A 112,866-nucleotide genomic window follows, 5' to 3' on the forward strand; every position below is an offset into this window, starting at 1 on the left:
ACACGTTACCGCCGGTCCACACCACCAAGCCATTGGCCGTCAGCTCACCGTGCAGCCGAGCGATATCCGCCCGCACACGCGCGATCGCGACCTCGATCTCGGGTTCATAGGAACTCATTTAGCATTCCACCTTCGTTGTGTTGCGCTTTGAGACAACTATCACGCGGTTGTATGTTAGCGCACTATCAGCGCTGAATGTTAGCGCACTATCACGACGGTTTCTGGTTTCCAGCGCGCAGTCGATGGGGCACGCTACCTGATGAAAAGGTGAATTTCGACCGACATCCGTCACTGGGCGAAGCACCAGAGATGCCTCGTGATAGTGCGCTCCCGCACCCCATGAGGGTATTCTTGACCGATGTCGACTTCTCCCGTGGGCCCGGTGGGCGAGAGCCAGCGCCCGGCGAACCGCAGTGTGCGCATGATCGACGTGGCCAGGCTCGCCGGAGTGTCCCAACAAACCGTGTCGCGGGTCGTGAACGGCCACAGCAATGTGGGGCCCGAGGTGCGGGAACGGGTCGAACGGGCGATCACCCAGCTGCGGTACAACCGGAATTCGGCTGCGCGCGCGTTGGCGACCAATCGTTCGATGAACCTCGGGGTGCTCAGCTATTCCCTGCCGGTGCACGGCTCGACAATGGTGCTCTTCGGCGTCGCAGAGGAGGCGCGCCGCAACGGCTACGCCACCAGCCTCGTGAGCATCTCCGATGTCGATTCGAATGACATCCGGGCGGCCGTGGACACCCTGCTCGGTGACTCCGTGGACGGGATTGTCGTGCTGGCACCGATGTCCGCCGCGGCCCCGGTACTCAACGGGTTGGACCTGGACGTGCCCATCGTCCGCTTCGAACAGGGCGCGCCGGCCAGCTCTCACGCCGTGACCATGGACGACGGGCTCGGGGCGCGACTGGCCACCCGGCATCTGCTCGACCTCGGGCATGACACCGTGTGGCATGTGGCCGGACCGCGGGGCTGGATGGCGTCGGACGCTCGTCGCGCCGGCTGGCTGGCCGAGCTGGCCGTCGCCCACCGCCCGGTGAACCCCGAGTTCTCCACGGCAGACTGGACCGTTGAATCCGGCTACCGTGCCGGACTGTTGATCGCCGAGAACCCGGCCATCACGGCGGTGCTCGCCGCGAATGACTCCATGGCCCTGGGCATCATGAAGGCCCTGACCGAACGTGGCCTGTCGGTGCCTGGCGACGTGAGCGTCGTGGGCTTCGACGACATGAGCGAGGCCAGGTATTTCCAGCCCGGACTCACCACGATCCGGCTCGACTTCGACGAGGTCGGCCGCCTCGCGGTCGACCGTCTGCTGCAGCTGATGGGTGGCGAGGCCGCGGAGACGATTCCCGCGATCGCCCCGGAGCTGATCGTGCGCGACAGCACCACGGCACCCCGCACCCGCGGCTGACGCCGAGTCCTGCAGGGGCCCGCAGTGTCGATCCCCACGAGCGACGCCATCAGACCGTATCGAGCTCACCCAACGCGGACTGAAGGGTGAGATCGACCCCGTGAGCCAGCATCCTTCGATAGGTCTCGTCGCCGCTGCTGGCCACTGAGCGGATGATGTCCCGTTGCGTCTGCACGCGTTGACGGATGAGCTCGAGCACATCGTCTGTCGTTCCGCCCCACCCGTAGACCCGGAGAATCGACTCCAAACGAGCCCGGCGCTCCCCGAATGCGGTGAATCCTTCGTCAACAACGAGCTGACGCGCGTGGAGCGGCACCCAGGAGAAGACGACCCAGGCGAGGTCTTCGGCGCTCGTGGTCGGGCCGGCCATGTCCCAGTCCACGAAACCCACGAGCCCGTGTGCATTCCAGACCGCGTTGTAGGGCGCCGCATCGTTGTGGCCGATGATCAAGCCGGGTTTCCACGTCCGGCCCTCGCGCCACCGCGACCCTGCGGGCGGGACGAAGTCGGCGACGGCGGAGTGATACCGCCTGAGCCAGTCGCCCACATCCAGGAGCGCTCCGTCGCTGTGGGTCCAGCGCGGCCACGGGCGGAGGTTGCCGACGGTCGAACCGTCGAGATAGCTGAGCACGTCGCGGCCCTGCGCGTCAGAGCCGAGCGGGCGCGGCGCTCCGACGAAACCGGTGGATGCCAGATGCTGCAGAAGGGCGTTCACGGCCGGTGTCCACGGGCCGGGAATTCGACGAATCGTGCCGTCGACCAGATGGGCACCGCCGTCAAATCCGCCAGCCAGTTTTCCGTTCACGCGGTAAGCCTCCCACGACGATGCCCCTGCCCGGAATTGCTTTTGTCCCGAGGCGCTGCGATGTTTGCCACAGGGGGATACACATGAGACTTCGTGAACTGGTGGGTCGAGGGGCCGCGCTGCCGCTCGTCGGCGCACTCGCCGTCGGCGTTCTGCTGGCCGGCTGCTCGGGGAATGCCGACGACGACCAGTTACCCGCGATGCCGTTCGACACCGTCGCCATGCCGGTCGACAGGGCGCCAACGGCCACGCCCGGACAGCACCTCGGGGTCGGCGAGATCGCCCTGCTTCCGCAGTCCAACTACAAGGGCGTGCCGGGGGACGCGATCGAGACAACCGTGTTGGGTGTCGTCGAGGGAGAACCCTCCTATTGGGACGTTTTCGACAACGGTGCGGGGTTCGCGGGGGAAACCCCGTTCTTCGCCGTGATTCAGTACCGCTGGGTCACCGGCAGCGTGACCGCCTACACGACCCCGCTCCTGCGTCCGGTGCTCGACGACGGCACCGAAGGCGGCATCGTGGAGCGCGAATACATGGGCTCCCTGACGGCGAACACGATCTGCCCGTTCGAGCTCGAGCGGTTCGACCTCGACGAGGACCGGGGACCCGACGAGTACCTCGCCTGTGTGCTGTACACGGCACCCAAAGGTTCCACAGTGGTCGGGTTGGGCTGGCACAACCTGGGTGGCATGGCATTCTCGGCGCCTGATCCCGCCGTAAATCCGTTCTACCCCGCACCCGTGGTCTGGGACGTCATGCCGGTCGCGGTATCCGCGGGCGATTAGACCGACCTCGGTACGCTGACGCCCCTGGCGTTACCCCGTGAGCCAAGTCCAGCGCCGCTGAGAGTTCGCTGACTGTGCCCTCGAGGGATATCGCCGCGCCGGGCGCGCGGGGTTTACTGGACCGATGGCTCAGACCGTCGCAGACCAGATCATCGCCCAACTCGTGGACGCCGGGGTGCGCCGTATCTACGGCATCGTCGGGGACAGCCTCAACCCCGTCGTCGACGCCGTGCGTCGAACCGGCGGAGCCGCCAAGGGCGGCATCGACTGGGTGCACGTGCGCAATGAGGAGGCCGCGGCCTTCGCGGCCGGCGCCGAGGCCCAGCTCACCGGGCGCCTCGCCGTGTGCGCCGGCAGCTGCGGTCCGGGAAACCTGCACCTGATCAACGGACTCTACGACGCACACCGCAGCGGAGCGCCGGTGCTGGCCATCGCCAGCCACATCCCGACCGGTCAGATCGGAAGCGGCTTCTTCCAGGAAACCCACCCGGACCGGCTCTTCACCGAGTGCTCGCACTACCGGGAACTGGTCTCCTCCGCCGAGCAGTCGCCCAAGGTGGTCAACGCGGCCATGCGGCACGCGGTCGCCCTGGGTGGGGTATCGGTGGTCACCCTGCCCGGTGACGTCGCCGAACTCGATGCCGAGGGCGCCGTGCCCCGCTTCGTGTTGCCGGGGCGACCGACCGTGGTGCCCGCAGCGGATGACGTGCGTGCCCTGGCCGACGCGATCAACCGGGCCAAGACCGTCGCGATCTTCGCCGGGGCCGGTGTCGCGGGTGCCCACGACGCGGTGATCGCCTTCGCCGACCTCGTCGCCGCGCCCGTCGGGCACAGCCTGCGGGGCAAGGAATGGATCCAGTACGACAACCCGTTCGACGTGGGCATGACCGGGCTGCTCGGCTACGGGGCCGCGCACGCCGGCATCCACGACGCCGACCTGGTGCTGCTTCTGGGCACCGACTTCCCCTATGAGCAGTTCCTGCCCGACGGCGACACGGTGGTCATCGCCCAGGTCGACACCGACCCGTCCCACCTGGGCCGTCGGGTCAGCGTCACCCATCCGGTACACGGCGACGTGGCGGCCACGCTCGCGGCCCTCACCGAGCTGGTGACGAAGAAGACCGACCGGGCTTTCCTCGAACGCACCCTCAAGAAGCACGGGAAACTGCTCAGCTCGGTCGTCGGCACCTACACGGATGTCGACCACGGCCGCCCGATCCACCCGGAGTTCGCGGCGGCCATGCTCGATGAGCTCGTCGCCGACGACGCCATCGTCACCGCCGACACCGGCATGGGCAACGTCTGGCAGGCCCGGTACCTCACCCCCAACGGGCGTCGCCGGCTGATCGGCTCGTACCTGCACGGGTCGATGGCCAACGCGGTGCCGCAGGCGATCGGCGCCCAGAGCGCCTACCCCGACCGCCAAGTGGTCACCATCAGCGGCGACGGTGGACTGGCGATGTTGCTCGGCGAGCTCATCACCATCGCCGCGCAGCAGCTGCCGGTGAAGGTCGTGGTGTTCAACAACTCCACTCTGGGCCTGGTGAAACTGGAGATGTTCGTCGACGGGTACCCCGACTTCGGTGTCGACGTGCCCGCCGTCGACTACGCTGCCGTGGCCACCGCGCTCGGCTTCCATGCCGTGCGGGTGGAGGACCCCGCGGCGCTGCGGTCCGCGCTCACGGCCGCCTTCGCCCACGAGGGGCCCGCCCTGGTCGACATCGTCACCGACCCGCTGGCGCTGTCCCTGCCGCCGAACGTGACCGCCAAGCAGGTGAAGGGCTTCGCGCTGGCGCTGTCGAAGACCGTGCTCAACGGTGGGGTGGGTGAGGCGGTGCAGATGGCGCGGTCCAACATCCGGCACCTACCCGGGCTCTGACGCCCGCCTAACTCCGCGGGCTCACCCGAAACGGGTGACGCCGCGGCGGGCTGCGGGGGAGGACACTGTGCCTGACGCGAACCGATGCGGAAGGGACCCCATGTGGCGACGCCGATCCAGGAACCGACCCCAGAGGGACGAGGCGCACCCCCCAGGCGTGGCCAGCGACGAGCCGGTGATCGTCGGTCCGCCGGTCTCGTCGCACCGCAGCACGTCGATCCTCGTCGGTCTGGGCGGTGCCACGGTGGCGGTCTTCGGCCTGGCCGCCCTAGCCGGGATCGCGGCGCCGATCCTCCTGGCGCTGGTGCTCACCATCTGCGCCCACCCGGTGCGCCGGAGCCTGGAACGGCGCGGCGTGCCGCGGGGTCTGGCCACGGGATCCGTTGTCGCGACGGTGTTCATCGTGCTGGCGGCCTTCGTGGCGGCGCTGGGCCTGGCCCTGGGCCAATTCGCCACCCTGCTGCCCCAGTTCTCCAGCCAGATCAGCGACATCGCCACCACCATCACCGACTGGCTCGCGAGCCTCGGATTCGGCTCGGCGCAGGTGCAGGCCGTCGAGGACAGCCTTGACCCGAGCAATCTGGCTTCGGTCGTCTCCGGACTCTTCGGCAGCATCACCAACATCACGGTCGCCCTCGTGATCGTGTTGACCATGCTGATCCTGATGGCGGCGGACGCCGGCTACCTGCCCACCCTGCTCACCCAACTGCGGCCGACCCGACCCACACTGGTGGAGGCCCTGACGAACTTCGCCTCCAGCGTGCGCCGCTACATGGTGGCCACCACCCTCCTCGGCATCGTCCAAGGTGTCTTGAACGCCGTGGCGCTCGTGCTGCTCGGGGTGCCGGGCGCGTTCCTCTGGGGGCTGCTGTCATTCCTGTGCAGCTTCATCCCCAATGTGGGCTACTTCATCGCCATCATCCCGCCCACGGTGTTCGCGTTCCTCACCGGCGGCTGGGAGCTCGCGCTGCCCGTGATCGTGATCTACGCGATCGTCAACGGGGTGGTGCAGTCGATCGTGCAGCCCCGGGTGGTCGGCAACGCCGTCGCCCTCAGCCAATCCCTCACCTTCGCCTCGGTGCTGTTCTGGGCGATCGTGCTCGGTGCCATCGGCGCGATCCTGGCGATTCCGCTCACCTTGCTGATCCGAACGATCCTGGTGGATGCCGACCCCGCGGCCGCCTGGTGGCGCCCCCTGATCGGCGACCTCGATGAAACCCGCACCCTGATGAAGGTCGAGGATGCCCGCCAGCGCGCCCTGCGCAAGGCCGGCCGGGCGGCCAAGTCCAGCCAGGGCAAGCCGACCAAGGGTGTGCCAGGCCCCGCCTAGCTGCCGGTCAGGGGCTTTTCTCAGGACCCGCTGGCAGAGTCGGTGCTCCGTTCTGTTGCCAGGAGGTTCCCATGCCCGCTGATCCCACTGTCTCCTCCCCGGCCGGCTCCGCCGCGGCCACCGCACCCCGCTCGCACTACGACGTGCTGGTGATCGGCGCCGGCCCCGCCGGCACGGCCGCTGCCCTCCGCGCGGCCGAGCTGGGGGCCGGGGTCGTGGTCGTCGAGGCCGATCGCACCGGGGGCACCTGTGTGAACACCGGCTGCGTGCCCACCCGGGCGCTCGCGAAGGCGGCCAGGCTGATGCGCGAGGTGCGCACCGCCGAGACCTACGGCATCGAGGCCGTCATCCAGCGATTCGACTGGCGCACCACGGCCGCCAGAGTCACCGAATCCGTCGACAGAGTACGGTCGATCAAACGCGAGGCCGAGCGGTTCAGCGCCGCCGGCATCGACCTCGTCCTCGAGGGACGGGCCCGGTTCGTCGACCCGCACACCGTGGAGCTCGACAGCGGCCGCCGCATCAGCGCCGATAACATCCTGATCTGCGTGGGCGGTCACTCACGCCGGCTGCCGATCCCCGGCGCCGACCTGGCGACGGTGCCCGAACACGTACTCACCCTGCCCGCCCTGCCCGAACGCCTCGCGGTGATCGGCGGCGGCAACACCGGCGCCCAGCTGGTGACCATTTTCAGTTCGTTCGGCTCGAGGGTGACGCTGCTCGATGTGGCACCGCGGATCCTGATGGCCTCGGACGCCGCCGTCTCCGCCGGGGTGACCACGGCGTTCCGCGAGCAGGGCACTCGGGTGGAGACCGGCATCGAGACCGTCGAGTCGCTGGTGAAGCAGCCGGATGGCTCGATCCTCCTGACCTGGCGTGCGGCCGGTGAACCGGTGTCAGGGCAGTTCGATGCCGTGATCATGGCGACCGGCTGGCCGGCGGATGTCGACGACCTGGGCCTCGCTAACGCGGGCGTGGCCACGGAGCGGTCCGCGATTCCCGTCGACCAGTACTTCCGCAGCGAGGTGTCGCACATCTTCGCCGTCGGCGACGCGAACGGCCGCGACATGCTCGTGCAGGCCGCCCAGTTCGAGGGTGAGGCCGCGGCCGAGAACGCGGTGCTGGGCACCAACCGTCGCACCCCGCACCACCTGCTGCCCGCGGGCGGGTTCACCGATCCCGACTATGCCGGGGTGGGGCTCACCGAGGAGCAGGCACGTGCCCGTGACCCGCTCTGCGTGGTGGCCACGGTGCCGTATGCGAGCCTGGACCGAGCGGTGATCGACGACAGGGAACGCGGGTTCCTGATGCTGATCTCCGACCGGCGCCGGGAGCTGATCCTCGGTGCACACGCCGTGGGCGAGAACGCCATCGAGGTGGTGCAGTCGGTGACCACGGCCATCGCCGCCGGCGTGGATGTGGCGACCCTCGCCCACGTGCGGTTCGCCTACCCCACCTACAGCGCCATCATCGGCCTCGCCGCCCGCACCCTCCTGGCTGAGGCTCCGCCCGCCCAGCGCCCCTGAGGCATGCCCCTAGGCCCAACCGTTGCCCATGCGGACAGGTGCGCCCGGTACGCCGGGCACAGTCGTCCGCACGGGCAACAGTTGCGGTGGTCGAGGGGTGCCGCCTACTTGGCCAGGAAGGCCAGCAGAACCTCGTTGACCTCGGCCGCGTGGGTCCACAGCATCCCGTGCGGGGCGCCGTCGATCTCGACGTACTCGGCCGCAGGCAGGGCCTTCGCGAAGAGCCGGCCGGTGGAGTCGATCGGCAGGATGTTGTCACTCGTGCCGTGCACGATCAGAGAGGGCACCGTGATCTTCGCCACGTCGGCACGGAAGTCGGTGATCCAGGTCAGCGGGGCCGCGGCCGCCGCGAACGATCCGGAGCCGGCGGCCACATTCCAGCTGTTCTGCAGGGCCTCGACGCTCAGTCGGCTGCCGAGGTTCTCGGCCGTGTTGTAGAAGTTCGTGTAGAACTCGGTGAAGTACGCGTAGCGGTCGGCCTTGACGGCATCGACGATGCCCTCGAAGAACTCCAGCGGCGCGGCGCCGCCCGGGTTCTCGTCGGTCTTGAGCAGGAACGGCTCGAGGGAGGCGAGGAAGACGGCCTTCGCCACCCGGTCGGACCCGTAGCTGCCCAGGTACCGACCGACCTCGCCGGTGCCCATCGAGAAGCCGACCAGGACGACGTCCCGCAGGTCGAGGGTCTCGAGCACGACGTTGAGGTCGGCGGCGAAGGTGTCGTAGTCGAACCCGACCGTGGGCTGGCTGGACTGGCCGAAGCCGCGGCGGTCGTAGGTGATCACGCGGTAGCCCGCGTCGAGGAGGGCCGCAGACTGCTTCTCCCAGGAGTGCCCGTCGAGCGGGAAGCCGTGGATCAGCACCACCGGCTGGCCGGTTCCGTGATCTTCGTAGTAGAGGTCGATGTTGGTGCTGTTCTCTGTGCCAACCGTGATGAACGACATGTCATGGTCTCCTTCGTCTGTCAGAGAACGTGCGTTCTCCGATCTGTTTGCTAGCCTAGAGAACGAACGTTCTCAATGCAAGTGAGGTTTGTGTGAACACTGTAAGTAGCCCGCGTGAAGTCGCGACCGCCGCCGCCGACCGGTTGTATTACAGCCGGGGCATCCAGGCCGTGTCGATGGACGAACTGCGCGCCGAGACCGGGCTGTCGCTGAAGAAGCTCTATGCCCTCTTCCCGTCGAAGGAGGCGATCGTGCTCGCCGTGCTGCACAGCAGGCACGAGCAGTGGTCCGCCGGCCTGGAACGCGCTGCCGCGACCGCGACGACCCCGCGCGAGCGGGTGCTGTCGATTTACGACTATCTGCTCGAGTGCTTCGTCAGCGACGACTACCGGGGCTGCGGATTCGTGAACGCCTTCGGTGAACTCGGTGCGACGGTGCCGGCCGTGGCCGAGGCCGCCCGGGCCCAGAAGGTCGGTTTCCAGGGCTACGTCGGGAAGCTGGTCGCGGCGGCCGGCGCCCCGGCCGAGCTGGCACCCATGCTGGTGTTGCTGGCCGAGGGCGCTCAGACCACCGCGGCCATCTGTGGCACCCCGGATGCCGCCAGATCGGCCCGCGCTGCCGCCGAGGCCCTGCTCGACGGGGCCCGCGCGGCCTGACCATCGTCGCGACCCGGGCGCGCACGTCCGTGCAGGGTGGGGCGTTCAGTATCTCCGAAGTTGACCCGGGTGCGGGCGTCGGCGCAAACTGATCCCGTGGACACTCAAGAACGTCAGCAGCACGAAGACCAGGCCGTCTCCCAAGTCATCGACAGGCTCGCCGAGAAGTTTCCCGATCGGCCGCGGTCGGTCATCGAAGGCGTCGTCACCGAGGAACGCCACCTGCTCGACGGCAAGCCGATCCGCGACTACGTCCCGGTGCTGATCGAGCACGGGGCCAAGGCGCGCTTGCGCGAACCCGCCCGACCCCGCACCATCGGCTGACCCCGGGTCAGCTCTTCTTCTTTTTCTTGGCCTTGGCCTCCGCGGCCAGCTCGGTGATGCGCGCCGCGTGATCGGGCACCGGGCGCGTGAGCTCGCGCGGTGGCCGCTCGTAGTCCGACGACGGCGGCCGGTGCGGGATGTGCACGGGCGGCGGCTCCATCTGCTCGTAGGGCACCATCGACAGGAAATGGCTGATCATGTTCAGGCGGGCGGCGCGCTTGTCTTCGCTTTCGACCACCCACCAGGGTGCCTCGGCGATGTCGGTGTGCACGAACATCTCGTCCTTGGCCTTCGAATAGTCCACCCACTTGGTGATCGAGAGCACATCGGTGTCCGAGAGCTTCCAGCGCCGCATCGGATCGTTCAGCCGTGACCGGAAGCGCAGTTCCTGCTCCCGATCGGACACCGAGAACCAGTACTTGAGCAGGATGATGCCGTCTTCGACGAGCATCCGTTCGAACAGGGGAGCCTGGTGCAGGAACCGGCGGTATTCATCTGGCGTGCAGTAGCCCATCACCTTCTCGACGCCCGCACGGTTGTACCAGGACCGGTCCATCAGTACGATCTCGCCCGCGGTGGGCAGATGCTCGATGTAGCGCTGGAAATACCACTGGCCGCGCTGGCGGTCGGTGGGCACCGGCAGCGCCACGATGCGCGCAATGCGCGGATTGAGGTACTCGGTGACCCGCTTGATGGCCGACCCCTTGCCGGCGGCATCACGACCCTCGAAGATCACCACGATCCGGGCGCCGGACTCGCGGACCCACTCCTGCATGGTCACGAGGTCGGACTGCAGCCGACGCAGCTCGCCCTCGTAGAGCTTCTTGTCCATGCGGGGTGTGGCGGATGCATCCTTCTTCGCCATGCGCGGGTCCTCCCTGATTCACGTGCGCTCAGCGTACTCGGTGGCGTGACGGCGCCGTGGCGTTTGGCGGCGCCCGGCCTAGGCTGGGGCCGAAGGGAGCCGGTGGGTTCCCCGCATTCGCTGACGAATGGAGACCCTGATGACCGACGGAACGCCTGCCGAGCCCTGGCAGCTCACGACCGCCCCCGGTACCTCGACGTACTCGATGTACCGCGAGGGCGACGAACTCGTCTGCCAGGTGGGCGCCACGACCCTGAAGTATCAGGCCAGGGCCATCGACGACCTGCACGCCTGGCTGGTCGAGCAGGGCGACTGGGTGCCGCTCGGCGCCAGCGACGAACAGAAGACCGCCCCGGAGGGCAGCGTCGAAGCGTGGGGCCGGTCCCCGGACAATCCGGTCGGCGGATGGTACGGCCTGCGCAAGGGCTACCGCGGTCGCTTCGGCATGTACCTGCCCCCGCTGCTCGAGCACCTGGGCCTGGCCGAGCTCACCCACGAGAAGCGCAACAATTCGATGCGGGCGCTCTGAGTCCGGCCGCGCTGAGCGCAGGCGCGCTGCATCCGGCTAGGCTGGCCGGGTCGACCGCAAGAAAGGGGCCCCGGATGCGCGTACGCACGTTGATGCCGCCGGCGTCGCCGACCGCCCGCTTGTCGGTGCTACTCGGCCTGAGCCTGGGCTCCGGGTTCGGCCTCGGTGCGCTCTCCCTCGGCGGCCGCGGCTTCGGCGAGCTGCTCGCCCTCGCGGCGCTGTTCACCCTGGCCGCCTCGGCCGTGGCCGTCACCGGCGCGGCCCAGCAGGTGCTCGCGATGCTGGTCATGGTGCTCACCGGCGCCCCCACCCCCGTCGCCCGGCCCTACCCCGAGCTGGCCTCCCAGGTCGGCCAAAGCGTTCCGGATGCGCCAGGCAAGCCTCAGCCGCGCGCCCCGGGCCGCGCCCTCCCGGTCGCCTAGGGAGCTCTCTCGCGCCGCACCCGCCGGGTGCCCCGCCGCCCTGTCGCGACCATACGGTTCCTCGTTTTCCGTATTCCGACCGGGAGTTTTCCATGGACATCTATGCCTTCGGCCCCATCGCGGCCGTGCTCGACGCGGCCTACGCCGTTCTGCACAACCTCACCCTGTTCCTCACACCGTTCGCCACCGCGAACGCGGCGGCCCTCGCCGTCATCGTGCTCACCCTCGCCCTGCGCCTGCTGCTCATCCCGGTGGGGGTGTCCCAAGCGCGCGCGCAGCAGGTGCGCCAACGCCTCGCCCCGCGGCTGACCGAGCTGCGGCGGCTGCACGGCACCAACCCGGAGCGGCTGCAACGCGAGACGGCCGCCCTCTACGCCGCCGAGAACGCCTCGCCGCTGGCCGGGTGCCTGCCCCTGCTGGTGCAGGCGCCGATCCTCTCGATCGTCTACGGCCTGTTTGTGTTGGGCACCATCAACGGGCACGACAACGCCCTTCTCGCCGGTGGCCTGTTCGGCAGTCCGCTGGGCACCAGCATCCTCACCGGTTGGGGTGCCGGACCCACCCCCACGGTGCTTCTGGTCGGCGGCGTGCTGCTCGGCGTGCTGCTGGTGGCCCAGCTGCTCAGCCGACGGCTGATGCTGGCCCAGGGAGCCGTATCCGCCGCCGCGCCCGCCCCTGGCGCGGCGTCGCCGGCCGCCCCGGGTGCGCTCTCGCCCGCCGCCCAGGCGACCATGACCGGTGTGCTCAGCTGGCTGCCGCTGATCAGCGTGGTCTTCGCGGCCTTCGTGCCGCTGGCCGCGGCGATCTACCTCACGGTGAGCGCGCTCTGGGGCGTAACCGAGCGAGCGCTGCTGTGGCGGATGCTGCGTCCGGCGCGCTAGTCCGCCGGACTAGCCCGCCGCGGTAGGGACAGTGGCGCGCCGCCGACTTGCCGCAAAACGCCCCATGCGCGCGCCCGAGGGGGCACTTTCCGGCAAGTCGAGCGCGGGTTATTCATCCACATGCCGCAAGATCCCGCTAGGGACGGTCGGATGGGGTATCTCGCGGCAACTCGACGTGTCCGGGCGCGAAAAAGCGGCAGGCGCTCCCAGTGCCGGGGGCGCCTGCCGCAGTCGAGGGCAGTGCGGGTCAGGCGACGCTGTTGGCGTGCGCCCTGGTGCCGGAGACGCTGACGCCGGGCTGGCTCTTCGAGCACAGCACGACGAGGATCACGGCGACGCCGACGACGATGTGCGGCAGCCAGGCGTTCGGCGCCTCGTCAGCGAAGCCGAACAGGAACGGCGACGCGATCAGGACGATCGATGCCAGCACGTCGAAGACGAGGTGGATCGGCATGCCGATGACCTTGATCAGGCCCAGCTCGTAGCGGGTGAACAGGCTGTAGAGGATCAGGCCGACGCCGAGGACGCGGGGGACGATGACCGCGGCGCCGCCGACCTCTTCGAACATGAAGATGGTGGGGGCGAGGATCAGGGCGATCGCAACGACGTAGTCGAGGACCGCGTGGACCTTGGTGGGAATGAATCGCATGGGGGAGCTCCTGAAGTGTGAACCGCAAGGCCCGTTGCCTCACGACACTGATTCGCCGCCGTCGGCCGGATGGTTTGGTCGCCCCACCGAACCCGGTCGGCGGAGCAGCCTCAGCAGCGTTGGTATACGTACCCCGGTGCACCGGTCACGACGAGATCGCGGTCGCGCAGGATCATCGACCGCGGCCGGTCAGGGACCGCGCAGACCGCGGCGAAGTCAACGCGCAGGTCGTCGGTGTATTCGATGGCCAGCACCCGATCGCCGTAGGCCGCCCGGTAGAGCCCGCACTCCTGCCAACGGTCGCATTCCTCGGCGACGGCGAAGTCGAACAGCTCGGCGAGGGGCTCCGCCAGGTCGGCGGCGTTCTTCTGGCCGATCGCCAGGCCCTCGTCGTGCGCGGCGGCGACCAGGATGCGTGCGAACGCGACATTGTCCTCGGCGGTGAGCAGACCGGCCGACCGGGTGTACGAGTCGAGGTTGTCGATCTCCACGGCGTCGAAGCCGGACGTCGCACAGTTCGTCAGTAGGGGGAGCAGCAGCGCGGCGAGTGCGGTGCGCTTCCCGGCGTTGCCGGTGTCGAATAGAAGCTCGTCCGGCCAATTCTCGTCGCGCACCGGCCCGCCGCCGGCTGTAAGGATCAGCTCGGGCGAATCCTCGAGTATCCGCTGGGAGTCTGCCGGCTGGGTCTGGAAACCGTTCAGGTAACACACCGAGTAGAGGCCGGCCGCGGGCTCATCGGTGCTGTCACGCACGACGATGTCCACTCCGGCTGGTGGGTCGTAGGCGCCGCCGAGCTGATAGTCGAGGCCACCGCCCACCGGCGGCGGCACCGGGCCGGATGCGGGCGACGGGCCGGACGCGCAGCCGGACAGCGCCAGGCCCACCAGCACCCCGACAACACAAACGCGCCGCCGGGCGGCAGCAGACAGGCTGCGCATCCGGCGACGCGTCAAGGTGATGAACTACAGAGGTGGTGAACTAGGCGACTTCGGCGACGCTGGCGTTCAGCACGTCGTCAAGGGTGACGAAGGCCTCTTCTTCGGTGGACTTCTGCGCGAGCGCGAGCTCGGAGACGAGAACCTGGCGGGCCTTGATGAGCATCCGCTTCTCGCCGGCGGAGACGCCGGAGATGCGGTCGCGGCGCCACAGGTCGCGAACGACCTCGCTGACGCGATAGACGCTGCCGCTGCCCATCTTCTCGGTGTTGGCCTTGTAGCGACGCGACCAGTTGCTGGGCTCTTCTTCGACATCGCTGCGGAGCACGTCGAAGACGGCCTCGACACCGGCGGCGTCGATGACGTCGCGCACGCCTACGAGCTCGGCGTTGTCGATGGGCAGGTTGATGGCCAGGTCACTCTGGTGGACGGTGAGCGTGATGTAACGCTTCTCGACACCCTTGATCGTGCGGGTCTCGACCGCGGTGATGGTTGCCGCGCCGTGGTGGGGATAGACGACGGTCTCGCCGACTTCGAAAATCATCTGATGCAGCCTCATAATTCGTTGAGCGTGGTTGACGTATCACCCGGACGGCGGCGCGGGGCGCCGGCCGTGCTCCGCCGCGGTGCTGCCACAGCCGATTCGACGCACCCAGGGCAACTCACTGGATACAACACGCGACTGAAAATGGCACAGCGGTTCGTTCAGGGTATTCGGAGAGTGTATCATTCCCGCCTCGCTGGCCCTATTCGAGTCCGCGGCCGGTTTTCGGCTACTTGTGGCGGTCCTCGAGCTCGGACACCCGCTGCACGATCCAGGACGAGAGGGTGGCCGTGAGGACACCCAGCACGGCCACGCCGCCGAGCATCAGCGCGGTGGCGATGGTGCGCCCGCGCAGGGTGACCGGAGTGAAATCGCCGTAGCCGACGGTGGTGATGGTCACGGCGGCCCACCAGAAGGAGTCACCGAACGAGGTGATGTTGGCGTCCGGGGTCGCTCGTTCGGCCTCGAGTACGGCGAGGGCGGCGATGTAGGTGACCAGGGTCGCGGCGCCGGCGAGGTAGACCAGCACCCTGGCGCGGAAGGCCGTGCCCGCAGACTGCTGGAAGACGTTGCTGTGCGCGACGACCCGCAGCAGCCGCAGTGGCCGCAGCAGCGGCAGCAACACGAAGAGCAGGTTCACCGGATGGTGCAGCACCCACTGCCAGGGGTGGTCGGCGAGGGCGATCTCCACGAGGTAGCTCACCGGGAACAGCGCCCAGCTGACCAGGATCAGCAGCCGCAGGAGGTCGGCGGTGGCGACATCCACATCGCCGATCACCGTGATCGAATAGGCGACCAGAAAGAGGATGGCTGCGATCGTGAGCGGCCAGTCCACCGCCTGTTGCCAGCGTGTCTGGCGCTGCCCGCCCCACGGGTTGGTACGGATGCCGGTCGCCATCATGCGGGCATCCTGCCACCGGCCGGTGACCCGGCCAATGGCGGCGGGGCCGCGCCGACGGTTCTACGTCGCCCGCGCGGCGATGAGGGCGCGGGTGAGCCGCTCGACCAGCGCGTAGGGCACCGGGCGTTTCAGCGGAAACCGCACGGTGTCCTTCTCGCGCCGACCGGGCAAGGCCGGCGGATGCCCGGGGCCGGATCGGTCGGATGGTGGCAGGATGTGCGCATCAATGACGGGAGTCTCGTGGCACAGGCGCGGCGTGACGATGACCCGTACGAGCGCGCCCTGACCGATCCGGACTTTCTGCGCGCCGTGACCGCGGCCCACCGGGGCCACTGGCCGGTGCTCGACGCGCTCTGGTGGTGCACGCATCCCGCCGAGGCGGCCCCGAGTGGCAGTCCCTCACCCGTCGCCCGGTTGAGCAGCCTGCAACGCCGGTTGTTCGCGGCGGATGGCGACGCGGCCGGCGACGGCGCCGTGGCCGATGCCGTGCGTGAGCTGGAAGAGGAGATCGGGGAAGAACGGGCGAACATCGGCGCGGCGCTCGCTGCAGCGCACGCGGGTCGCGAGCCGCCGGACACCGAGTCGACGGCCATCGAGCAGCCGGGCACCGAGTCGTCCGGCACCGAGCAGCCGGCCACCTGGACGCCGTTCGCCCCTCACGTCGTCGTCGGCAGCAGCAGCAGCATCGTCGGCAGCACGCCCCGGTGGGTACCTCCGCGCCGCCGCCTGCTGCTGCTGGCCGGCCTGGTCGGAGCGTTGCTGCTCGGAGCCCTCGTGGGCAGCCAGGTGACCAGCGCCAGTCGGTCCGGCGCCCCGGAACCCACCCCCACCGCAACCAGCACCCGCACCCCGACCGTGCCGGTGCTGGCGGCCCAGGTCTTCGCCCGGGTCCAGACCGGCCAAGACATCCCGCGGGTGCCGCTGCCGGGGGCCTACGACCCCGCCTCGTTCAGATATCTCGGCTCGGCGGGGTGGCGGGACGTCGATGCCAACGGCGTGACGGATTCGCCCTACTACGCCGCGCGCGGTGCGTCGAACACGATCTGCCTCGTGGCGATGCCCGAGGGCGCCGGCTATCTCACCACCTGTACCCTCGAGGCGGACTTTCCCCGGGGCGGCCTCCGCCTGTCCTGGCAGAGCAACGACGTTCTTCCGGTGGAAGAGAACGGCCGGACGGCGATGGTGATGGACATCACGGTGACTTGGATGCGGGACTCGACGATCGAGACGCGGGGCACGGGCCGGGCGCTGGTCCCCTGAAGCCGGCCGCGGGGTGTGACAGGCTGGGTGCAACAATGATGGGGGTTTCATTGGTTGAGAACGTCTACGACGACCCGTATGACCAGGCGCTGGCTGATCAGCGCTTCCTGGCGGCGGCGACCGCGGCCCATACCGGTCGGTGGAGCCTGCTCGATGCGCTCTGGTGGGAGTGGCACCCTGAAGACCCCGCCCCGAGCGGGAGCCCGTCGCCCATCCACCGGCTGCGGGAGCTGCAACGCCGGGTCTTCGCGGCGGATGGCGACGCTGCCGGCGACCACGCTGTGGCCCAGGTCGTGCGGGAGCTCGAGGCCGAGATCGTGGCCGAACGCTCGGCCGCGACGGACGCGATCACCGCCGCCCACGCTGACCTCAGGCGCCGCACGGCCGACCCGGGGCAGCCCGCCCCGACAGCCGACGGCCCGCCGCACCTTGACCCATCCGCCGACCCGACCGAGGGCACCGGCGACTCACCCGCACCGGCGACGCCCGCCGAGGTCCCGACCGGGCGCACCGCGCGCCGACGGTTGCTGCCTTCCGCGATCGTGGCCGCGGCCCTGGTCGCGGCAGCCGTGATCGGCGCGGTGTTGGGCAGCCGGCTCACCGAGGCGGCCTCGTCGCCGGCGCCGTCCGCGAGCGCCACCGCCGAGACACCCGGCAACCCGGCGGCGCTGTTCGCGCAGGAGCAGCGTCCGGAGGACATCCCCGCGCAGGCGATGTCCGCCAGCTTCGAGCCGGACTCCTTCAGATATCTGGGCTCGGCGGGGTGGGCGGAGGACCCGAACCTGGTGGGGCGGTCACCGTTCTACGCGGTGCGGGCGAGCGGCAGCCTGATCTGCCTCGTTGCGATTCCGGAGGGCAGCGGCTACCTGTCGACCTGCGCCCTCGAGTCCGAATATCCGTCGATCGGGTTGCGCCTGTCCTGGGAGAGCGCTGACTACCTCGCGCAGTTGCCGCCGGACTTCTACGTGGAGGACGAGATGGGCGACATGATCGGTGATGTCACCGTGATCTGGGGCCGCACGGGTGAGGTCACCTCGGAAATGACGCTCCGCTCGCCCACCGGCCCGTAGCCCCGCAGCGGGGTGAGCGCACCGCCGGCCCGTGTGTCAGGCTGTGCCCAGCGATGAGGGGGACCCAGTGGCACAGCACCACGACGACCTGTACGACCTGGCGCTGAACGACCCCGAATTCCTCGAGGCGGTGCGCTCTCACCACGCCGGGAGCTGGGACGTTCTCGACGCGTTGTGGTGGGCGTCGCATCCGCTCGACACGTCGCCGGGCGGCTTGCTCGCGCCGCTGGCCCGAGTGCGTGCTCTGCAACACCGGGTGTTCGCGGCGGACGCCGACGCCGCGGGCGATCATCGGGTGCACGAGGACCTGCGCAGGCTCGAGGCCGAGATCATTCGGGAGACCGGCGCCATCGATGCGGCCGTGATCGCTGCGCAGACAGGTGTCGGCGCGGCGCTCGCCGGAGCCGACAACCGGGCTGGCCCCGGAGACACCGCCGAACCCGACGCGGTCGGCGAAGCGGATGACTGGCCGGCGGCGGATGCGCCTCGTCCCGCCGCGGCGCGACGGCGGTTGTTGCTCATCGGCGGCCTCATCGCCGCGGTGCTGGTGGGCGTGATCGTCGGCGGACAGTTCTCCGCCGGCACCATGCCGGGCGGCGCGCCCGCGCCGACGCCCTCGCCCACCGCTGCCAGCACCTCACCACCCCTCGCGCTGTCGGCCTTCCAGCGGGAGCAGACGCCGGAGGACCTGCCCGCGATCCCGCTCCCCGAGGTGTTTGACCCGCCGACCCTGCGGCAACTGGGTTCGATGGGCTCGGTCGAGGCGGGATCCGTGCCGCAGCTGGTCTACTACGTCGCCCGCACGACCTCGAACATGGTCTGCCTGATTGTGGTTCCCCAGACCCTGGACTATCTGTCGACGTGCACCCTGGAGCAGGAGTTCCCGGCGACGGGGTTGCGGCTGTACTGGCGGGCGGAGGGGATCTTCTCGTCGCCGGTCGACGGCTCGCTGACGGGCCCGCTGAATACCTACCTCACCTGGCGCCCCGACGGGAGCGTGGAGGTGGGCTCAGAGGCAGCGGCCGGCTGAGGCGGCTACAGCCCCTGCTCCACCATGTCGATCACCCGGGTGATCAGGGTCTGCTTCACAGGGTCCGGCAGGGCCCGCAGCGGCCCGTCGATGAACAGTTCCGCCAGCCCGTGCACGGCAGACCAGGCCAGGAACTCCGCCGCCGGCCGGCGCTCGGCCGGCAGCAGACCCTCGGTCACCAGATCATCGAGCGCGACGGTGAGCAGCTGGAACGGGGTGAGGCCGCGCTCGCCGGCGCGCGCGGAGCTGGTGGCGCTCTCCAGGTCCGACGACGCCGAGAACGCGGTCTGGAACCGGCCGGGCTCCTCGAGGGCGAAACGCAGATACCCGGTGCCCACGGCGCGAAAGCGCAGCCGGGCCGACTCTGTCGCGTCCGTCGCGGGGATGCGCGCCTGATCGGCCTCGATGGCCCCCGCCACCAGCGCCTGGCAGCTCGAGCACACGGCATCCAACAGCGCTTGCCGGTCCGCGAAATGCCGGTACGCCGCGCTGGGGGTGACCCCGACCCGCCGGGTGGCCTCACGCAGCACCACAGCGGACGGCCCGCCCTCGCCGGCCAGGTCGACGCCGGCCTCGATGAGGGCGCGGCGCAGGTCGCCATGCCGGTACGAAGTTCGCGCCGGAGAATTGCCGAGACCCGTTGTCAACGCGCATCCGTTTCGTTACGATAAAAGCTCACATGTGCACAACGTACACATATCAGTGTAGCCATCCGACGGCAGGGGTATGGCATGACAATCATCGAAGCCTTCGGGCTTACCAAGACCTACAAATCCAAGTCCGGACCGGTGCACGCGCTCGCCGGACTCGACCTGACCGTGCCGCGCGGCACCGTCAAGGCAATCCTCGGGCCCAACGGCGCCGGCAAGACCACGGTGGTCAAAATCCTGACCACCCTCATCCGGCCCGACACCGGCACCGCTGTCGTGGACGGCATCAACGTGCTCGAGGACCCGAAGGCGGTGCGCAGCATCATCGGGGTCTCCGGCCAGTACGCGGCCGTCGACGAGAACCTCACCGGCTTCGAGAACCTCGAAATGGTGGGCCGGCTCTACCACCTCGGCGGCGCGGCCTCCCGGCGACGGGCGCAGGAGCTGATCGACCTGTTCGAGCTCACCGCGGCCGGTAACCGGCCGGTGAAGGGCTTCTCCGGCGGCATGCGGCGACGCATCGACCTGGCCGGCGCCCTGGTGTTCAACCCCAAGATCCTCTTCCTCGACGAACCGACCACCGGGCTCGACCCGCGCAGCCGGATCGCGCTGTGGGGCGTGATCAACAAGCTCGTCGACAACGGCACCACGGTGCTGCTCACCACCCAGTACCTCGAGGAGGCCGACCAGCTGGCCGACAGTATCGCGGTCATCGACTATGGCAAGGTCATCGCCGAGGGTACCTCCGACGAGCTCAAGGCGCAGATCGGCGGCCACCGGGTGGTGATAGCCCTGGTCGACGCGGCCGACGCCCCCGCCGCCCGCGAGGTGCTCGCCCGGTACGGAGCGGGTGAACCGCAGGTTTCCAGCGACGGACGCGGCCTCGACGTGGCCGTGACCGACGGCCCGCCGGCGCTGCAACATGTGCTCGCCGACCTGCGTACCGCCGGCATCGAACTGCACGACGCCGGCATGCGCCGGCCCACCCTCGATGACGTGTTCCTCAAACTCACCGGGCACAAGGCCGACATGGCGGCGGGCGAAAACGAAGACGACAAGATGGAGAAGGTGAAATGACCGCCACCGCCACCCGGCCCGCCCCGGCGCCGCCCACCTGGAACCCGCTGTCGCTGTGGTACTCGGACGGCTGGACGACCACCAAGCGCAACCTCATCAAGATCAAGCGCACCCCGGACATGCTGGTGTTCGCCGTCATCCAGCCGATCATGTTCGTGCTGCTGTTCAGCCAGGTGTACGCCGGCGCCATCGCGGTGCAGGGCACCGACTACGTGCAGTTCCTGATGGCCGGCATTTTCGCCCAGACGGTGGTGTTCGGCTCCACCTTCTCCGGGTCGGCCATGGCCCAGGACCTCAAGGACGGCATCATCGACAGGTTCCGCAGCCTGCCGATGAGCTCGTCGGCGGTGCTGGTCGGCCGCACCAACGGTGACCTGGTGCTCAACACCATCTCGATGATCATCATGATGGCCACCGGCTTCCTGGTCGGCTGGCGGGTGAACTCGTCGATGGGGGAGTTCTTCGCCGGGCTCGGGCTATTGCTGCTATTCAGCTATGCGTTCAGCTGGGTGATGGCGCTGCTGGGCATGAGCGTGCGCTCACCCGAGGTGATCAACAACGCCTCGTTCATCATCCTGTTCCCGATCACCTTCATCTCCAACGCGTTCGTGCCGATCGAGACCCTGCCCGACCCGTTGCGGGTCTTCGCGGAACTCAACCCGGTGTCAGCGCTCGTGCAGGCCGCCCGCGAGCTGTTCGGCAACGAGGGCAGCGCTCCGGTGCCGGATGTCTGGACGCTGCAGAATCCGGTGCTGACCGTGCTCATCGGGGTTGTTGTGCTGCTCGTGGTGTTCGTGCCATTGTGCATCCGTAAGTTCGCCTCGATCAGCTCCCGCTGACCGGGTTCGGAAAATCAACCAGAGGGAGCCGATCATGACAGCATCAGAACTGACCTACCTGCGTGGCTTCAGCGGGTTCGCCGTGCCGGACCTGGAGGCAGCCCGCGGCTTCTACCGGGATGTGCTCGGACTCGACGTCGTGGACAACCCGATGGGCCTGCTAGAAATCACCCTGCCGGGCGGCGCGATGGTGATCGTCTACCCCAAAGAGGACCACGAACCCGCGGTGTTCACCATCCTCAACCTCGCAGTGGCCGACATCGAGCTGTCGGTGGATGCTCTGGTGGAACGTGGTGTGGAAATGCTGCGCTACGACGGTTTCGAGCAGGACGAGCGGGGAATCGTACATGGCGGCGGGATGCCAACCGGCGGCTGGTTCGCCGACCCGGCCGGCAACGTCATCGCAGTGATGGAAGCCTGATTTTGGTGACCGAGGTCGCGACCGCGCCGTACGACGTGAAGCGAGAACTGCGCGCGGTGTACGCCCCGAAGAACCGGGACTGGGAGACGCTGGTGGTGCCGCCGCAACGCTTCCTCGCCGTGGACGGGTCGGGGAATCCGAACACGGCGCCGGCCTACGTTGAGGCCGTCGAGGCGCTCTACGCGGTGTCGTACACGGTGAAGTTCACCAGCAAGCGCGGTGGCGGCCGCGACCTGGTGGTGGGCCCGCTGGAGGGGCTCTGGTACGCCGACGACGCATCCGTGTTCAGTGCCCGCGACAAGGCCGCGTGGAGCTGGACCATGCTGATCAGCCAACCGGACTGGGTGAGCGACGGGGCGATCGAGGAGGCCATCACGGCGGCCCGCGGCAAGAAGAAGACGCTGCCCGCCCTCGACCGCGTGCGCATAGAGCGGCTCGACGAGGGACTCTGCGCGCAACTGCTGCACGTGGGCTCCTACGACGACGAGGCGCCGGCGCTGGCCCGGCTGCACGGCGAGGTGCTCCCGCAGGCGGGCCTCCGCGAGCGCGGCCGGCACCACGAGGTCTACCTGGGCGACCCGCGCCGCGTCGCGCCGGAGAAGCTCAAGACCGTGGTGCGGCAGCCGGTGTCGCCCGCATAGTTCCGCGAGTTACCCACCGGGGCAGCTCGGCTGCGGGTCAGCGACCGCCGCGGCGCTTGCCGGCCTGCGGGCTGGGGGAGTTGCGGGTGCGGCCGGCGCTCTGCGTCTTGCGCGCGGTGGCCGGTTTGGCCGCGGCCGCGGCGGCGCGCACCGCTTTGGCGGCAGCCTTGGCCTTGGCGGTCTTCTTTTCCTTCTTCACCGGCTCGCCGCCGGCCGCGACCGCGTTGGTGCGTGAGCTGTCCGGAGTGCGGCCGCGCACGATGCCGATGAACTCCTCCACGTCGGCCGTGGTGTCCACCGTGCGCCAGGCCAGTGCGATGCGGCTCTCGGCGGTGTCCTCCACCGGCTTGGAGACGACATCCTTGCGGCTGTGCAGGCGGGCCACCGAGTGCGGCAGGATGACGATGCCCACGCCGGCGGCGACCAGTTCCATGGTCTCGTCCATGTCGCGCATCGGCGGCAGCGGGCGGCGGCTGCCGTCGCGCACCTCTACGGCCGCGTCGCGCCACTCGGGGACGTCGTCGGGATCCTGCAGCAGGTGCTCGTCGACCAGGTCGGCCACGACCACGCTGTCGGCGTCGGCCAGGAAGTGATCCTTCGCCATCACCAGCACGGGGATCTCGTTGTACAGGTTGATCAGGCTCAGGCCGTCTTCATCGATGGGCAGGCGCACCAGGCTCACGTCGGCGCGGCCGTCGCGCAGGACGAGCTCCTGATCGGCGATGCTGGTGCGGAAGACCGAGAGCTCGACCTCCGGGCGCCGCTCGGCCCAGATGCGGGTCCATTTGGTGGGGGTGACCCCGGCGACGAAGGCAATGGAAAAGGTCACCGGCATCCTCTCGTGTGCAAAATCAGTGTGGGTGGTGGCTCCGCGGGCGCGTGCGACGTGCCGGCGGCGGGCCGTTTTGGTGGTGTCCGGGCGCAGGACACCGAAACCATAGTGCTCTCAGGCTATACGCTGGAACCATGAGCGAGAAGAAGCCCCAGACCATGAAGCCGGCCACGGCTGCCCAGAAGCTCGGGATTCTGCTCGAAGCAGCACCCGAGGAGTTCCAGTCCACGCCGGTGTCCCGCACCGAGCTGGCCGCCCTCGAGGCGAACCCGCCGGAGTGGCTCACCCAGCTGCGCGCCAACGGCCCGCACCCTAAGCAGGTCGTCGCCGCCAAGCTCGGCGTGTCGATCTCAGGCCTGGTGCGCGGTGAGGTCACCGAGCCGCTGACCAGCGCCGAGATCCAGGCACTGCTGCAGCAGCCGCCGGCCTGGCTCGTCACCGAGCGCGCCACCCAGTTCGAGGTGCGCGAGGAACAGATCCGCGTGAAGGACCGCGATGCTGAGAAGGCCCGCAAGAAGGCGCACGCCGAGCGTTTCGCCGCACAGAACGAGAAGGCCGCCCGCAAGAACTCCTAGGTCTCTGGTTTCACCGAGTTGCCCCGCCCCGGACGAGTTGCTCCGTTGGGACGGGGCAATTCGTCCGTTCGGGGGCACGTCGGGGCATCCGTGCCGGGGTGCGCCGGTCAGGCGGTCGGCACCGCCGGCGTCGCCGGAGCCGCGTACTGCTCGCGCAGGAACGCGACGATCTCGCCGAGTTCGGCCTGCGAGATGGAATGGCCCATTCCCTCGTAGATGCCCTCGGTGAGTGTGGAGTGCGCCGGCAGCCAGGCTTGGGTGCGGGCGACAGCGCCCTCGGGGATCACCGGGTCCAGAGTGCCGCGGCCCCAGAACACCGGCGGCGCGAGCTCTTTGAGCCGTGCGTCGCCCGGATGCGTGCCGCTGCCGATGAACCCGGACAGCTGCACCGCGAATGCGAACCGTTCCGGCGCGTGCCGCATCAGCTGCAGCGTCATGGCGCCGCCCTGCGAAAAGCCGAGCAGGCCGATGGACGTGGGCTGCTCGGGGAGGGCGTCGAGCCACTCGATGATGCCGAGCGCTGCCGCGTCGAGAGCGTCACCGACGGGATCGCCGGGCACCCCGATGGGAAACCACGACCAACCCTGACCGGCCGGCAGCGGAGCCCGCAGCGCCGCGATCGTCGGCTGCAGCGGCAAGTGCGGCGCCAGTGCGAACAGATCGCCCTCGGTCGACCCATAACCGTGCAGCACCAGCAGCAGCGGGCGCCCCACCCGGTCGGGTGCGGCGGCCGACCACAGCACGGCGGCCGGATCGATCGGCTCGGGGCGGATGCTGGTGGCCATGTGTCGGTTCCTCACGTCGGTGTCGACGCAGGTACAGCGCCGACTCCCTCAATCCTTCCACGCTCGCCCGAGACCCGCGGGGGTCTCGCGAACTGAGACCTAAGGCCCACGAAAGTGCCCTTTTCTCACAGCTCGCGGGGTCGGGGCGAGCGGACTCGCGGACCCCGGTGGTGCATCCGCGGCTCTCGTGAGTGAGAATGAACTATGAGCGTGCGCACCCCTGACCCCGATCCGGACTGGACGCCTGGCGGGGATGACGCACCGCCGCCCAACTCGAACCCGGGTTGGCTGAGCGATGTCGAGCTCGCCGAGATCCGCCAGCGGCTGCCGCTGCTGTACGTCGAGGCCGTGCCCGTGCGCGTCGACGGTCTGGGCCAGGTCGTCGAGGTCGGTGTGCTGCTGCGCGCCACCCCCGAGGGCAAAATGACCCGCACCCTGGTCTCCGGCCGGGTGCTCTACGGCGAGACCCTGCGCGACGCCCTGTTCCGGCACCTCGAGAAGGACCTCGGCCCGATGGCGTTTCCGCAGCTGCCGCCGAGCCCGGTGCCGTACTCGGTGGCCGAGTACTTCCCGATGCCCGGTATCACCGCGTTCACGGATGACCGTCAGCACGCCGTGTCGCTGGCCTACGTCGTGCCCGTCACCGGCACCTGCGACCCCCGCCAGGATGCACTCGAGCTCACCTGGATGACCCCGGAGGAGGCGGCCACCGACGCCGTCTCGGCCGAGATGGAAGGCGGCCGCGGTGGCCTCCTGCGCATGGCCCTGGCCTCGGTCGGCGCCCTGCGCTGACCCCCCGCATCCACCCGCATCCGCGAACTGTGACTTAAGCACCTTCGCGGGCGAGTTTTTGGGGCTTTTCTCTCAGTTCGCGAGGGGGGAGAGGCCCAGGGTGTCGAGGAACAGGCGGGCGAAGCGTGGGGCGTCCACGTCCAGGGCGACCTCCACGACCTCCCAGGCGCCCGCGGTGCCGTGCAGGATGTCTTCGCCCACCCGGCGACGCTGGTCCACGATGGTCTGGCCGCGACCGTACCCGGTGAGCTCCACCCGCACGGGCAGCAGCCGGGTGGTCAGCGCATCCGGGTCGACGAGCGCGCAAAGCGCCCCGGCGTCACCGATCAGCCCGGTGTACTCGGCCGCGCTGTTCTCGCTGCGGGCGACCCGGTTCGCCAGCAGCGCTCCGACCACCCGCCCGTAGCCGGAGTCGCCGGTCTCCAGCGCAGTTGCCAGGTCGCGGTCTACGCTCACCTGGTTGAAGACGTCCAGCCCGTACATGAAGGTGGGGATGCCCGCGTCGAGCACGATCGCCGCCGCCTCGGGGTCGTGCCACACGTTGAACTCGGCCACGGCAGTGGCGTTGCCCACGCTGGCCGAGCCGCCCATGAACACGATCCGTTCGATGTTCTCGGCCAGGTCGGGGTACTGGCGCAGCAGCAGCGCGAGGTTGGTCTGCGGGGCCAGGGCCACAACGGTCACCGGGCGGGGGCTTTCGGTGATGAGCCGGCGCATCAGCTCGACGGCGTTGACCGGCGCCGGCGTCCGCTCGCCCGGCGGCAGGTGCACGGTGCCCAGACCGCCCTCGCCGTGCACGTGCGACGCGCTGCGGGCCGGCGAGATCAACGGACGGCGGGCGCCGGCCGCGACCGGGATGTCGGGAGCTCCGGCGACATCGAGGATCCGCAGGGTGTTCTCCACGACCCGCTCGAGCGAGGCGTTGCCGGCGACACAGCTGATGCCGAGCACCTCGATGTCGGGGTGGGCGACGGCGAACAGGATGGCGAGGGCATCATCGACACCGGTGTCGACGTCGAGGATCACAGGAATCGTAGGCATCCCCTGATTTTACGGTGCCGGGCGTGGCTGGTGGGCGCGCGAAAGCCCGACCCCGCTGGGCGGGATCGGGCTCGGCTCAGGGCCTGGGTGGCCGGCTGCTAACGCTCGAGGCGCACCTCGCGGAATGGTTCGCCCAGCACCTCTTCGGTGCGCTCCTGGCCGTCGGGCAGGTAGCCGTTACGGGCGTAGAAGCGGTGCGCGCGAGGGTTGTCCGCGGCGACCCAGAGGTAGGTGGGGCCGGGATCGACGACGGCGTCGAAGAGGGCCTGGCCGATGCCGGTGCCCTGGTGGGCCTGCAGCAGGTAGACGAAGTAGAGCTCGTGCTCGGTGGGCTTGCCGGCGTCGCGGCCGGGGCCGCTGCCGGCGAAACCGACGATCTCGCCGTCGAGTTCGGCCACGACGTGGCGGTAGCCGGGGCCCTGCACCGAGAAGCGGCGCCACATTTGGGCAAGGCGTTCCGGGTGCAGCTGCGACAGTGCAGCCTGGCTGAGGATGTGGTCATAGGATTCGTGCCAGCAAGCCGCGTGGACGCGGCCCAGGCTGTCGGCATCCGTCTCAGTGACGGGCCGAACAACAACGGTGGTGTTCATACTTCGACCCTAACCCCGGCCACCGACCCCGCCGAACCATCCAACCGCCGGCCCCGCCCTGCCCCTCGCCGGCCCGGCCCGAGCGCAACTCCTGCACTTTCAACGGATGCGCCGGTGGCACCCCGGAATCACGCGGCGGAACCCCGGCCGGGCAGAGCTCTGCAGGAGTTATGCAGCCGGGGCCGGGGAACGACGAACGGGCCGGCCCCGTGAGGAGCCGGCCCGTTCGGGTCGTACAAGCAGTACGGGCTGACTAGCCCTGCGCGCGGCGTGGAGCCGAACGACGGGCGCCGCCGCCGGTGGAACCGGAGCCGCGCACCAGTCCGCCGACCTGAAGGCCACCGGAGCGGCCGGAGCCGCCGGTGCCCGAACCTGAACCACCCGTGCGGGGAGCGTGGCTGCGGCCGGAGGAGGCCGGACGCTCGGTGCGGTCTCGACGGGCGCCACCGGCGGCGACGGCATCGCCGCTGCGGCCGCCACGGCCACCGGCGTCGCGTGAACCGCGGCCGCCGTTGTCGCGCTCGTCACGGTTGACGCGCTTGCGCTGGGCGTTGGCGCCCTGCGAGCGGCCGCCCTGCGACTGGCCGTGCGGCTGCTCGACACGCGGCACCGGCTTGACGTACGCGGCCACGTCACCGGTGAGGGCGACAACGGCGGGCGACGACGCGTTCACGCGCTGCGGGGTCACCGTGATGGCGGCCTTGCGCAGCAGCTGGTCGGTGTCGCGCTTCTGCGCGGGCAGCACGATGGTGACGACGTCACCGGCGCTGCCGGCGCGGGCGGTACGGCCCGAGCGGTGCAGGTACGCCTTGTGCTCTGCGGGCGGGTCGACGTGGATGACGAGTTCGATGTCGTCAACGTGCACGCCTCGGGCGGCCACGTCGGTGGCGACGAGAACCTTCACGTCGCCGGCGCTGAACGCGGCGAGGTTGCGGTCACGGGCCACCTGCGACAGGTTGCCGTGCAGGTCGACGGAGGGGATGCCCGCATCCGTCAGCGCCTTGGCCAGCTTCTTGGCGTGGTGCTTGGTGCGCATGAAGAGGATGCGGCGACCGCTGCCCGAAGCGAGCTTCTCGATGAGCTCCTTCTTGCTGTCGGCGCCATCGACCTCGAACACGTGGTGGGTCATCGCGGAGACGTGGCTGGTGGCCTCGTCGACGGAGTGCAGAACCTCGTTGTGCAGGAACCGGCGCACGATCTTGTCCACGCCGTTGTCGAGCGTGGCCGAGAACAGCAGGCGCTGGCCGCTGGACGGGGTCTTGTCCAGGATGCGCGTGACGACGGGCAGGAAGCCCAGGTCGGCCATGTGGTCGGCCTCGTCGAGCACGGTGATCTCAACGGAGTCGAGGTTCACGAAGCCCTGCTTCATGAGGTCCTCGAGGCGGCCGGGGCAGGCCACGACGATGTCGACGCCGGCCTTGAGCGCGGCGACCTGACGGTTCTGCGAGACGCCGCCGAAGATGGTGGTGGTGTTCAGGCCGTAGGCCTCGGCGAGGGGGGTGAGCGCCGCGGTGATCTGGGTGGCCAGCTCGCGGGTCGGCGCGAGGATCAGGCCGAGCGGGCGGCCCGGGCGGCGCTTGCCGCCGGCGAGCTTGCCGCCGAGGCGGGACACCATCGGGATGGAGAAGGCCAGGGTCTTGCCAGAGCCGGTCTTACCGCGGCCGAGGACGTCGCGGCCCTTGAGGGTGTCGGGCAGGGTGTCGACCTGGATCGGGAACGGGCTGTCGATGCCCTGCGAGGTGAGCACGGCAACGAGGGGAGCGGGCACGCCAAGCGCGCCAAAGGAAGTTTCAGACAAAGTGGTGCCTTTCGGGGCATCAGTCTCCTCGCTCGAACCGGTGACGCACAGAGCGACGGCCGGAGCCAGGAGGATTCACATGGCGAAGGTGCCGATGGGCACATCCGTTCGCCGTAAGAAGGTTTCATTCGGAAATCGAGAGGGCCGCCAGCAACGAGTCATACTCGGGCGAGGCGGCCGTCGATAAGAAGAGGGCGTTCTACGACGCAGTGAGCGCAACTACGCACTCACAAGTACCCCTACTCTAGCGGATGCTGTCAAGCGCGAAGCCAGAATCCAGCCGTATCAGTGGCTGGCCGGGACTTTCGACTCTAGTCTCTGGGCAGGTACAGTTCGCCGACCGGCACCTCGGCGGTGACGATGTTGCCGGCCTGCGGCAACGGGCAGGCCCACATCGGGTCGTACGCGCAGGACGGGTTGTACGCGAAGTTGAAGTCCAGGATCAGGCTGTCGTCGCCGGTGCCCGGACCGAGGTCGGCGCCCTTGATGGTGTCCAGCAGGTAGCGGCCGCCGCCGTAGGTGCCGCCGGACTTGCCCGCGAGGGCGTCCTTGAGCGGCAGGAACAGGCCGCCGCCGTAGCTGGCGAGCCGCCAGAGGTCGAGGGAGCCGATGTAGGGCAGCCGCACGGAGCCGACCAGGTCGAACGGCACGACACCGTCGGTGCCGGTCTCCACCGTGATGCGCAGCGGCTCCGCTGCCCGGTGCACCTCCACCTCGAAGCGCCAGTCCGGGTCGTAAGCTGCGACGGTGAGCCCGGTGAACGCGGCCCTGTCGTCCGGCAGCAGCGGCGACGCCGGATGCCCGGCGAAGAGTTCATCGCGCCCGGAGCGCCAGAGTTCGTGGCCGGCGGCCGGCTTGCGCGCGCTCAGCTGCCGCACCCCGCCGTAAAGCCCGAACACGCGGCGGCGCCAGTCGGCGATCTGCAGGGCTCCGATGCTTGTGCTCATACCGTCAGGCTAACCCGTCGTTCCCGTCAGGGCCCTCGGCCGCGCCCGCGGCCACGAATGCGGGATCGTCGGCGCCCAGGTCGTACTGCCAGGTGGGCGCCAGGGCCTTGAGTCGACGCATCCGCAGCTGCCAGAACGCCCAGAGGCCGGGCCACACCGCCAGAGTGGCCGGACCGGCGGAGAAGATCAGCTGGTCGCGGTAGAGGGTCTTGCCGGTGCCGGCCGGGTCGGGGGAGATGGCCATGCGGTGGTCCCAGTGCGTGAGCGTCTTCATCGCGCCGGAGACGCCGTTGCCGGTGTCGTGCACGATGCGCACCCCGTCCTGGGTGGTGCGCATCTCCAGCCGGATCATCTGCTCGCCCAGTGGCACCAGGCCCAGACCGCTCATGGTCACCGGGTGCTCTCCCGGCGTCCAGCGGGTGGGGAAGCCTTCCGTTTCGAGGGAGGCGATGCTCATCAGCGGGCCGCTGACCTCGCGGAACACCGTGGGGCTCGCCAGGGCCCGCCAGGCGGCATCCGGGGTGCAGTCGAGGATCTCTTTCAGCAGTACGCGCATGCTCTCAGTCTGTGCTGTCAGAGCGATGCAGTACAACTGGTACGTGGCGATTCGGTACTGGCTCGGGGTGGTGCAGCAGGAGTATGTGCTGCGGAGCGTCGCCATGGGCCTGGCCCAGATGAACTTCGCCGCCCGCGAGATCCTCGAAAGCATGAACGAATCCGACGGGCTGGTCTACTACTCGCCCAAGACCGAATTCGAGGGCGAGCGACTGCGGCAGTTCACGGCGATCGGCTATGTCAGCGACAACGTGGTGGTGCAGGTGGGCGACTCCGGCAGCGAGTACCGGCCCTGGCGGCGACGGGTGCAATACGATCCGGCCGCCGAGCCCGCGTCCATCCGGCCGCTGCTGAAGGTGCTCGACCTCACCCGCGACGACCCCGACTGGGGCCGGCAGTTGCGCCGAGGGCTGCTGGAGATCAGCCGGCACGACTTCGAGCTGATCCGGGCGCAGATGCGTCGGCCCAGCGCCGACGACCGCCGCCGCTAGCAGCGCGGCCCCGCCGCCCGCCCGGCCTCGCGCCCGTGAGGCTTCGCTGCACCTCGTATGGCTGGCCGCGCCCGCTATAGCGGGCGCGCTGGGCCGCAGGAGGTGCAGTGAGCAGCTCGGGGTGGTCTCGGGGTGGTCCCGCTCCCTCCGGGCGCCGTCCGAAACGCGGCCGGGACCGGCCTGCCACCAGCCATTCCACCAGCTTCGCTCAATAGGATGGCCGCATGACTGATGCTTTGTGGTGGCTCCCGTCCGTCATCGTCCTCGGTGTGGTCGTGGGCGTCATCTGGCTGTTCGTGTCGGCGTCCCGGCGCAAGGCCCGCGGCATCCGTGCGGCCGAGAACGCCGAGATCGCCGAACGAGAGCGCGCCGCGGCGATCAGCCTGGTGCGGGCGGATGACCTCATCGAGGCCGCCACCGATGAGCTCGGTTTCGCGATCGCCCAGTTCGGTGAACGAGCCACAGCCGACTTCGCCGACGCCCTCACCGTGTCCAGGCGCCAGCTGCGCGAGGCCTTCGCGCTGAAACACCAGCTCGATGACAGCGACCCGGACACCGACGCGCAGGTCCGCCAGTGGACCGAGAAGATCACCCGCCTCGCCGACGAGGCCACCGCCCGCCTCGACGCGCAGACCCGCGATTTTGATACCAAACGGGTCGTCGAGCAGAACGCTCCGCTGCAACTCGAGCGGCTGCGACGCCGCCTCGACCGCGCGAACGACCGGCTGGCCGGCGGCGCCGCCACCCTCAACCGGCTCGCCACCAGCTACTCCGCGTCGGCGCTCGCCTCGATCAGCGGCAACGTCGAACGCGCCCGTACCGCCATTGATGTGGGCCTCAGGGCCGCGGATGCCGCCGACGCGCGCCTGGCCGCCGGGGCCACGGAACCGGTCGGTGAGCAGGTCAGCGCCGCTGAGCAGGCCCTGTTCACCGCCACGGCACTGCTGGACGCCATCGAAACCGGGGAGGACGAGCTGCACGTGGGTTTCGCCAGCCTGGGCACGGCCCTCGCCGCGGCCGAGACCGAACTCGCCGAGGCGCGGGCACTGCGCGACAGGCACGAGGAGTCCGACGCCAGCGCCGACCTCAACCGGGTGATCGCCGCCTCGGATGCGGTGGTCGCGGAGCTCCGTCGTCCCGGCCGGGTGAGTGACCCGTCCGCCGACCTTGCCCGGCTGCGCGAGGCCCTCGACGGCCTCGACGTCACCCGCTCCGAGGCCCGCAACCGGCAGCTGCGCCGCGACAACGCCCGCGAGGCCTACGTGGGCGCCCGGCTGGCCGCTCGCAGTCAAATCGGCATCACCCGCGACTTCATCACCGCCAACCGCGGCCGGGTCGGCGCCGGCGCCCGCACCCGCCTGGCCGAGGCCGAACGCCAGCTCGCCCTCGCCGAGGCCGAAGCCGACCCGGTGACCGCGCTCGACGCCGCCCGCCGGGCCATGACCCACGCCACCGACGCCGACGCCCTCGCGCACTACGACGCCCGCTAGCTCGCCGACTTGCCCACCTTGGGAGTGGTTCTGCCCGCCGACAGTGTCGCCCGGTGACGAGAATCCCGGCCGGGAGAGCACCGCGCCCGGTATTCTGAACCGGTGAGCGACGCCGAGCCCCAGATCAAGTACCAGGTCCGATTCGACTGGGGCGTCGCCGGCTTCCAGGCCCTCGCCGCCGAGGCCGACGTGGTCGTGCTCGCCGACGCCCTGCCCGCCGTGGATGTCGCGCGCGGCTTCCCCACGCCGCTCGGCGCACACACCGTGATCGCGGCCGACCTCGCCACGAGCACCCTCGTGGCCGACTGGGCGCTGGCCCGCCAGACCGAGAAGGGTGACCGTTTCTCAGTGGGGGTCGTCGCGGTGGGGGAGCGCCGTGCCGACGGCACCATCCGCTTCGCCATGGAAGACCTGCTCGTGGCCGGCGCCGTGATCGACGCCCTCGCCGAACGGGGCATCGACCACTGCTCGCCCGAAGCCGCCGCCGCGGCCGCGAGCTTCGTGGGCCTCAAGCGTGCCGTGAAGCACCTCGTGAATGCCTCCGAAACCGGTCAGGCCCTCGCTGAAACCGGCCGGACCGCAGCGGTCGCCGCCGCACTGGCCCCGGCCACGGATGCCGCGGTCGCTGTCGTCACCGACTTCACCTTCCCCGCCTGAGAGCAGCTACTGGCGCTCCGGAGCCGCGACGGCCAGCGGAGTCAGGGTCAGTGACCTGACCACCGTGCTGCCGTCAACGGATTCCACGCGAAGGCCGTTGGCGCCCGGCTCCCCGAAAGCCAGCGAGCTGAGGGTCTGCCGGCCGCCGTCGGCGAACACTTCCACGGAGGAATAGTCGACGAAGATGTCGAGGTCCACGGCGCCATCTCGCAGCGGGCTGGACACCCCGCGGACCGCCCGGTACAGCTCCGGCATGGTGGCTGCGGCCGCATCGGCATCCCGGGCGATGAACACGTTCTGCAGCGCGAAGTCATAGCCGACGGTGACAAAATGGCCGCCGCCGTCCTTGATCTTCAACCGCACTTCCCGCGCCGGGCCGGCCTCGTCGGGCGACAGGGTCACCTGCAGCCGATAGGAACCGGTCCCGGGCTGCGGCAGAGTATCCGAGTCGCCGGGCGGCAGGACAGTCGTTTCGGCGGTTATCGCCTCCCCGCCGAGTTCGGAAAGAGCATCCACCGGTTGCGAAACGAGGGTCGCGGCACCGTCGAGGTCCACCAGCCGGATGCTGCGCACAATCGAGAACATCCCGCCCTGCCAGTCCGTCGTGGGCAGGTCGCCGGCGTACCCCCAGTTGTTCAGCCAGCCGATCACGTAACGGCTTGCCAGTCTCTCCTCGGCGCTCTCGCGGGGGTCGTCCCAGGTCACCGCGGCATAGAAGTCCGCCCCGTCATCCAGCCAGCCCGGAGCCTCGCTGTCGGGCGTGAACGATGTGCCGTTCCAGTCTCCCGTCCAGTAAGCCAAACCGGTGGTTTTGTCGTACTTCGAGCCGTGGGCGCTGGCGGCCAGCACCCAGCGGGTGTTCGCCGGGTCCCCGTCCACGGACATCTGGAACAGGTCGGGGCACTCCAGTGTGCCCAAGTCGTCCCGCTCGAAACTCGACACGTAGGTCCACTCGGTGAGATCCGGCGAGGTGTAGAAGCCGACCTTGGCTCCCTCGGCGAGCACCATGACCCAGACCTGACCGGCCGCATCCCAGATCACCTTCGGGTCGCGAAAATCCGTCGTCCCAGGGTTCTCCATCACGGGGTTCGCCTCGTACGAGGTGAAGGTGTACCCGTCGTCCGTCGAATAGAACAGGGACTGACGCTGGATGCCGTCGGCCTGTTGGGTCATGATCGCGATGACCGCTCCGGCGCCGAAACCGGCGGTGTTGTCGACGTCGATGACCGTGCTTCCGGTCTCGATGTCACCGAGGCCGTTGCCGTATTTCTCGATCGCCACCCCCTCGTCCTTCCAGTGCACGAGGTCAGGGGAGGTGACGTGGTACCACTCGGTGCCGTTCCCGTTGGGGTAGTCGGCGTTGTAGAGATAGTAGTAATGCCACACATCGTCAAGGAGGAACGGGCGTTGCGGGTCGTTCATCCAGTTGTGCGCAGGCGTGAGGTGCAACGCCGGGCGGTAGTCGGACCAGTCAGTCGGTCGCTCGAATTGCCGGGCGTCGGTGGGCTGAGGCGCGGGCGTCTGCGACGACGTGACGGGTGGCTGGGCGGTAGGCCGCGCCAGCAGCGCCCACGTTAGGGCGCCGGCCACCGCGAGGACCACGACGGAGGCGATCACGATGAGGCGGGCACGCCGCTTCTTCCCATCGTTCTTTCCCGTCGGGGTCCCGGCAGTGGCCGGCGAGCTCTCCATGTCGTCAGCGACGCGAAGGGCTGGAGTAGAGCGACTTTGCCGCGAGCAGCAGAGTCGTGTCGAGTTGGCCGTCAAGGGTGTCGGCCACGGCGATCTTCACAGTGACCGGTGTGCCGGGCGTGACTCTCGCGTGGCACTGGAGCGGCTTGGTGAATCCGTTCATTTCCGTGGGCAGGGTGCCCGGCGTGCGGTCGGTGAAGTTGGGCACGTAGTGCTCTGGGTTGGCGGTCGGGTTGATGGTGCTGACTCCGGCGGGTTCCGAGGTGCGGGGAACGGTGGAACACAGCTGGCCGTTCACCCAGATGCCGAGCGCATCGTTGTATCCCTGGGCGGTCCAGTTCGCATATTCTTCGCTGCCGAATCCATATTCGAGGTAAAGATGCTTGTGCTTGGGCTTCACGGTGAGTGTCAGCACGGCGGCGTCGTAGCTGGAGACTCCCGCTTGCGCGGTGAGGTCAGCATCGCCGGCTCCACCGAAGTCGCCCGTTGTCGTCAGGCTCGTATTGGGTCCGATCAGCGAGGATCTGGTGAAGTCGACGTCGGCATCCGACTGTGGATCCGCGTTGATGAGGCTCCCTGTCGAGAGCGCGACGCCGGACGAATTCCGTTTTTCGAGCATCGGAGCCTTGTACAGTCCGGCCTGCACGTCGACGCCCGCGAACGTGGCGTCCTGCACTCTAAGCCCGCGGCCGGCGAGCGAATCGGCCAATTGCGCTGCGGAGACCTCGCGCAGTGTCGACACTGACACGGACGGGGCGGCGAGGGCGGGAGAGGCCGTCAGCAGTATGGCGGCAACGGCGGCCACGCCGGCGGTAAGGCCCCGTCCTAGGGTGCCCGCGCGCCGTGATGTTTTGGTATCCATGATTCTCCAGGTGTTGGGTCGTCGGGGGACGACCGCGATGGATGGTGCTTCTGGGGAGAGACGCCACCTGAGAGATCTCCGTGGAGGTTACGCCTGTGCCAGAACCACCGTCAAGAGCGCCATTTCGGTGCGAGAGTGCCCGGGGGGACCCCTGCCGCAGTATCACGCGCATCTCAAGCTTTGAAATTCTCTCAACATTGCCGAGAACCCGGACTGGAGTGTTGACTTTTTCTCAAGAACGCTTGACCTTTCGTGATGGGAGGCAGATGGTTGGCCCTGGGGTAAGCGTCATTGAGCGGTCGATCATCCAACTTTGATCGAAAGCGGACATCGTGAAAATTCAATACCGGCCAGCGCGGCGAGCGGCCATTGGCCTGCTCTCCGCCACCATGCTCATCGCGGGCACATTGGCCCTAGGCACACTTCCTGCCCAGGCGGCGGACTTCGTTCCCGTCAACCCGGGCTTTCCCAATCCCACACCGCACAGCCAACAGGCCTATGAGCCTGAGGCGGATTTCACCTCACGCTGGACGCGCGCTGACGCGCGGCAGCTGAAGGCAATGAGTGACCCCAGCGCACCACCGCGGGAGAACTCGATGCCCGAGGAATACACCATGCCGACCATCCCGCAGAGCTTCCCCGACATGAGCGGCGGGCAGGTGTGGGTCTGGGACACCTGGACCCTGACCAACGGTCAAGCCGATCAGCTCAGCTTCAAGGGGTGGGAGGTGATTTTCTCGCTGGTCGCTGATCGCAATCTGGGTTTTGATGAGCGACACACCTACGCCAAGCTCGGCTTCTTCTTCCGCAAGGCGGATGTTCCGATCGAGCAGAGGCCGGAAAACGGCGGTTGGACCTACGGCGGTCTGGTTTTCCCTGAGGGCGCCTCCGGGGCGATCTACGAGGACCAGTCGTTCAGCCATCAGACGGAATGGTCCGGTTCCACCCGGATCTTCGCCGGCAACAAGCTGCGTACGTTTTACACGGCGGTCGCCTTCTACCGCGACGCGGCCGGTCAGGACGTGAAGCCGGCCGATCCGCGTATCGTGCAGACCGAGGGTCGGATCTTCGCCGATGACACCGGCGTGTGGCTCACCGGTTTCCGCGACCAGCACCAGCTGCTGGTTCCAGACGGCACCCTGTACCAAACCAAGGACCAGAACTCGTCCGTGAACTTCCGTGACCCGTTCACCTTCGAGGATCCCGCTCACCCCGGCAAGACCTTCATGGTCTTCGAGGGCAACACGGCAGGAGACCGCGAGGCGGTCGAGTGCACGGCAGAGGACCTCGGTTACGATCCCGCCGATCCGCAACGTGAGGTGCCGGTCGGGGAGGGGGTTCCGGGCGGTCCGCCGGAGATCGCGTCTGACGCGAACCTGCGGATGGGTAACGTCGGCCTGGCGGTCGCGGACAACAAGGCGCTGACCCAGTGGCACTTCCTGCCACCGATCCTGTCAGCGAATTGTGTGACCGACCAGACGGAACGTCCTCAGATCTACATGAAGGACGGCAAGTACTACATCTTCACGATCAGTCACCGTTCGACGTTCGCGCCGGGCATCGACGGTCCCGAAGGTGTGTACGGCTTCGTCGGTAACGGCGTGCGCAGTGACTTCGAGCCGGTCAACCGGGGTTCGGGTCTTGCCCTGGGCAGCCCGTCCAACCTCAACTATGCGGCCGGGTTCCCCTTCGCGCCCGACTTCAACCAGCACCCGGGGCAGTTCCAGGCGTACTCGCACTACGTCATGCCCGACGGCCTGGTTCAGTCCTTCATCGACACCATCGGAACGTCGGATGACTTCCGTCGAGGCGGCACGCTGGCGCCGACGGTGAGGGTGGACATCAATGGAGCTGAGGTGCTCGTCGACCGCAGCTACGGCACCGACGGGCTGGGCGCATACGCCGACATCCCCGCGAACGAGATCGCGGATGTCCCGGACACGCCCGATCCCCGTCCCATCGGGTAGCACCAGAAGGCGCCCATCCCGGGCGTCGGCTGATTCCTCGATCCCCACCGCGGCTGCCGCGGCGGGGATCGAGGTGTGTCCCGCCCGTGGACGTCAGCGGGCGGCGGCGGCGGCCCGGCGTCGGGCGGCCGGGGTGATCTCGCGCCGGGTCCAGGTGATCACGTGCGCGGCCGTGAAGCCGCGGCCGCACAGCCCGCAGGCCAGCGGACGAGTGGGTTGGCGGTACCGGTAGTGAGTGTGGCCGGCGGAGCAGGTGCCCACCCACGGCGCCAGGTCGTCGGCGATCTCGCCGTCGTGGGTGCGCTTGCCGTCGTAGCCGAGCCCGAGGGCCACGCTCCGCCAGACGGGGCCGTGCCCGGCCCGGGCGCCGGCCAGGGCGTGCGCCACCTCGTGCAGCAGGATCTGGTGGATCTCGTCGTCGCCGTACCGGGCGGCCAGGTACCGGGACACGGTGATCTTCTTGGCGGTGAAGTTGCACAGCCCCGCGCGCTTCTTGGCGTTGTCGAAGTCGAAGGACCAGCTGGGGTCAAGGTGCAGGGTTATCAGCGCGTCCGCCCAGTGGCGCACCCGAACCAGGTCGGCCATCAGGGCCCTACCTGCACCTGGTAAAGACGGTCGTCGCCGGGGGAGGGGGCGCCGCGGCCATCCGTATTGTTGCTCACGAACCACAGTGTGCCATCCGGCCCGGACACCACATCGCGCAGGCGCCCGAAGCTGTTGACAAACCACCCGTCGACGGTGCCTGTGGAGGGATCGACGCGCCACAGCCGCTCGCCGCGGAGCGCGGCCAGAAACAGGGTGTCGTTCACCACGGCCAGGCCGCTCGGGCTCGCCTCATCGGTGGACCACTGCTGCACGGGGTCGATGAAGGCGCCGCCGCCGCCTGCACCCTCCGCCTCGGGCCAACCGTAGTTGCCGCCGGCGGTGATCAGGTTGAGCTCGTCCCAGGTGTTCTGACCGAATTCGCTGGCCCAGAGCTGCCAGGACGAGTCCCAGGCGAGGCCCTGCGGGTTACGGTGGCCGTACGAGTAGACCAGGCTGCCGAACGGGTTGTCGGCCGGGGCCTGCCCGGTTGGGGTCATGCGCAGGATCTTGCCGCCCAGCGACCCGAGGTCCTGCGCGTTGCCGGACTCGCCCGCGTCGCCGACGGTGGCGTAGAGCAGGCCGTCCGGGCCGAACCCGATGCGCCCGCCGTTGTGGTTGCTTGCCGAGGGGATGCCGCTGAGCACCGACTCCGGCTCGCCGAGACCGAGGCCGCCCGCGGTGCCGGTCAGGGGCATCCGCACGATGCGGTTGTCGGATGCGGCGGTGAAGTACGCGTAGACCCAGCCGGCATCGGGGGCGGCCGGGTCGGCCGCGCCGTCGCCCGCGGCCAGGAACGCCAGCCCGAGCAGCCCGCCCTCGCCCACCGGTTCGACCCCGGCGACGGTCCCGGCGTCCCGCAGGCCACCGTCCGGCAGCAGCTCGCGCAGGAGGGCCGTGTCACGTTCGCTGATCAGGGTGGCGCCGCTGGGCAACCGCAGGATCGACCACGGAGCGTCCAACCCCTCCGCGATCACGACGGGCTCACCCAGCGGACGCACCGGCACGGGCGTCGCGTCCGCCGCCGGGGCGGTCGCCGCCGGAGTGGGACGCGCCGGCGTGCTGGTGCTGGCGCTGGGCCGGGGAGCGCTCGCCGTGCAGGCGCACAGCACTGTCGCCATGCCCGCGGCGACCACGCCGGCCCAAACCCGTCTGTGATGCATATCTCCTGCAGAATGCCACGAAACTCTTGGAATTGGTCAGATCCATGCCCCGGCACCGGGAGCGGTGCGCGGTGGGGCGTCAGCGCAGGGCGCGGCGCTCGCCGATGAAGGACTCCACGACGGCCACGGCGATCAGGGCGCTCTCCAGCTCATCGGGCGAGGCCCCGGACTTGTCGCGCAGGAACACCGCGGCGGTGAAGTCGGCCAGGGCGCCGTCGAGGTCGTCCTGTTCGAAGTGCACCTTGCCGCGAGTCTCCCGGGCGAACGCGGCGGTGAGGTTCCACTCGTGCGTCTCCGACTCGAGCACGCACTGGGTCAGTTCGGACGCGGCCTCCTCGAGCTTGGCCTGAAACTGCATCACCTGGGCACGGCGGATACGGCACAGTACGAAGTCCTGCCGGTCACCGGTGAACCGGGCCTGGCGCAATGCCTGGTTGGCGATCTCGAACGCCTCGTCGAGGCGGTCGAGCAAGCGCAGCAGGGTGACCTTCTCGTTCAGCGCCGAGAGGCTGCGGAGTTGGCCGAGGTCGTCGAGACGTTCTGCGGCGGCAGGAAGGTCGACTTTTTCCCGGAGGGTGACGGCGTCGTAGCCAGTGATGATGGTCAGGATGATGTCCTTGACAGGGCGGCCGTGGGGTGCCGCGGGGAGGTCGGGTTCCCCTCCAGAGTAACCCCGGTGGCGAGGCGCTGACGCCCGATCGGGGGTATGTCCCGAGCTTTCATCTGCGCAAGAGGCATGAGGGATTCTCAGGTTGGGCGTATGGTGTGCCACCAGACGGGCATCGTCGTCAACGCCGACGCCGACTCGCTATCCGGCTTATGTCCCTGTGTTGAGGGGACCACACGAAAGGCCTCTCCAATGCAGATACAGTCTCGCGAGGGCCTAGCCCTGCGAGCGTTGGTCGTCATCATGACCGCCGCCCTCACCATCACCCTCGTCAATGTCGGTGACCCGACACACGCCACCGCCGCACCACAGACACCGAACCTACCGACCCTGAACATCACCCTCAGCGACCCAGACGCCTCGCGCAACACGCTGAGCTACGTGCACGCATCCAAAGACAATAAGGTCGCGACAACGATGACTGTCGAGGACCCTGCCGGGGTGAACAGCATCTCGGTGCCGGCTCTCGGCGAGATCAAGGGCCGTGGCAACTACACCTGGAACCTGGCCAAAAAGCCGTACCAGATCAAGTTCGAACAGAACACCGCTGTTCTGGGCATGGCCCCGTCGAAGACGTGGATTCTTCTCGCGAACGCAGCCGATGCGTCGCTGATGCGCAACAAGGCCGCCTTCGAGCTGGCCACGTCGATCGGGCTGGCCTACTCGCCGGAGTCCAGATGGGTCGACCTCAGGGTCAACGGCGCCTACCTCGGCAACTATCTGATCAGCGAGAAGACCGAGGTCAAGACGAACCGCGTGGACCTCACTGACCCGACGGGCGTGATGGTCGAGTTGGACAACAACTATGGCCTGGCCGAGCCCTACAACTTCCGAACCGCGACCAGTAGGTCACTGTTCGTCCTGAAGGACTCGAAGGCCGGCGTTCCGGACGGGGGTCCGCTTCCAGCCGAGACCCAGGCCGGCTGGAACGACATCCAGAACACCCTGAATAGGGTGGACGCGATCCTGGCGGCGCCGCAGGTCGACTGGGTGGCGCTGAGCGCCCTGATCGACGTTGACTCGTTCGTCAAGTTCTATTACGTGTTCGAACAGACAGCCAATCCTGAGATCACGCAGTCAAGCGTCTACTTCTACAAAAACGGACCTGCCAGCAAGCTGTTCGCCGGACCGGTGTGGGACTTCGATAGCGCATTGGGCAACTACGACCGCGCGCTGCATCTCGGCTCGGATCCGCAGGCCGACTACGCGAAGAATGCGCAGATTCTGCGGCAGCAGGGCAACGGCTTCTACTTCGACCTGTTCCGTTCCAAGGAGTTCGTCCAGCGCGCCAACGAGCTGTGGCAAGCGGGTATCTCCCACGAGGTCGGTCTGATGCCGGCCAAGATCACCCGCTGGGAGAGCGAAATCGCGGCCTCCGCCGCTGCGAACTTCGCCGTGTGGCCGATTTTGGGCACGCCGACGCTATTGATCGCCGGTTTCGGCAAGAACTACCACAGCACCTACGCCGGCGAGGTCGGCTACCTCCGCGACTGGCTGGCCACGCGCGCCACGATGCTGATCAAGGAACAGGGCGCCACACCGATGCTCCGGTACAAGGCCCACCTGCAGGATGTCGGCTGGCAGCGCAAAGTGAACACCGGCCAGGTAGGGGGCACCCTTGGCCAGTTCAGGCAGATGGAATCGCTCGTCGTCGAGACGCCGGGATCCCCTGCGGTCGCGAACATCGAGGCCAACGCCCACGTTCAGAACATCGGCTGGATGGGTTGGCGTCCTACCTCCAACATCGGGACGACCGGGCGAGCCCTGCAGATGGAGGGAATCCAGTTCCGCCTGACCGGGGAGCTGGCCTCCCAGTACGACATCTCGTACCGCACCCACGTGCAGGACGTCGGCTGGCAGCCGTGGGTGAGCAATGGTGCCTCTGCGGGCACGACCGGTCAGTCCAAGCAAATCGAGGCGATCCAGGTGCGCCTGCTGGCCAAGGCGACGCCCACCCTTCCGGCGCTGCCCTAGGGAGCGACGAAGTGTTGAGCCGAATTGGGGTCTGTCACACGTGAGGACTCGGAAGACGAGAGCAGTGGATGGCCGAAGCGCCCGCCGCACAGTGGCGGGCGTGGTCGCCTCCGCGGCTGCTGTTCTCGTCCTGGCCGGATGCGTATTCGTTCCCCCGGCCAATTCCGACCCGAGACCCTCCGAAAGCACCGAGCCGTCTCCGCCACCGCCGACCCGGTTGGCGCTGATCTCCGACTTCGGGACGTGCGACGCCGGAGAACAGTGGACGGCGGATCAGGTCGCCTCCTGGGGCGTGGACGCCATCGTGACCGCCGGAGACAACACCCAGAACGAAGTGGACTGCACTCCGTATGCCGAATCGGTCTGGGGCTACTTCGAGCAAGGCGAGGATGGGCGGGGCGCGCCACCTCTGTGGCCCACGCTCGGCAACCACGACTACTCCGATGTGGGTGCCGGCCTCGACGCCTATCGTGCGGCCTTCCCGTACCTCAGCACGGCCGCCGACGAGCAGCAGCGCTGGTACACACAGGATGTCGGCGACGTCACCCTGATCGTGCTGGACAGCGAGACCACCCCAGAGGAGTTGGAGATCCAGCGGGGCTGGTTGAAGGAAACGCTCGCTGACCAGCGTGCCGAGCGACCGGATGCCTGGAACGTGGTGCTGTTCCACCGCCCCGCCTACACCTCCGGCGTCCACGAAGACAACCGGGAGATGCGGCCCACCGCTGGCTGGGACTACGCCGGGTGGGGGGCCGATATTGTCATCGCGGGCCATCAGCACATCTATGAGGACGTCGTGGTCGATGGTCTGCACTACCTCACAGCCGGCATCGGGGGTACGGCCAACGCCCGCGTGTGTCCCGTCGAACTGCGAGAGGGAAGTCGGCTCTGCCTGGAGGGGACCGGGGCGAGCGTGATCGAGGCGACGGCCGATGAGTTCGTGCTCCAGTACTACCGGCCCGATGCGGAGGGCACGGCAACGCTGGGGGACACCATCCGGCTCAGCCGCTAGCGCGCTGGCCTGGTCCTGAGAACCGTGAGCGAGGGCGCTCAGTTGCCGATCTGGAACACGGTGCGGCCGGGCAGCGGCGACGGAGTGGCGGTAGCATCCGTGGACACCGACGCGGCCGACATGAACTGGGCCAGCTCGGCGCCCTCGACAACCTTGGCCGGATGCGGGCCGCCGGCCAGAAGCCGCGGCACCCAGTGCAGGTCGAGCGGGGTGTGCGCGGCCACGAAGACGATGTTGCCGAACCGGCGCCCCTTGAGTACCTGCGTCTCGGCGAGGCCGATGACGTGCCCGAACACGGCCGACAGCGTGGCGGCCTGGCTGCGGGCGAACGCGAGGCCCGGCCCATCCGCCACGTTCACCGCGAGCACGCCGCGCGGCGACAGCAGGGGAGCGGCGAGCTCGTAGAACTCTCGGCTGGTCACGTGCGCCGGGGTGCGGGCGCCCGAGAAGATGTCGATGACCACGAGGTCCACCGAGCCGTGCAGCCCGGCGGGCAACTTGCCCAGCACCTCGCGGGCGTCACCGTGCCGCACCCGCAGGTTGGCGCGCTTGTCCCAGGGCAGTTCGGCGCGTACGAAGTCGATGAGGTCGCTCTCGATCTCCACCACCTGCTGGCGGGAGCCGGGCCGGGTCGCCTCGACATAGCGGGGCAGGGTGAGCGCGCCGGCGCCCAGGTGCACGGCCGTGATGGCTTCGCCGGGGTCGCCGATCAAGTCGATGACGTGCCCGATCCGCTGGATGTACTCGAAGAACAACTCGTCGGGGTTGTCGATGTTCACGTGCGACTGCGGGGTGCCGTCCACCACCAGCTGGTAGCTGCCCGGCGTGAACCGGTCCGGCTCGATGACGGCCTGGTGCCCGCTCAGTTTCAGTGTGATCGTCGGATGTTCGTGCTCGCCCCTGCTCATCCCCCCAGTCTGACAGCCCCGCGCATCCGTGCGCCGACTTGCGCCAAATGCACCCTTAGCGGGCCCGGAAGGGGCACTTTGCGGCAAGTCGCGCAGAACCCGCCCGCCGACTTGCGCCGAAAGCACCCTTAGCGGGCGCTGAAGGGGTACTTTGCGGCAAATCGGGGGCCACGATGCGGCCGTCGTTGCGGTGAGGTGCCACTTGACGCCCCTTCAGGGCCCGCCACAGGGCGCCAACTGGCAAGTCGGCGGCCACACCCGGAGCGGATGGCTGCGCCATACAGACGACACGCGCTCGATGGCCGCAGCAGGACGCTGCCGGATGAGGCACAATGGAGCAACTCAACACCCCGCCCGCCGCTCCAGCCGGCCGGTGAAACCGGGTTATACCTGAGAATTTGGCGAAGGTCAACATTCCAGTAGACACGGGCGCAACAACGGCATATAGTTGACCTTTGCGCTCCCAGATTTAACTCTGCCTTCATATTGCGGTCGGCTTTGCGTGCTCAAGCCACCTTGCAGCACATTTCTGAGCCGGATGTCCTCATATCTAAGGATGGACATCCCTGCTCAGGATCTGCGGAGTCCATACCAAATTACTAACAGTGATTAGACCTGACGGGGTCCACGGAGGTTACTTCCTTGGCTGCTGCGCGCAACGCAACCACCAATTCACCCAAGAACGGACGAGCTGCTGGCCGTCTTTCGTTCGCAAAGATTTCTGACAACCTCACGGTTCCCGATCTGCTCGCCTTGCAGACCGAGAGCTTTGACTGGCTCGTCGGAAACGACATCTGGAAAGCTCGCCTCGCCGAGGCCCAGGCTGCCGGTCGTCACGACCTGAACGCTCGCACCGGTCTCGACGAGATCTTCGAGGAGATCTCTCCGATCGAGGACCTCAGCGAGACGATGCAGCTGTCCTTCACCAACCCGGAGCTCGAGCCGGAGAAGTACACCATCGACGAGTGCAAGGAAAAGGGCAAGACCTATTCCGCACCGCTGTATGTGAACGCTGAGTTCATGAACCACCTCACCGGTGAGATCAAGACCCAGACCGTGTTCATGGGCGACTTCCCGCTGATGACCCCCAAGGGCACCTTCGTGATCAACGGCACCGAGCGTGTCGTCGTGTCGCAGCTGGTGCGTTCGCCCGGTGTGTACTTCAACCGCGAACAGGAGAAGACCTCCGACAAGGACATCTACTCCGCCCGCGTCATCCCGAGCCGTGGTGCCTGGCTCGAATTCGAGATCGACAAGCGCGACCAGGTCGGCGTTCGCATCGACCGCAAGCGCAAGCAGTCCGTCACGGTGTTCCTCAAGGCCCTCGGACTCACCTCCGAAGAGATCCTCGAGGAGTTCAAGGGCTTCGCGTCCATCGAGCTCACCCTTGAGAAGGACAACATCCTCACCAAGGAAGAAGCCCTCAAGGACATCTACCGCAAGCTGCGCCCGGGAGAACAGGTCGCCGCCGAGGCCGCGCGTGCGCTGCTGGACAACTTCTTCTTCAACTCCAAGCGCTACGACCTGGCCAAGGTTGGTCGTTACAAGATCAACCGCAAGCTGGGCCTCGAGGCGCCGCTCACCGACTCCGTTCTCACGCTGCAGGACATCCTGGCCACGATCAAGTACCTGGTTGCGCTGCACGACAACCAGACCACGATCCGCGGCACCCGCGACGGCGTCGAGACCGACATCCGCATCGACATCGACGACATCGACCACTTCGGTAACCGTCGTATCCGCGCCGTCGGCGAGCTCATCCAGAACCAGGTCCGCACCGGTCTGTCCCGCATGGAGCGCGTCGTTCGCGAGCGCATGACCACGCAGGACATCGAAGCGATCACCCCGCAGACCCTGATCAACGTGCGCCCCGTCGTCGCCGCGATCAAGGAGTTCTTCGGTACGTCGCAGCTGTCGCAGTTCATGGACCAGAACAACCCGCTCGCCGGACTGACGCACAAGCGTCGCCTGTCCGCGCTGGGCCCGGGTGGTCTGTCCCGTGACCGCGCAGGTGTCGAGGTGCGAGACGTTCACCCGTCGCACTACGGCCGCATGTGCCCGATTGAGACCCCGGAAGGCCCGAACATCGGCCTGATCGGTTCGCTCGCCTCGTTCGCGCGGATCAACGCCTTCGGTTTCATCGAGACCCCGTACCGTCGAGTCATCGATGGTGTCGTCTCCACGACGATCGACTACCTCACCGCAAGTGAGGAAGACGAGTACATCGTCGCGCAGGCCAACGCCCCGCTGACCAAGGCCGCCCGCTTCGCCGAGACCCGTGTTCTCGCGCGTAAGAAGGGTGGAGAGGTTGACCTCTTCCCGGCAGAAGACATCGGCTACATGGATGTCTCGCCGCGCCAGATGGTTTCCGTCGCGACCTCGCTCATCCCCTTCCTCGAGCACGACGATGCTAACCGCGCGCTCATGGGTGCCAACATGCAGCGTCAGGCTGTGCCGCTGCTGCTCAGTGACAGCCCGCTGGTCGGAACCGGTATGGAGGGCTTCGCGGCCATCGACGCCGGCGACGTGCTCACTGCACAGAAGTCCGGTGTGGTCATGGAGGTGTCGGCTGACGTCGTCACCATCCAGCTCGACGAGGGCGGAACGCAGGACTACTACCTGCGCAAGTTCAGCCGCTCCAACCAGGGCACCAGCTACAACCACCGTGTCATCGTCAACGCCGGCGAGCGTATCGAGGCCGGCGAGGTCATCGCCGATGGTCCCGCTACCGACAACGGTGAGCTCGCACTCGGAAAGAACCTCCTCGTGGCATTCATGTCATGGGAGGGTCACAACTTCGAGGACGCCATCATCCTGAGCCAGAACCTGGTGAAGGACGACGTTCTCTCCTCGATTCACATCGAAGAGTACGAAGTGGATGCGCGCGACACCAAGCTGGGCAAGGAAGAGATCACTCGCGACCTGCCCAACGTCTCCCCGGACCTGCTTGCAGACCTGGACGAGCGTGGCATCATCCGCATCGGCGCCGAGGTTCGCCCCGGCGACATCCTCGTGGGCAAGGTCACGCCGAAGGGCGAGACCGAGCTGTCCGCCGAGGAGCGCCTGCTGCGCGCGATCTTCAACGAGAAGAGCCGCGAAGTTCGCGACACTTCCCTGAAGGTTCCCCACGGTGAGCGTGGCACCATCATCGGTGTCAAGGTCTTCGACTCGCAGGATGGCGACGACGAGCTCGGCTCGGGCGTCAACCAGCGTGTTGTCGTCTTCATCGCCCAGAAGCGCAAGATCACCGAGGGTGACAAGCTCGCCGGTCGTCACGGCAACAAGGGTGTCATCTCGAAGATCCTGCCGGTCGAGGACATGCCGTTCCTCGCCGACGGAACCCCGGTTGACATCATCCTGAACCCGCTGGGTATCCCGGGCCGCATGAACTTCGGTCAGGTGCTGGAGACCCACCTCGGGTGGATCGCCAAGCAGGGCTGGCAGGTCGAGGGTAAGCCCAAGTGGGCCGGCCGTCTTCCCGAAGCCGCGCACAGCGCCGCCCCGAACACCAAGGTCGCGACCCCGGTGTTCGACGGCGCGCTCGAGGAAGAAATCGCCGGTCTGCTCGACTCGACGACTCTGACTCGTGACGGGGACCGCCTGATCGACTCGACCGGAAAGACGCAGCTGTTCGATGGCCGCTCCGGCGAGCCGTACCCGATGCCCATCGCGGTCGGATACATGTACATCCTGAAGCTGCACCACCTCGTCGACGACAAGATCCACGCACGTTCGACGGGCCCGTACTCCATGATCACGCAGCAGCCGCTGGGTGGTAAGGCGCAGTTCGGTGGACAGCGTTTCGGTGAGATGGAGGTGTGGGCGCTCGAAGCATATGGAGCCGCTTACGCCCTGCAGGAACTCCTGACCATCAAGTCGGACGACATCCTCGGCCGCGTCAAGGTGTACGAAGCCATCGTCAAGGGCGAGAACATCCAGGAACCCGGTATCCCCGAGAGCTTCAAGGTTCTGATCAAGGAAATGCAGTCGCTGTGCCTGAACGTCGAGGTGCTCTCGGCCGATGGAACCGCAGTCAGCCTGCGCGACACGGATGACGAGGTCTTCCGCGCAGCGGAGGAACTGGGCATCAACATTTCCACCCGGTTTGAGTCGTCGTCAATCGACGACATCTAAACCAGGCCACTGACGAATACTCGAAAACTTTCCAAGGAGAGAAATTGCTCGACGTAACAACATTTGACGAGCTTCGCATTGGCCTGGCCACCGCTGACGACATCCGTCGTTGGTCGCACGGTGAGGTCAAGAAGCCCGAAACCATCAACTACCGCACACTCAAGCCGGAAAAGGACGGTCTCTTCGGAGAGCAGATCTTCGGACCGTCCCGCGACTGGGAGTGCTCGTGCGGCAAGTACAAGCGAGTGCGCTTCAAAGGCATCGTCTGTGAGCGCTGTGGCGTAGAGGTCACGAAGTCGTCGGTGCGCCGTGAGCGCATGGGCCACATCGAACTCGCCGCCCCGGTCACCCACATCTGGTACTTCAAGGGTGTTCCCTCGCGTCTCGGTTACCTGCTGGACATGGCTCCGAAGGACCTCGAAAAGGTCATCTACTTCGCTGCCTACATGGTCATCGAGGTTGACGAAGACGGTCGCCACCAGGACATGCCTGGGCTGGAGAACGAACTGCGTCTCGAGATCAAGACCCTCGAAGGCAGCCGCGACTCCCGCATCGCCGACCGCCTGCAGCGCCTCGAAACCGACCTCGCAGCACTGGAGGCCGAAGGCGCTAAGAGCGACCAGAAGAAGCGCACCAAGGACGCCGCCGAGAAGGAGATGTCGCAGGTCCGCAAGGCCCTCGACGAGCAGATCGCTCACCTCGAGCGTGTCTGGGAAGACTTCCGCACCCTCAAGGTCGGCGACCTGAAGCCGGAAGACTCCGTCTTCCACGAGCTCCAGGACCGCTTCGGCATGTACTTCGAGGCCTTCATGGGCGCCGAGGCCATCAAGAAGCGCCTTGAGGCCTTCGACCTGGTCACCGAGAGCGAAAACCTGCACCTGCAGATCGCCGAGGGCAAGGGTCAGAAGAAGATCCGCGCCATCAAGCGTCTGCGTGTCGTCAACGCCTTCATCATGACCGGCAACTCGCCGGCCGCGATGGTGCTCGACGTCGTGCCGGTCATCCCGCCGGAACTGCGCCCGATGGTGCAGCTCGACGGTGGCCGTTTCGCGACCTCCGACCTCAACGACCTCTACCGTCGTGTGATCAACCGCAACAACCGTCTGCGTCGTCTGCTTGACCTCGGTGCCCCCGAGATCATCGTGAACAACGAGAAGCGGATGCTGCAGGAGGCCGTTGACGCGCTCTTCGACAACGGTCGTCGTGGCCGTCCCGTCACGGGTACCGGTAACCGCGCCCTCAAGTCTCTGAGCGACATGCTCAAGGGTAAGCAGGGTCGGTTCCGTCAGAACCTGCTCGGTAAGCGCGTTGACTACTCTGGCCGTTCGGTCATCATTGTCGGCCCGCAGCTGAAGCTGCACCAGTGTGGTCTGCCCAAGCAGATGGCTCTGGAGCTCTTCAAGCCGTTCGTGATCAAGCGCCTGATCGACCTGAGCCACGCTCAGAACATCAAGGCCGCCAAGCGCATGGTCGAGCGCAGCCGCCCCCAGGTTTGGGACGTGCTCGAGGAGATCATCCGTGAGCGCCCGGTTCTGCTGAACCGTGCACCCACGCTGCACCGCCTCGGTATCCAGGCCTTCGAACCTCAGCTCGTGGAGGGTAAGGCCATCCAGCTGCACCCCCTCGTCTGTGCGGCGTTCAACGCCGACTTCGACGGTGACCAGATGGCTGTGCACCTGCCGCTGTCCATGGAGGCCCAGGCCGAAGCGCGCATCCTGATGCTCGCCTCGAACAACATCCTGAAGCCGTCTGACGGTCGCCCGGTGACCCTGCCCACCCAGGACATGATCATCGGTCTGCACCACCTGACCACGCTCAAGGACGGCGTCACCGGCGAAGGCCGCGCGTTCACCTCTGTCTCGGAGGCCATCCTGGCCCACGACCAGAAGTCGCTCGACCTGAACGCCAAGGTGCGCATCCGCATCAGCGACCTGTACTTCACCGAGGGCACTCAGCCCGATGGTGTTGAGCTGGTCGATGGTCAGGCCGTCGGAACCGTACTGGTGAACACCACGCTGGGCCGCGCCATCTTCAACGAGGCGCTGCCGGCTGACTACCCGTACTTCGAGAAGGTTGCCGACAAGGGCACCCTCTCGGCCATCGTGAATGACCTGGCGGAGCGGTACCCGAAGGTGGAAGTAGCGGCAACGCTGGACCGCATCAAGGACGCCGGCTTCTACTGGGCCACCCGCTCCGGTGTGACCGTCGCGCTCAGTGACATCCTGACGCCTCCGAACAAGAAGGAGATCGTCGGTACCTACGAGAAGATGGCCGCGAAGGTTCAGTCGCAGTTCGAGAAGGGTCTCACGACCGACCTCGAGCGTCGTCAGGAGCTCATCCAGATCTGGACCAAGGCGACCGAAGACGTCGCCGCGGCCATGCAGGCGAACTTCCCGGCCGACAACACGATCAACCGGATGGTTACCTCTGGTGCTCGTGGTAACTGGCTGCAGGTGCGAAACATCGCCGGTATGCGTGGTCTGGTTAACAACCCGAAGGGTGAGATCATCCCTCGCCCGATTATCTCGAGCTACCGCGAAGGCCTGTCCGTCGCCGAGTACTTCATTGCTACTCACGGTGCTCGTAAGGGTCTGGCCGACACCGCTCTGCGTACCGCAGACTCCGGGTACCTCACGCGTCGTCTCGTCGACGTCTCGCAGGATGTCATCATCCGCGAAGACGACTGCGGTACGACCAAGGGTCTGGAACTGCCGATCGCCACGGTCGACGCCGCCGGCGCTCTCTCACGTCACCCCAACGTGGAGAACGCGGTCTACGCCCGCAGCCTGGCCGCCCCCGCGGTCAACGCCAAGGGTGAGGTCGTTGCTGACGCCGGAGACGACGTCGGTGACGTGATGATCGAGAAGCTGGTTGCCGCCGGCGTCGAGAACATCAAGGTGCGCTCGGTGCTGACCTGCGAGTCTGCTGTCGGTGTGTGTGCGGTCTGCTACGGCCGTTCGCTCGCTACCGGCCTGCTCGTGGACATCGGAGAGGCCGTCGGCATCATCGCCGCACAGTCGATCGGTGAGCCCGGCACGCAGCTGACCATGCGTACCTTCCACACCGGTGGTTCCGCATCCGCAGACGACATCACCCAGGGTCTGCCCCGGGTGCAGGAGCTCTTCGAGGCGCGTACCCCCAAGGGTGCATCGCCGATCGTCGACGTTGCTGGCCGCATCACCATCGAGGACACGGATCGTAGCCGCAAGGTGATCCTGACCCCCGACAACGGTGACGAAGCAATCGCCTACCCGGTGCTCAAGCGCGCGACCCTCCTCGTTGAGGATGGCCAGCACGTGGAGCTCGGCACGCAGATCATCATCGGCGCCGTCGACCCGAAGGAAGTTCTTCGCGTCAAGGGTGTCCGTGCGGTGCAGAAGCACCTCGTTGGTGGCGTGCAGGATGTCTACCGTTCGCAGGGCGTGCCGATTCACGACAAGCACATCGAGGTCATCGTTCGTCAGATGCTTCGCAAGGTGACTGTCGTGGAGCACGGCGACACCGGCCTGCTTCCGGGCGAGCTCGTTGACCGGTTGAAGTACAACGAACTCAACCGCACCGCACTCACCGAGGGCAAGAAGACGGCTTCGGCTCGTCAGGAAGTCATGGGTATCACCAAGGCTTCGCTGGCAACCGAGTCGTGGCTGTCGGCCGCTTCCTTCCAGGAGACCACCCGGGTTCTGACCCAGGCGGCCATGGAAGGCAAGAGCGACCCGCTGATGGGCCTGAAGGAGAACGTGATCATCGGTAAGTTGATCCCGGCCGGCACCGGTCTTCCCCGTTACCGCGACGTCAACGTCGAGGCAACGGATGAAGCCAAGGCTGAGCGTTACCCGAACCGCATCTTCACCGATGATGCAGCGTTCACCGAGGGTGACCTGAGCTTCGTCGACTTCGACAGCTTCTCGTCGGACGACTTCACCCCCGGTACGTACAACTAACCGAGTGTGATTTCCGAGAATGGCCCCCTGCTTCGGCAGGGGGCCATTCCCCGTTAACGGTGACGCCGCTGGGCGGCCGGACTATGCTGGGCGGAAACCGCGAGGAAGTCACTCATGGGCGCTGCGCATTCATCGGCACCCTCTCCGGCGAATCGCCGGCTGTGGGTGATCATCGGGGTGTTCGCTGTATTGCTCGCGGCCGCGGCGATCCTCGCCGGTCTGTTCTGGCCGCGTGGCGAGGTCACCCCGGCCGCTACAGAGGCGGCCCGGCCCACGCCGTCAGCAACCGTGGCGCCGGCCACACCCACTCCGACCCCCACCCCGGGCAGCTCGGCCGCCCAGGGCACGCCTCGGCCGGAATCCTGCGACGACCTGTACAGCCCCGAGATGGTCGCCGCATTCGGCAGCATGGTGCTCAACCCGGCCTGGCTGAACGACCCCGAGCTGGAAATGCGGATCGGCGAGGACGACCCCGTGCAGCAGCAGGTCATCGAGGCGAATGACTCCCTCCTCTGCCAGTGGGGCATGCCAGAGGGGCCGTCCGGCGCCGGGGTCTCCACCGCAGTGGTGTGGGTGGATGCCGAGGACAGCGCCACCATCCAGGCCCTTCTGGCCGACCGCGGCTACAGTTGCTTCGAACAGCAGGGTGGGCTGCGGTGCACCACGGAGGGGTCCAACGACGAGGGCTACTTCGGTGAGTCGCACTTCCTGCGCGACGGCATCTGGGTGGCCACGGAGTACTCCAACGCTGGCCCAGAGGGCTACACGCTCGACATTGTGAACAACCTCTGGCCCATGGCGCCGGGGGACTGACCCGTTTGTGGCTTCGTGGTCGGTCGGGCCCCTCGTCGGCCGGGACCGTCTCGGCGGTCGAGCTTGTCGCTATCCTCCGCACCTCCGCTGAGACCGCGCACCCCCATTCCGGGCAAAAGGCGCCCACCACCAGCATGATTCCACCGTTGATACCAATCCTGTCCGCTACCTTTAGCCTCAACGCGGCCGGGGCGGGCGACGCTAATCCCACAGCGGGTCTGGCCCCGCGCCACCACACGGCGATGGCCGCGATCCAGGGGGACACCACGGATGAACATCGAAAAACGGGCTCCCGCAGCCCCGCTGGCGGCAGCTTCAACGCTCCATTCCTTCGCCGACTGGCTGCAGCAAGAAGCCGGACAATCATCGTGAGTCCCCGGGCCCGGGTGCGCCCCGGCGGCGGTTTCACTCAAATCGGCAACGACCCAGATAAGCGCGACGCCACGCTGATTGACACATCCGCTGGCGGAGGATTGATCACGCTTCGTCCGAAGCAGGCACGCACCTGGGCCGGCGTCGGCCTAACCGTGGTTGGGGCCGTGCCGGCCGTGGTTCTTCTCGTCCACCCGCCAGAGAACCCTTTCAGCTGGCTCGGACTGTTCTTCCTTGTTCCGGGACTCATCCTCACCGGCTACGCCCGGACGCGCAGTCGCTCCCTGACCATCGCGCCGGACCGCTACCTCGAGTATCGGGACCTGTTCGGTCGGCGGCGCCGCATCGAGCCCACGAACACCACCGAGATCATCTGGTACTGGGATGTCACGGGGTCGGGCGGCAGACCGTATCGGCCACTCCGAACGCCGATCGGTGTCGTCGATGAAAAGTGGGCGGTGTTGCGGAACGGCGACACAACGGTGCTGCGGCTGAGCATGTGGGTGTGGACGATGACCGACCTGCTCACGATCGCCGAGGCAATGCCCGCGACGCTGCGCGTCCCGGAGGGGGAGCTCAGCCCTTGGGCGCTCGCGAAACGCGAGCCGGACTATTTCACCTGGCTCGAGCTTCACCCGCTGACCAACCTGATGGTCTTCTATCTCGCGCTGTTTGGCGTGGTCGGTTCCGTGATGGCGGGCCTGTTGGCGGTCATCTTCGTGTTCGGTCCCGGCGGTGGCGGCGCGGGGTAACGCCGCCATGCGGCCCCGCGGCACTCGCTGATCGAGCTTGTCGAGACCCCCCCCCGCGTTGATCGAGCCTGTCGAGATCCCGTGACCCCGCCTCGCAACACAGGCATGGTCACCGGGTTTCGACAAGCTCACCCAACGGCGTGGGGTCCGAGGAACGGCAGCCCGGTAGAATCATCATGACGAGTGGCGCTCCTGCCAACGGGAGCAGAGGCACATCATGCGGTTGGCCAGTCTCACCGGAGCGGCCGTCGCCGGAGCGGTTGGTGTGCTCCTCCTGATCGGATGGTACGTCGGGCTGGGCGCTATACCCGGGGCCATCACCGGCCTGTGGACGATCAAGCCGATGACCGCCGTGGGCTTTATTCTCGTCTCTGTTGCCGTGGCAATGCTGGACCGGCGCCGAGTCACTCTGGGTCTGGGTCTCGCTGTTGCCATGATCGGTGCGCTCACCCTGGCCGAGTACGTCTTCGGGATATCACTCGGCATTGACGAGCTTGCGGGTATCGACTTCGACGGGCAGACCGCGCGCATGGCGCCGGCCACGGCGGTGTCGCTGCTGCTGCTCGGGGCATCCGTCGTCGCCAGCCGGCTCGCCCGCGCGAGCGTGATGCTCGGACTGGCCTTCGGGACGCTCATAATCAGCCTGATCGCGATTCTCGGCTACGCCTACGGGGTCTCCTCCCTCTACAGTGTCGGCGGGTTCGCGAGCATGGCGCTGCCCTCGGCGCTTGGACTGGCCGTTTTGTCGCTGTCGATCCTGCTGCAGCGTCCCGCCAACGGTCTGATCGCGCTGTTGGGCGACCCGGGCAGCGCGGGGCATCTGCTCCGCCCGGTCATTCCTGTCTTGTTCCTCGGCCCGTTCGTCCTGGGGCTGGCCGACCTGGCGGGCCGCCGCCTGGGCTGGTATGACACGGTGTTCGGCGTCGCCATCCTGATCGCGGTCATGACAGTTCTCGGCACCGGGCTCGCCTGGATCGCGGCGCGCCGGCTGCGCACCCTCGATCGCCAGCGGGACGCGGCCATGCAGGCCCTCGCCGAGGCCAACCACACCCTTGAGGAGACGGTCGACGCTCGCACCCGGCAGCTGGCGGAGACGGCGGACACGCTCCACACGCTGATCAAGATCGCACCGGTTGGCATCGTGCAACTGGATGCTGCCGGCGGAATCATTTCGGCCAACGACCAGTGGCTCGAGCTGAGCGGGCTCACGAAGCGCCAGTCGCGGCGCGACGGCTGGGTCGCGGCCATGCACCCCGACGACGCCGACCGAGTGCGTCAGGAATGGCAACAGTACGTCGACGCCGGGGAGGCGTACGAGACGACCATGCGATTCCGCACTCCCTCCGGGCAGGTCAACTGGGTGCAGGTGAGCACCGCCCCGATGACGGATGCGAACGATGTGTTCGGGCACCTTGCCAGCGTGACCGACGTGACCGCGTTGCGCGCTGCCGAACACGCGGCATCGGCGGCGAGTGCCCGCTTCGAGGCCGCCTTCGCCTCGTCGCCGCTCGGAACAGCCATCGTGTCGCTGGACGGAATAGTCGTCGAGGCGAACAAACGGCTCTTCGACCTGGCCGGATCATTGATCCCGGTGGTGAATCAGCCCATCGAGTCGATGTTCAGTCCGGCGAATGCCGGGGACGGCGCAGCATCCGCGACGGTCGGCGTCGACGGCCCGACGGGCCGCCGCATGGATCGTCGGATGCGACGCGACGACGGTGAGGAAACCTGGGTCAAGGTCAGCATCGCCGAGATCAACGAGGGTGAGCAGGCCGGCGGGTTCCTGTACCAACTCGAGGACATCACCGCCCGGCGCCTGGCCGAAGCCCGGGTCGAGCACCTCGCTTTCCACGATCCGCTGACGAACCTGCCCAATCGCCTGCTGCTCCTCGACCGGCTGAACCAGGCTCTCCTCCAGGCGTCGCGTCGCGGTTCCGGCGTCGCCGTGTTGTTCATCGACCTCGACCGATTCAAGTTCGTCAACGACAGCCTCGGCCATCACGCCGGCGACGCCGTCCTGATGCAGGTTGGGCTCCGGCTGCGCCAGCACGCCAGGGCGACCGACACGGTGTCCCGCATCGGCGGGGACGAATTCGTGGTCATCTGCCCGGATGTCGGCCGCAGCGGGGATGTCAACAAGATCGCCGAGGCGTTCCAGAAGGCCATCTCAGCGCCGATCCAGTTCGGTGACCAGATCGCATCCGTGGACGCCAGTATCGGCATAGCATTCGGGCTCGGTCATGACGACGCCGAGTCATTGCTGCGCAACGCTGATCAGGCGATGTATCTGGCCAAGGGACGGGGCCGCGCCCGATACGAAGTCTTCGACGACGACCTGCGCTACCGCATTCACCAGCGGCTCGACACCGAGCTGGCTCTGCGCGACGCCGTCGCTCAGGGCGAGATCGAGACGTGGTACCAGCCCATCGTGGACCTGCAGGAAAACCGAGTCGTGGCGACCGAGGCCCTCGCGCGCTGGCGGCGGCCCGAGCGTGGGCTGATCTCCCCGGCTGAGTTCATCGCGATTGCCGAAGAGGTCGGCCTGATCAAGGGCATCGGTGCCACGGTGCTGAGCCAGGCCTGCCACGCGGCGACCGCCCTGGAGCGCAACGTGGCCGTCAGCGTGAATGTGTCGGCCCGGCAGTTCGTGCAGGACGACTTCGGTGCGGTCGTCAAGCGCGCGCTCAGGGAGTCGGGTCTGGCCCCTGACCAGCTCTGGCTGGAGCTCACCGAGAGCGCCGTGCTCGAGGCGATCGACTCCGCCGCCCGAACCTTCCAGGAGCTGCGCGCCATCGGAGTGCGGCTCGCCATCGATGACTTCGGCACCGGCTACTCGTCGTTCACACATCTGCGCGAGTTCACTGTGGACCTGTTGAAGATCGACCTGTCGTTCATCCGCGACCTCGAACGGTCCGAACACGATCGAGCGATAGTGGAAGGAATCCTCCGTTTGGCGGACTCCCTCAATCTGGATGTGGTGGCCGAGGGCATCGAGACCACCAACCAGCGAGACCTGCTGCAGGCGATGGGCTGCCGCTACGGCCAGGGTTACCTCTTCTCGAAGCCGACTCCTAGCGCTTCCCCCGCGGTCGTCTTCGCCACCTGACGCGCTCGTCCTTAGGCTCGTCGCCGACAAGCGCCACCAGTGGATGCGAGGAGCCACCGTGTGACAGACAGTGCGGACTAGGTCGCGCAACAAGGAGTCATGAACACACGGTGGCTCGCGACCCATGATGCCCCGCATCCGGCCCGGAGGCAAACGGCTACTTAGGCCGGGCGAAATTCACTACGGAAGCGACAGCATGTGCAGGTCAGCCTTCTTCCAGAAGTGCTTCCCTGTGGCGGCCGAACCACATTGAGCGAAGGATCAGCACCTCCCAGGGGATGGTGATCGTCCCGACCAGCCAGGCCTCGTTGAGTCGATGTGATGAGTAGTCCGAGCGACTCTGGATATCTCGCACTACTGCGCTGGGCACACCCTGAGCCCGGAGCGAATCAGCTTGAGCCTCGCTCCACGACTTGATCGGCAGAGCTGAGTAGCTGAAAACGAGGCCGTCTATCGTCAGCTCGAATTCAAGGCTCGCCCACAGCAACCCACTTGAGGCGCCAGGCCCATCGGTGGACCAGCTATCCCAGTGAATGGAGCCGGGGTCGTTGCTCGTCAACGTCAGGCCGAAATTCCGCGTCGACCTCATGTTCGCACCGACCATGTCGAGATCGATTCCGTTGAACATGATGCGGGGGAATCTATTCGATGGCGTCATCAGACCGCACTCGTATCGATGCTCGACGCTCGGGGTGTCAATGTACAAGGAACTTTGCACATCCGTATGGGCGCTGTTGTAGATGCTGACCCATTTGTTGTCGGCGGTGATGCCCCAAAACGCTCCGTTGAATCCCAGAGGCGCCGCATCCAGGCGCATGGCGTCAAGAGACGTCCGTACGACGCGAGACGGTAGTGGCTCGCGCTTTTCGGAGAGGGCGTTCGAGATACCGCCGAAGCGCACGACAGCTGTCATCGCATCCAGCCAGAACTCGACACTCACTCTAGAGGTCGGGTCGGCATCTGCAGGCCATGGGTCATCAACCGGTCTGTGTACTGGAACCGGCAACACCGAGCGCAACGCCGCCGAGAGCTTCACCCTGAACCCAGTGTCGGCATAGGACACTGACCCACGCCAGTCGGACAGACCCTGACGGAACGCCTCATGTCCTGAATCGGCGTACATCATGCCCTCTTCGTCGAGCGCAAAAGTGAAGGGACTCAAGCGCGGAGTCGCTCGGATTGCCCGTGCCAGAATGCGCGCGAGGTCATCCGGTATTTGCACGCGAACTCTGACGGGTTCTGCCGTGAGGTAGCCGGTAATGGGATCCCGATGAGCCCGGCACGCTGAAAACTCGACGATACGAGACCCACGGAATCTAACGCGAACCATTCCGGCCTTGGGGCTGGTGAAGACCCCTGTGGGGTCGGGCGGGTAGGCGATCAGCCCGTCGCCGAACACGTTTCCCTCGTTGTCAATCATCGCATCGCGTAAATGCACGGTACCCCCCAAAAAAAGACGACTGGCTGTCGACGTATGGCTAGACCCTACCCAGCGCACAGGGATCGTATTCACGAACAACGCCCACATCCGGGGCAACCCACCGCGGCCAGCTAGGCTGGGAGAAAATCTCGAAGGGGGTCACCGCCATGGGCGCTGCAACGTTGCCGACTGGTTCACCGTCCCGGCGCCCGCTGTGGTTCGCCCTCGGCGCGGTGGGCGTGTTGCTGGTCGTGGCGCTGATCGTGGTGCTCGTCGTCTGGCGCGGGGGAGCGGGCACTCCCTCCGGCTCCGACGACTCCCTGCCGGGCACGCGCCCCACACCCACCGCAACCGCCGAGCCGCATGCCGTCGCCAGCGCCGCGCCCGCAGTGGCCGCCGGGCCGCGCCCCACCAGCTGCGAGGCGATCTACAGTCCCACCATGCTGGCCACCCTCAACGAGACTGGCAGCCTCAACCCCGAGTGGGCCGAGGAAGACGTCAACTCCGGCGTGCTGTTCGGCACCGATGACGAACAACTCATCGTCGTCATCGAGGGCGCAGAGCACCTCACCTGCGTATGGGGCAACCCAGACGGCGGCTCGGGCAGCGGCCTCACCTCCAACGTGGTCTTCGTCACGGCCGAGCAGTCCGAAGCGGTGCACCAGCGGCTGCTCGGCGACGGCCTGAACTGCTATGAAGAGCTCGGCGGCATCCGCTGCGTCGCCGAATCGACCGAGGGTGCCGAGGGCATCGCGGGCCAGTCGCACTTTCTGCGCGACGGCATCTGGCTGGCTACCCGCTACGTGAACGCGGGCCCGGATGGCTACACCCACGACATGGTCGCCACCGTCTGGGCCGGCGCCTAACCAGCACCTCCCTCGCCCGGTCGGGCTATGCTGTGCGCAAAATCCTCCGGGAGGATTGCGCTCAGGGAGGCGGAATGCCCGTTCATGGAACACCGACGATCACGGCCGGCGCACAGTGGGTGCTGCTGATCCTGGGCGGTATCGTGACCGTGTTCGTCGTGCTGGCCGCGGTGTGGGTGGTATTTTCACCCCGGCCCGTGCCCACCCCCGCAGCGGACCCCGACGCCCGGCCCGTGCCAGCAGCGCCGGCGGCGGCTGCCGCGGTCAGCGCCCCCACCGCCGTGCTCGAACCTGGCACTCCCAAGCCGGCCGCCTGCGAGCAGATCTACAGCCCAACGATGGTCGGTGCGTTCGGCGACCTGGTACTCAACCCGGCCTGGACCACCCAGCCCGGCGCCGATGTGCGCGACGGCGCCGACGACCCCGAGCTGCGCGCGATCATCAACGGAAGCGAGCACCTCAGCTGCCGGTGGGTCAGCCCCGCCGGGGCGTCCGACAGTGGCGTGTCCACCAGCGTGGTGTGGGTCACCGCCGAGCAGACCGCAGGCGTCGAGGGCCGCCTCCGCGCGCTGGGCATGGAGTGTTACGAGGAGCTGGACGGGCTGCGCTGCATCACCGAAACCACCACCGACGTCGGCCGCTACGGCCAGTCACACTTCCTGCGCGGCGGCATCTGGCTGGCAACCCTCTGGGTGAATGCCGGCCCAGATGGCTACACCCACGACATGGTCAACACGATCTGGGCCGGTGCCTGACCACGGCGCCGACGCGCCCACCCCCGATTAAGGGACTGGTGACACCGAAACGCCCGGAGATACCGTAATCTGTCACACAGGACGCCTCGGGCGCCGTCTTTCGCGCAGAATTTGTTCTCCCCGAGTTCCACCGCACAGCCACGATCCGGGGAGGGTCGAATGCCTACCCTGACCGAAATCCTGATTCTTCACGGCTCGTTGCCGATCGAATACCTCGACACGGTGATGAGTAACGATCCGGCCGACGAAGGTGCCGCCCGGGCCCTGGTGGAAAGCGGTGTTATCACGTCGCTGCAACTTGCCAAGGCCCGGGCCGCGCAGGCCAAACTGCCCTTTGTGGACCTGCTCGACTATCCGGTCGACCGCGCCGCCGTAGCCCTGGTTTCAGCCGCCGTTTGCAAACGCCACGAGGTGCTTCCGATCGCGGTCAGCATGAACCGCCTCGTGCTCGCGATGGTCAACCCCGGCAACGTCTTCGCACTCGATGACGTGATCGAGGCGGCGCGTATGCGCGTCAATCCGGTCGTCGTGGAGCGCGCCGACCTCTTGGCCGCCATCGAGCGCTACCACCGCGCCGACGACGAGCTGAGCAACCTCACCACTACCCTGCAGGAGGAACACGCCCCGGAGGAAAGCGCATTCGGAGTTTCGGACTCACTCGACGACGACGCTCCGATCGTGCGATTCGTGAACCTCCTGGTCAGCCAGGCCATTCAGGACAAGGCCTCCGACATCCACATCGAACCGGGCGAACACAGCCTGGGTGTGCGGTACCGCATCGACGGGGTGCTGCACGATATGCAGCGGGCGCCCAAGAGCATTCAAAACGGTGTCATCTCCCGGCTGAAGATTATGGCCGACATCGACATCGCCGAGCGACGCAAACCGCAGGACGGCCGCATGTCGGTCAGCCACGGCGGCCGGCATATCGACCTGCGGGTGGCCACGCTGCCCACTGTGTGGGGCGAAAAGGTCGTCATGCGAATCCTCGACAACTCCAGCACGTCGATGAGCCTGCAAGACCTCAACCTGCTGCCGGGCAACTTTGAGGCCTACCGAAGGTCCTATTCCAAGCCGTACGGCATGATCCTGGTCACTGGCCCCACAGGCTCGGGCAAGAGCACCACCCTGTACACGACCCTGCACACGGTGGCGCGGCCCGAGATCAACGTGATCACCGTCGAAGACCCGGTGGAATACCGGATGGCCGGCATCAACCAGGTTCAGGTGAACCCCAAGGCGGGACTCACCTTCGCCAGCGCGCTGCGCTCGATCCTGCGGTCCGACCCGGACGTGGTGCTGATCGGTGAGATCCGCGACCATGAGACCGCCCAGATCGCCATCGAAGCGTCCCTCACCGGTCACCTGGTGCTCTCCACCCTGCACACCAATGACGCGCCCAGCGCGGTCACCCGGCTCACCGAGATGGGTATCGAGCCGTTCCTCGTGGGCTCCGCCCTGGATTGTGTGGTCGCTCAGCGGCTCGCCCGGCGGCTCTGCGACCGCTGCAAAGCCCCGGATTCGCGCGATCCTGGCGAGCTGATGCACCTGCGTTTCAGTACCCCGCAAGACACCGAGGCGCCGGTACTGTTCAAACCGGTCGGCTGCCCGAGTTGCTCCAAGACCGGGTACCGCGGCAGGATCGCCGTGCACGAGGTGATGACTGTCTCCGAGGAGATCGAGCGGCTTACGGTGGCGCACGCCTCCAGCGCCGACATCGCCCAGGCCGCCCGCGATCAGGGCATGATCACCCTCCGCGAAGACGGCTGGACCAAAGTTCGGATGGGTTTGACCTCCATCGAAGAAGTTCTGCGAGTGGTCGCCTAGTGCCGAACGAGTGGATGCGTAGTGCCGAAGGGGAAATCAGTATGAGCCAGCCCATCTACGAGATTCCGGTGACGCCGCCGCAACGGCCGCAGAGCAGAGACGATCCCGACGCCGATCAGGCGACCGCCGTTCTTCCCGAGGCGCCGTTACCGTGGTACCTGCAGGACCCGGCGGATTCACCGCCCACCGAGCCGGTGGTGTTCAAGTCCATCTATGACCAGCCCACCAATACCGTGCCCGTCTACCCCACCCACGCGGAGCCTGCGCGCACAGTGGCCGACATCGATATCATCCCCGATTCGGCGCGACCCGACCTCACCCGCTCGGCTCTGGACCCCTCCAGCAACGAAGTGCTCCGACCCCGCGTAGATGTGCCTGCCGGAACTTCACGCCCCCGCCGGGCGCAGCGATTCGAGGATGTTGTCGAGGCCGACCAGGATATTCTGAACGCCCTCCAAGAGGTGCTCGACCTGGACGGCTCGGATCTGCATGTGACTGTCGGTGCACCACCGAACATCCGCGTGAACGGGTCGCTCCGCCCTCTCGACAACACCAACCGGTGGATGCGCGAGAAGGTGCAGTCCGCCCTGTATAGCCTGCTAACCCCTACGCAACGGGAGGAATTCGAGCGGGAGCTCGAACTAGACTTCGCGTACACCACGAGCGGTGCCCGGTTCCGGGTGAACTACTACCAGCAGCGCAACTCCATCGGTGGAGCCTTCCGGCTTATTCCGCGGGAGATCAAGCAGCTCAAGGACCTCGGCGTGCCGGAATCGGTGGGTCGTTTCGCCGCCATGGCCCGGGGTCTGGTCCTCGTCACGGGGCCCACCGGTTCGGGAAAATCCACCACACTTGCCGCGCTCGTAGACCAGGTCAACCGCACCCGCGCCGACCACATCGTCACCGTCGAAGACCCGATCGAGTTCTTGCACCGGCACCAGAAGTCGCTGGTGAACCAGCGCGAGGTCGGCGGCGACACGCACAGCTTCGCGGCCGCCCTCAAGCACGTGCTGCGGCAGGACCCCGACGTGATCCTGATCGGCGAGTTACGTGACCTTGAAACGATCTCGGTGGCGTTGACCGCCGCCGAGACCGGCCACCTCGTCTTCGCGACGCTGCACACCCAAAGCGCCGCCCAGACAATTGACCGCATCATCGACGTGTACCCGCCTCACCAACAGTCCCAGGTGCGTTCACAGCTCGCGGCGACGCTGCAGGGTGTGGTCTGCCAGACCCTGGTTAAACGGGTCGACGGCGGCCGTGTGGTGGCCACCGAGGTGCTGTTCGCGACTCCCGCCATCGCGAACCTCATTCGTGAGGGCAAGACCTACCAGATCTCCTCCGCCATGCAGGCCGGCAGGGAACAGGGGATGCACTCTTTGGATCAGCACCTTGCTGACTTGGTTAATTCGGGACTTATCAGCCGCAGGTCGGCGGAGGAAAAAGCACAGGATCCCGCGAGCCTCGCCCAGCTGATCAGACGCGTCGAGCTTGACCCGAGCGGTGGTGTCTCCGCTGGCAAATCAACGGGTGACACAGATTTCGGCGACGCATATTCTCCCGGAGCGTATTAAATGCCCAGCACCCAGGCCTACGCCTACAAGGGCCGCGATGCTGCTGGCCGCATCGTCAAGGGCCGCGTTGACGCCTCTTCTGAGCTAGCGGTCACCTCACGTCTGCGCACCATGGGACTCACTCCTATCTCGATCGCAGAGGCCTCGGCGGGCACTGGACTGAACCGAGAGATCAATATCGGCGGCTTCAGGAAGCGAGTGACGCTCGCTGATCTGGCGATCATGAGTCGGCAGATGGCGACCATGATCTCGTCGGGTCTGTCGTTGTTGCGTACCCTGAACATCTTGGCGGAACAAACAGAAAGCAAAGCTCTAGCTGACATTCTCGGCAAGGTGCGATCCGATGTCGAAACTGGGTCTGCCCTGTCTGACGCTATGCAGCAGCATGCGGAAGACTTCCCGCCGCTGATGATCAACATGGTTCGTGCAGGCGAGACCGGGGGATTCCTCGAAAACTCGCTGACCTCAATCGCGGACAGTTTTGAAGCAGATGTGAAACTTCGAGGCACTATCAAGTCGGCGCTCACTTATCCGGTGATCGTGCTGATCATGGCGATTGTCGCCGTGGCCGCCATGCTGATCTTCATCGTGCCGGTGTTCAAGGGAATGTTCGAAGGGCTCGGGGGCACGCTGCCGCTACCCACCCAGATGCTGGTATGGCTGTCGGAGATGATGATTTACATCGTGCCGGTGGTTGTCATTGGGTCGGTCTTCTTCACCGTCTGGTGGCATAAAAACCGACACACCGAACGCGTGCGCAAGGTCATTGACCCCTTGAAGCTCAAGTTGCCGGTTTTCGGGCCCTTGATGACCAAGATTGCGGTGGCGCGTTTTACCCGCAATTTCTCGGCGATGATCGGAGCGGGCGTTCCCATTCTCAAGGCGCTTCAAATCGTCGGTGAGACCAGCGGAAGCTGGGTAGTCGAAATGGCACTACGGAACGTGGCGGAGTCAGTGCGGCAAGGCAAGTCCATTGCTGGACCCCTTGCCAACGAGCCGATCTTCCCGGCCATGGTGACTCAGATGATCGCTGTCGGGGAGGACTCGGGATCGCTCGAGCAGATGCTCGGCAAGATCGCTGACTTCTATGACGCCGAGGTCGAGTCAACCACCGAGCAGCTCACCTCGCTGATCGAACCGCTCATGGTGGCCTTCATCGGTGTGGTGGTGGGTGGCATGATCGTGGCTCTCTACCTTCCTGTTTTCGACATTTTCAAGCTCATCGAGTAGCTCGTGCACACGCCCAGACTTGGGCGGCAACGGCGGCCCGAGGTGTTGCGAGAATGAGCTGATGAAATCTCATATTTGGGCTGTCGACGCTATACATTCAACCACCCCCCGTTTTGGGGGTCATATTCACAGCTTATCTTCAGCAATCGTGTCGTTCTGGGATGCGGCTAGGTCGTAACCTCAGGTGAGGCACCCGAAAGCCTGTTTACCCCTTCACCCCCACAGAACAGGACGACCCATGCTCTCCATCTCGAGTGCCCTCTCCCGCCAGCGTGCCAAACTCGCCGACAAGGACGACAAGGGCTTCACCCTTATCGAACTTCTCGTCGTCGTGATCATCATCGGAATCCTCGCTGCGATCGCTATCCCCGTGTTTCTGGGCATTCAGGACAGCTCGAAGGATGCCGCCATTAAGTCGGACCTGGCAAACGCCAAGTCCGCCATCGTGGCCTACTACACCGACTCAGTGAGCCCGTCAGCGCTCGTGACGGCTGACCTTGCTGGCACCTCGACGGCCGGCGTCAAGCTCAAGAACTACGGCCTGACAATCACCGAGGGAGTCACCCTCTCATTCGGCACCGCCCCGGCCACCGGATCGACTGACTTTTGCATCAACGGAACCCGCACCGGCGGTGGGCCCTTCCGCATCAAGGCCAGCGAAGGCGTCAAGAACGTCGTCTGCTAGGTAGCTCACTGGGGCTTGGGCCCCGCTGGAGTGGGACGTCCAGTTCTTGGGCGTCCCACTCAGTCTTACGAAGGCAAGTGCAGGTGCAATGAGGGGTGAACCGGTGTCCCGACACAATGACGTGATCCGCGATGACGCAGCCGTCCGACCAAGCTCGGACGATGGATTGGGACTCATTGAGATTGTCGTCTGCATCTTTCTTATCGGGATCCTTGCTATTTCTTTCCTTCCTCTTTTCGCGCAGGGCATGCAGCTAGCCGTTCGAAATGCCACCATTGCATCCGCAACGCAGATTGCCAACGAGCAGCTGGAGATCGCCCGCGGCACTGCAACCAGCTGTGCGGCATTCACTGGCACGGGTGGATACGGCCCTTCCACCCCGCCCGTCATGACCGACGCCCGCGGGACGAACTATCAGGCAACCCGTACCGTCAGCACGTGTCCGGCCACCTATCCGGGCATCGTGCAGGTCACCGTCTCGGTGGCGAAGGTCGGCGTTGCCGGTGCGCTTTCGTCGGCGACCACCTACGTCCGGCTGACGGCGGCATCCTGATGCGTCAGACACCGCAGACCAACCGCACGGCTGGCTTCACTCTTGTGGAACTCCTGATCTACTCCCTGCTTTTAGTGCTGGTCGTGTTCATCGGTGGCGGGCTGCTGGCCGGATCTTCACGCACGACCACCCTGGTGCGAAGCATGACGACCGCCACTTCCCTCGCACAGAAACTCACCTCAAGCGTGCAGGCTGGGGTGCGGGATGCGGTGGCGATTAAGACTCCGTACACGCCCACGGTCGCGGCAGTCGGTGTTGCCGGCACACAGTTACTCGTCGTCGAAACGACGACAGGGGGCGCGACCTCGTCGACTCAATGCCAGGCCTGGTTCTATGTGCCGAGCCATGGGGGCCAGCTTTTCGTGAGAACTGTCCCCCTGGCTGCCATCGTTCCGCCCAACGTGGCCTATCTGGCAAGCCTCCCGGCAAACACTCCCGCTGCGGCGCCGACAGGGTGGCAAATTTGGGGCGAGGGCGTAAACCAGTCGGGCGCGCTGCCTTTCACCAGAACCGGCAACCAGATCGGAATCTCACTGTCGATTGATGCGGGCACCTCCCCGGATGTCAAGGTCGTCAGCAGCGCTCTCGATCGTCAACCAACGGTAGGAGCGACGTCGACGTGCTTCTAGTTCGCGTGAAACGAAGGGTTCGGGAACTCCGCGAGGATGGCACTCGAGGCAGCGGCTTGATCCTGGTGATCTCGGTGATGGCTGTGCTGATCGTCCTGTCAACCCTCGTCGCTGGCATGACCACGCAATCCCTCGGTCAAACCTCCTCAGTGCGGGCTTCGGTGCAGTCCCTCGCGGCGGCGGAGGCTGGGGTTGATTATGTGGCTGCGCAGCTGACTGGCACCAACGCCTGCCAGGCAAGCTATTCCAACCCGGCAGTGGCCAACGCGCCGGTATTCACAGCTACGGTGCAGTATTCCCTCAGCGCATCGGGAAACACCTGGGCCTCCTGCCCCATCGGATCGGCTGCGGCGGTGCGGATAAAAATCGTTTCACAAGGCTCAGCCATCAATCGAGGCGTTGCCACACAATCCGCCCGTGACACCCGCAAGGTGGAAGTCATCTACGGCTACACCCCGTCGTCTCCGATCACGGCCAGCGGGGGCGCCATGTACTCCTACAACGCTGGCACATTCAACAGCTTCCGGGTGTTGTCCTCGACGTCCGTGGGCGACGTCATGATCAAGAAAGGCACCCTGAGCTGCACGGAATCCAGCTTGGTACAGGGAAAGGTGTACGTGGCGGAGGGCGACGCCATCCTCAACAACGCATGCCAGGTCACGGGCGACATTTGGGCAGCCGGCAAACTAACCCTGCAAAGCGGCCTCATCGGTGGCAACGCACTTTCGGCAAGCACTGGGGAAAGCACCTTCGGTCCCAACACCCGGGTCGGAGGCTTCGTCGATTTGGCGGGAACCGCCTTCACCAGCGCTAGCCGGTGCCCATCGCCGAACAACGGGTGGGATGAAAATGGTTACAAGTGCGCGATCAAGCAGTCCATCGCCACCGGCACTGTGACCTTTCGAGACCCCACGGTGCAAGCCCCAGTCGTGCCTGACTGGCTCGACTACGGATTCGTACCCTCGACCTGGACCTCGGCTGGATTTCAGATTCTCTCGTGGCCGACCAGCGTTAACAACGCTGCAAACGTCTGTAATGTCGACGTCTCTTTCCAGGCCTCCACCTTCTTCACCGGCACCTTCGTCCCAATGAGTGTGCCCACGGTCTGGGACACCCGGACGGCCTGCCCCGGGGGACTCACCCTTGTTTCGGGCACCCTGGACTGGCAGATGAAGACCGATATCGCCTTCATCGAGAACAAGGTGACGATCCAGGGATTGAACGTCACCTCAAGTGATTCCGCAGCCAAGCGCCTCTGGTTTATCACCCCCGATTCAAACCTCACTAACCACGTTCCCGATTGCCCGGCAGGTGGAGGGGCGAGCGCGGTGAACACCACAACCGTAATCAACGCACCCGTCGTAGCCATGGTCTACACACCGTGCGGGATGTCCAACTCGAGCAATGCATGGCGAGGGCAGATCTATGGCAGCAAGGTGGATTTCAACAGCAACAGCAGTCTTACATTCGTGCCGGTGGGGATGCCCGGGGCTAACTTGAGTACCGGAACTTCCGGGAGCACTGGCGGCAGCGGCGGCGTACTCGGCTCGGAGCTGTCATCAAGAGACCTCAACGGGTGAGCCCGCTCGACGGCGTGGACGCTGCATTCATCGCTGTGGCGGGAATCTTCGGGATATTGATCGGCTCCTTCCTCAACGTTGTTGTCTACAGGGTGCCCAATGGGCGGTCGATAGTGAGTCCGCCGAGCGCATGCCCCGGTTGTGGAGCCTTAATCCGCCCGGTCGACAACATTCCGGTGATCTCGTGGTTGAAGCTACGGGGCCGGTGCCGCCAATGCCGAACTAGCATCTCGGTTCGCTACCCCGTTGTTGAGTTCGGAACGGGTGTGTTCTTTTCGGCTACCGTCGGCTGGGCACTCCTCGACAAGCCCTTGGCCGCACCAGCCGGCTCCGGCGTGGGACTTGCCCTGGCGGTGGTCGCGTACCTCTACCTGGCCGCCGTAAGCGTTGCCCTTGCACTCATCGACCTTGACACCCATACTCTGCCCGACCGCATCGTTTTGCCGTCCTATATCGTCGGGGCGTCGCTTTTTGGCACAATCAGTGTCGTCACTGGCGACTATGGGTCGCTACTCGGAGCCTGTGTCGGTATGGGCGCATTGTGGCTTTTCTATTTCCTGCTCGCTGTGGTCTACCCCGGTGGCATGGGCTTCGGCGATGTGAAACTCGCCGGAGTGCTAGGGCTATTTCTCGGCTGGCTAGGCTGGGGACCGCTCGTGGTGGGAGCCTTCGCTGCTTTCCTTCTCGGAGGTATGTACGCCATCGTCCTGGTCGTCACTCGTCAAGCCAGTCGCAAGTCAGGCATTCCTTTCGGCCCTTGGATGCTCATCGGCGCGTGGGTGGGCATTTTCGGTGGGCAGCAACTGTGGACCGCATACCTGGGCGCCTTCGGGCTGAGCTAGCTCGTGGACCAATACCTCTATTCAGCACCAAGCTCGGCAGGAAAGGACGTGTGGCCATGGTCGCAAGCGTCGTAGGAATTGACATCGGCAGCACCGGTATACGGGCGGTCGAATTGACCGGGGCGAGTAAACCGCAGCCTACAATCACTCGGTACCACAGCGTCCCCCTTCCAGAGGGTGCCGTTGCCCGTGGCGAGGTGCAGGAAGTCAACACCGTGGCAGAGGCCCTCAAGCTACTGTGGTCGAGCGGAGGGTTTGCCACCAAGGACGTTGTGATCGGTATGGGCAATCACCGCGTGCTCGTGCGTGACCTCGCGCTCCCGAAGGCCTCAAAGGCGCGTATCCGTGAATCCCTGCCGTTTCACGTTCAGGACATGCTGTCAGTACCCGTGTCAGATGCTCTTCTCGATTTCTATCCCATCGCCGAGGTGGACGAGGGAGAGGGCCCGCAGGTCCGGGGACTCCTAGTTGCCGCCGTCAAAGCGTCCGTGGAGGGCAACGTGAAGGCCGTCCAGCTCGCTGGGCTTCGTCCCGTCGAGGTCGATCTCATTCCGTTTGCCCTGAGCCGGGTCATCTACCGCGGCCAATCCGATCCCGGGGTCGTCGTGCAGATCGACGTCGGTGCGCGTACGACCAGTGTGGTCGTTACGATCCTCGGAGTTCCCCAGTTCGTGCGCATCATCCCGGCAGGCAGTGATGACCTCACACAGGCGATCGCCACCCGGCTGCCGACGGCCATTGAGGACGCCGATGTGATCAAGCGGTCCCACGGGCTGGCCCCGAGTGGGGTCGAGCCAGGATATGAACATGCCGTCACCATCATTCGTGAGGTGGCAACCGAAATTCTCAACAGCCTGAGGAATACCATCACCTATTTCGTGAACACACGCCCTGGACTCACCGTCGACCGTCTGGTTCTCACGGGCGGCGGCAGCGAACTTATCGGATTCGGTCCGGCGCTGGGGGAACTCACGCGGCTACCGGTGGTGCGACCGGAGCCCCTCGGGGCCGTCACCTTCGCTCGAGGACTCAGCGCTGAAGACTTCAGCCGTACCCGTGGAGAGTACCTTGTGGCACTCGGCCTCGCTCTGGGTAGCGCAGCATGATCGGGACAACGCACGACAGCGAATTGGTCCTCGGCGGTGAGCCTCGCGTCAGCCTGTTGCCACCTGAAGTGGCGGCAGAAGCGAGGGGCCGGTCCCTGCGTCGTGGCCTGGCACTAGTCACAGGCGGAATCATGCTCATCGTGGCCGTCGGCGTCGCCGCCGCGGCCTGGCATTCGGCACAGAGCGTTGTGCGCTTAGCCGATGCCCAGTCGGTCTCGGCCGAGTTGCTGAGCGAGCAGCAGACGTACATATCGGTGCGTGAGGTTCAGGGGCACGTTGACCTCGCCCATGCGGCGCGAGAGGTCGGTTCCGCCACCGAAATCGACTGGAAGGCGTTCCTTCTTGACGTGCGGTCACTCTTGCCGGCGGATGTCTCGATCGATGGGGTGGACATAACCTCGTCGTCACCGCTCGAGCTCTATCCACAGGCCACGTCGCCCCTGCAGCCTGCACGCGTAGCCACACTCGACCTCACCCTGAGCGCGCCCGGTCTCCCCGCGGTGCCAGAGTGGCTCGACGCGCTCGAATCGCTGCCGGGTTTCGCGGACGCCTCCCCTGGATCCATAGCTCTGGGGGACAACGGCGGCTACAAGGTTGGCGTCAAGGTTCATGTCAACGAGGAGGCGTTCTCCGGTCGGTTTAGTTCGACAGCTGCTGATGCCGCTGACGCCACGTCAACAGATGAGACGGAGTAGAGATGTCCACGCAACGATGGTGGGTCATCGGATCCGCACTGGTGATCGCCGCAACCCTTATTTTCGGATGGATGTTAGGGGTGGGGCCGCTGCTGAGCAGCGCTCGTGCCGCCGATCAGGAGCGGCTGAGCGTCGAGTCTCAAAATCAGGCGTATGAGCAACAGCTTTCAGCTCTGAAGGAGCAGTACAGGGGTATGGAGGGGCTGGCCGAACAACTTGACGAGCTGCGCAGTGAGCTCCCGCCTGGGGCCGAGCTGCCTACGTTCGTCAGGCAGCTCAACACAATCGCGCAGGAGAGCTCAGTCACCTTCACCTCAATCAGCGTGAGTGACGCCGTTTCGTACGCGCCAGTCGTAGTTGAAGGCACGGAAGTCGCGGCGCCGGCTGACGATGAGGCCGCGAGTGCGGAAGCAGCAACGGACGATACTGAGGCGGAGGCGCCCGTTGCCGTCCCGGGGGTGCCTTTTTCGAACCCGCTGATCACCGCAGAGAACTTCGTAGCCATCCCCGTCGATCTCGTCCTTACCGGCGGCTACGGAAACGTCTTGAACTTCCTGGAGGGTCTCCAGACAGGCACACGGCTTGTCACCGTGACGAAGTTCAATACAATCCCGTCAGCGGCCGGCGCAACGACGTTGCCCGAAGGTGGCGAATCCGTGTCTGTGCCTGCTGCCGGTTCGACCGTGACCGGTACTATCTCGGCCCTCATCTACGTGCTGCTCGACCCCACCGCGCAGGCCGAAGCAGGTTAACCGCCGCGCGCCCCGAGCTTCCGTCGACTTGTCGCCCCTGATTGCTACAGTGGCAGCACAGAGCTACGGCCGCGAGGCTCACGAGGAGTGCAGCATGACCGACACCACGCCCCCCGAGGGCAACAAGAACCACAACCCGGATGCGCCCACCGAGCACATCTACGACGATGCGAACCCGGAACCCACCACCGTGGCCGACCCGAGCAAGACCGTCGACGAGCCTGTGCGCGAACCGGTGGCCGAGACCTCGACGCCGGAGCCTGCCTACGTTCCCGGCGAGCCGATCGACTACGAGCCGGCCACCCCGGTGACGGTCAACGCGTCGGAGGCGCAGACCGAGAAGGTCGAACGCCTCACCGCCGAGCCCACTCCGGCCGAGGTCGCCCGCGATGAAGCAGTTGCGGAGCAGAAGAACTACACGCCCACCTACGTGCCCACCCCGGCAGCCGCGACGGTCCCCGCCGCAGCCGCGCAGCCCACCGTGCAGCCGCCGGTGCAGCAGCAGACCCAGCAGTTCTCGCAGAGCCCGGTGTACGTCACCGCTCCCACCCCGCCCAAGACCCTGGGCAACCGGGCCGCCGGCATCCTCATCGGCCTGATCGCCACCGCGGTCTTCGCCCTGGTCTACGCGGTGATCGCGTTCTTCATCTCCGCGGCCAACGCCGCCAACGTCGCCGACGCGACCGCCCGGTTCACCGACTTCCTGGTGCTGCCGGTCTACTACGTGCCGGTGATCTTCTTCTTCCTGGCCTTCGCGCTGCTGGTCGCGGTGCTCAACCGTGCCGGCTGGTGGGCCTACGTGCTCGGCGGCTTCCTTGTCGCCGTGGTCGTGTACTTCTCCTACATCGGCGGCGCCCTGCTCGCCGTGCAGGCGTGGAACCTGACGCCCGCCGAAGCTGCCCGCTTCGTGAGCACTCAGTGGTTGAACCCCGGCGCCATCGCCGCGGCCGTCGTGGCCCGCGAGGTGCCCATCTGGTTCGGCGCCTGGATCGCCCGCCGCGGCCGCAGCATCACCGCGAAGAACATCGCCGCCAAGGCCGAATACGAGCGTCAGCTCGCCGAAGGACCGCAGCTCGCCCGTCCGGTCTAACCGCTGGCAGTGCGGGGGGAGCACAGAATGCGCGATTACCAGAAATACGCGACCGTCGTCGCGGTTTTCGCGACCGTGCTTTACGCCGCACTGCTCGTGGCCGCGTTCGGCCTGATCAGCCTGGCCACCAACCTCGAGGTCATCGCTGACAGGTCGGCCGGCACCCTGGTGGGCCCCACCATGACGGCCGTCGCCGTGCTGCTGGTGCTGCTCATGCTGATCGTTCTCGGCGTCAACACCCCACCCGACAAGCAACGCGTCGTGGTGGGGTTTGCTGTTGCCACCGGCATCGCCGCGTACGGCCTGTTCATCGTCACCGGAGCCATCCTCGTGGCCGCCGGCAATGGCCAACCCTTGGGCGTGCTGCTGTTCGCCGGCAGCATGCTCGCCAGCCCGTTCGCCCTCACCGTTGGTGCGCTGGCCTTTCTCGTTGCGCTCGTCTACTCGATCCTGCTGGCCTCGCACTACGGCGAGCACGGCCGGCCGCTCTGGCCGTGGGAGCGCCGCGGCGAATAGCACGTCACCCCGCACCGCCAGCTCTACTGACATAGGAACTGAATGCGCCTCAAGCTCACCCTGGTTCGCCCCAACGGCGCCGCCAGCGACATCATCGTCACCGCGGATGCGGCAGCCACGATCTCCGAAATCGCCGGCACCATCAGCCGGGTCGACGCGCAGACCACGCACTCACCGGACCGGTTCCTCACCCTGCGGGCAACGCTGCCCGGCCAGAGCGTGCCACTGACCCTGCCGCCGGACGGCCCGGTGGGGGAGGCCTGGATCGGCTCCGGCGCATCCGTGAGCCTCGCCGACGCCGGTGTGCTCTACCAGGCCCCGTCAACGCTGACGGCGCAGCCGGTAGCTCAGCTCAAGGTGCTCTCCGGGCCGGATGAAGGCCGCGAGTTCCCGCTGGCGCCCGGCAGCCTGCTGGTGGGCCGCGACGCCGCCTGCGACATCGTGCTGCACGACAGCCTGGTGTCGAAGAAGCACGTGCGGCTGGAGATCGGCGAGGCCGTGGAGGTCATCGACCTCGGCAGCGCTAACGGGGTCGTCGTGGACGGCGGCATCGTGGGCCGGCTGCGCATCGCCAAGACCGAACGGATGCTGCTCGGCGACTCCGAGGTCGAAATCAGCCTGGTCGCCGGCGCCGCGCCCGAAAGCGCGCCCAAGCCCGGCCCGATCTTCTTCAACCGGTCGCCCAAGGTGGAGAAACGCTACATCGGCCAGGAGTTCGTCTCCCCGGAGGTGCCCACCGAGAAGGAGGACGCACCGTTTCCGCTGCTGGCGATGATCACCCCGCTGCTGCTGGGCGGGGCGATGTTCGCGCTGACCAAGAGCCCCACCACCCTGCTGTTCTGTCTACTCTCCCCGGTCATGCTGATCGGCAACTTCTTCACCACCAAGGGCCGTGACAAACGCCGGATGGCCAAGGCCGTGGCCAAGTTCAGCGCCCGGCTCGAGGTACTCACCAATCGGCTGGCCACCGAACGGGTCATCGAGCACGAGCTACGGCTCAAGGAGTCGCCCTCCACTCTGGAGGCACACGAACACGCCATGAACCGGGGGCCGATGCTCTGGACCCGCCGTCCCGAACACTGGTCGTTCCTGAACGTGCGGCTCGGCTGCGGCACCATGAACTCGCGCAACACCATCGCCGACTCCAGCCGCGGCGACATGCTGCCGGAGTTCGAGGAGAAGCTCACCGAAGTCATCAACGCCAACCGCACCCTCGACGGCGTGCCGCTGATCGACAACCTCTACGACTCCGGCGCACTCGGAATCGCCGGCTCACCCGCCCAGGCGATGGGCTCGATCAACTCGATCCTGGTGCAGCTCACCGCACTGCACTCACCGGCCGAACTTGTCGTCGCCTCCCTGGTCACGCCCCGCTGGTCCCGTGAGCTGGAATGGCTCAAGTGGATGCCCCACACTTCCTCCCCGCACAGCCCCATTGAAGGAAGCCACCTCGCCGACAGCGCCGCCAGTGCCAGCGCGGTGCTTTCCGGCATCGAGGGTGTTGTGGAGCAGCGCCTCGCCCAGGCCAAGGCCAGCCGCCGCGGCGCCATGGTGCAAACGGATGCCGCGCTCGAGCGCGGCGGCGAGGTCGGCGCATCCGGCACCAAGGAGGGAACCAAGTCGGCCATCCCCGCGATTGTGCTGCTGATCTCGGACGACGTGGCCATCGACCGGGCCCGGCTCGTGCAGCTTGCCGAGATCGCCGCCGACGCCGGCGTGTACCCCATCTGGATCGGCCCGACCGTGGCGGCACTGCCCGCTGTCTGTCGCACCTACCTGCACCTCGGCGACGAACCCGGCATCGCCACCGTCGGTTTCGTGCGCCTGGGCGAGACCATCGACAACGTCGTCACCGAACAGGTCGACTCCGCCGCCGCCCTCGAATTCGCCAAGCGGATGGCCCCGGTCATCGACGCCGGCGCCCTCGTCGCCGACGCCAGCGACCTGCCCCGCACCGTGTCGCTGGTCACCCTGCTCGGCCATGACATGGTCGAGACCAGCGCCGCGGTCATCGACCGGTGGCAGCAGAACACCTCCATCCATGACCGAAGCGGCGGCACCCCGAAACCGCGCCGGGCCGGCAAGTTGCGCGCCATCATCGGCTCCGCCGGCGTCGACGCCATGCACCTGGACCTCCGCACCCAGGGCCCGCACGCCCTCGTGGGCGGCACCACCGGCGCCGGCAAGAGCGAGTTCCTGCAGGCCTGGGTGCTTGGCATGGCCGCCGAGTACAGCCCCGACCGGGTCACCTTCCTGTTCGTGGACTACAAGGGCGGCTCGGCCTTCGCCGACTGCGTCACCCTGCCGCACTGCGTGGGACTGGTCACCGACCTCAGCCCGCACCTGGTGCGCCGCGCGCTCACCAGCCTGCGCGCCGAACTGCACCACCGCGAGCACCTGCTCAACCGCAAGAAGGCCAAGGACCTGCTCGAGCTGGAGAAGCGCGGCGACCCCGACAGCCCGCCCGCCCTGGTGCTGGTGATCGACGAGTTCGCGGCCCTGGCCACCGAGGTGCCCGAGTTCGTCGACGGTGTCGTCGACATCGCCCAGCGCGGCCGGTCGCTCGGCATCCACCTGATCATGGCCACCCAGCGTCCCGCCGGCGTGATCAAAGACAACCTGCGCGCCAACACCCCGCTGCGCATCGCCCTGCGGATGGCAGACGAGTCCGACAGCACCGACGTGATCGGCACCAAGGAATCCGCCCACTTCGACCCGGCCATCCCCGGCCGCGGCGTCGCCAAGACCGGCCCCGGCCGGCTCGCCCAGTTCCAGTCCGCCTACGCCGGCGGCTGGACCAGCCGCGAACCCGAGCGGGCCGGCATCGACGTGCACGAACTGCGGTTCGGCGCGGAAAGCCGTTGGGAGGAGCCCCGAGCGGTCGACTACGTCGACGAAGACCGCGACCTCGGCCCCACCGACCAGCAACGCCTGGTCACCACCATCATCGGCGCCAACGCCGTCACCGGCATCCCCGCGCCCCGGCGGCCGTGGCTCGACGAACTCGCCGGTGCCTACGACCTCAGCTTGCTGCGGCAGCGCACGGATGCCGAACTCCTGCTCGGCGTCTCCGACATCGCCGAGCAGCAGCAGCAGGTTTCCGCGTACTTCCGGCCCGACATCGACGGTCACATCTCCATCTTCGGCACCGGTGGCTCCGGCAAGTCCGCGGTGCTGCGCACCCTCGCCTGCGCGGCCGCGATCACCCCGCGCGGTGGCCCGGTGCACGTATACGGGCTCGACTTCGGTGCCGGCAGCCTGCGCATGCTCGAGCAGCTGCCGCACGTCGGTTCGATCATCATGGGTGAGGACGTCGAACGGGTCGTGCGGTTGTTCCGCACCCTGCAGGGTGAAATCGACCGCCGCAAGGCGCTGTACGCCGAGGCGAACGCGTCGAACATCACCGAATACCGTCAGCTGGCCAACCAGCCGGCCGAGCCGCGCATCCTGCTGCTCATCGACGGGTTCCCCAACTTCCGCAACGACTTCGAGATCGCGGCCGGCCGCGCGCAGTGGTTCGACGTGTTCAAGGACATCCTCTCCGACGGCCGCCAGCTGGGCATGCACGTGGCGATCACCGCCGACCGGGCCGGCGCGGTGCCCGCGTCGATCTCCTCGGCGATCCAGCGCAAGGTGGTACTGCGCCTGGCCGACGACGGTTACGGCATGCTCGACGTGCCCGGCGACATCCTGAGCATCAAGTCGCCGGCCGGCCGCGCCATTGTGGACGGCTTCGAAACCCAGATCGCCATCCTCGGCGGCTTGTCGGCGCAGTCCGCGCAGTCAGCCGCCACCAAGCGGCTCGCCGACGCCATGCGCCGTGCCGGCGTGGCCGAGGCGCCGTCGATCGGGGCGCTGCCCAAGGAGTTCCCGCAGGCGCAGTTGCCCGCCCGGATCGGCGACCGGGTGGTGCTCGGCCTTGGCGACATCGACCTGGGCCCGGCCGGCTTCGAGCCCAGCGGCACCCTGCTGCTGGCGGGCCCGCCGGCCAGCGGCCGCAGCACCGCCATCGAATCGATCGCGCTGGCGTTCAAACGGTTCGAACCGGATGCGCGCCTGTACTACTTCGGCAACGCCCGCTCGCCGATCTCCCGGCTGGGTTTGTGGACCGAGGCCGCGACCACGGTGGACGCCATCGCGGCGTTGGCCAAGGACCTTGCGGCGGCGGTCGCCGACCCCGACACCGAGGGCCGCATCGCGGTGTTCGTCGAGAGTCTGGGTGACTTCCTCCAGACGCCCGCCGACGGCGGCATCCTCGAACTCACCCGGGCGGTCAAGCGCAGCGATCACTTTTTGCTCGCTGAGGCCGAGACCAGCGCCTGGAACTCGTCCTGGCCGCTGTTCGGCGAGATCAAGAACGCCCGCCGCGGACTGCTGCTGCAGCCCGAATCGGTCGAGGGCGACATCCTGCTGAAGACCGCTCTGCCGCGGATGAACCGGGCGGAGTTCCCGCCCGGCCGTGGCGTACTGATCGCCAAGGGCAACTTCGTGCGGGTGCAGCTGCCGCTGCTCTCGTGACGTCGAGTCGCGGGACCTCGATGGGGACCGCTGCCCATCGAACCCGTTCACCGGGTTCGGTACTGTTCTAACAGGCAGCCGGCCCACGCGCATCCGTCGCAACGAGGCCGGTCAAGCCGAACACTTAGGGGGAACCGATCATGAGTGATCTCATCATCAACCTGGAGCTGCTTCATCAGCTGCGGGACGACCTGGACGCCGTCGTGAAGGAGTTCGCCAACGCCGACGACTTCAGCGACGACGTGGCCATTGCCACCGGTCACGAGAACCTCGGCGACCACGTCAGCGATTTCGCACACAAGTGGAACGACAAGCGCAAGACCATGACCGAGGCGGTCGAGGGTCTGCGCAAGAAGATCGAGGGCATCACCGATGGGTTCACCCAGGTGGATGACGGCCTCGCGAAAGCCCTGACCGACGCTGCTCCGCCGCTGCAGACCGCCACCCCACTGTGACCCACCCCATGCCGTCCGCCCGCCCGGCCACCCCGAGATCTTCCCGCAGCCTGCCGAAGGAATCATCATGACCGACACCGAATTCCGTGCCCTCGAGGGTGACCCCGACCTGGTGCGCTCCAAGGCGCAGCACTACGCCGAGATCGCCAACGCCATCGCCCGGTCGGTGACCACCCTCAACTCGATCAAGTCGGTGGAGGGCATGACGTCCAAAGCCATCGACGCGATCCGCGAAGAGGCGGGCAACGTCGCCGACGACATCGGCAAGGCCAAGGACAGGTACGCCGGCACCGCTCAGGCCCTGATCACCTACTCGGCGCAGCTGCGCCTGGCGCAGGATGCCGCGACCACCGCCATCGCGCACATCGGCGACAAGGAAACCGCCGCGGACACCGCCGGTCGCACGGCCACCCGCACCGCCGCCACGGCCGAGAGCGCCACCCCGGAGTCCAGCGCCACCGACACCGCCGCCGCCGACAAGGCCGAGGAGGCCGCCGAGGCGGCCGGCCAGGCGCTGCAGGCGGCCCAGGCGGAATGGCACTCGGCCCTCGCGATCAAGAACCAGGCGGCCGAGTCGGCGATCACGGCCATCCTCGAGGTCGTCGAGGGCAAGAAGAGCCAGGACCTCAACGACACCTGGTGGGACGACTGGGGCGCGAAGGCGCTCGACATCCTCAAGACCATCTGCGACTGGGCCGGCGTGTTCGCCGTCTTCCTGGCCTGGGTGCCCATCCTCGGGCAGGTGCTGATGGTGCTCGCCGCCGTCGGCGCGGTGCTCACACTCATCGAGGCCACCATCGCGGCCGTGAACGGCGACGGCAGCTGGTGGGCAGTCGCCGGCGCCGCGGTCGGTGCGGTGATGTCGATCTTCGGTGGCAAGATCTTCTCCGTGGGCGCGAAGTACGTGCGTGCCTCGATGATCACCAAGGCCGCCGCCAGGCTCGACGGCGCCCCGGCGTTGACCCGCCAGCTCAGTGGGGTCGGCCGGCACAGCAAGGCGTTCATGAGCATCGACGACGCCGCGAAGGTGGTCAGCAAGCCGTTCAAGGATTCGGTGCTCGGGGCCTTCAAGAAGGACCTGGTTCCCGATGGCGCGCCCGTCAAAGCGATGGAGATGTTCAAGGAGGCGGCGAAGAAAGCCCTGCCGACCCTCGACGATTTCACGCCCTCCAGTCTGCTGAGCCTGAACGACGACCTGATGGACTTCTACCGGATGGCCGGCAAGGCGCCGCAGATCCTCGATACGCCGCTCGTCGTGCAGGGTGTCTCCCTCACGGTGGTGCAGATGCACACCTCGGTCACGGCCGTGCAGAGCCTGATGGAAAACCCGATCGACCCGTTCCTCGGCGAGTACGCGCCTCTGGTGCACCAGGTCGAGAAGACCTTCGGGAGAGACTAGACCGATGACATTTCGCAATTCGCCTTCCACCAGGGACATTGTCGACCTCAGCGTTGATGCAGAGGCCACCTGGTATCCAGTTCCGCTCGACCGGTCTGAACAGCTGCTCTGGGGTGAGACCCTGGCCGCCGAGGTGACCGGGGCCGGAAGCAGCCGGCGCACGCTCGGCAGTCAGCTCGAAGCGCTGCAGATCCGGCTCATCGGCAGCGGCAACCCGCGGATGAGCTGTGCCGTCTGGATCCCGTACCCCGAAACGGGCCGGGCGTCCAGCGCGCTGGCCTTCCAGCTCACCGACCTGCCCGCCGGCACCGCGGAAGCGGCCGCTGACAGCTACCTCGCCGAGCTTCGCGCCGACGAGGGCCGCCGTACACCCGGCATCGAATACCTGAGCGTCACCACCTGGCAGGGTGAGGTCGCGGCCGGTCCGTTCGTCGCCGCGCACAACCTCATCGCCCTGCGCAACCCGGGCGACGACGAAGCCGTCATTGAGGAACGCACGGTCTTCGCCGTCTTCCCGCCCGGTGCCGCGCAGATGGTGCAGCTGGTCTTCTCCGCCGAGAGTGTCGGCGCGTTCGTCAACATGCCCCGACAGACCGAAGAGGTTGTCGCGGCCCTGCGCATCGAACTGGAGGCGACCGCGTGACCCGCAAGGTAGTCAGCCCTGACCAGACCTTTTCGATCATCCTGCCCGGGACCTGGGCGGTCATCCCGTTGCAAGACGAAGTGGCCATGACCAAGCGCATCGTGGCCCTGGTGAAGAAACAGGTCGGCGGCGGTGACCGTGCGGCCCGACTGCGCCGGCAGACCCGCGACGAGTTCGTGAAGACGGCCCAGCAGGCCCGGGATGCCGGCGCCATTTCGTTCGCTCTGTCGATGGAACTTTTGCCCGGCGTGCCGTTTCCCGCCGCGATGATCACCACTGTGGAGACCTGGCCGATATCGGCATCCGCAGATTTGGACCCGGCCGACCGTCTGCGGGCCATGGTGCCCGATGCTGTGGTGCTCGAGCAGCGCAGCGGCCTGGTGGCCCGGCAGGCCGAAAGCGCCCGGCAGCGGGTGGGCGAGGAAACGGTGCCGTCGCTGCGGGCCACCTATTGGCTGCCGAGGCCGCAGACCGACGATTTGCTGCGCATCACGATCTCCGCGCCCATGGTCGACGATGCCGACCTCTTCACCGAACTGTTCGACGCGATCGTTGATTCGATCACCTGGAAGGCCGAGACCCTATGACCCAGAGCACCACCACGCCCGAAGCCACGACCGGTCGCAACGCCCGCGGACTGTTCCTGCTCTCGACCGGGGTGGTGTTCGCCATCGCGGCGGTGGTGATGCTCCTCATCACCGTGGTCGGTATCTCCACCTTGCAGTCCGACGCGTTAGCCCGAATCAACGAGCAGAACCTGTCGTACCGGGCCGAGTTCGGTTTCGTCGAGCGGGAGCTCTCGGTGCTCTCCGCCATGACCGCGGTCCCGGCCATGCTGCTGATCGTCGCCGTGTGCTTCCTCATTCCGGGTTACCTGCGCCGACGCGGCGTGATCGCCGAACGCGACACCACCTTTTGGCGGGGCGGCTCCCACACCGCCAAGTACAAACCGCTGCCGCTGGGCCTGCACGCGGCGTGGGCACTGCTGCCGTTGGCCGCGTGGGTGCTGCTCGTGGTGATTCCGCTGCGCAACCTCATCGGCGGTACCGCCTGGCCGGCGGGTCTGAAGGATGAGAACTCCTCGGCGGTATGGATGCTGTTGGCCGCGTACGGCGGTCTGGCCGCGGCGCTGTTCGCGGCGATCGTGGTGTCGCTGATCAAGAAGGTCGTCTACACCGCGCGTGTTGCGCGGCACCCGGAGGCCGTTGATGGCAGCGCCGGTAAGGGTCTCTGGCGCTGGGTCACCTTCCGCTGGCGCTTCGACCTGTGGCTGGCCGGACTCGGCGGGGCCTTCGTGGGGCTGTGCTGGATCGCCCTCGGCTTCGACGACACCCCGTTCTTCATCGCCACCCTGGCTATCGGCCTGGCCCTGCTGGCGGCCGGCCTGCTGCTCGCGGTGAACTACTGGCGTGCCGGCGAGCCCCTGGGCGCGGGCGAGTCCTACTCCTAACCCGGGTCTTCACCTCGCGCCGTCCGTTGGCCGTCGAACGTAAAGGCGGAGATCCTCGGCCGGGGTCGGCGTGTCGTGGCGCACAGCACGGCGCTTCCCGAAAAACTCCGCCTTTACCGACGGATGCGTCTCACCTCGTTCGACCCGGTCGGCCAGCGGCGGGGGAGAGCATGGGGAGTGCTGCCCATTCCGCATTGCGACCTGGGTTCGTTAGGTTGTACGTAGTCGGTCGGCCTTTGGGGGTTGGCCCCGAACTACTAATAAGAGGAGCAGTAACTCATGGCGAATATGAACGTAACTTACGGCGAAATGAACGATGCGTCGCGCAGCCTGATCGCTGGCAAGGACGACCTCACCGCCAAGCTGTCCCAGCTGCAGAGCCTGGTCAACAACCTCGTCGCCGGTGGCTTCGTCACCGACGCCGCGTCGGGCGCCTTCCACACCTCGTACGAGCAGTTCACCAAGGGCACCACCGAGGCCGTCAACGGCCTCCAGGGCATGTCGGAGTTCCTCACCCGGGCGGCCACCGCCCTGGAGAACGTCGACAGCGAGCTCGCCCGCGGCATCGGCGGCTAATTCCGCTTCTTCAGAGCAAAGGCGTGACCGGATTCCGGTCACGCCTTTGGTCAATCCGCACCACCCCAAGCCACAAGCCCCACACCGAGCAGCCAACCCCAGGGAGACCGCATGTACGGCGATATGGCGGCACTCGGCCGGCAGTCCACCGAGCTGCGCGCCCTGGCGGAGGACACCCGCACCCGCGCCACCACGCTGCGCTCGGCCGTGGGAACCACCTGGGTATCGTCCGCCGCGGCGACCTTCATCGAACAGCTCGGTCAGCGGGCCAACAACCTCGACGCCTCCGCCACATCGCTCGACGAGGCGGCTGACGCGATCGACGCCCACATCCGCTCGGTCGAAGCCGTGAAACAGGCCATCGTCGAAGCGGAACAGTGGATTTCCGAGCGCTGGAACGACGCCGCCCGGCTGGTGGGAAACACCGTCGAGGTGATCACCGAGGGCGCCGAGAACGTCTTCGAGTTCTTTGGCACCGAGGTGCCCCGCGCGCTCGTGAGCGAAGCCGACGAACTCATCCGCACGGTGCGGGAACTGCCGACACCGGGCTCGCCCGGCTGGCTCGACCTGGCCGACACCTTCCACCGACGGGGCTGGTAACAATGGCTTTCTCCACCGCGCCCATCTCCCCGACCACGCCTGCACGGTTCGGCCTCACCGCCGACCAGCTGCACCTGCTGCAGAGCCGCTGCCCCGACCTCACTCTGCCGGCCGAGTTCTACTCCGATTGGGCCGCCGAGGTGCCCGAGATCGAACGCGCCGAACGGATGCTCGTCGCCGAACTCGGTCTCATCGACCAGGGCCTGCTGCGGGCGGCGCCCACCGACACCCCCACCGCAGCACCCATCGACACCCACTCCGACACCTTCGCGGCCCGGGTGCACCCGGCCGTGCTCGGCTTCCTCGGCCTGTTCACCGAACCCGCCCTGCTCCTGGCCGTGCACTCCTGGGGCGGCGGCCGCACCATCGTGCAAACCATCGCCGTGCGCGCCGGCTTCGCCGCCTCCCTGGTGCGCGGCCAACGACTGGACGACCACGGCGGCCATCCCGCCAACGAGGATGCCGTGGAACTTTCCGCGTTCCCCGTTTCGGCCCTGATCGGCGAAACGCTGCGCTCGCTCGTGCGCCTCGAACCGAAAAAGAGGCCAAGACCCCCGCACGGCAGGTCCGCCGCCGCCGTCGTGCTGCCGCTCACCCTGGCGCAGGGCATGATCGGCGCCATCCGCACCGGCAACCCCGAGATCATCCACGCCGCCGCGCTCACGGTGGGGCTGCCGCAGGCCGAACAAGTCCTCGAAGGGCCCGCGTTCGGCATCGACGCCGGCTACAGCGTCGCGGCGACCTCCCTCACCGGCGACAGCCTCGCCGTGCACTGGTTCCGCAGCGCGGCCGGCTGGTTCCAGATGAGCGCGGACACCCCACTGGTGGGTCGCATCGAGTCCACCGTCGACTTCGTCGACTCCAGCCGGGTGCGCATCGAGACCACCGGCCCGGCCGCGATCACCGGCCAGGTCACCACCGCCATCGGCTCGCTGCTCGGGGTGCTCCGTGGCTGAGCCCACGTTCACCGTGTCCGGGGGAGCGGGCGGCATCGGCGCGAACCTCGACGACATGCGCACCGAATCCGGGCACCTCGCCGCGATGGCCCAGCAGCTCGTGGACCAGGCCCTCACCGCGGCCGGCATCGCAGTGGACGGCGACCTGCTGGCCTCCGCCGTCCTCTCGCCGATCACCGCGGCGGCCGCCGAGCAGCAGATCGTGTTCGCCACCGGCCAGATGCTGCTCTTCGCCACCGAGGCCGGCGTCACCGCGGTGTTCCTGGCCGGCGCCGTGGATGCCTACGAAGCCGTTGACCGTAGCCTGTCGATCCTGGCCGACGCGGCCGCGAACACCACGACCTTCTTCATCGGGGTGATGGCCGTGCCGCTGGCCGTGGGCCTCGCCGCCGTGGCCGCCGCCGATGTGGCCCTGGTCTACGTGGCCGGGTACGGCGGCGAAGCGCTCGAGTCGCTCGGTGAGGGCCTAAACGAGACCCTGGCCGACCCGTGGAAACTCGCCCTGCCCGGCGTCTTCCTGGGCAGCCTGGCAGTGAACACCGTCGACGCCTACGACTCCGACGAGGCTCAGGAGACCGTGGCCGGCACTCTCGCCGACCAGCTGGCCCAGCTCAACGAGCTGGCGGGGGAGAACGCCTGGGCGGTCGACCTGATCGCACAGGGCGCCCCGGGGCTCCTCGCCGGTCTTACCCTGCCGCTCGCACTGGTCCTCGGTCCGGTTCGCACCCGGCTGGCGTTGACGGCACTCACCGGGGTGCCGTGGCCGCCCACCAGCTACGAACAGGCCCTGCAGGCCATCATCGGCGGCGGCAACAAGGCCGGCCTCTTCGAGGACGGCCCGCTGCTCACCCGCGACGACCTGATCAACCCGCCGGAAATCATCGGTCCGGATGTCGCCACCCCCACCAGCCTCGAGGGACTGTTCGCCGGGTCGGCGCAGATCGACAAGTACGACACCTCCGCCACGGGCGACGAGGACGCGCTGGCGCGCATCCGAATCACCGAGGTGCCCGGCAACCCGCCGAGTTTCATCGTGCAGGTGCCCAGCACCCAGGTGTGGGACCCGGCCGCCGGCAGCACCCCGAACGACGTCACCGCAGACACCCACGCCATGCTGGCCCAGCAGACGGCGCTCTCCAGCGCCGTGGATGCGGCGATGCGGGAGGCCGGCATCACCAACGAGAATCCCGTGATGATCCAGGGCTTCAGCCTGGGCGGCATCGTCGCCGGGCAGATGGCGGCCGACCCGAGCCTGAACTACAACTTCACCCATGTCGTCACCGGGGGCTCACCCGTCGCCAACTTCGACATCCCCAGCGACGTGCAGGTGCTCTCGCTCGAATTCGACGAAGACCCGGTGGCCAAGCTCGACGGCCACAACAACCCGGACGCCGCGAACTGGACCACCGTGCAGGCGCCTGCCCCGTCGCTGCCGGGCGACAACGGTGTGCCGGTCGGTATCGCCGGCGAACAGGGCGCCCACAACGCCGAACGGTACGCGATCACGGCCGGCGAGGTCGAGGGCTCCTCCGATCCCAGCATCGCCGCGTGGACCGACTCCGCGGCGGGGTACTTCCCGGACGCGGGCGACAAGCTCGAAGTGACAATGATCACCGACCCCGAAACCCACATCACCACGACCACCACAACCAACACCGAAACCGGTGCGGTCGTATCCGAAACCACCGACTACGGAGCGCAACGCCAACCATGAACGGCCAGCACCGATCGTTGACGACCCGCCGAACGGCTCTGCTCGTCGTCGCAACCCTGACTGCGGTAACGCTGGGCGGATGCGTCGCCGTCGGCCGGTCCGGCCAGCCCGCGTCCACGTCACCGAACGACCCGGCATCCGACAGCCGGACGACGGCGCAGGTCACCGACGAGCTGGGCCAGCTGCCCGGAGTGAGCGCCGCGTTTGTGTCGACCGGGCCGGTGGGGCTGCCCAACCAACTGGAACTGACCGTCGGGCTCAACCTCGAGGCCGGTTACCCGGGGGACGTGCCCGCCCTGCTGGACTACACGCTCGCCATGGCCTGGTCCGCAACCGTTGAGCAACCCACCACCACGGCGGCCGTGGCGTTCCGGGACGGGGATTCGGCACTGGACCTGGCTCCGGCCGCAGCTGCCCTCGGCTGGACGGGCATGACCGGCCCCACCCTCGCCGTTTCCATGGACGAGATGGCCGACCGGTACGGTCCCTGGCCCGGCCCGGTGCCGGAGAAGCCGGCCGCGCTGGGCTGACCCCACGGCTCGATACCATGGCGTAATGACTTGTGCCATTTTCACCCCCGAGCCGCGCGCGTGACGCGCACCGGTTCTGTACCCATCGTCGACCCGTCCGAGCGTCCGCAGCGGGTGCCGCACTCCCGGTTCGAGAACGTGGTGGCGCTGTTCATCGGCACCTTCGCCGTCTCGTTCGGGCTGTACCTGCTCAAAGAGGTCGGGGTGGCCACCGGCGGCACCGCCGGTATCGCGCTGCTGGCCAGCTACGTCACCAGCTGGTCGTTCGGTGTGTGGTTCGTACTGGTCAACCTGCCATTCTTCGCGCTGGCGATCTGGCGGATGGGCTGGCGCTTCACAGTGAAGACCCTCGTCGCCGTGGTGCTGGTCTCGGTCTTCTCCGAGGTGCACCCGCTGCTGCTGGAGATTCGGCACATTGAGCCGATCTACGCCACGCTGCTGGGCAGTCTGTTGGCCGGCATCGGTCTCATCGTGTTGTTCAGGCACCAGGCCAGCCTGGGCGGGGTCAACATCCTCGCGTTGTACCTGCAGAAGAGCCGCGGATGGCGCGCCGGCTACGTGCAGCTCGTCGTCGACGTGCTCATCGTGCTCGCCGCTTTCGCGACGCTGCCGTTGCCGATGGTGCTGCTCTCGGTGGTGGGTGCGGTCATCCTCAACATGATCATCGCCATGAACCACCGCCCCGACCGCTACTTCGGCTAATCAGCCCGCCGGGCCCGGTCCGCTGGTTGAGCTTGTCGAAACCTGGTGACTCCGGGGCCGGCAGCGACTAAACTTGACAGCCATGGATGCATCCATCGAGTCGCGGGTCGACCGCGAGGTCGAGGCCTGGTTGCGTTGGGTTCCGCGGTGGAGGCCCGGCACGCACCGGGCACGCTCCAGACTCTGCCAACACTGCTTCGGCTCCCCGGTGCTGCGCGCCGCCGGACTCGACACCGATGTGCCTCACGCCGTGCAGCATCCGCTCTCAATGCGTATGAAGACGCTCGTCGACGACGAGGTGGAGACGTACACCGCGCAAAGCCTGCCGCTCCTCAACCGCGAGCTTGGCCTTATCGAACTGCGCCGTGCCGCGCAGGCGTACCGGCCACTAGAGGGCCTCGAGCCGGAGTTCGACGGCATCGACCTCGACCCGCCCGCCGAGCCGGGCTCTCCGTACCTGTTCACCTTCGAAGAGTTCGTACAGCCCCTCACCGCCGACGATCCCGAGCTCGTGCCGCCGCCGCTGAGCATCGAGGAAAAGGCGGGCCTGCGGGTGGAGATGCGGCTGGCGGATGACTACGCCACCCTGGTGGGCAAGCGGGTCTGCGCCGACCTGCGCGGGCACCGCGCCGAGCTGCAGCAGGCCATCGCCGCGTTCGTGGAACCGCAGGTGCAGGCGCTGCTGGCCGATCTGGGCAGCACGCTGGACCCGCACAGTACGTGAGCAGATCGGCTTGCGGGGTCGCGACAGGCTCGACCGACGGGGCTCGCTTGACCCACCACCCCGGCGGGGTTTAGAATTATCCGGTGTGCGCTTTGTCGTGCGCTTCAGTTATGCCGCTTCGTTGTCTGACATCGGGTTGCACTTCAGACGCCCCGACACTCCACGCAAACAGGGTTTGCTCTCCGAGCGGCCCCCACGGCATACCCACCAGAACGACCGGAAGTAATTCCGTGATGTCCGGAGGGTCCAGATGAACTCGATGAGTACTGAGAAGTGCGATTCGAATGCTTTGACATCAGTCAGCTGTCACCGTGCAGCAAAAACAAGGAGTTATTAGTGCCCACCATTCAGCAGTTGGTGCGAAAGGGACGCAGCCCCAAGGTCACCAAGACCAAGGCTCCCGCCCTGAAGTCCAACCCCCAGCAGCGCGGCGTTTGCACGCGTGTGTACACGACCACCCCGAAGAAGCCGAACTCGGCTCTCCGCAAGGTTGCTCGCGTCAAGCTGTCCAACGGTACCGAGGTCACCGCCTACATCCCCGGTGAAGGCCACAACCTGCAGGAGCACTCGATGGTGCTCGTTCGCGGTGGTCGTGTTAAGGACCTCCCCGGTGTTCGTTACAAGATCGTTCGTGGCGCCCTGGACACCCAGGCAGTCAAGAACCGCAAGCAGGCTCGTAGCCGCTACGGCGCCAAGATGGAGAAGAAGTAATGCCTCGTAAAGGCCCAGCGCCCAAGCGTCCCGTTATCGCTGACCCGGTATACGGCGCCCCCATTGTTAGCCAGCTGGTCAACAAGATCCTCCTCGACGGCAAAAAGGGCCTCGCCGAGCGCATCGTCTACGATGCACTCGAAGGCGTCGTTGCCAAGAACGGTGCGGATGCTGTTGTCACGCTGAAGAAGGCACTCGACAACGTGCGCCCGACCCTCGAGGTGCGTTCGCGCCGCGTCGGTGGTTCCACCTACCAGGTGCCCGTCGAAGTCAAGCCGCACCGTGCGAACACTCTCGCGCTGCGTTGGTTGACCAGCTACGCCAAGGCGCGTCGCGAGAAGACCATGACCGAGCGTCTCACCAACGAGATCCTCGACGCGTCCAACGGCCTCGGCGCCGCTGTGAAGCGTCGTGAGGACACTCACAAGATGGCTGAAGCGAACAAGGCTTTCGCTCACTACCGCTGGTAGTCGTCCACGCCGGTCGAGCCTGCCGGGACCACGGTCTCGGCAAGCTCGACCGGCGCAAGGCCTGTTCAACCTCATCTATCACAAAACTTCCGGAGGACACCCGTGGCACTTGACGTGCTCACCGACCTGAGCAAGGTCCGCAACATCGGCATCATGGCCCACATTGATGCCGGCAAGACCACCACGACCGAGCGCATCCTGTTTTACACGGGTGTGAACCACAAGATCGGTGAGACGCACGATGGCGCCTCCACGATGGACTGGATGGCACAGGAGCAGGAACGAGGCATCACGATCACGTCCGCTGCTACGACGTGCTTCTGGGCCGGCAACCAGATCAACATCATCGACACCCCCGGCCACGTGGACTTCACCGTCGAGGTGGAGCGTTCGCTCCGCGTCCTCGATGGCGCTGTCGCCGTGTTCGACGGCAAGGAGGGCGTTGAGCCCCAGTCCGAAACCGTCTGGCGCCAGGCCGACAAGTACGACGTGCCCCGCATTTGTTTCGTCAACAAGATGGACAAGCTCGGCGCCGACTTCTACTACACCGTCGACACCATCATCAAGCGCCTCGGCGCCAAGCCGCTGGTCATCCAGCTGCCGATCGGTGAAGAGTCGAACTTCGAAGGGGTCGTTGACCTCGTCGAGATGCGCGCGCTGACCTGGCGCGGCGACTCCAAGGGTGACGTCGAGATGGGCTCCAAGTACGCCATCGAAGAGATCCCCGCCGACCTCGTCGAGAAGGCTGCGGAATACCGCAAGCTGCTCCTCGAGACCGTCGCCGAGACCGACGACGAGCTCATGGAGAAGTACTTCTCCGGCGAAGAGCTCACCGTGTCCGAGATCAAGCACGCGATCCGCAAGCTCACGGTCGCCAGCGAGATCTACCCGGTCCTCTGCGGTTCCGCGTTCAAGAACCGTGGTGTGCAGCCGATGCTGGATGCCGTTGTCGACTACCTGCCGACGCCGCTCGACGTTCCCGCCATTGAGGCGCACGACGCACGCGACGAAGAAAAGGTTGTCATGCTGCACCCGAACGCGGACGAGCCCTTCGCGGCTCTGGCGTTCAAGGTTGCGGTGCACCCGTTCTTCGGTCGCCTCACCTACGTGCGCGTCTACTCCGGTCGCATCGAATCCGGCGCCCAGATCATTAACTCCACCAAGGGCAAGAAGGAGCGCATCGGGAAGATCTTCCAGATGCACGCCAACAAGGAGAACCCGGTCGGTTTCGTTACCGCTGGTCACATCTACGCGGTCATCGGCCTCAAGGACACGACCACCGGCGACACCCTGTGCGACCCTGCCCAGCAGGTCGTACTCGAGTCGATGACGTTCCCCGACCCGGTTATCGAAGTTGCCATCGAGCCGAAGACCAAGCAGGACCAGGAAAAGCTGGGTCTCGCGATCCAGAAGCTGGCCGAAGAAGACCCCACTTTCCGTACCGAGCAGAACCAGGAAACTGGTCAGACGGTCATCAAGGGAATGGGCGAGCTTCACCTGGACATCCTCGTCGACCGCATGAAGCGTGAATTCAACGTTGAGGCGAACGTCGGCAAGCCCCAGGTTGCTTACCGCGAGACGATCAAGAAGGCCGTCGAGCGTCACGACTACACGCACAAGAAGCAGACCGGTGGATCCGGCCAGTTCGCGAAGATTCAGTTCGCGATCGAGCCGCTTGAAATCACTGCCGACAAGTCGTACGAGTTCGTGAACAAGGTCACCGGTGGCCGTATCCCGCGTGAGTACATCCCTTCGGTTGACGCCGGAATCCAGGATGCCCTCAACGTGGGTGTGCTCGCCGGCTACCCGATGGTCGGCGTCAAGGCGAGCCTGCTTGACGGTGCCGCTCACGACGTCGACTCCTCGGAGATGGCGTTCAAGATTGCCGGATCGATGGGCTTCAAGGAAGCCGTTCGTAAGGCAAACCCGGTTCTTCTCGAGCCGTTGATGGCCGTCGAGGTGCGCACCCCTGAGGAATACATGGGTGACGTCATCGGAGACCTCAACTCTCGCCGTGGCCAGATCCAGACCATGGAGGACGCACAGGGCGTGAAGGTTATCCGCGCACACGTTCCGCTTTCGGAGATGTTCGGTTACATCGGCGACCTGAGGTCCAAGACCTCGGGCCGCGCGGTGTACTCGATGACTTTCGAGAGCTACCAGGAGGTCCCGAAGGCTGTTGCCGACGAGATCATCCAGAAGAACAAGGGCGAATAACCCACCGGCCTTCGGGCCGAATCGCTTAGGCCTCCTGGCCCGAGTAACATAAGTACACAAATCCAGCAGTTCCACCGGGCGTAAACCAACGTCCGGTGGAGCCGAGAGTCCTGAGGAGGACCCACAGTGGCCAAGGCCAAGTTCGAGCGGACCAAGCCGCACGTAAACATCGGAACGATCGGTCACGTTGACCACGGAAAGACCACGCTGACGGCAGCTATCTCGAAGGTCCTTGCCGACACGTTCCCTTCCAAGACCAACGTTCAGCGCGACTTCGCGTCGATCGACTCCGCTCCCGAAGAGCGCCAGCGTGGCATCACGATCAACATCTCGCATGTTGAGTACGAGACCGAGAAGCGTCACTACGCACACGTTGACGCTCCGGGCCACGCTGACTACATCAAGAACATGATCACCGGTGCTGCTCAGATGGACGGCGCGATCCTCGTGGTTGCCGCTACTGACGGCCCGATGGCTCAGACCCGTGAGCACGTTCTTCTCGCCAAGCAGGTCGGCGTGCCGTCCCTGCTCGTCGCGCTGAACAAGTCCGACGCGGTCGACGACGAAGAGATCCTTGAGCTCGTTGAGCTCGAGGTTCGTGAACTGCTCTCCAGCCAGGGCTTCGATGGCGACAACGCCCCCGTCGTTCAGGTTTCCGCCCTCAAGGCGCTCGAGGGTGACCCCAAGTGGGTTGCAAAGATCCTCGAGCTCATGCAGGCAGTGGATGACTACTTCCCGGAGCCCGTCCGCGACAAGGACAAGCCCTTCCTGATGCCGATCGAGGACGTCTTCACGATCACCGGTCGTGGAACCGTTGTCACCGGCCGCGCCGAGCGTGGAACCCTCAAGATCAACTCCGAGGTCGAGGTTGTCGGCATCCGCCCGACCATCAAGACCACGGTCACTGGTATCGAGATGTTCCACAAGCAGCTCGACGAGGCATGGGCCGGCGAGAACTGTGGTCTTCTTCTTCGTGGCACCAAGCGCGAAGACGTTGAGCGCGGTCAGGTTGTCGTCAAGCCGGGTTCGGTTACGCCGCACACCGACTTCGAGGGCACCGCGTACATCCTGTCAAAGGATGAGGGTGGGCGTCACAACCCGTTCTACGCGAACTACCGCCCGCAGTTCTACTTCCGCACCACGGACGTCACCGGCGTCATCACGCTGCCCGAGGGCACCGAGATGGTCATGCCTGGCGACACCGTGGAAATGACTGTCGCGCTGATTCAGCCGATCGCCATGGAAGAGGGCCTCGGCTTCGCTATTCGTGAAGGTGGCCGCACCGTCGGCGCCGGAACCGTCATCAAGGTTCTCAAGTAATTCAGTAGACCTGCTCACTCGCTGAGCTAGTCAACAACAACAGGGTCGGTCCTTCGGGACCGGCCCTTTTGTCGTCCCCGGCCGCCGCAGGTCGAGCGCGTTGCCCTGGTTGAGCGCGTTCCGTTGGTCGAGCTTGTCGAGACCCCGCACCCCGAACTAACCTCGTAACCACACCCAAGGATCGGAGACCCACATGAACCTCAACGACATCACCCGCAAGGCCCAGGACTTCCTCAAGAGCGACAAGGGCGAGGAGATGTCCGACAAGGTCATCGATGGCGCAGCTGCCGCGGCCAACAAGGTCACCGGAAACAAGCACGCCGACAAGATCCAGGGTGCCCGCGACGCGGCCGACAAGCACATCGGCCGCAACGACGGCACCGCCGGCCGCGACAGCACTCCCGACCCGAAGTAGCGGCCCCGGCCGTAACATCTACCTCAGCGTCGACTCTGTAAGGCCGCACACCGACTTTGTCGTTGGCATCACGCCCAGAACATGGCCGACATACGGATTCTGTGCCGCACGGTGCGTGCCGTGGTGACTCCCAAAGGAGCGGCTTAGGCGGCTGGAGATTGCCTCAATTTCCGGGGTCTCAAGCAGCTCGAGCAGCGGAGGGGCGTAGCTGAACTCCCGCGGAACGACGCGGATCGCGCGACACGCCCAACGCGACACGCCCGGGTTGCACAATGACCTATTCCTGTGGCAGACTCTTCTAGTTCAACACTTTCGGATCGCGCTGCACGCGAGACCGGAATCACTACCAGGCAGTGCATAGCTCGCCCCTTGAGGGTCGGAGTTAGGCCGCGGGTAGCAGAACGAAGCTTAAATTAACTTCTTGGATGCTTGGGTAAAACCATGTCATCCGCCAGGCCCCGGCCTGGGGGAGTTGGCTCGAGATGGTCGGATTCCCGGCCGGATCGAAATTGACAGATGAACAGTGGTGCGATAGCAGCAGTGCTACTACGGCGTCCAATGCAGCCCTCGGGATGTAAGAAGCCTTGACAAGAAAGAGAGTTCGACATGGCGGGACAGAAAATCCGCATTCGACTTAAGTCGTATGACCACGAGGTCATCGACATCTCGGCGCGCAAGATCGTCGACACCGTCACCCGTGCGGGTGCAACCGTTGTCGGCCCCGTGCCGCTTCCGACCGAGAAGAACGTGGTGTGTGTCATCCGTTCCCCTCACAAGTACAAGGACAGCCGGGAGCACTTTGAAATGCGCACCCACAAGCGTCTGATCGACATCATTGACCCGACGCCGAAGGCCGTCGACTCGCTCATGCGTCTCGACCTCCCGGCAGACGTCAACATCGAGATCAAGCTCTAGGGCCCGCGATGTCGTACGCAGATACCAAGACCACCAAGGGCCTCCTCGGCAAGAAGCTCGGCATGACTCAGGTGTGGGACGAGAACAACAAGCTTGTTCCCGTTACCGTCGTCGAGATCTCGCCGAACGTCGTCACCCAGATCCGCACGAAGGACATCGACGGCTACGCCGGCGTCCAGATTGCCTCTGGCGCCATCGACCCCCGCAAGGTGAACAAGCCGTCCGCAGGACACTTCGAGAAGGCCGGCGTCACGCCGCGCCGCCACGTTACCGAGCTCCGCACCGCGGATGCCGCTGACTACACCCTGGGCCAGGAGCTCACCGTTGACGGTGTGTTCGTCGCCGGCACCAAGGTTGACGTCATGGGCACTTCCAAGGGCAAGGGCTTCGCCGGCGTTATGAAGCGTCACAACTTCAAGGGTGTTTCCGCTTCGCACGGTTCGCACCGCAACCACCGCAAGCCCGGTTCCATCGGTGCCTCCTCGACCCCCAGCCGTGTCTTCAAGGGCATGCGCATGGCCGGTCGTATGGGTGGCGAGCGCGTGACCGTGCTGAACCTCAAGGTTCACGCGATCGACGCCGACAAGGGCCTCATTCTGGTCAAGGGTGCCGTTCCCGGCGCCAAGGGCCGCCTCGTATTCGTCCGCACCGCAGTGAAGGGAGCGTAGTCCTATGGCTACCGCACTCGACCTCATCGATGCCAACGGCAAGAAGGCCGGCTCCGTTGAGCTGCCCGCCGAAATCTTCGACGTCCAGACCAACATCCCGCTGATTCACCAGGTTGTTGTCGCGCAGCTCGCTGCCGCACGCCAGGGAACGCACAAGGTAAAGAGCCGCGGAGAAGTTTCCGGTGCCGGCCGCAAGCCGTTCAAGCAGAAGGGAACCGGTCGCGCTCGTCAGGGCTCGATCCGCGCCCCTCAGATGACCGGTGGTGGCATCGTCCACGGACCGACCCCGCGCAGCTACGACCAGCGCACCCCGAAGAAGATGATTGCCGCCGCGCTCAAGGGTTCACTCTCTGACCGCGCCCGTGGTGACCGTCTGCACGTGGTGACCGCGCTGTTCTCGTCCGAGACGCCCAGCACCAAGGGCGCCATCACGCTGCTCACCCAGATCGCCAGCAGCAAGCACGTGCTGGTCGTTCTCGAGCGCACCGACGAGATGACTCTCCGCAGCATCCGCAACCTCCCGACGGTGCACGTGCTGTCGTGGGACCAGCTGAATGCCTACGACGTTCTCGTCTCTGACGACATCGTCTTCACCAAGGGCGCGTTTGACGCGTTCGTGGCGCACAAGACCAAGAAGGAAGAGGTGTCCGCATAATGGCTACCCCGATTCAAAAGGACCCCCGCGACGTCATCATCGCTCCGGTCGTCTCTGAAAAGAGCTACGGCCTGATCGACGAGGGCAAGTACACCTTCATCGTGGACCCGCGTTCGAACAAGACCGAAATCAAGCTGGCGATCGAGAAGATCTTCAAGGTTGAGGTTGCGTCGATCAACACCATGAACCGCATCGGCAAGACTCGCCGTACCAAGTTCGGCATGGGTAAGCGCAAGGACACCAAGCGTGCCATCGTCACGCTCAAGTCCGGTTCCATCGACATCTTCACGGCCGTCGGCTAAGCGGCCAGGACTAGAGGAATAAGAAATGGCTATTCGTAAGTACAAGCCCACGACCCCCGGTCGTCGCGGTTCATCTGTTGCGGACTTCGCAGAGATCACCCGTTCGACGCCCGAGAAGTCGCTGCTTCGTCCGCTGTCCAAGACCGGTGGTCGTAACAACCAGGGTCGCATCACGACGCGTCACATCGGTGGTGGCCACAAGCGTCAGTACCGCGTGATCGACTTCCGTCGTAACGACAAAGACGGTGTCAACGCCAAGGTCGCTCACATCGAGTACGACCCCAACCGCACGGCGCGCATCGCGCTGCTGCACTTCATGGACGGCTCCAAGCGCTACATCATTGCGCCGAACAAGCTGAACCAGGGCGACATCGTCGAGTCGGGTGCCGGTGCTGACATCAAGCCCGGCAACAACCTGCCGCTGAAGAACATCCCCACCGGTACCATCATTCACGCCATCGAGATCCGTCCGGGTGGTGGCGCCAAGCTGGCCCGCTCCGCCGGAGTGTCGGTTCGCCTGGTCGCGAAGGATGGCATCTACGCCCAGCTGCGCCTGCCGTCCGGAGAAATCCGTAACGTCGACGCTCGCTGCCGCGCCACGATCGGTGAGGTCGGCAACGCCGAGCAGTCGAACATCAACTGGGGCAAGGCCGGCCGGATGCGCTGGAAAGGCGTTCGCCCGACCGTTCGTGGTGTTGCCATGAACCCGGTCGACCACCCGCACGGTGGTGGTGAGGGTAAGACGTCCGGTGGACGTCACCCCGTCAGCCCCTGGGGCCAGAAGGAAGGGCGCACCCGCCACCCGAACAAGGAAAGCGACAAGCTCATTGTTCGTCGCCGTACCGTCGGCAAGAAGCGTAAGTAGGAGTAGACGATGCCAAGAAGTCTTAAGAAGGGCCCCTTCGTTGACGACCACCTGCTTCGCAAGGTTGTCAAGGCGAATGAAGCCTCAAGCAAGAACGTAATCAAGACCTGGTCGCGCCGTTCGATGATCATCCCCGACATGCTCGGGCACACCATCGCGGTTCACGACGGTCGCAAGCACATCCCGGTGTTCGTCACCGAGAGCATGGTTGGGCACAAACTCGGCGAGTTTGCTCCCACCCGCACCTTCCGTGGTCACGTGAAGGATGACAAGAAGGGTCGTCGCCGCTAACGCGGTGACGTGAAGGAGGAGAAATGGTGGAGTCGATCGCACGCGTGCGTCACATCCGCGTTACCGCCCAGAAGGCCCGTCGCGTTGTCAACCTGATTCGTGGCAAGCAGGCGCACGAAGCGCTGGGAATTCTCAAGTTCGCGCCGCAGGGCGCGTCCGACCCCGTGTACAAGCTGGTCGAATCGGCCATCGCGAACGCACGGGTCAAGGCCGATGCTGCGAACGAGTTCCTGGACGAACAGGATCTGTTCATCTCCCAGGCATTCGTCGACGAGGGCACGACGCTCAAGCGTTTCCAGGCCCGCGCACAGGGTCGCGCATTCCAGATCAAGAAGCGTACGAGCCACATCACTGTTGTGCTCGCCACTCCTGAGGAGGGTACGAAGTAATGGGTCAGAAAGTAAACCCGTATGGCTTCCGTCTGGGAATCACGACCGACCACGTGTCGCGTTGGTTCTCTGACAGCACGAAGCCGGGCCAGCGTTACAGCGACTTCGTCGCTGAAGACGTCAAGATCCGCCGCCTGTTGAGCACCAGCCTCGACCGCGCCGGCGTGTCCCGCATCGAGATCGAGCGCACCCGCGATCGTGTCCGTGTCGACATTCACACCGCCCGTCCGGGCATCGTGATCGGTCGTCGCGGCGCGGAAGCAGAGCGCATCCGGTCCGACCTTGAAAAGCTCACCGCCAAGCAGATCCAGCTGAACATCCTCGAGGTCAAGAACCCCGAGCAGGATGCACAGCTCGTCGCGCAGGGCATTGCAGAGCAGCTCTCCGCTCGTGTGGCTTTCCGCCGCGCGATGCGTAAGGGCCTGCAGGGCGCCCAGCGCGCCGGCGCCAAGGGGGTTCGCATCCAGGTGTCCGGTCGTCTCGGTGGCGCTGAGATGAGCCGTTCGGAGTTCTACCGCGAAGGCCGTGTGCCGCTGCACACCCTGCGCGCGAACATCGACTACGGCTTCTACGAAGCCAAGACCACCTTCGGCCGCATCGGCGTGAAGGTCTGGATCTACAAGGGCGACATCACCAACAAGGAACTCGCTCGTGAGCAGGCCAACGCTAAGTCGTCCCGCCCCGAGCGTCGTGACGACCGTCCCCGCCGTGCGCCTCGCGCAGAGGGCGCGGCTCCGGTTGCAGCAGGAGTTGAGGCTAAATAATGTTGATTCCCCGCAGAGTTAAGCACCGCAAGCAGCACCACCCCGGCCGTACCGGCCACGCAACCGGTGGTACCACTGTTTCGTTCGGCGAGTATGGCATTCAGGCCCTCACCCCCGCGTACGTGACCAACCGTCAGATCGAGTCCGCTCGTATCGCCATGACGCGTCACATCAAGCGTGGCGGCAAGGTCTGGATCAACATCTACCCGGACCGCCCGCTCACCAAGAAGCCTGCCGAAACCCGCATGGGTTCCGGTAAGGGTTCGGTCGAGTGGTGGGTCGCGAACGTCAAGCCGGGCCGCGTGCTCTTCGAGCTTTCCGGTGTCTCTGACACCGTTGCTCGCGAAGCGCTCACCCGTGCAATTCACAAGCTGCCCCTCAAGGCACGCATCATCAAGCGCGAGGAGGGCGACGCATAATGGCGATCGGATCCAAGGAGCTCGCCTCAGTCGAGCTCGACACCTTTGAAAACGAACGACTGTTCGACGAGCTGAAGAAGGCCAAGGAAGAGCTGTTCAACCTGCGCTTCCAGTCGGCCACCGGCCAGCTCGAAAGCCACGGCCGCCTTCGCGCGGTCAAGCGGGACATTGCACGCATCTACACGGTTCTCCGTGAGCGCGAGCTGGGCATTCGTGCCACTCCCGTCGCAGTCGAGGCTCCGGCCAAGGCTGAGAAGAAGACGACCAAGAAGGCCAAGGCCAAGGACGCATCCACGGATGCTCCCGAGGCTGACGCCGTCGAGACGAAGGAGGCCTAATCATGGCGAAGACTGACGAAACGGTCGTCCCCGCCGAGGCTCTCGTGCGCGGCTACCGCAAGACGATGCGTGGTTACGTGACCAGCGACAAGATGGATAAGACCATCGTTGTCGAGGTCGAAGACCGCGTGAAGCACCCCCTGTACGGCAAGGTCATCCGCCGTACGTCCAAGCTGAAGGTTCACGACGAGGCGAACACCGCCGGCGTCGGCGACCTGGTCCTGATCAGCGAAACTCGCCCGCTGAGCGCTACCAAGCGCTTCCGCCTGGTCGAGATTCTCGAGAAGGCCAAGTAAGCCTCGCGCTTACTTGATAGAAGGAGTTAGAAAGTGCTTCAGCAAGAATCACGACTCAAAGTTGCCGACAACACCGGTGCCAAGGTCCTGTTGACGATCCGCGTTCTCGGTGGCTCCGGCCGTCGTTACGCCGGACTGGGTGACGTTATCGTCGCCACCGTCAAGGACGCCATCCCGGGCGGCAACGTCAAGAAGGGTGACGTCGTCAAAGCCGTCATCGTTCGCGTCAAAAAGCAGACCCGTCGTCCAGACGGCTCGTACATCAAGTTCGATGAGAACGCCGCAGTGATCTTGAAGGCTGACGGAGACCCCCGTGGTACCCGTATCTTCGGACCGGTCGGTCGCGAACTCCGCGACAAGAAGTTCATGAAGATCATTTCGTTGGCACCGGAGGTTATCTAAATCATGGCCAGAATCAAGAAGGGTGACCTCGTAGAGGTCATCACCGGCCGCACCCAGGCTCGCGGCGGAGACCGTGGCAAGCAGGGTCGTGTGCTCGAGGTACAGGTCGAGAAGAACCGCGTCCTGATCGAAGGAATCAACTTCGTCAAGAAGCACGTTCGCGTCGGCCAGACCCAGCGCGGCTCCAAGACCGGCGGCATCGAGACTGTGGAAGCATCGATTCACGCTTCCAACGTCGCGCTCGTCGACCCGGAGACCAAGAAGCCGACCAAGGTCGGGTTCCGTCTCGAAGAGGTAACGAAGGACGGCGTCACCAAGACGGTCCGCGTTCGTTACGCCAAGAAGTCAGGTAAGGACCTCTAATGACTGACATCGCAACCGAGGGCGCAAAGCCCGTCGTTCTGCCGCGTCTCAAGCAGAAGTATCGCGAAGAGATCTCCCTGCAGCTCGCCAAGGACCTGGGTTTCACCAACGTCCACCAGGTACCCAACCTGACGAAGATCATCGTCAACATGGGTGTCGGCGAAGCAGCACGCGACGGCAAGATCATGGATGGCGCCGTCGCCGACCTCACCAAGATCACCGGCCAGAAGCCGCAGGTCACCAAGGCACGCAAGTCCATCGCGCAGTTCAAACTGCGTGAAGGACAGCCCATTGGCACGCACGTCACACTTCGTGGCGACCGCATGTGGGAGTTCCTCGACCGGCTGCTCAGCCTCGCCCTGCCCCGTATCCGCGACTTCCGCGGCCTCTCGGACAAGCAGTTCGACGGCGCCGGCAACTACACGTTCGGTCTCACGGAGCAGGTCATGTTCCACGAGATCGACCAGGACCGGATCGACCGTGTTCGCGGTATGGACATCACTGTTGTGACGACCGCCAAGAACAACGACGAGGGTCGCGCGCTGCTCAAGGCGCTCGGCTTCCCGTTCAAGACGGCCGAGAACTCCTAAACTAGCTTTACCCCGGGGGCCGGACAACCGTTCGGCCCCCTCCACCACCACAGGTCGTCATCCGTGTAACGGGTGCACGAAACCAGGCGAGAAAGGCACCACAAATGACAATGACAGATCCGGTCGCAGATATGCTGACCAGACTGCGCAACGCTAACTCGGCGTACCACGACACAGTGTCGATGCCGCACAGCAAGCTCAAGGCGCACATCGCAGACATCCTCAAGGCACAGGGTTACATCTCTGCCTGGGATGTCAAGGATGCAGAGGTCGGAAAGACCCTCACGCTGAACCTCAAGTTCGGCCCCAACCGCGAGCGTTCCATCGTCGGCATCAAGCGGGTTTCCAAGCCCGGCCTGCGCGTGTACGCAAAGTCGACTGAGATCCCCACGGTTCTCGGCGGCCTCGGCGTTGCCATCCTGTCCACCTCCAGCGGTCTGCTCACCGACCGCCAGGCTGAGAAGAAGGGCGTAGGCGGAGAAGTTCTCGCCTACGTGTGGTAGCCGACAATGTCACGTATTGGAAGACTTCCGATCGAGATCCCCGCGGGTGTCACGGTCGAAGCTAACGGCCAGGCCGTTAGCGTCAAGGGTCCGAAGGGTGAGCTCGCGCTCACCGTCGCCAACCCCATCGAGGTTCAGGTCACCGATGGCCAGGTTCTGGTCACCCGTCCCGACGACGAGCGCGCTTCGCGTTCGCTGCACGGACTGACCCGTACCCTGATCGCCAACCAGATCATCGGCGTCACCGTGGGTTACACCAAGGGACTCGAGATCGTCGGTACCGGTTACCGCGTTGCGCAGAAGGGCACCTCCGTTGAGTTCGCCCTTGGCTTCTCGCACCCGGTCCTCATTGAGCCGCCCGTTGGTATCTCCCTGACCGTCGAGGGCGTTAACAAGCTCACGGTCAGCGGTATCGACAAGCAGGCCGTCGGTGAGGTTGCCGCAAACATCCGTAAGATTCGCAAGCCTGAGCCCTACAAGGGTAAGGGTGTGCGTTACGCCGGCGAGATTGTTCGCCGCAAGGCCGGAAAGAGTGGTAAGTAACCATGGGTCTCGGAACTAGAGGAAAAAGCAAGTCGGCTGCCCGCGGACGCAGGCACGCACGTCTTCGCAAGAAGATCGAGGGGACCGCGCTTCGTCCGCGTCTCGTCGTCACCCGCTCGGCTCGCCACGTATTCGTGCAGGTCGTTGACGACAGCAAGGGTTTCACCCTCGCGTCGGCGTCGACTCTCGAAACCGGTCTGCGCACCTTCGATGGTGACAAGACCGCCAAGGCGCACAAGGTCGGCGAGCTCGTCGCCGAGCGCGCCAAAGCCGCCGGTATCGAAGCCGTCGTATTTGACCGTGGTGGCAGCAAGTACGCAGGACGCGTCGCAGCCATCGCCGAAGGAGCCCGAAAGGGAGGGTTGGACCTGTGAGCACTGAATCCAGTAGCACCGCAGCAGCGAAGGAAGCTGACGTCGTCACTGAAGTTCCGGTGGAAACCGCAGCTTCGACTACGCCGCCGCAGAACGAGCCTCGTGAGGCTCGCCGTGGTGGCCGTGAGCGCAGCCCGAACCGTGAGCGCGGAAGCCGTGACGCCGAGAAGAGCCAGTTCCTCGAGCGCGTCGTCACGATCAACCGTGTTTCCAAGGTCGTCAAGGGTGGTCGTCGCTTCAGCTTCACCGCTCTGGTCGTCGTCGGAGACGGTAACGGCCTGGTAGGCGTTGGTTACGGTAAGGCCCGCGAGGTCCCGACCGCAATCAGCAAGGGCGTCGAGGAAGCGAAGAAGAACTTCTTCCGCGTTCCCCGCGTCGGCCTGACCATCCCGCACCCCGTTCAGGGTGAAGCAGCTGCCGGAGTCGTTCTTCTCCGTCCGGCCGCAGCAGGTACCGGCGTTATCGCCGGTGGCCCGGTGCGCGCCGTACTCGAATGCGCCGGCATCCACGACGTTCTGAGCAAGTCGCTCGGTTCGTCGAACACCATCAACATCGTGCACGCCACGGTGGAGGCCCTGCACCAGCTCGAAGAGCCTCGTGCAGTCGCGGCTCGCCGTGGCCTTCCCTACGAAGACGTGGCTCCGGCCCGTTTTCTGCGTGCCGACGCGGCTGCAGCAGCAGCCGCCGCAAGCGCGAAGGCAGGTGCCTAATGGCTCAGCTGAAGATTACGCAGATCAAGTCCAAAATTAGTGAGAAGCAGAACCAGCGCGACACACTGCGCAGCCTGGGCCTGCGTCGCATTGGCGCCGTCACGATCCGCGAGGACAACTCGCAGAACCGTGGCTACGTCAACACCGTTGCTCACCTTGTGAAGGTCGAGGAGATTGACTAATGGCTGACGAGAAGGAAGCTACCGAGAAGGTAGCAACCAAGCCCGCCGCTAAGAAGGCCGCCGCCCCCAAGGCGACGACCACGAAGGCTGCTGCAGCCAAGGCCCCGGCCAAGACTGTTGCCGCCAAGAAGGCCGCCGCGCCGACTGAGCCCACTGAGGTCCGTCCGCAGGTACTGAAGGTGCACCACCTTCGTCCCGCGCCCGGATCGAAGAAGGACAAGCAGCGCGTTGGCCGTGGTGAAGGATCCAAGGGTAAGACCGCGGGTCGTGGAACCAAGGGCACCAAGGCGCGCTACACCGTGCGTATCGGCTTCGAGGGTGGGCAGATGCCGCTGCACATGCGCACCCCGAAGCTGCGCGGGTTCAAGAACCCGTTCCGCGTCGAGTACCAGGTTGTAAACCTGGAGCGCCTCGCCGAGCTGTACCCGACCGGCGGCGATGTAACCATCGCTTCACTGGTCGCCAAGGGTGCCGTTCGCGACAACGAGAAGGTCAAGGTTCTCGGCAATGGTGACATTGCGGTTAAGCTGACTGTTGCAGTCGATAAGGTCTCCCGCTCAGCAGAGCAGAAGATCGTCGCAGCAGGTGGCTCGATCAAGTAGTAAGACCCGTAGACGAGATCGAGCTTGTCGAGCCTGCCCAGCGATTAAAGCGCTGGTGCTGACTCGGCAAGCTCGTTCTTTGTTACTAACTGGAGGCCTTTTTTGTTTAGCGCCATTGCGCGGATATTCCGCACGCCGGACCTTCGTAAGAAGATCGGGTTCACCCTGGGCATTGTCGCCCTGTTCCGTCTGGGCTCGTTCATCCCCGCCCCGTTCGTGGACTTCGGCAACGTGCAAGCCTGTCTTGCAGCGAACCAGGGAACGAGCGGCCTCTACGAGCTCGTGAACCTGTTCAGTGGTGGCGCCCTGCTGCAGCTGTCAGTCTTCGCGCTGGGGATCATGCCGTACATCACGGCCTCCATCATCGTGCAGCTGCTGCGCGTGGTGATCCCACACTTCGAGACCCTCTACAAGGAGGGTGCGGCGGGCCAGTCCAAGCTCACGCAGTACACCCGGTACCTCACTATCGCCCTGGGCATCCTGCAGTCGACCACGTTGATCACGGTGGCCCGCAGCGGCGCCCTGTTCGGCACCTCGGCCTCCTCCGAGTGCTCCCAGCTGCTCACCAACGACGCCTGGTACGCCATCATGCTGATGGTCATCACCATGACCGCCGGTACCGGCGTGATCATGTGGATGGGTGAGATGATCACCGAGCGCGGCATCGGCAACGGAATGTCGCTGCTGATCTTCACGTCGATCGCTGCCCAGTTCCCCAACTCGCTGATCTCCATCGCCCAGCAGAAGGGCATCGAGATCTTCCTGGTCGTCCTCGCGATCGGCCTCGTGGTCGTAGCGGGTGTGGTCTTCGTCGAACAGTCGCAGCGCCGCATCCCGGTGCAGTACGCCAAGCGCATGGTGGGTCGCCGCACCTACGGCGGCAACAACACCTACATCCCGATCAAGGTGAACATGGCCGGCGTTGTGCCCGTCATCTTCGCGTCGTCGCTGCTGTACCTGCCGGCCCTGATCGCCCAGTTCAACCAGCCCGCCGCCGGCGAGACGCCGCAGGCCTGGGTCACCTGGGTCACCAACAACCTCACACAGGGCAGCCACCCGCTGTACATGGCGTTCTACTTCCTGCTCATCGTGGGCTTCACCTACTTCTACGTCGCGATCACCTTCAACCCCGAAGAGGTCGCCGACAACATGAAGAAGTACGGCGGCTTCATCCCCGGCATCCGTGCCGGCCGGCCCACCGCCGAGTACCTCGACTACGTGCTCACCCGCGTGACTCTGCCCGGTGCTCTCTACCTCGGCCTCATCGCGCTGATCCCGCTGATCGCGTTCTCGCTGATCGGCGCCGACCAGAACTTCCCGTTCGGTGGCGCCAGCCTCCTGATCATCGTCGGCGTCGGCCTGGAGACGGTCAAGCAGATCGACTCCCAGCTGCAACAGCGCCACTACGAAGGGCTCCTGCGATGACCCGTCTTCTCGTGATCGGACCCCCCGGGGCCGGCAAGGGCACTCAGGCCGTGCGCCTGGCCGAAGCGTTCGGCATTCCCGCCATCTCCACCGGCGACATCTTCCGTCACAACGTGAAGACCGAAACCGAGTTGGGCCTGAAGGTCAAGGCGTTCATCGAGGCCGGCAAGTATGTGCCCGACTCCCTGACCAACGAGATCGTCGCCGACCGCCTTCAGGAGCCGGATGCCCGTGGCGGCTTCCTGCTCGACGGCTACCCGCGCACCACCGACCAGGTGCTCGAGCTCGACCGCCTGCTCGACGCCGAAGGTACCTCGCTCGACGCCGTGGTGCAGATCGTCGCGGACACCGACGAGGTCGTCGCCCGGCTGCTCAAGCGGGCCGCCGAGCAGGGCCGCGCGGATGACACCGCCGAGGTCATCCGGCACCGTCTCGACGTCTACGAAGAGCAGACCGCACCGCTCATCGACCTGTACGACAAGCGCGGCGTCGTGGTCACCATCGACGGCCTCGGTGCCGTCGACCAGGTCACCGACCGCATCGTGGCCGCGCTGGCCGAACGCGGTCTGCACGCCGTCGGTCCCACCGACGCCGTGGCGGCATCCGTCTAGATTTGCTGTGATGGGGCGTCGGCTTCGGTCGGCGCCCTTTCGTTTTTCACCCGGGCGCTTTCCGGCGCCGGCTCCGCACGACGACTTAGTTTGCAGGTATGACCGTGGCCCTTCGCCGCTCCATCTACAAGTCCCCGGCGCAGATGCGCCTGATGCTGGCCCCCGGCCTGGCGACCGCTGCGTCGCTCGTGGCGGCGCGGGAAGCCATGCAGGTGGGAGTCACTACCCTCGAGCTGGATGCCGCCGCTGAGGCGGCCATCGTGGCGCTGGGCGGCCAGCCCAACTTCAAGCTCGAGCAGGGCTACTTCCACACGGTGTGCGCCTCGGTGAACGACGACGTGGTGCACGGCATCCCCAATGGTCGGGTGCTCGGTGCCGGCGATATCGTGTCAATCGACAGTGGCGCGATCATCGACGGCTGGAACGGCGACGCGGCATTCACCTTCGTGCTGCCGGACCCGTCGCGGCCCGAGCTCGTCGCCGAGCGCGAGGAACTCTCGCGGGTGACCGAGCAGTCGCTCTGGCACGGCATCGCCCGCCTGGCCGAGGCGCGGCACCTCAACGAGGTCGGCGAGGCCATCGAGGACTACATCGAATCGCAAGGCAGCTACGGGATCCTCACCGACTACGTGGGCCACGGCATCGGCAAGTCGATGCACGAGGCACCGCCGGTGTTCAACTACCGGGTGCGCCAGAAGGGCCCGGACGTGAAGCCCGGCCTGGTCGTGGCGATCGAGCCGATGGTGGTGCTCGGCGACATCGAGACCTTCACCCGCGACGACGACTGGACCGTCGCGACCAGCGACGGCAAGGCCGCCGCGCACTGGGAGCACAGCGTCGCCGTGCACAAAGACGGCATCTGGGTGCTCACCGCCGAAGACGGCGGTGCGGCGGGCCTGGCCCAGTTCGGCATCACCCCGACGCCCCTGGCGTAAGCGGCTGTCGCCCGCCCGGCCGCAACAGTTGCCTGTGCGGACGATTGCGCCCGGTGTGCCGGGACCATTCGTCCGATTTGGGACCAGTTGGGTGCGGGAGCGGGATGCGCCGGGCTAGGCGTCCATGACGTGGACCAGCTCGTCGATGAAGGACGCGAAGTCGACGGAGCGTTTGATCAGGCGCTGCACCTCGAGGCGGTCGGAGAAGACCTCCACGAACTGGTCGAAGACCGCCTGGAAGGTGCTGCGGCCGGCGGCACTGAAGGCGATCAGCGCGACCACGTTCACCCGGTTGTCGCCCCAGTCCATCGGGGCGTCGTTGATCACGATGGCGATCGAGGTCTGCTGGGCGCTCATCGCCATGGCGTGCGGCACGGCGAGGTTGTCGGTGAACGCGGTGGATGACATCAGCTCCCGCTCGATGGCGCCGTCCACGTAGCTCTGATCGATGATGCCCCGCGCCATCATGCGCTCGCCCAGCGCGGTGATCATCGCGGTCTCGTCGGGGGCGTAGAAGTTGCGCGAGAACAAAGACTCGTCGAAGAACTGCAGCAGGTCGTCCTTCAGTCGCGCGCGCCGGCGCATCCGTCGCACCCGGCTGGCCTGCTGGCGGATGCGGTCGATGTCGTTCTGAGTGAGGAACGGCTGGATCACGATGACCCCGTCGGCGTGCAACTGCGGGTCGATGGTGGTGAGCACCAGATCGGCGTCGAGAGCGTCCCAGTCCACATCGGAACGGGTGATCACCGCGACGACCTCGAGGTCGTCGCCGAGCACCCGTTCGATGCGTTCGCGCAGCAGCACGTGCATGTCGTAGTAGTTGGGGCACACTATCGCGCAGGTCACCAGCTCCACCCGGCGCACCTGCTGCTCGAGATGCGCGCCCACGTGCATGGCGATGTAGGCGATCTCGTCGTCGTTGATCACGATCTGCTCGGCGCGCTGCAGTTGGCTGGCGATGTACACGGCCAGCTCGTAGATCAGCGGGTACGAGGTCTTGATCGACCGGGTGAGCGGGTTGCGGGAGTAGGACTTGTCGTGTGCCCGGTTGATCAGGTTGCGCACGTGCAGGGTCAGCCGCACGATGAAGTCGTCGTCGTCGAGGTCGACGAGGTACTCCCGGCTGGCCCGGTCCACGATGGCGCGCATCATCGCGAGCTCCTCCGGCCGCACGTAGCTTTCGATGAGGGTCTCGGCCGGCTGGTCGTGGCCGGGGGTGATCACCCGGGTGGTCAGCAGGAACGCCAGATAGGCGAGGTCACCGCTGCCCAGGCGCACGTCGAAGTGCTTCGTGATCAGGCCGGACAACGAGGTGGCGAGCTCCGACGGCGGTTCGGCGACGGCGGGAGCGGGGGAGAGGTGCTTGGTGACCCTGTCGATCGCGATGGCCACGTGCAGCAACACGTTGTTGATGCCGTACTCGTTGACGAAATATCCCTGGCCGTCGAGCAGCTCGATGAGGTCGGTCTTGAACGCGCCCAGGCTGTCGGCGCCGGCCTGCCCGGAGGTGAACTCGCGCTGGATGGTCTCCAGGTCGATCATGCCGCGGGCGCTCTCCTCGCGGAACATCCGGCTGAGCAGCCGGCGCCGGTCGGTCTCCGATCCGGTGAGGGTGACCACGCTGCCGTGCCGCACCAGGGTCAGGCCACTGTCGGGCAGCATCAGCCGCACCCGGGCCAGGTCGGCTTCCACCGTGGAGTCGCTGACGAAGTTCTCGGCGGCCAGCTCGTAGACGTCCAGCCCGTCGGGCGATTCGGTGAGCCGACGCACCAGGCTGGACAGCCGTTGCTGCGGGGTGTCCGCGTCCGTTTCGCGCGGCTTGGACCGGTGCTGGGCGGTGAAGCTGGCGAACTCGTCGCGGTTGAGCCTGTAGCCGGCGGTGCCGGATTCGATGACGGTGAGCGGATGCGCGGCCGCCTTCACCGCCGTGACATAGCTGCGCACACTGCGCGGGGTAACGCCCAGGCGGTCAGCAAGTTCGCCTGCCGTGATCCAGCTGGATGTCTGGGACAGGAAGTCCAGCATCCGCGTCTGTTTATCACTCATCGTGCGCAACTCCATCGTCTCAAGAGTAGTCAAGCAGAGTGCGAGCCCGGCACGGTAGGACCCCGACGTGTTTCCGCACCCTGCGGAAAAGGGTCTGGTGGCGCCGCAAGTCCGAAGAGAGGACAGTAAGTGTTGAATTCAAAGATCGATGAAAGGAAAGAATCAATGAAGATTCTCATCGTGTGTGGTGCCGGAGCGTCCAGCGCATTCGTGGCGCACAGGCTGCGGGTCACCGGCAAGGAACGCGGGCTCACCCTCGCGGTCGTCGCCGGTAGCGAAGGGGACCTACCGTCCTCGCTCGACACCATTGACGTACTCCTGGTCGGTCCCCACCTCGCACCCCGCTTCGAGCGCATCAGCGCCCAGGCGAAAGAGCGCGGCGTGGGCGTGGCACTGCTGCCCGACTCGGTGTTCTCGGCGCGTGACGGCGTCGTGGCACTTGATCTGGCCGTAGATGCCGAACACGAGCGGTCGTGGGTCTGACTTCGCAGGTCACCCGCACCGTTCCATCCGTTTTTTGTTGTGCCGGCCGCCGCCGGCTGCCCGCACGAAGCCGGGACCTCGACTGAGGCCCCGGTGACACTCCCGCACGTTGGAAAGGCAGGCGCGACACATGGTCGAACGCACCGTACAGATCGGATCGACGCACGGGCTGCACGCGCGCCCCGCGAAACTCTTCACGAAGGCCGCCGCCGCCGCGGGAGCCCCGGTCACCCTGCAGAAGGGCGACGGCAAGCCGGTCAATGCCGCCAGCATCCTCGGCGTCATCTCGCTGGGCATCAACCACGGTGACAGCGTCACCCTCGCCACCGACGGCGACAACGCCGACACCGTGCTCGACGGCCTCGTCGAGCTCCTCCTCACCGACCACGACGCCTAGGCGGGACGCGCACATGATTGAGCTGCAGGGCATCGGGATCGGCCAGGGCGTCGCCATCGGCCGGGTCCTGCGCATGCCCGCACCGTTGCCGGAGCCTGTCAGCACCCGCAGCACCCTCGACCCGGATGCCGAACTGGCCCGGGCGACCGCGTCGATGCGCACCGTCGCCGAAGACCTCGAAGCCCGGGGCGAACGCGCCGGCGGCACCGCCCAGGAGGTGCTCGAGGCCCAGGCCATGATGGCCGAGGACCCCACCCTCCTCGAGGAGGTCACCGTCCGGCTGCACAAGCACCAGACCGCCGAACGCGCCGTGTTCGAGGCCTTCGCCGTCTTCCGCGACCAGATGCTGGCCCTCGGCGGCTACCTCGGTGAGCGCGCCGCCGACCTCGACGACGTGGCCCAGCGGGTCATCGCGGACCTCGGCGGCCTGCCCGCACCGGGTGTGCCGGACCCCGAAGACCCCTTTGTACTCGTCGCCCACGACCTCGCCCCCGCCGACACGGCCCTGCTCGACCTCGACAAGGTGCTCGGCCTGATCACCATCGACGGTGGACCCACCTCGCACACCGCCATCCTGGCCCGGGAGAAGTCGATCACCGCGATCGTGGGCACCCACGCCGCCGCGCAGCTCGCCGACGGCGACGAGGTCATCATCGACGCCGCCAACGGCATCGTGCTCGTGGCCCCCACCGCGAAGCAGCTCGCAGAGGCCCGCGCCCGCATCGCCGCCCGCGAAGCCCGCGCGCTGGCCCCGATCGGCCCCGGCCGGCTCAAGGACGGCACGCCGGTGCCGCTGCTGGCCAACCTCGGTTCGGCGGATGGCGCCGCCAAGGCTGTCGCCCTCGGCGCCGAAGGTGTGGGCCTGTTCCGCACCGAGTTCCTCTTCCTCGACTCCACCTCCGCGCCCACAGTGACGCAACAGCGTGAGCAGTACGAGCGGATGCTGCGCGCCTTCCCCGGCCAGAAGGTCGTGGTGCGGGCGCTCGACGCCGGCGCCGACAAGCCCCTGGCGTTCCTCAACGACGCCGCCGAGGAGAACCCCGCCCTGGGCCTGCGCGGCCTGCGTGCCCTTCGTGCCAGCGAGGACATCCTGCGGGAGCAGCTCACCGCCCTCGCCGAAGCCGACGCGGCCACCGACGCGGACCTCTGGGTGATGGCGCCGATGGTGTCCACCGTGGAAGAGACCGTGTACTTCACCGCCCTCGCCCACGAGCTGGGCCTGAAGACCGCCGGGGTCATGGTCGAGGTGCCGAGCGCGGCACTGCTGGCCAACCACATCCTGGCGCACGCCGACTTTGCCTCCATCGGCACCAATGACCTGACCCAGTACACGCTGGCGGCGGACCGGATGCTCGGCAGCGTCGCCGCGTTCCAGGACCCGTGGCACCCCGCGGTGCTTCGCCTGGTGGGCGAGGTCGGCGCCGCCGGCGCGAGCCTGGGCAAGCCCGTCGGTGTCTGCGGCGAGGCCGCGGCCGACCCGCTGCTGGCCGTGGTGCTCGTGGGCCTCGGCGCCACCACCCTGTCGATGTCGGCGTCAGCTCTCGCCGACGTTCGGTCCTCCCTGGCCGACTTCACACTCGAGCAGGCCCGGCACCTCGCCGACGCCGCTCTGTCCGCCGATGGCGCAGCATCCGCTCGCGCCGCGGCAACCGCAATCGCACACAGCTACACCAGCACCGCCCCCACCGGCACGGGCCCTACCGTGCTTGCAACCCCCGAGAGAGGTACACAGAAATGACAACGACGTCTGTCACCGAGAAGAAGGGCGCGAGGGTCCACGTACAGGCCTTCGGCACCTTCCTGAGCGGCATGATCATGCCCAACATCGCGGCGTTCATCGCGTGGGGCATCATCACCGCCTTCTTCATCCCCACCGGCTGGACCCCGAACGAGACCCTGGTCACGCTCGTGGACCCGATGATCTTGTACCTACTGCCGTTGCTGATCGCCAACACCGGTGGCCGGATGGTCTACGGCACCCGCGGTGGAGTGATCGCCTCGATCGCCACCATGGGTGTCATCGTGGGCAGCTCGATCCCGATGTTCATCGGCGCCATGATCGTCGGCCCGCTGTCCGCATGGATCCTGATGAAGGTCGACAAGATCTGGGCCGGCAAGATCCGCCCCGGCTTCGAGATGCTGGTGGACAACTTCTCCGCCGGTATCCTCGGCTTCGCCCTGGCGCTGGGTGCGTTCTTCGGAATCGCCCCGCTGGTCACCGGCCTGAGCGCCTTCCTCGAGACCATCGTGGACTGGCTCATCGTCAACGGCCTGCTGCCGATCGCGTCGATCTTCATCGAACCGGGCAAGATCCTCTTCCTCAACAACGCCATCAACCACGGTGTGCTCACCCCCATCGGTGTGCAGCAGGTCCAGGAGTCCGGCAAGTCCATCCTGTTCCTGCTCGAGGCGAACCCCGGCCCGGGCCTCGGCATCCTGCTCGCGTTCTCGTTCTTCGGCGTCGGCCTGGCCCGCGCGAGTGCACCCGGCGCGATCATCATCCAGTTCCTCGGTGGCATCCACGAGATCTACTTCCCGTATGTGCTGATGAAGCCGATGATGGTGCTCGCCGCCATCGGTGGCGGCATGACCGGTGTTGCCGTGAACGTCGCTTTCCAGACCGGCCTCCGCGCCCCCGCCTCGCCCGGCAGCATCATCGCCGTGCTGGCGCAGACCCCGGCAACCGACTTCATCGGCGTCATCCTCTCGGTCATCGCCTCAGCCGGTGTCTCGTTCGCGATCGGTGGTGTCATCCTCCGCGCCAGCCGCAAGAAGGACCTCGCCGCTGAGAACGACAACGAACTGGCCGCCGCTATCGCCAAGACCGAAGCCAACAAGGGCAAGTCCAGCTCGATCCTGGGCAACCTCGGCGCCACGGCCACGACCGGCACCGCAGTGAAGAACATCGTCTTCGCCTGCGACGCCGGCATGGGCTCCAGCGCCATGGGCGCCTCGGTGCTGCGCAACAAGATCAAGAAGGCCGGCATCGAAGGGGTCACGGTGACCAACCAGGCCATCGCGAACCTCGACGGCACCGCCGACCTCGTGATCACCCACCAGGACCTGACGGACCGGGCCCGCGGCAAGAGCCCCAAGTCGGTTCACGTGTCGGTGGACAACTTCATGAACAGCCCGAAGTACGACGAGGTCGTGCAGTCCCTGCAGGGCAGCGACAAAGGAGTGACCAAGTAATGACCCAGAGCATTCTGGAACCGCAGAACGTGGTGGCCGCGGGTGCGGCCACCACGCGGGACGAGGCCATCCGTGAGGCCGGTGCCCTGTTGGTCGCCGCCGGAGCGGTGAAGCAGGAGTACGTCGACTCGATGTTCGAGCGCGAAAACTCCGTCTCGACCTACATGGGCAACTTCCTGGCGATCCCGCACGGCACCAACGACGCGAAGGAGTCGATCGTGCGATCGGCACTCTCGCTGGTGCGGTACGCGGAGCCGATCGATTGGGACGGCCAGCCCGTCAAGTTCGCGGTCGGCATCGCCGGCCTGAACAACGAACACCTGGAGATCCTCTCCAAGATCGCCGTCGTCTTCTCCGACGAGGACGAAGTACAGAAACTGATCGACGCTGGTTCGCAGGACGAGATCTTCGCCCTGCTCGAGGAGGTAAACGCAGAATGAAAGCCATTCACTTCGGCGCGGGCAACATCGGCCGCGGCTTCGTAGGTCTCCTGCTCCATGAGGCCGGTTATGAGGTTGTCTTCGCCGATGTGAATGGCCCTCTCATCGAGGCGCTGCAGCAGGCGCCGTCCTACACCGTGCACGAGGCGGGGGAGACTCCCACCGACAAGGTGGTCGACAACTTCCGCGCCCTCAACAGCGCCACTTCGGAGGCCGATCTCATCAACGAGATCGCCACGGCGGATGCTGTCACCACCGCTGTGGGTCCCACCGTGCTGCGGTTCGTGGCCCCGGTCATCGCGGCGGGCCTGGCCCGCCGCGAGGCCGGGTTGCCCCCGCTGGCCGTGATGGCCTGCGAGAACGCGATCAACGCCACCGATGTGCTCGCCGAGCAGGTCTGGGCGAACGTGCCAGAGGGTGACCGCGCGGCCCTGAAAGGCCGGGTGGCCTTCGCCAACACCGCCGTGGACCGCATCGTCCCCGGCCAATCGAAGGATGCCGGCATCGACGTCACCGTCGAGGCCTTCTACGAGTGGGTCATCGAAAGCCCCGCGTTCGGCTCCGCCCCGCCATCGATTCCCGGCGCCACGTTCGTGGAGGACCTCGCGCCCTACATTGAGCGCAAACTCTTCACCGTGAACACCGGACACGCCACCGTCGCCTACCTCGGCACCCAGGCCGGCGTCTCCAAGCTCTCTGACGCGCTTCTGGTGCCGTCGGTCGCGGATGGTGCCCGCCGGGTGCTCGAGGAGACCAGCGCCCTCCTGGTGGCCA

General features: G+C 66.4%; 115 protein-coding genes and 1 pseudogene (1 of these 116 only partly in view). 92 read left to right on the plus strand and 24 right to left on the minus strand.

The features are described 5' to 3' along the window. Positions 1-118, minus strand: a pseudogene (locus tag C3B61_RS20260) (L-ribulose-5-phosphate 4-epimerase); the annotation flags it as partial. Positions 119-358: 240 nt separating this feature from the next. On the opposite strand from C3B61_RS20260, the gene C3B61_RS00010 reads away from it, so the two are divergent. Next, complete coding sequence (locus C3B61_RS00010) at positions 359-1,414, plus strand: LacI family DNA-binding transcriptional regulator (protein WP_341866756.1); 1,056 nt, start codon at positions 359-361, stop codon at positions 1,412-1,414. A 49-nt stretch (positions 1,415-1,463) separates the two neighbouring features. Here C3B61_RS00010 and C3B61_RS00015 read toward each other — a convergent pair whose 3' ends face one another. Continuing rightward, positions 1,464-2,219: a phosphotransferase gene (locus tag C3B61_RS00015; RefSeq protein ID WP_103459109.1), complete on the minus strand. Its 756-nt coding sequence runs from the start codon at positions 2,217-2,219 to the stop codon at positions 1,464-1,466. Between the two features lie 83 nt (positions 2,220-2,302). Here C3B61_RS00015 and C3B61_RS00020 point away from each other — a divergent pair, with 83 nt between their 5' ends. From C3B61_RS00020 to C3B61_RS00035, 4 genes are all read left to right on the plus strand, one after another. Further along, entirely contained in the window at positions 2,303-3,004 is a 702-nt protein-coding gene (locus C3B61_RS00020; protein WP_103478878.1) for a hypothetical protein, read from the plus strand. Between the two features lie 124 nt (positions 3,005-3,128). Beyond that, positions 3,129-4,883, plus strand: coding sequence for a pyruvate dehydrogenase (locus C3B61_RS00025; RefSeq protein WP_103459111.1), 1,755 nt, complete (start codon positions 3,129-3,131; stop codon positions 4,881-4,883). Positions 4,884-5,040: 157 nt separating this feature from the next. Beyond that, positions 5,041-6,213, plus strand: coding sequence for an AI-2E family transporter (locus C3B61_RS00030; RefSeq protein ID WP_241990245.1), 1,173 nt, complete (start codon positions 5,041-5,043; stop codon positions 6,211-6,213). A gap of 71 nt (positions 6,214-6,284) precedes the next feature. After that, positions 6,285-7,739: a dihydrolipoyl dehydrogenase family protein gene (locus tag C3B61_RS00035; protein WP_103459113.1), complete on the plus strand. Its 1,455-nt coding sequence runs from the start codon at positions 6,285-6,287 to the stop codon at positions 7,737-7,739. Between the two features lie 104 nt (positions 7,740-7,843). On the opposite strand, the gene C3B61_RS00040 is transcribed toward C3B61_RS00035, so the two are convergent. Further along, positions 7,844-8,680 carry an alpha/beta fold hydrolase gene (locus tag C3B61_RS00040; protein WP_103459114.1) on the minus strand — a complete coding sequence of 279 codons (837 nt, stop codon included), beginning with the start codon at positions 8,678-8,680 and terminating at the stop codon, positions 7,844-7,846. 92 nt (positions 8,681-8,772) lie between these two features. On the opposite strand from C3B61_RS00040, the gene C3B61_RS00045 reads away from it, so the two are divergent. After that, positions 8,773-9,336 carry a TetR/AcrR family transcriptional regulator gene (locus tag C3B61_RS00045; RefSeq protein ID WP_103459115.1) on the plus strand — a complete coding sequence of 188 codons (564 nt, stop codon included), beginning with the start codon at positions 8,773-8,775 and terminating at the stop codon, positions 9,334-9,336. A 96-nt stretch (positions 9,337-9,432) separates the two neighbouring features. Next, positions 9,433-9,660 carry a three-helix bundle dimerization domain-containing protein gene (locus C3B61_RS00050; RefSeq protein WP_088457260.1) on the plus strand — a complete coding sequence of 76 codons (228 nt, stop codon included), beginning with the start codon at positions 9,433-9,435 and terminating at the stop codon, positions 9,658-9,660. Between the two features lie 7 nt (positions 9,661-9,667). Here C3B61_RS00050 and ppk2 read toward each other — a convergent pair whose 3' ends face one another. After that, on the minus strand, positions 9,668-10,525 hold the full coding sequence (ppk2, locus tag C3B61_RS00055; RefSeq protein WP_240632267.1) for a polyphosphate kinase 2: 858 nt from the start codon (positions 10,523-10,525) through the stop codon (positions 9,668-9,670). Positions 10,526-10,664: 139 nt separating this feature from the next. On the opposite strand from ppk2, the gene C3B61_RS00060 reads away from it, so the two are divergent. The 3 genes from C3B61_RS00060 (at position 10,665) to C3B61_RS00070 (ending at position 12,357) form a co-directional block, all read left to right on the plus strand. Then, positions 10,665-11,054, plus strand: coding sequence for a DUF6855 family protein (locus C3B61_RS00060; RefSeq protein WP_088457258.1), 390 nt, complete (start codon positions 10,665-10,667; stop codon positions 11,052-11,054). Positions 11,055-11,128: 74 nt separating this feature from the next. Then, positions 11,129-11,476, plus strand: coding sequence for a DUF6412 domain-containing protein (locus tag C3B61_RS00065; protein WP_103459116.1), 348 nt, complete (start codon positions 11,129-11,131; stop codon positions 11,474-11,476). 92 nt (positions 11,477-11,568) lie between these two features. Beyond that, a complete protein-coding gene (locus C3B61_RS00070; protein WP_103459117.1) occupies positions 11,569-12,357 on the plus strand; it encodes a YidC/Oxa1 family membrane protein insertase in 789 nt (262 codons plus the stop codon). A 247-nt stretch (positions 12,358-12,604) separates the two neighbouring features. Here C3B61_RS00070 and C3B61_RS00075 read toward each other — a convergent pair whose 3' ends face one another. From C3B61_RS00075 to C3B61_RS00090, 4 genes are all read right to left on the minus strand, one after another. Next, the gene (locus C3B61_RS00075) at positions 12,605-13,006 is read right to left on the minus strand and encodes an SPW repeat domain-containing protein (protein ID WP_088457255.1); all 402 of its coding nucleotides are present in this window, start codon (positions 13,004-13,006) and stop codon (positions 12,605-12,607) included. A gap of 110 nt (positions 13,007-13,116) precedes the next feature. After that, entirely contained in the window at positions 13,117-13,944 is an 828-nt protein-coding gene (locus tag C3B61_RS00080; RefSeq protein ID WP_103459118.1) for an endo alpha-1,4 polygalactosaminidase, read from the minus strand. 40 nt (positions 13,945-13,984) lie between these two features. Continuing rightward, a complete protein-coding gene (locus C3B61_RS00085) occupies positions 13,985-14,485 on the minus strand; it encodes a CarD family transcriptional regulator (RefSeq protein WP_066597804.1) in 501 nt (166 codons plus the stop codon). A gap of 229 nt (positions 14,486-14,714) precedes the next feature. Next, a complete protein-coding gene (locus C3B61_RS00090; protein ID WP_088457253.1) occupies positions 14,715-15,386 on the minus strand; it encodes a potassium channel family protein in 672 nt (223 codons plus the stop codon). A 180-nt stretch (positions 15,387-15,566) separates the two neighbouring features. Between C3B61_RS00090 and C3B61_RS00095 the strand changes: the two genes are divergently transcribed. The 3 genes from C3B61_RS00095 (at position 15,567) to C3B61_RS00105 (ending at position 18,746) form a co-directional block, all read left to right on the plus strand. Then, positions 15,567-16,646: a hypothetical protein gene (locus C3B61_RS00095; protein WP_133160198.1), complete on the plus strand. Its 1,080-nt coding sequence runs from the start codon at positions 15,567-15,569 to the stop codon at positions 16,644-16,646. A gap of 50 nt (positions 16,647-16,696) precedes the next feature. Then, positions 16,697-17,716, plus strand: a complete 1,020-nt coding sequence (locus C3B61_RS00100; RefSeq protein ID WP_133160199.1) for a hypothetical protein — start codon at positions 16,697-16,699, stop codon at positions 17,714-17,716. 67 nt (positions 17,717-17,783) lie between these two features. Further along, complete coding sequence (locus C3B61_RS00105) at positions 17,784-18,746, plus strand: hypothetical protein (RefSeq protein ID WP_103459121.1); 963 nt, start codon at positions 17,784-17,786, stop codon at positions 18,744-18,746. Positions 18,747-18,751: 5 nt separating this feature from the next. On the opposite strand, the gene C3B61_RS00110 is transcribed toward C3B61_RS00105, so the two are convergent. Then, positions 18,752-19,393, minus strand: coding sequence for a TetR/AcrR family transcriptional regulator (locus C3B61_RS00110; RefSeq protein ID WP_088457249.1), 642 nt, complete (start codon positions 19,391-19,393; stop codon positions 18,752-18,754). A gap of 84 nt (positions 19,394-19,477) precedes the next feature. Between C3B61_RS00110 and C3B61_RS00115 the strand changes: the two genes are divergently transcribed. From C3B61_RS00115 to C3B61_RS00130, 4 genes are read left to right on the plus strand one after another with little or no spacing between them, the layout of a single operon-like run. After that, positions 19,478-20,473 (plus strand): ATP-binding cassette domain-containing protein, encoded by a 996-nt coding sequence (locus C3B61_RS00115; RefSeq protein ID WP_103459122.1) that lies wholly within the window; start codon positions 19,478-19,480, stop codon positions 20,471-20,473. Next, positions 20,470-21,312 carry an ABC transporter permease gene (locus C3B61_RS00120; RefSeq protein ID WP_088457247.1) on the plus strand — a complete coding sequence of 281 codons (843 nt, stop codon included), beginning with the start codon at positions 20,470-20,472 and terminating at the stop codon, positions 21,310-21,312. Before C3B61_RS00115 ends, C3B61_RS00120 begins: the two co-directional genes overlap by 4 nt. Positions 21,313-21,346: 34 nt before the next feature. Beyond that, on the plus strand, positions 21,347-21,733 hold the full coding sequence (locus C3B61_RS00125) for a VOC family protein (protein ID WP_103459123.1): 387 nt from the start codon (positions 21,347-21,349) through the stop codon (positions 21,731-21,733). A 5-nt stretch (positions 21,734-21,738) separates the two neighbouring features. After that, positions 21,739-22,374: a GyrI-like domain-containing protein gene (locus C3B61_RS00130; protein ID WP_103459266.1), complete on the plus strand. Its 636-nt coding sequence runs from the start codon at positions 21,739-21,741 to the stop codon at positions 22,372-22,374. 37 nt (positions 22,375-22,411) lie between these two features. Here the strand turns inward: C3B61_RS00130 and C3B61_RS00135 are convergent, their stop codons facing one another. Further along, positions 22,412-23,209 (minus strand): LysR family substrate-binding domain-containing protein, encoded by a 798-nt coding sequence (locus C3B61_RS00135; RefSeq protein WP_103459124.1) that lies wholly within the window; start codon positions 23,207-23,209, stop codon positions 22,412-22,414. A 131-nt stretch (positions 23,210-23,340) separates the two neighbouring features. On the opposite strand from C3B61_RS00135, the gene C3B61_RS00140 reads away from it, so the two are divergent. Beyond that, positions 23,341-23,781: a DUF5997 family protein gene (locus C3B61_RS00140; protein WP_088457244.1), complete on the plus strand. Its 441-nt coding sequence runs from the start codon at positions 23,341-23,343 to the stop codon at positions 23,779-23,781. A 107-nt stretch (positions 23,782-23,888) separates the two neighbouring features. On the opposite strand, the gene C3B61_RS00145 is transcribed toward C3B61_RS00140, so the two are convergent. After that, positions 23,889-24,566 carry an alpha/beta hydrolase gene (locus C3B61_RS00145; protein ID WP_103459125.1) on the minus strand — a complete coding sequence of 226 codons (678 nt, stop codon included), beginning with the start codon at positions 24,564-24,566 and terminating at the stop codon, positions 23,889-23,891. A 204-nt stretch (positions 24,567-24,770) separates the two neighbouring features. Here C3B61_RS00145 and C3B61_RS00150 point away from each other — a divergent pair, with 204 nt between their 5' ends. Then, positions 24,771-25,358 (plus strand): NUDIX hydrolase family protein, encoded by a 588-nt coding sequence (locus C3B61_RS00150; RefSeq protein WP_088457242.1) that lies wholly within the window; start codon positions 24,771-24,773, stop codon positions 25,356-25,358. Between the two features lie 72 nt (positions 25,359-25,430). On the opposite strand, the gene C3B61_RS00155 is transcribed toward C3B61_RS00150, so the two are convergent. From C3B61_RS00155 to C3B61_RS00175, 5 genes are all read right to left on the minus strand, one after another. After that, positions 25,431-26,399 carry a nucleoside hydrolase gene (locus C3B61_RS00155; protein WP_103459126.1) on the minus strand — a complete coding sequence of 323 codons (969 nt, stop codon included), beginning with the start codon at positions 26,397-26,399 and terminating at the stop codon, positions 25,431-25,433. Between the two features lie 98 nt (positions 26,400-26,497). After that, the gene (locus C3B61_RS00160; RefSeq protein ID WP_088457240.1) at positions 26,498-26,989 is read right to left on the minus strand and encodes a GNAT family N-acetyltransferase; all 492 of its coding nucleotides are present in this window, start codon (positions 26,987-26,989) and stop codon (positions 26,498-26,500) included. 253 nt (positions 26,990-27,242) lie between these two features. Further along, a complete protein-coding gene (locus C3B61_RS00165; protein ID WP_088457239.1) occupies positions 27,243-28,787 on the minus strand; it encodes a DEAD/DEAH box helicase in 1,545 nt (514 codons plus the stop codon). 311 nt (positions 28,788-29,098) lie between these two features. Continuing rightward, positions 29,099-29,734, minus strand: a complete 636-nt coding sequence (locus C3B61_RS00170) for a DUF1684 domain-containing protein (protein WP_088457238.1) — start codon at positions 29,732-29,734, stop codon at positions 29,099-29,101. A 4-nt stretch (positions 29,735-29,738) separates the two neighbouring features. Beyond that, a complete protein-coding gene (locus C3B61_RS00175) occupies positions 29,739-30,290 on the minus strand; it encodes a hypothetical protein (RefSeq protein WP_208858744.1) in 552 nt (183 codons plus the stop codon). A gap of 43 nt (positions 30,291-30,333) precedes the next feature. On the opposite strand from C3B61_RS00175, the gene C3B61_RS00180 reads away from it, so the two are divergent. From C3B61_RS00180 to C3B61_RS00190, 3 genes are all read left to right on the plus strand, one after another. Further along, positions 30,334-30,780, plus strand: coding sequence for an EVE domain-containing protein (locus tag C3B61_RS00180; RefSeq protein ID WP_241979989.1), 447 nt, complete (start codon positions 30,334-30,336; stop codon positions 30,778-30,780). A 224-nt stretch (positions 30,781-31,004) separates the two neighbouring features. Beyond that, on the plus strand, positions 31,005-32,270 hold the full coding sequence (locus C3B61_RS00185) for a hypothetical protein (RefSeq protein WP_103459127.1): 1,266 nt from the start codon (positions 31,005-31,007) through the stop codon (positions 32,268-32,270). Positions 32,271-32,372: 102 nt separating this feature from the next. Beyond that, positions 32,373-32,927 carry a 2-phosphosulfolactate phosphatase gene (locus C3B61_RS00190; protein WP_103459128.1) on the plus strand — a complete coding sequence of 185 codons (555 nt, stop codon included), beginning with the start codon at positions 32,373-32,375 and terminating at the stop codon, positions 32,925-32,927. Positions 32,928-32,933: 6 nt separating this feature from the next. Here the strand turns inward: C3B61_RS00190 and C3B61_RS00195 are convergent, their stop codons facing one another. Together C3B61_RS00195 and C3B61_RS00200 are read right to left on the minus strand one after the other, a co-directional pair. Next, positions 32,934-34,619, minus strand: coding sequence for a glycoside hydrolase family 32 protein (locus C3B61_RS00195; protein WP_103459129.1), 1,686 nt, complete (start codon positions 34,617-34,619; stop codon positions 32,934-32,936). A 4-nt stretch (positions 34,620-34,623) separates the two neighbouring features. Beyond that, positions 34,624-35,481 carry a choice-of-anchor L domain-containing protein gene (locus tag C3B61_RS00200; RefSeq protein ID WP_133159729.1) on the minus strand — a complete coding sequence of 286 codons (858 nt, stop codon included), beginning with the start codon at positions 35,479-35,481 and terminating at the stop codon, positions 34,624-34,626. A 389-nt stretch (positions 35,482-35,870) separates the two neighbouring features. Here C3B61_RS00200 and C3B61_RS00205 point away from each other — a divergent pair, with 389 nt between their 5' ends. Beyond that, positions 35,871-37,448 (plus strand): glycoside hydrolase family 68 protein, encoded by a 1,578-nt coding sequence (locus tag C3B61_RS00205; RefSeq protein ID WP_103459267.1) that lies wholly within the window; start codon positions 35,871-35,873, stop codon positions 37,446-37,448. A gap of 93 nt (positions 37,449-37,541) precedes the next feature. Here C3B61_RS00205 and C3B61_RS00210 read toward each other — a convergent pair whose 3' ends face one another. From C3B61_RS00210 to C3B61_RS00220, 3 genes are all read right to left on the minus strand, one after another. Then, complete coding sequence (locus C3B61_RS00210; protein ID WP_088457232.1) at positions 37,542-38,033, minus strand: SprT-like domain-containing protein; 492 nt, start codon at positions 38,031-38,033, stop codon at positions 37,542-37,544. Next, entirely contained in the window at positions 38,033-39,193 is a 1,161-nt protein-coding gene (locus C3B61_RS00215; protein WP_244285794.1) for a PQQ-dependent sugar dehydrogenase, read from the minus strand. The genes C3B61_RS00210 and C3B61_RS00215 overlap by 1 nt, the downstream gene beginning before the upstream one ends. 79 nt (positions 39,194-39,272) lie before the next feature. Beyond that, positions 39,273-39,965: a hypothetical protein gene (locus C3B61_RS00220; protein WP_241990247.1), complete on the minus strand. Its 693-nt coding sequence runs from the start codon at positions 39,963-39,965 to the stop codon at positions 39,273-39,275. Between the two features lie 87 nt (positions 39,966-40,052). Here C3B61_RS00220 and C3B61_RS00225 point away from each other — a divergent pair, with 87 nt between their 5' ends. Both C3B61_RS00225 and C3B61_RS00230 read left to right on the plus strand, forming a co-directional pair. Next, positions 40,053-41,834: a CotH kinase family protein gene (locus C3B61_RS00225; RefSeq protein ID WP_165791103.1), complete on the plus strand. Its 1,782-nt coding sequence runs from the start codon at positions 40,053-40,055 to the stop codon at positions 41,832-41,834. Between the two features lie 100 nt (positions 41,835-41,934). Then, positions 41,935-42,846 (plus strand): metallophosphoesterase family protein, encoded by a 912-nt coding sequence (locus C3B61_RS00230; RefSeq protein ID WP_165791104.1) that lies wholly within the window; start codon positions 41,935-41,937, stop codon positions 42,844-42,846. Positions 42,847-42,884: 38 nt separating this feature from the next. Here C3B61_RS00230 and C3B61_RS00235 read toward each other — a convergent pair whose 3' ends face one another. Beyond that, complete coding sequence (locus C3B61_RS00235; protein WP_103459133.1) at positions 42,885-43,754, minus strand: spermidine synthase; 870 nt, start codon at positions 43,752-43,754, stop codon at positions 42,885-42,887. A 642-nt stretch (positions 43,755-44,396) separates the two neighbouring features. Between C3B61_RS00235 and rpoB the strand changes: the two genes are divergently transcribed. The 5 genes from rpoB (at position 44,397) to C3B61_RS00260 (ending at position 56,872) form a co-directional block, all read left to right on the plus strand. After that, a complete protein-coding gene (gene rpoB / locus C3B61_RS00240; protein ID WP_103429995.1) occupies positions 44,397-47,888 on the plus strand; it encodes a DNA-directed RNA polymerase subunit beta in 3,492 nt (1,163 codons plus the stop codon). Between the two features lie 44 nt (positions 47,889-47,932). Next, positions 47,933-51,829, plus strand: coding sequence for a DNA-directed RNA polymerase subunit beta' (locus C3B61_RS00245; protein ID WP_088457226.1), 3,897 nt, complete (start codon positions 47,933-47,935; stop codon positions 51,827-51,829). A 114-nt stretch (positions 51,830-51,943) separates the two neighbouring features. Beyond that, positions 51,944-52,642, plus strand: a complete 699-nt coding sequence (locus tag C3B61_RS00250; RefSeq protein WP_103459134.1) for a hypothetical protein — start codon at positions 51,944-51,946, stop codon at positions 52,640-52,642. Positions 52,643-52,884: 242 nt separating this feature from the next. Beyond that, entirely contained in the window at positions 52,885-53,766 is an 882-nt protein-coding gene (locus tag C3B61_RS00255) for a hypothetical protein (RefSeq protein ID WP_133160200.1), read from the plus strand. A 217-nt stretch (positions 53,767-53,983) separates the two neighbouring features. Further along, the gene (locus C3B61_RS00260) at positions 53,984-56,872 is read left to right on the plus strand and encodes a putative bifunctional diguanylate cyclase/phosphodiesterase (protein ID WP_103459136.1); all 2,889 of its coding nucleotides are present in this window, start codon (positions 53,984-53,986) and stop codon (positions 56,870-56,872) included. Between the two features lie 205 nt (positions 56,873-57,077). Here C3B61_RS00260 and C3B61_RS00265 read toward each other — a convergent pair whose 3' ends face one another. Next, positions 57,078-58,292, minus strand: a complete 1,215-nt coding sequence (locus C3B61_RS00265) for a hypothetical protein (RefSeq protein WP_103459137.1) — start codon at positions 58,290-58,292, stop codon at positions 57,078-57,080. A gap of 167 nt (positions 58,293-58,459) precedes the next feature. On the opposite strand from C3B61_RS00265, the gene C3B61_RS00270 reads away from it, so the two are divergent. From C3B61_RS00270 to map, 56 genes are all read left to right on the plus strand, one after another. Beyond that, positions 58,460-59,158, plus strand: coding sequence for a hypothetical protein (locus tag C3B61_RS00270; protein WP_103459138.1), 699 nt, complete (start codon positions 58,460-58,462; stop codon positions 59,156-59,158). Positions 59,159-59,232: 74 nt separating this feature from the next. Beyond that, positions 59,233-59,913, plus strand: a complete 681-nt coding sequence (locus C3B61_RS00275) for a hypothetical protein (RefSeq protein WP_103459139.1) — start codon at positions 59,233-59,235, stop codon at positions 59,911-59,913. A gap of 159 nt (positions 59,914-60,072) precedes the next feature. Then, complete coding sequence (locus tag C3B61_RS00280; protein WP_103459140.1) at positions 60,073-61,740, plus strand: GspE/PulE family protein; 1,668 nt, start codon at positions 60,073-60,075, stop codon at positions 61,738-61,740. A 41-nt stretch (positions 61,741-61,781) separates the two neighbouring features. After that, positions 61,782-63,314, plus strand: a complete 1,533-nt coding sequence (locus tag C3B61_RS00285; RefSeq protein ID WP_103459141.1) for a type IV pilus twitching motility protein PilT — start codon at positions 61,782-61,784, stop codon at positions 63,312-63,314. Next, positions 63,315-64,544, plus strand: a complete 1,230-nt coding sequence (locus tag C3B61_RS00290; RefSeq protein ID WP_103459142.1) for a type II secretion system F family protein — start codon at positions 63,315-63,317, stop codon at positions 64,542-64,544. Positions 64,545-64,782: 238 nt separating this feature from the next. Beyond that, entirely contained in the window at positions 64,783-65,229 is a 447-nt protein-coding gene (locus C3B61_RS20145; protein WP_279326924.1) for a type IV pilin protein, read from the plus strand. Positions 65,230-65,350: 121 nt separating this feature from the next. Next, positions 65,351-65,782 carry a type II secretion system protein gene (locus C3B61_RS19365; RefSeq protein ID WP_133160201.1) on the plus strand — a complete coding sequence of 144 codons (432 nt, stop codon included), beginning with the start codon at positions 65,351-65,353 and terminating at the stop codon, positions 65,780-65,782. Continuing rightward, positions 65,782-66,411 (plus strand): hypothetical protein, encoded by a 630-nt coding sequence (locus C3B61_RS00300; RefSeq protein WP_103459143.1) that lies wholly within the window; start codon positions 65,782-65,784, stop codon positions 66,409-66,411. Before C3B61_RS19365 ends, C3B61_RS00300 begins: the two co-directional genes overlap by 1 nt. A gap of 56 nt (positions 66,412-66,467) precedes the next feature. Continuing rightward, positions 66,468-67,991: a hypothetical protein gene (locus tag C3B61_RS00305; protein ID WP_103459144.1), complete on the plus strand. Its 1,524-nt coding sequence runs from the start codon at positions 66,468-66,470 to the stop codon at positions 67,989-67,991. After that, positions 67,988-68,833, plus strand: a complete 846-nt coding sequence (locus tag C3B61_RS00310; protein ID WP_244285795.1) for a prepilin peptidase — start codon at positions 67,988-67,990, stop codon at positions 68,831-68,833. The genes C3B61_RS00305 and C3B61_RS00310 overlap by 4 nt, the downstream gene beginning before the upstream one ends. Positions 68,834-68,889: 56 nt before the next feature. Next, positions 68,890-69,939 carry a type IV pilus assembly protein PilM gene (gene pilM / locus C3B61_RS00315; RefSeq protein ID WP_103459270.1) on the plus strand — a complete coding sequence of 350 codons (1,050 nt, stop codon included), beginning with the start codon at positions 68,890-68,892 and terminating at the stop codon, positions 69,937-69,939. 131 nt (positions 69,940-70,070) lie between these two features. Continuing rightward, complete coding sequence (locus C3B61_RS00320) at positions 70,071-70,634, plus strand: hypothetical protein (protein WP_103459145.1); 564 nt, start codon at positions 70,071-70,073, stop codon at positions 70,632-70,634. 2 nt (positions 70,635-70,636) lie between these two features. Next, positions 70,637-71,386: a type IV pilus inner membrane component PilO gene (locus C3B61_RS00325; protein ID WP_103459146.1), complete on the plus strand. Its 750-nt coding sequence runs from the start codon at positions 70,637-70,639 to the stop codon at positions 71,384-71,386. Between the two features lie 94 nt (positions 71,387-71,480). Next, positions 71,481-72,476, plus strand: a complete 996-nt coding sequence (locus C3B61_RS00330; RefSeq protein WP_103459147.1) for a hypothetical protein — start codon at positions 71,481-71,483, stop codon at positions 72,474-72,476. Positions 72,477-72,503: 27 nt separating this feature from the next. After that, positions 72,504-72,992: a hypothetical protein gene (locus tag C3B61_RS00335; RefSeq protein WP_088457208.1), complete on the plus strand. Its 489-nt coding sequence runs from the start codon at positions 72,504-72,506 to the stop codon at positions 72,990-72,992. 42 nt (positions 72,993-73,034) lie between these two features. Next, positions 73,035-77,510, plus strand: coding sequence for an FtsK/SpoIIIE domain-containing protein (locus C3B61_RS00340; protein WP_103459148.1), 4,476 nt, complete (start codon positions 73,035-73,037; stop codon positions 77,508-77,510). 140 nt (positions 77,511-77,650) lie between these two features. Beyond that, positions 77,651-77,965, plus strand: a complete 315-nt coding sequence (locus C3B61_RS00345) for a hypothetical protein (protein ID WP_103459149.1) — start codon at positions 77,651-77,653, stop codon at positions 77,963-77,965. 67 nt (positions 77,966-78,032) lie between these two features. Beyond that, positions 78,033-79,364, plus strand: a complete 1,332-nt coding sequence (locus C3B61_RS00350) for a hypothetical protein (protein ID WP_103459150.1) — start codon at positions 78,033-78,035, stop codon at positions 79,362-79,364. Between the two features lie 4 nt (positions 79,365-79,368). Further along, positions 79,369-80,007 carry a hypothetical protein gene (locus tag C3B61_RS00355; protein ID WP_103459151.1) on the plus strand — a complete coding sequence of 213 codons (639 nt, stop codon included), beginning with the start codon at positions 79,369-79,371 and terminating at the stop codon, positions 80,005-80,007. After that, a complete protein-coding gene (locus tag C3B61_RS00360) occupies positions 80,004-80,594 on the plus strand; it encodes a hypothetical protein (RefSeq protein WP_103459152.1) in 591 nt (196 codons plus the stop codon). The genes C3B61_RS00355 and C3B61_RS00360 overlap by 4 nt, the downstream gene beginning before the upstream one ends. Next, on the plus strand, positions 80,591-81,457 hold the full coding sequence (locus C3B61_RS00365; protein ID WP_103459153.1) for a hypothetical protein: 867 nt from the start codon (positions 80,591-80,593) through the stop codon (positions 81,455-81,457). The genes C3B61_RS00360 and C3B61_RS00365 overlap by 4 nt, the downstream gene beginning before the upstream one ends. A gap of 279 nt (positions 81,458-81,736) precedes the next feature. Continuing rightward, a complete protein-coding gene (locus C3B61_RS00370; protein ID WP_088457201.1) occupies positions 81,737-82,033 on the plus strand; it encodes a WXG100 family type VII secretion target in 297 nt (98 codons plus the stop codon). Positions 82,034-82,144: 111 nt separating this feature from the next. Then, a complete protein-coding gene (locus C3B61_RS00375) occupies positions 82,145-82,633 on the plus strand; it encodes a hypothetical protein (protein WP_103459154.1) in 489 nt (162 codons plus the stop codon). A 2-nt stretch (positions 82,634-82,635) separates the two neighbouring features. Further along, positions 82,636-83,589, plus strand: coding sequence for a hypothetical protein (locus C3B61_RS00380; protein ID WP_103459155.1), 954 nt, complete (start codon positions 82,636-82,638; stop codon positions 83,587-83,589). Next, positions 83,582-85,303 carry a hypothetical protein gene (locus C3B61_RS19600; RefSeq protein WP_165787888.1) on the plus strand — a complete coding sequence of 574 codons (1,722 nt, stop codon included), beginning with the start codon at positions 83,582-83,584 and terminating at the stop codon, positions 85,301-85,303. The genes C3B61_RS00380 and C3B61_RS19600 overlap by 8 nt, the downstream gene beginning before the upstream one ends. A gap of 17 nt (positions 85,304-85,320) precedes the next feature. Next, positions 85,321-85,833, plus strand: a complete 513-nt coding sequence (locus tag C3B61_RS00390) for a hypothetical protein (protein ID WP_133160202.1) — start codon at positions 85,321-85,323, stop codon at positions 85,831-85,833. Positions 85,834-85,893: 60 nt separating this feature from the next. Then, positions 85,894-86,535: a YitT family protein gene (locus tag C3B61_RS00395; RefSeq protein ID WP_241990249.1), complete on the plus strand. Its 642-nt coding sequence runs from the start codon at positions 85,894-85,896 to the stop codon at positions 86,533-86,535. 82 nt (positions 86,536-86,617) lie between these two features. Further along, the gene (locus C3B61_RS00400) at positions 86,618-87,259 is read left to right on the plus strand and encodes a spermidine/putrescine ABC transporter substrate-binding protein (RefSeq protein WP_103459157.1); all 642 of its coding nucleotides are present in this window, start codon (positions 86,618-86,620) and stop codon (positions 87,257-87,259) included. A gap of 336 nt (positions 87,260-87,595) precedes the next feature. Then, the gene (rpsL, locus tag C3B61_RS00405) at positions 87,596-87,970 is read left to right on the plus strand and encodes a 30S ribosomal protein S12 (RefSeq protein ID WP_055811472.1); all 375 of its coding nucleotides are present in this window, start codon (positions 87,596-87,598) and stop codon (positions 87,968-87,970) included. Next, positions 87,970-88,440 carry a 30S ribosomal protein S7 gene (rpsG, locus tag C3B61_RS00410; protein ID WP_066597688.1) on the plus strand — a complete coding sequence of 157 codons (471 nt, stop codon included), beginning with the start codon at positions 87,970-87,972 and terminating at the stop codon, positions 88,438-88,440. Before rpsL ends, rpsG begins: the two co-directional genes overlap by 1 nt. Positions 88,441-88,542: 102 nt before the next feature. Further along, positions 88,543-90,657: an elongation factor G gene (fusA, locus tag C3B61_RS00415; RefSeq protein ID WP_088457195.1), complete on the plus strand. Its 2,115-nt coding sequence runs from the start codon at positions 88,543-88,545 to the stop codon at positions 90,655-90,657. Positions 90,658-90,783: 126 nt separating this feature from the next. After that, the gene (gene tuf / locus C3B61_RS00420; RefSeq protein ID WP_088457194.1) at positions 90,784-91,977 is read left to right on the plus strand and encodes an elongation factor Tu; all 1,194 of its coding nucleotides are present in this window, start codon (positions 90,784-90,786) and stop codon (positions 91,975-91,977) included. Positions 91,978-92,170: 193 nt separating this feature from the next. Then, positions 92,171-92,392, plus strand: coding sequence for an antitoxin (locus C3B61_RS00425; RefSeq protein WP_103459158.1), 222 nt, complete (start codon positions 92,171-92,173; stop codon positions 92,390-92,392). A gap of 606 nt (positions 92,393-92,998) precedes the next feature. Continuing rightward, positions 92,999-93,307, plus strand: coding sequence for a 30S ribosomal protein S10 (gene rpsJ / locus C3B61_RS00430; protein ID WP_035834607.1), 309 nt, complete (start codon positions 92,999-93,001; stop codon positions 93,305-93,307). Positions 93,308-93,315: 8 nt separating this feature from the next. Then, positions 93,316-93,975 carry a 50S ribosomal protein L3 gene (gene rplC, locus C3B61_RS00435; protein WP_103459159.1) on the plus strand — a complete coding sequence of 220 codons (660 nt, stop codon included), beginning with the start codon at positions 93,316-93,318 and terminating at the stop codon, positions 93,973-93,975. A 4-nt stretch (positions 93,976-93,979) separates the two neighbouring features. Then, positions 93,980-94,630: a 50S ribosomal protein L4 gene (rplD, locus tag C3B61_RS00440; protein ID WP_088457177.1), complete on the plus strand. Its 651-nt coding sequence runs from the start codon at positions 93,980-93,982 to the stop codon at positions 94,628-94,630. Continuing rightward, positions 94,630-94,932 carry a 50S ribosomal protein L23 gene (gene rplW / locus C3B61_RS00445; protein ID WP_088457176.1) on the plus strand — a complete coding sequence of 101 codons (303 nt, stop codon included), beginning with the start codon at positions 94,630-94,632 and terminating at the stop codon, positions 94,930-94,932. The genes rplD and rplW overlap by 1 nt, the downstream gene beginning before the upstream one ends. Before the next feature lie 25 nt (positions 94,933-94,957). Beyond that, positions 94,958-95,797: a 50S ribosomal protein L2 gene (gene rplB / locus C3B61_RS00450; RefSeq protein WP_066597631.1), complete on the plus strand. Its 840-nt coding sequence runs from the start codon at positions 94,958-94,960 to the stop codon at positions 95,795-95,797. Positions 95,798-95,806: 9 nt separating this feature from the next. Beyond that, complete coding sequence (rpsS, locus tag C3B61_RS00455; protein ID WP_066597628.1) at positions 95,807-96,088, plus strand: 30S ribosomal protein S19; 282 nt, start codon at positions 95,807-95,809, stop codon at positions 96,086-96,088. A 23-nt stretch (positions 96,089-96,111) separates the two neighbouring features. After that, positions 96,112-96,477 (plus strand): 50S ribosomal protein L22, encoded by a 366-nt coding sequence (gene rplV, locus C3B61_RS00460; protein WP_066597626.1) that lies wholly within the window; start codon positions 96,112-96,114, stop codon positions 96,475-96,477. After that, on the plus strand, positions 96,477-97,241 hold the full coding sequence (gene rpsC / locus C3B61_RS00465) for a 30S ribosomal protein S3 (protein ID WP_066597624.1): 765 nt from the start codon (positions 96,477-96,479) through the stop codon (positions 97,239-97,241). Before rplV ends, rpsC begins: the two co-directional genes overlap by 1 nt. Beyond that, entirely contained in the window at positions 97,241-97,660 is a 420-nt protein-coding gene (gene rplP, locus C3B61_RS00470; protein WP_066597622.1) for a 50S ribosomal protein L16, read from the plus strand. The genes rpsC and rplP overlap by 1 nt, the downstream gene beginning before the upstream one ends. Further along, the gene (rpmC, locus tag C3B61_RS20150; protein WP_066597620.1) at positions 97,660-97,998 is read left to right on the plus strand and encodes a 50S ribosomal protein L29; all 339 of its coding nucleotides are present in this window, start codon (positions 97,660-97,662) and stop codon (positions 97,996-97,998) included. Before rplP ends, rpmC begins: the two co-directional genes overlap by 1 nt. A gap of 2 nt (positions 97,999-98,000) precedes the next feature. Next, positions 98,001-98,294: a 30S ribosomal protein S17 gene (gene rpsQ, locus C3B61_RS00480; protein ID WP_088457175.1), complete on the plus strand. Its 294-nt coding sequence runs from the start codon at positions 98,001-98,003 to the stop codon at positions 98,292-98,294. 33 nt (positions 98,295-98,327) lie between these two features. Further along, positions 98,328-98,696 (plus strand): 50S ribosomal protein L14, encoded by a 369-nt coding sequence (rplN, locus tag C3B61_RS00485; RefSeq protein ID WP_066597616.1) that lies wholly within the window; start codon positions 98,328-98,330, stop codon positions 98,694-98,696. Between the two features lie 3 nt (positions 98,697-98,699). Continuing rightward, positions 98,700-99,059, plus strand: coding sequence for a 50S ribosomal protein L24 (rplX, locus tag C3B61_RS00490; protein ID WP_088457174.1), 360 nt, complete (start codon positions 98,700-98,702; stop codon positions 99,057-99,059). Continuing rightward, a complete protein-coding gene (gene rplE / locus C3B61_RS00495) occupies positions 99,059-99,649 on the plus strand; it encodes a 50S ribosomal protein L5 (protein WP_088457173.1) in 591 nt (196 codons plus the stop codon). The genes rplX and rplE overlap by 1 nt, the downstream gene beginning before the upstream one ends. 104 nt (positions 99,650-99,753) lie before the next feature. After that, a complete protein-coding gene (rpsH, locus tag C3B61_RS00500; RefSeq protein WP_066597609.1) occupies positions 99,754-100,152 on the plus strand; it encodes a 30S ribosomal protein S8 in 399 nt (132 codons plus the stop codon). 6 nt (positions 100,153-100,158) lie between these two features. Further along, positions 100,159-100,695 carry a 50S ribosomal protein L6 gene (gene rplF / locus C3B61_RS00505; protein ID WP_088457172.1) on the plus strand — a complete coding sequence of 179 codons (537 nt, stop codon included), beginning with the start codon at positions 100,159-100,161 and terminating at the stop codon, positions 100,693-100,695. A gap of 2 nt (positions 100,696-100,697) precedes the next feature. Then, on the plus strand, positions 100,698-101,069 hold the full coding sequence (rplR, locus tag C3B61_RS00510; protein ID WP_088457171.1) for a 50S ribosomal protein L18: 372 nt from the start codon (positions 100,698-100,700) through the stop codon (positions 101,067-101,069). After that, positions 101,066-101,779 carry a 30S ribosomal protein S5 gene (gene rpsE, locus C3B61_RS00515; protein WP_088457170.1) on the plus strand — a complete coding sequence of 238 codons (714 nt, stop codon included), beginning with the start codon at positions 101,066-101,068 and terminating at the stop codon, positions 101,777-101,779. Before rplR ends, rpsE begins: the two co-directional genes overlap by 4 nt. Then, positions 101,779-101,961, plus strand: coding sequence for a 50S ribosomal protein L30 (gene rpmD, locus C3B61_RS00520; protein ID WP_066597599.1), 183 nt, complete (start codon positions 101,779-101,781; stop codon positions 101,959-101,961). Before rpsE ends, rpmD begins: the two co-directional genes overlap by 1 nt. Next, positions 101,961-102,563, plus strand: coding sequence for a 50S ribosomal protein L15 (gene rplO / locus C3B61_RS00525; RefSeq protein WP_088457169.1), 603 nt, complete (start codon positions 101,961-101,963; stop codon positions 102,561-102,563). The genes rpmD and rplO overlap by 1 nt, the downstream gene beginning before the upstream one ends. Positions 102,564-102,665: 102 nt before the next feature. After that, positions 102,666-103,988: a preprotein translocase subunit SecY gene (gene secY, locus C3B61_RS00530; protein WP_088457168.1), complete on the plus strand. Its 1,323-nt coding sequence runs from the start codon at positions 102,666-102,668 to the stop codon at positions 103,986-103,988. After that, complete coding sequence (locus C3B61_RS00535; RefSeq protein ID WP_088457167.1) at positions 103,985-104,599, plus strand: adenylate kinase; 615 nt, start codon at positions 103,985-103,987, stop codon at positions 104,597-104,599. The genes secY and C3B61_RS00535 overlap by 4 nt, the downstream gene beginning before the upstream one ends. A gap of 98 nt (positions 104,600-104,697) precedes the next feature. Beyond that, positions 104,698-105,534 (plus strand): type I methionyl aminopeptidase, encoded by an 837-nt coding sequence (gene map, locus C3B61_RS00540; protein WP_241990250.1) that lies wholly within the window; start codon positions 104,698-104,700, stop codon positions 105,532-105,534. Positions 105,535-105,648: 114 nt separating this feature from the next. Here the strand turns inward: map and C3B61_RS00545 are convergent, their stop codons facing one another. Then, a complete protein-coding gene (locus tag C3B61_RS00545; RefSeq protein WP_241990251.1) occupies positions 105,649-107,580 on the minus strand; it encodes a BglG family transcription antiterminator in 1,932 nt (643 codons plus the stop codon). Between the two features lie 165 nt (positions 107,581-107,745). Between C3B61_RS00545 and C3B61_RS00550 the strand changes: the two genes are divergently transcribed. The 6 genes from C3B61_RS00550 to C3B61_RS00575 form a co-directional block, all read left to right on the plus strand. Beyond that, the gene (locus tag C3B61_RS00550) at positions 107,746-108,063 is read left to right on the plus strand and encodes a PTS sugar transporter subunit IIB (protein ID WP_088457162.1); all 318 of its coding nucleotides are present in this window, start codon (positions 107,746-107,748) and stop codon (positions 108,061-108,063) included. A gap of 130 nt (positions 108,064-108,193) precedes the next feature. Further along, entirely contained in the window at positions 108,194-108,460 is a 267-nt protein-coding gene (locus C3B61_RS00555) for an HPr family phosphocarrier protein (protein WP_088457161.1), read from the plus strand. A 13-nt stretch (positions 108,461-108,473) separates the two neighbouring features. Continuing rightward, positions 108,474-110,198, plus strand: coding sequence for a phosphoenolpyruvate--protein phosphotransferase (ptsP, locus tag C3B61_RS00560; protein ID WP_103459161.1), 1,725 nt, complete (start codon positions 108,474-108,476; stop codon positions 110,196-110,198). After that, positions 110,195-111,652: a PTS mannitol transporter subunit IIBC gene (locus C3B61_RS00565; RefSeq protein WP_103459162.1), complete on the plus strand. Its 1,458-nt coding sequence runs from the start codon at positions 110,195-110,197 to the stop codon at positions 111,650-111,652. Before ptsP ends, C3B61_RS00565 begins: the two co-directional genes overlap by 4 nt. Then, positions 111,652-112,092 carry a PTS mannitol transporter subunit IIA gene (locus C3B61_RS00570; RefSeq protein WP_088457158.1) on the plus strand — a complete coding sequence of 147 codons (441 nt, stop codon included), beginning with the start codon at positions 111,652-111,654 and terminating at the stop codon, positions 112,090-112,092. Before C3B61_RS00565 ends, C3B61_RS00570 begins: the two co-directional genes overlap by 1 nt. After that, positions 112,089-112,866, plus strand: the 5' portion of a protein-coding gene (locus C3B61_RS00575; RefSeq protein WP_103459163.1) for a mannitol-1-phosphate 5-dehydrogenase. Its footprint extends 371 nt past the window's final position; the window shows 778 of its 1,149 coding nt (coding positions 1-778); it begins with the start codon at positions 112,089-112,091; its stop codon lies off the right edge, out of view. Before C3B61_RS00570 ends, C3B61_RS00575 begins: the two co-directional genes overlap by 4 nt.

Source organism: Cryobacterium zongtaii (genome assembly GCF_002909375.1).
In the GTDB taxonomy this organism is placed as follows: Bacteria; Actinomycetota; Actinomycetes; order Actinomycetales; family Microbacteriaceae; genus Cryobacterium; species Cryobacterium zongtaii.

Excerpts from the sequence above, each read along its gene's own strand:
- C3B61_RS00010 (WP_341866756.1), top strand. The coding sequence starts at position 359 with ATGTCGACTTCTCCCGTGGGCCCGGTGGGCGAGAGCCAGCGCCCGGCG.
- C3B61_RS00020 (WP_103478878.1), top strand. The coding sequence starts at position 2,303 with ATGAGACTTCGTGAACTGGTGGGTCGAGGGGCCGCGCTGCCGCTCGTC.
- C3B61_RS00025 (WP_103459111.1), top strand. The coding sequence starts at position 3,129 with ATGGCTCAGACCGTCGCAGACCAGATCATCGCCCAACTCGTGGACGCC.
- C3B61_RS00035 (WP_103459113.1), top strand. The coding sequence starts at position 6,285 with ATGCCCGCTGATCCCACTGTCTCCTCCCCGGCCGGCTCCGCCGCGGCC.
- C3B61_RS00040 (WP_103459114.1), bottom strand. The coding sequence starts at position 8,680 with ATGTCGTTCATCACGGTTGGCACAGAGAACAGCACCAACATCGACCTC.
- ppk2 (WP_240632267.1), bottom strand. The coding sequence starts at position 10,525 with ATGGCGAAGAAGGATGCATCCGCCACACCCCGCATGGACAAGAAGCTC.
- C3B61_RS00060 (WP_088457258.1), top strand. The coding sequence starts at position 10,665 with ATGACCGACGGAACGCCTGCCGAGCCCTGGCAGCTCACGACCGCCCCC.
- C3B61_RS00065 (WP_103459116.1), top strand. The coding sequence starts at position 11,129 with ATGCGCGTACGCACGTTGATGCCGCCGGCGTCGCCGACCGCCCGCTTG.
- C3B61_RS00070 (WP_103459117.1), top strand. The coding sequence starts at position 11,569 with ATGGACATCTATGCCTTCGGCCCCATCGCGGCCGTGCTCGACGCGGCC.
- C3B61_RS00075 (WP_088457255.1), bottom strand. The coding sequence starts at position 13,006 with ATGCGATTCATTCCCACCAAGGTCCACGCGGTCCTCGACTACGTCGTT.
- C3B61_RS00080 (WP_103459118.1), bottom strand. The coding sequence starts at position 13,944 with ATGCGCAGCCTGTCTGCTGCCGCCCGGCGGCGCGTTTGTGTTGTCGGG.
- C3B61_RS00085 (WP_066597804.1), bottom strand. The coding sequence starts at position 14,485 with ATGATTTTCGAAGTCGGCGAGACCGTCGTCTATCCCCACCACGGCGCG.
- C3B61_RS00090 (WP_088457253.1), bottom strand. The coding sequence starts at position 15,386 with ATGATGGCGACCGGCATCCGTACCAACCCGTGGGGCGGGCAGCGCCAG.
- C3B61_RS00095 (WP_133160198.1), top strand. The coding sequence starts at position 15,567 with ATGCCCGGGGCCGGATCGGTCGGATGGTGGCAGGATGTGCGCATCAAT.
- C3B61_RS00115 (WP_103459122.1), top strand. The coding sequence starts at position 19,478 with ATGACAATCATCGAAGCCTTCGGGCTTACCAAGACCTACAAATCCAAG.
- C3B61_RS00120 (WP_088457247.1), top strand. The coding sequence starts at position 20,470 with ATGACCGCCACCGCCACCCGGCCCGCCCCGGCGCCGCCCACCTGGAAC.
- C3B61_RS00125 (WP_103459123.1), top strand. The coding sequence starts at position 21,347 with ATGACAGCATCAGAACTGACCTACCTGCGTGGCTTCAGCGGGTTCGCC.
- C3B61_RS00135 (WP_103459124.1), bottom strand. The coding sequence starts at position 23,209 with ATGCCGGTGACCTTTTCCATTGCCTTCGTCGCCGGGGTCACCCCCACC.
- C3B61_RS00140 (WP_088457244.1), top strand. The coding sequence starts at position 23,341 with ATGAGCGAGAAGAAGCCCCAGACCATGAAGCCGGCCACGGCTGCCCAG.
- C3B61_RS00145 (WP_103459125.1), bottom strand. The coding sequence starts at position 24,566 with ATGGCCACCAGCATCCGCCCCGAGCCGATCGATCCGGCCGCCGTGCTG.
- C3B61_RS00150 (WP_088457242.1), top strand. The coding sequence starts at position 24,771 with ATGAGCGTGCGCACCCCTGACCCCGATCCGGACTGGACGCCTGGCGGG.
- C3B61_RS00155 (WP_103459126.1), bottom strand. The coding sequence starts at position 26,399 with ATGCCTACGATTCCTGTGATCCTCGACGTCGACACCGGTGTCGATGAT.
- C3B61_RS00160 (WP_088457240.1), bottom strand. The coding sequence starts at position 26,989 with ATGAACACCACCGTTGTTGTTCGGCCCGTCACTGAGACGGATGCCGAC.
- C3B61_RS00170 (WP_088457238.1), bottom strand. The coding sequence starts at position 29,734 with ATGAGCACAAGCATCGGAGCCCTGCAGATCGCCGACTGGCGCCGCCGC.
- C3B61_RS00175 (WP_208858744.1), bottom strand. The coding sequence starts at position 30,290 with ATGCGCGTACTGCTGAAAGAGATCCTCGACTGCACCCCGGATGCCGCC.
- C3B61_RS00185 (WP_103459127.1), top strand. The coding sequence starts at position 31,005 with ATGACTGATGCTTTGTGGTGGCTCCCGTCCGTCATCGTCCTCGGTGTG.
- C3B61_RS00195 (WP_103459129.1), bottom strand. The coding sequence starts at position 34,619 with ATGGAGAGCTCGCCGGCCACTGCCGGGACCCCGACGGGAAAGAACGAT.
- C3B61_RS00200 (WP_133159729.1), bottom strand. The coding sequence starts at position 35,481 with ATGGATACCAAAACATCACGGCGCGCGGGCACCCTAGGACGGGGCCTT.
- C3B61_RS00205 (WP_103459267.1), top strand. The coding sequence starts at position 35,871 with ATGCTCATCGCGGGCACATTGGCCCTAGGCACACTTCCTGCCCAGGCG.
- C3B61_RS00210 (WP_088457232.1), bottom strand. The coding sequence starts at position 38,033 with ATGGCCGACCTGGTTCGGGTGCGCCACTGGGCGGACGCGCTGATAACC.
- C3B61_RS00215 (WP_244285794.1), bottom strand. The coding sequence starts at position 39,193 with ATGCATCACAGACGGGTTTGGGCCGGCGTGGTCGCCGCGGGCATGGCG.
- C3B61_RS00225 (WP_165791103.1), top strand. The coding sequence starts at position 40,053 with ATGCAGATACAGTCTCGCGAGGGCCTAGCCCTGCGAGCGTTGGTCGTC.
- C3B61_RS00235 (WP_103459133.1), bottom strand. The coding sequence starts at position 43,754 with ATGAGCAGGGGCGAGCACGAACATCCGACGATCACACTGAAACTGAGC.
- C3B61_RS00250 (WP_103459134.1), top strand. The coding sequence starts at position 51,944 with ATGGGCGCTGCGCATTCATCGGCACCCTCTCCGGCGAATCGCCGGCTG.
- C3B61_RS00255 (WP_133160200.1), top strand. The coding sequence starts at position 52,885 with ATGGCCGCGATCCAGGGGGACACCACGGATGAACATCGAAAAACGGGC.
- C3B61_RS00260 (WP_103459136.1), top strand. The coding sequence starts at position 53,984 with ATGCGGTTGGCCAGTCTCACCGGAGCGGCCGTCGCCGGAGCGGTTGGT.
- C3B61_RS00265 (WP_103459137.1), bottom strand. The coding sequence starts at position 58,292 with ATGATTGACAACGAGGGAAACGTGTTCGGCGACGGGCTGATCGCCTAC.
- C3B61_RS00270 (WP_103459138.1), top strand. The coding sequence starts at position 58,460 with ATGGGCGCTGCAACGTTGCCGACTGGTTCACCGTCCCGGCGCCCGCTG.
- C3B61_RS00275 (WP_103459139.1), top strand. The coding sequence starts at position 59,233 with ATGCCCGTTCATGGAACACCGACGATCACGGCCGGCGCACAGTGGGTG.
- C3B61_RS00280 (WP_103459140.1), top strand. The coding sequence starts at position 60,073 with ATGCCTACCCTGACCGAAATCCTGATTCTTCACGGCTCGTTGCCGATC.
- C3B61_RS00285 (WP_103459141.1), top strand. The coding sequence starts at position 61,782 with ATGAGCCAGCCCATCTACGAGATTCCGGTGACGCCGCCGCAACGGCCG.
- C3B61_RS00290 (WP_103459142.1), top strand. The coding sequence starts at position 63,315 with ATGCCCAGCACCCAGGCCTACGCCTACAAGGGCCGCGATGCTGCTGGC.
- C3B61_RS20145 (WP_279326924.1), top strand. The coding sequence starts at position 64,783 with ATGCTCTCCATCTCGAGTGCCCTCTCCCGCCAGCGTGCCAAACTCGCC.
- C3B61_RS00300 (WP_103459143.1), top strand. The coding sequence starts at position 65,782 with ATGCGTCAGACACCGCAGACCAACCGCACGGCTGGCTTCACTCTTGTG.
- pilM (WP_103459270.1), top strand. The coding sequence starts at position 68,890 with ATGGTCGCAAGCGTCGTAGGAATTGACATCGGCAGCACCGGTATACGG.
- C3B61_RS00320 (WP_103459145.1), top strand. The coding sequence starts at position 70,071 with ATGCTCATCGTGGCCGTCGGCGTCGCCGCCGCGGCCTGGCATTCGGCA.
- C3B61_RS00325 (WP_103459146.1), top strand. The coding sequence starts at position 70,637 with ATGTCCACGCAACGATGGTGGGTCATCGGATCCGCACTGGTGATCGCC.
- C3B61_RS00330 (WP_103459147.1), top strand. The coding sequence starts at position 71,481 with ATGACCGACACCACGCCCCCCGAGGGCAACAAGAACCACAACCCGGAT.
- C3B61_RS00335 (WP_088457208.1), top strand. The coding sequence starts at position 72,504 with ATGCGCGATTACCAGAAATACGCGACCGTCGTCGCGGTTTTCGCGACC.
- C3B61_RS00340 (WP_103459148.1), top strand. The coding sequence starts at position 73,035 with ATGCGCCTCAAGCTCACCCTGGTTCGCCCCAACGGCGCCGCCAGCGAC.
- C3B61_RS00345 (WP_103459149.1), top strand. The coding sequence starts at position 77,651 with ATGAGTGATCTCATCATCAACCTGGAGCTGCTTCATCAGCTGCGGGAC.
- C3B61_RS00350 (WP_103459150.1), top strand. The coding sequence starts at position 78,033 with ATGACCGACACCGAATTCCGTGCCCTCGAGGGTGACCCCGACCTGGTG.
- C3B61_RS00355 (WP_103459151.1), top strand. The coding sequence starts at position 79,369 with ATGACATTTCGCAATTCGCCTTCCACCAGGGACATTGTCGACCTCAGC.
- C3B61_RS00365 (WP_103459153.1), top strand. The coding sequence starts at position 80,591 with ATGACCCAGAGCACCACCACGCCCGAAGCCACGACCGGTCGCAACGCC.
- C3B61_RS00370 (WP_088457201.1), top strand. The coding sequence starts at position 81,737 with ATGGCGAATATGAACGTAACTTACGGCGAAATGAACGATGCGTCGCGC.
- C3B61_RS00375 (WP_103459154.1), top strand. The coding sequence starts at position 82,145 with ATGTACGGCGATATGGCGGCACTCGGCCGGCAGTCCACCGAGCTGCGC.
- C3B61_RS00380 (WP_103459155.1), top strand. The coding sequence starts at position 82,636 with ATGGCTTTCTCCACCGCGCCCATCTCCCCGACCACGCCTGCACGGTTC.
- C3B61_RS00400 (WP_103459157.1), top strand. The coding sequence starts at position 86,618 with ATGGATGCATCCATCGAGTCGCGGGTCGACCGCGAGGTCGAGGCCTGG.
- rpsG (WP_066597688.1), top strand. The coding sequence starts at position 87,970 with ATGCCTCGTAAAGGCCCAGCGCCCAAGCGTCCCGTTATCGCTGACCCG.
- C3B61_RS00425 (WP_103459158.1), top strand. The coding sequence starts at position 92,171 with ATGAACCTCAACGACATCACCCGCAAGGCCCAGGACTTCCTCAAGAGC.
- rpsJ (WP_035834607.1), top strand. The coding sequence starts at position 92,999 with ATGGCGGGACAGAAAATCCGCATTCGACTTAAGTCGTATGACCACGAG.
- rplC (WP_103459159.1), top strand. The coding sequence starts at position 93,316 with ATGTCGTACGCAGATACCAAGACCACCAAGGGCCTCCTCGGCAAGAAG.
- rplD (WP_088457177.1), top strand. The coding sequence starts at position 93,980 with ATGGCTACCGCACTCGACCTCATCGATGCCAACGGCAAGAAGGCCGGC.
- rplW (WP_088457176.1), top strand. The coding sequence starts at position 94,630 with ATGGCTACCCCGATTCAAAAGGACCCCCGCGACGTCATCATCGCTCCG.
- rplB (WP_066597631.1), top strand. The coding sequence starts at position 94,958 with ATGGCTATTCGTAAGTACAAGCCCACGACCCCCGGTCGTCGCGGTTCA.
- rpsS (WP_066597628.1), top strand. The coding sequence starts at position 95,807 with ATGCCAAGAAGTCTTAAGAAGGGCCCCTTCGTTGACGACCACCTGCTT.
- rplV (WP_066597626.1), top strand. The coding sequence starts at position 96,112 with ATGGTGGAGTCGATCGCACGCGTGCGTCACATCCGCGTTACCGCCCAG.
- rpsC (WP_066597624.1), top strand. The coding sequence starts at position 96,477 with ATGGGTCAGAAAGTAAACCCGTATGGCTTCCGTCTGGGAATCACGACC.
- rplP (WP_066597622.1), top strand. The coding sequence starts at position 97,241 with ATGTTGATTCCCCGCAGAGTTAAGCACCGCAAGCAGCACCACCCCGGC.
- rpmC (WP_066597620.1), top strand. The coding sequence starts at position 97,660 with ATGGCGATCGGATCCAAGGAGCTCGCCTCAGTCGAGCTCGACACCTTT.
- rpsQ (WP_088457175.1), top strand. The coding sequence starts at position 98,001 with ATGGCGAAGACTGACGAAACGGTCGTCCCCGCCGAGGCTCTCGTGCGC.
- rplX (WP_088457174.1), top strand. The coding sequence starts at position 98,700 with ATGGCCAGAATCAAGAAGGGTGACCTCGTAGAGGTCATCACCGGCCGC.
- rplE (WP_088457173.1), top strand. The coding sequence starts at position 99,059 with ATGACTGACATCGCAACCGAGGGCGCAAAGCCCGTCGTTCTGCCGCGT.
- rpsH (WP_066597609.1), top strand. The coding sequence starts at position 99,754 with ATGACAATGACAGATCCGGTCGCAGATATGCTGACCAGACTGCGCAAC.
- rplF (WP_088457172.1), top strand. The coding sequence starts at position 100,159 with ATGTCACGTATTGGAAGACTTCCGATCGAGATCCCCGCGGGTGTCACG.
- rplR (WP_088457171.1), top strand. The coding sequence starts at position 100,698 with ATGGGTCTCGGAACTAGAGGAAAAAGCAAGTCGGCTGCCCGCGGACGC.
- rpmD (WP_066597599.1), top strand. The coding sequence starts at position 101,779 with ATGGCTCAGCTGAAGATTACGCAGATCAAGTCCAAAATTAGTGAGAAG.
- rplO (WP_088457169.1), top strand. The coding sequence starts at position 101,961 with ATGGCTGACGAGAAGGAAGCTACCGAGAAGGTAGCAACCAAGCCCGCC.
- C3B61_RS00535 (WP_088457167.1), top strand. The coding sequence starts at position 103,985 with ATGACCCGTCTTCTCGTGATCGGACCCCCCGGGGCCGGCAAGGGCACT.
- map (WP_241990250.1), top strand. The coding sequence starts at position 104,698 with ATGACCGTGGCCCTTCGCCGCTCCATCTACAAGTCCCCGGCGCAGATG.
- C3B61_RS00545 (WP_241990251.1), bottom strand. The coding sequence starts at position 107,580 with ATGAGTGATAAACAGACGCGGATGCTGGACTTCCTGTCCCAGACATCC.
- C3B61_RS00550 (WP_088457162.1), top strand. The coding sequence starts at position 107,746 with ATGAAGATTCTCATCGTGTGTGGTGCCGGAGCGTCCAGCGCATTCGTG.
- C3B61_RS00555 (WP_088457161.1), top strand. The coding sequence starts at position 108,194 with ATGGTCGAACGCACCGTACAGATCGGATCGACGCACGGGCTGCACGCG.
- ptsP (WP_103459161.1), top strand. The coding sequence starts at position 108,474 with ATGATTGAGCTGCAGGGCATCGGGATCGGCCAGGGCGTCGCCATCGGC.
- C3B61_RS00565 (WP_103459162.1), top strand. The coding sequence starts at position 110,195 with ATGACAACGACGTCTGTCACCGAGAAGAAGGGCGCGAGGGTCCACGTA.
- C3B61_RS00570 (WP_088457158.1), top strand. The coding sequence starts at position 111,652 with ATGACCCAGAGCATTCTGGAACCGCAGAACGTGGTGGCCGCGGGTGCG.